Consider the following 115343-nt stretch of genomic DNA (forward strand, 5'->3'; position numbering starts at 1 on the left):
CACCGCGCCCGGCTGTGCTCGGTGGACGAGGCGGCGCACCACCTGGCCGCCGTACTGCCGCTGGTGGACATCTTCTTCTGCGGCGACGACGAACTCGACGTGGTCCGGGCCGCCACCGGCAAGCCGCACGATCCCATCGCCGCTCTGCACACTGCGGGCGTCCGGGAAGTCGTCGTCAAACACGGCAGCCGCGGCGCCACCGTCCATACCCCCGACGGCACAGCCGACACCCCCGCCCTGCCCGTGCCCGCCGTCGATGCCGTCGGCGCCGGCGACGCCTTTGCCGCCGGATACCTCTCCGCCCTCCTCGACGGCCTCGGCCTGGACCAGCGACTGCACCGAGCCTCGGCCACCGGCGCCTTCTGCGTCGCCTCCCACGGCGACTGGGAAGGACTGCCGACCCGGGCCGAACTACCCCTGCTCACCCTCCAGCCCGACACCACCCTGCGCTGATCCCACACCCACGGAAGTCCACATGCCCCCCACCGACGAGATCCGCACCATCGGCCCGCCCCACGAACTCGGCGAAGGCGCCCGCTGGATCCACGACCGAGCGGTCTGGGTCGACCTCCTCGCCGGCCAGTTGTGGGAACACCGCCCCGCAACCGGCCGCACCCAGCGCCTCCTCACCCTCGCGACGCCCCTGGGAGCCGTGGCCCCCCTCCAGGAAGCGGAAGGATGGGTCGCCGCCTGCGGCACCGGCTTCGCCCTCCTCCACCACGACCGGCTCGACTGGATCGCCCGGCCTGAGGACGGCGCCCCCACACGCATGCGGATGAACGACGGATGCGCCGACCACCGCGGCCGCTTCCTCGCCGGTTCCATGGCATACGACGCCAGCCCCGGCGCCGGTTCGCTCTACCGGATGGATACCGATGGCACCGTCACAAAGATCCTGGACGGCCTGACCATCCCCAACGGACCGGCCTTCTCGCCCGACGGCACCATGATGTATCTGGCCGACAGTGCGCAGCGCCGTATCCATGCCTACCCCTACGACCTGGACACAGGCGCCATCGGCACCCCCTGGCTCTTCGCTCAACTCTCCCCCCACGAGGGCGTGCCCGACGGCATGGCCGTCGACTGCCAGGGCCACCTGTGGTCCGCCGAATGGGGCGGGTCCCGCATACGCCGCTACGCCCCCGACGGCACCCTCGTCCGCGTTCTCCGCCTTCCCGCCCAGCAGCCCACCTCGTGCGCCTTCGGCGGCCCCGGCCTCACGGACCTGTACATCACCACCGCCACCTACGCCCTGGACACCCCGAACTCAACCGACGGCCGCACCATCGCCGTCACCAGCCCCGTCGCAGGACTGCCCACCGCGGCAGCCCGCCTCACCTGAACCCGACACGCAGTCTCCCCCGCACGCCCTTCACCGCCCCTCCACGAGCCAACGGATGCACCATGACCACCGCAGAACCAACCACCCCCAGTTCCCCCGCCATCTCGGACCGCATGGCGATCACCCTGTGGGACTTCAGCTGGTACACCCAAGCCGGCCCGGGAGAACCCTTCGCCGACATCGACCGGGCCTTCCGCGAGGCAGTGGACCGCGGCTTCAACACCGTCCGCATCTGCGTCATGCCCTTCCTGCTGTTCTCCGGACGGGTGCCGGACCCTGACGGGATCCACATCCGCGGCCTCGGCAAGAACTTCGGCCAGCGCACCCGCTGGTACAACGTGCGCGGCGGCTACCGCCTCGACGGCCGCAGGCGCCTGACCGAACTCTTCCAAGCCGCAGCCCGCCACAACTGCCGCGTCATCGTCTCGTCCTGGGAGTACCAGCAGTCTCCCTGCTTCGCCGACAGCGACCACTGGCACCGCGCCCTGGCCGCCGTGCCACCTCACGAGCGTGCCGACACCATGGCCGAAGCGCTCGGGAACCTCCTGGACTTCCTCACCGAGCGCGACCTGGCCCACCCCATCGCCTACGTCGAGGTGCACAACGAGGTCGACAACTGCTCTCTGGTCCCCGACGACAGCCACGGCCACTACGCACGGCTCAGGGAACCGCTGGGACGCGCTGTCGAATCTCTGCGCTCCCGCCACCCTGCCATCCCCGTCACTTACTCTCTCGGAGAGCCCTGGCCACTGGAAATGTCAGACCTTCCCGAGGGTGCACAGATCGCTCACTTCCACTTCTATGCTTACGGTGTCCTCGGAGCCCTGTACGAAGCCGTCGGTCTGGGGTACGGCACCCAACGGCGCCCCGAGACCGCAGTCTGGCCGACGCCCGAACTGGCAGCCATGCTCCTCCCGGACGCGCCGCCGTTCGACGACTACCGTCCCGACGCCCCCTGGCAGCTGGCAGCGACCGGCGTGCCGCGCGAACTGTTCTACGTCCATGACTGGGTCGACCCCGAAAAGTGGGACCAGTGGCTGTACGAGAACTACCTGCCCCACCGCGAGTCCATGCGCCAGACCCTGGCCCTGTGGGTCGACTCCGTCGCCGACTTCGCCCGGCGCCGAGGCATCCCCGCTGTCCTCGGCGAGGGTGTCATCGGCTACACCCCGCGCCTGACCCGATTCGAAGAAGACGCCGTCGGCAAGGACCTCGCCGAGTACACCGTCGACCGCTGCCTGCGAGCAGGCTTCCGCGGAGTCGTCCCCACCTCCAACGCCGCACCGCACCACCCCATGTGGCACACCGACCAGGATTGGATGCGCCGCGTCAACGCACACATCACCGACACCAGCACCACGTCCATGCGCTCGGGTGAGCCCGTCAATACAACGAGTTTGGCTCACTTCTGGCTGTGACGGCGAGTCATCTGATCTCCTCCGTGGGTCCGTCCGTGGGTCCGTCCGCGGGTCCGGGGAGGGTGCGGGCCACAGGTGCCGCCGCCCGAGGGTGTGGGTGCGCGCCATGGTTCCAGCAGGGGCGGGTTCCTAGGGTCGACGCGTCGTCTGCAGGGGCCAGCGCGTCGCACCGGTCGCTGCCTGGTGGAGAGGGGCCGTATGGGTCTGGACAGGACAGTCGCGAGCGTGGCCGAGGTGGTGGCGGACATCCCCGACGGGGCTTCGCTCGCCGTCGGCGGCTTCGGGCTGTGCGGCATACCGAGCGCGCTGATCGCGGAGCTGCTGCGGCGTGATGTGACCGACCTCAGGGTGGTGTCCAACAACTGCGGCGTGGACGACTGGGGGCTCGGGCTACTGCTGCGCGCGGGCCGGATCGCCCGGATGACCGGCTCCTATGTGGGCGAGAACAAGGAGTTCGCCCGCCAGTACCTCAGTGGTGAACTGGAGGTCGAACTGGTGCCGCAGGGCACGCTCGCGGAGCGGTTGCGCGCCGGCGGCTGCGGTATCCCGGCGTTCTACACCCCGGCCGGTGCGGGCACACAGGTCGGTGAGGGCGGGCTGCCCTGGCGGTACGGCCCGGACGGCGGTGTCGCGGTTGCGTCACCGCCCAAGGAGATACGGGTCTTCGGCGGCCGTGAGCATCTGCTGGAGGAAGGCATCACCACCGACTTCGCGCTGGTGCGCGCGGCCGTCGGGGACCGCCACGGCAATCTGGTGTGCCACCGCTCGGCCCGCAATTTCAACCCACTGGCTGCGATGGCGGGCCGGGTCACGATCGCCGAGGTCGAGGAGCTGGTCGAGCCCGGTGAGCTGGACCCGGACGCGGTGCATGTGCCGGCGGTGTTCGTGCAGCGCGTCGTCGCCCTGGGTGCCGACGACCCGGACGCCGAGCGGCGCATCGAGCGCAGAACGGTCCGCGCCGAGCGGGAAGGCGGTGCCTGACATGGCCCTCACACGCGAGCAGATGGCGGCGCGCGCCGCCCGGGAACTGGTTGACGGCACCTGCGTCAACCTGGGGATCGGCCTGCCCACACTGATCCCGGACCACTTGCCGCCCGGCGTGGAGGTGGCGCTCCAGTCCGAGAACGGCATCCTCGGCGTCGGCCCCTCCCCCGTCGAGCGCGACATCGACGCCGACCTGATCAATGCGGGCAAGGAGACCGTGACGGTACTGCCCGGCGCCTCGTTCTTCGACTCAGCGCTGTCCTTCGGGATGATCCGCGGCGGCCATATCAACACCGCGGTGCTGGGTGCCCTGCAGGTGTCGTCCTCGGGCGACCTCGCGAACTGGGTGGTGCCGGGGAAGATGATCAAAGGGATGGGCGGTGCCATGGACCTGGTGCACGGGGCGCGCCGGGTGATCGTGCTGATGGAGCACACCGGGAAGGACGGCAGTCCGAAGCTCGTCGAGGAATGCACCCTGCCGCTGACCGGACGGCGCGTCGTGCAGCGGATCGTCACCGACCTCGCCGTCATCGACGTCACACCCGCGGGTCTCGCGCTGGCGGAACTGGCCCCCGGCGTCACGGTCGACGAGGTGCGGGCGGCGACGACGGCAGAACTGGTCATTCCAGCACTCCTCGACAGGGCCGCCCGTTAGCAGGCGTTGCCCGATGGCACCATCCTCGGCGATGCGTGCCGTGACGGTCCGGCTGTGGTGCCCCGTGCCATACCAGTGCCGCGTGGCGCACCCCTACGGTGCCGAACACCCGGGCCCGCTCCCGCCGCACCCGGCCGGGACGGGCCCGCAGGCCGTCCGTACGCCATCGAGGGAGCCGCCATGCCGAGGTCACGTCCCGTCCCAGCACCGCCGCCACGCATACCTCACCCCCCGCCGACGGGCCCGCGGCGGCGGGCCCTGACCCGTCTGCTGGCCTCCGTCGCGCTGCTGCTCGGCGTGGCCCTGGCGGGTCCCGCGCCGACCGGGCACGCCGCGCCCACCCTGACGAAGGTCGACTCGTTCGGCCCCAACCCGGGCCGGTTGAACATGTACGTCCACCGGCCCCCGTCGCTGCCCGCACACCCCGCTGTCGTGATCGCTCTGCACGGATGCACCCAGAGCGCCCAGAGCTACGCCGACCACTCCGGCCTGGTCGAACTCGCCGACCGGCACGGATTCCTGCTGGTGTTCGCCGAGACCACCAGCACGAACAACCCCAGCAGCTGCTTCAACTGGTTCCAGGCGATCGACAACCGCCGGGGCCAGGGCGAGGCGGCCTCCATCCGGCAGATGGCCGCGTACGCCGTCTCCGCCTACGAAGCCGACCCCGGGCGGATCCACATCACCGGCCTGTCCGCTGGAGGAGCCATGACCTCGGTCATGCTCGCCACCTATCCGGATGTCTTCGCCACCGGAGCCGTCGTCGCCGGACTCCCTTACGGCTGCGCCCAGTCCGCCGGCGCCTACCGGTGCATGAACCCCGGCGTCGACCTCACCCCCGGGCAGTGGGCGCAGCGCGTCCGCGACGCCTACCCCTCCTGGACCGGGCCGTGGCCGCGGATCGCCGTCTGGCACGGTGACGAGGACACCACGGTCGTACCCCGCAACGCCGATGAACTGCGAGACCAGTGGACGGCGTTGCACGGTCTGTCCCAGACGCCCAGCCGGACGTCCACCATCGGCCCGAACTCCACCCGGCACGAGGAGTACCTCGCCCGGGGACGGCTCGGTCGCCGTCGAGGTCGACCGGGTCCCGGGCATCGGCCATGGCACCCCGGTCGACCCCGGCACCGGACCCGAGCAGTGCGGCAGCAGCGGCGCCCACTTCCTCGACTCGATCTGCTCCAGCCACTGGATCGTGGCGTTCTTCGGGCTGGGCAGCGGCGAGTAGTACGGCCCCACAGTGCTGCGGAGCACGCCACCGCAGCACTGCGCAGGCCCCCCGCCCGCCATGGTGACGGCCGACGCCGCCGCGGCCGCCGTCATGGCGGGCACACCCATGTCGGGCGGGCCCGGCCGCCTCCTACCCTCCAGGCCGTCACCCCTTACTCCCCGATCTGCCCCTCAACCCGCCGTATCCCGGAGGCACTTGATGGTCCCGCCCCGCACCACCGCCGCGCCGCCGATAAGACGCCTGGCCCTCGGCGCCCTGCCGCTGGCCGCCGCACTCGTCCTCGTCCCGCCCTCGGCCACGGCCCGGCCCGCCCACTCCGACCCGGCCCACGGCGGCCACTGCGCCCGTACGGCACAGCTGCATGTCCCCGCCGCCGCACACCAACAGGCCGACTGCTTGACGGAGTTGACCACTGCGGGAACGGTCGACACGGGCCACACGGACCCGGCCGACTGGGCGGGGCTCACGCCCGAGGATCTGCCCACGCCCATCGGCGTCCCCGGCGTCCAGATCGACGGCTACTTCCCCGACGCCTCCACCACCAACACCAACCACGGCTGGCACCACGACGCCCAGTTCGTCATCCGGCTGCCCGACCGGTGGAACGGCGGCCTGGTCGTCGCGGGCACACCCGGCAACCGCGAGCAGTACGCAGGCGACCGCGCCATCGCCGACTGGGTGCTCTCCCGCGGCTACGCCTACGCGGCCACCGACAAGGGCAACACCGGGACCGGCTTCCACCGCGACGGCCACGCGCCGGGCGACGCCATCGCCGAGTGGAACACCCGGCTCACCCAACTCACCCGTGCCGCCCGCACGGTGGTGTCCCAGCGATACCACCGGCCCCCGGCCCGTACCCTGGCGACCGGCATGTCCAACGGCGGCTACCTGGTGCGCTGGCAGCTGGAGAACCACCCCGAGCTGTACGACGCCGGGGTGGACTGGGAGGGCACGCTGTGGCGCTCCGGCGGCCCCAACCTCCTCACCTTCCTGCCGCCCGCGCTGCGGCACTACCCCGACCACGCCGCCGGCGGGCCGCAGGCCGACCGGGCCCGGCGGGCCCTGCACGCGGCGGGGTATCCGCGCGGCTCGGAGTTCCTGTGGCCGTTCCACCACCGCTTCTACTGGGACCTCACCCAGCGCATGTACCGCGAGGAGCTGGACCCCGGCTTCGACGGCGCGACCGAGGCGGGCACGCCCTACTGCGCCCCCGGCTCCCCGGCCTGCGACGCGGACTACGACTACGCCGCCCGTCCCGCCGAGGTGCACCGGGCCGTGGACCGGATCGCGCTGACCGGCCGCATCGGCAGACCCCTCGTCACCGTGCACGGAACCCTCGATGTGCTGCTGCCCATCAGCCAGGACTCCGACGTGTACGCCCGTATGGTGCGGGACGCGGGACGCGGCGGGCTGCACCGCTACTACCGCATCGAAGGCGGCACGCACACCGACGCGCTGGTCGACACCTTCCCCGATCGGCTCAGGCCCCTCGTGCCGTGCCACCGCGCGGCGTTCACGGTCGTGGAGGACTGGCTGGCGACCGGGCGGCGCCCGCCCGGGAGCCGCACCGTGCCCATGCCGCAGGCAGCCGACCCGGCCACCCTGCTCACCCGCTGCCGCCTCGACAGATAGCCGGCGGCACCTCTTGGAGCAGCGCTGCACGACGTGTCGGACGAGCAGCGGGACGGCCGACGCCCGGCGGCACGAGAGGCAGGGCGGAGGCGCGCGAACGTCATGGGGCGATGCACCACCCGGACGCCGCTCATTGTGGCGGACCCACACATAGGGCACACGCTGAAAGCGACCCTACTGTTTCGGCCATGACGAGCGCATTTCCCCCTCCGCCCCCCGCGTCGGTACCCGCCACCCACGGCGTCGACCTGAGCGCCCGCACCGCCCTCGTGACCGGTGGTGGGAGCGGCATCGGCCGGGCGTGCGCCACCGCCCTGGCCCGGGCGGGCGCCGCCGTGCAGGTGGTCGACAGGGACCCCGAAGCGGCGAAGGCCGTCGCCGACGCGATCGGAGGCCAGGCCCACGTCGTGGACCTGGCCGACCCCGAGGCGATCGACACCCTGCCGGCCGAGGTCGACATCCTCGTCAACAACGCCGGACTCCAACACGTCGCGCCCCTCACCGAGTTCCCGCCCGAGCGGTTCGCCCTCATCCAGCAGGTGATGGTCACCGCCCCGTTCCTGCTGCTGCGCCGCACCCTGCCGCACATGTACGCCGCCGGCTGGGGCCGGGTGGTCAACATCTCCAGCGTCCACGGCCTGCGCGCCAGCGCCTTCAAGAGCGCATACGTCGCCGCCAAGCACGCCCTGGAGGGCCTGAGCAAGGTGACCGCCGTCGAGGGCGCCCGGCACGGCGTGACGAGCAACTGCGTCAACCCCGGCTACGTACGCACCCCCTTGGTCGAGAGCCAGCTCCGCGACCAGGCGGCCGCCCACGGCATCAGCACCGGCGATGTGCTTGCCGACGTGCTGCTGGCCCGCTCACCGGTCAAGCGCCTGCTCGAGGCCGAAGAGGTCGCCGCGGCCGCCCTGTGGCTGTGCGGCCCGCACACCAGCAGCGTCACCGGGGTGTCCCTGCCCCTGGACGGCGGCTGGGGAGCCAACTGAACCCCGCTCCTTCCGCAGCAGTCCACAACCGTCCCCGCGAGCGAGAATCTGGTGACCCCATGACCGACGCCCATCGCGCCGCCGCACCGGCCGGCGCCGCCCGCTCCCGCGGCATCGCCCGCATCGTCGGCGCGAGCCTGATCGGCACCACCATCGAGTGGTACGACTTCTTCCTCTACGGCTCGGCGGCCGCCCTGGTGTTCAACACCCTGTTCTTCCCCACCGGCGACCCCTTGGTGGGCACGCTGATCGCCTTCATCACCTATGCCATCGGGTTCGCGACCAGGCCGCTGGGCGGCGTGGTCTTCGGGCACTTCGGCGACCAGATCGGCCGCAAGAAGCTGCTGGTGGTCAGCCTCCTGATGATGGGCGGCGCGACCTTCGCCATGGGCCTGCTGCCCACCTACGACACCATCGGCATCGGCGCCCCGATCCTGCTGACCGTGCTGCGTCTCGTACAGGGCTTCGCCCTGGGCGGCGAGTGGGGCGGCGCGGTGCTGATCGTCTCCGAGCACGGCCGCGACCGGCACCGCGGCTTCTGGGCCTCATGGCCGCAGGCCGGAGCACCCGGCGGCAACCTCCTGGCCACCGGAGTGCTCGCGCTGCTCGCCGCCGTCCAGTCCGACGCGGCCTTCCTCGCCTGGGGCTGGCGTATCCCCTTCCTGCTCTCCGGCGTCCTGGTCGTCGTCGGGCTGTGGATCCGCGTCTCGGTCGCCGAGTCGCCGGTGTTCCTCGAAGCCCAGGCCAAGGCCGAGGCGGACGCCGCCCGCGGCATCAAGAACGAGGCCCCGGTCGTGGAGGTGTTCCGCAGGAGCTGGCGGGAGGTGCTCGGCGCCATCGGCACCCGGTTTGGCGAGAACGTCTCGTACTACGTCCTCACCTCCTTCCTCCTCGTGTACGTCACCACGCACCTGGAGCTGGCGAAGAGCACCGCCCTCAACGCCGTACTGATCGGCTCCGCCGTCCACTTCGTCACCATCCCGCTGTGGGGCGCCCTCTCCGACCAGCTCGGCCGCAGACCCGTCACACTGATCGGCTCGGCGGGCATGGCGCTGTGGGCGTTCGCGTTCTTCGCACTGGTCGACACGGGGTCCTTCACCGTGATCACCCTGGCGGTGACCGCGGGCCTGGTGCTGCACGGCGCCATGTACGGGCCGCAGGCCGCCTTCATCTCGGAGATGTTCGACACCAAGGTCCGCTACTCCGGCGCGTCGATGGGCTCCCAGCTCGCCTCCATCGTCGCCGGGGCGCTCGCCCCGATCATCGCCGTCGAACTGCTGAAGGACTACGACTCCGCGACGCCGGTCGCCCTGTACCTGTGCGCCGCCGCGGTGGTCACCACCGTGACCGTCGCCGTCCTCCGGGAGACCCGGGGACGCGACCTGACCCGCGAGGCGGCGCCGGAACGCGGTGCGCCGCGCGAACAGAGCACGACGGTCACCACCGCCGACCCGGCATAACCGGCCGGTGTCCGCCGCGGCCCACACGCTCGACGGACACCGGCTCTGAGTGCCCGCCCGCCGCACCGCCGCCACCGCACCCGGACAGGAGGACTGCCATCATGACCCTTGTGAACGACCGCACCGACGCTGCAACGGCGCACACCGTGACGGCGGCGCTTCGGCAGCTCCTCGACCTGCTCGCCGCTGGAGCCCCCGCCGAGCGGCTGGCCGGGCCGGCGAGTGATGTGCGGGAGTGGGGAGTTGGCCGCGCGGAACAGGCCGTCGTGGACGAGGCCACCGAGGTGGCCCAGGAGATCCGCCGAGCCCTCGACCAACACCGGCGGCGTGAAGCCGAACTGGCCGCCCTGTTCGACACCGCGGGTGATCTGGCCGCGCTGCGCAACCTCGACGCGGTCCTGCGCGCCATCGTGCACCGGGCCCGCACCCTGCTGGGCACCGACGTCGCCTATCTCACGCTGAACGACCCGGTGGCCAAGGACACCTATATGCGGGTGACCGACGGCTCCATCTCGGCCAAGTTTCAGCAGCTGCGCCTGGGCATGGGCGAGGGGCTCGGCGGCCTGGTCGCGCAGACGGCACGCCCCTACGCCAGCGCCGACTACCGCACCGACCACCGCTTCCGGCACACCCCGGCCATCGACGACGGCGTCGGCGAGGAGGGCCTGCGCGGCATCCTGGGCGTGCCGCTGCGGGTCGGTGAACGCGTCATCGGTGTGCTGTTCGCCGCGGACCGCACCTCCCGGGACTTCGCCCCCGACGCCATCGCCCTGCTCACCTCCCTCGCCGACCACGCGGCCGTCGCCATCGACAGCGCCCGGCTGCTGGAGGAGACGCGGTCCACGCTCGTCGAGCTCAACACAGCCAGCGAAACCGCCCGTGCCCACAGCGAGGCGCTGCGCCGCGCGGCCGATGCCCACGACCGGCTCACGGATCTGGTGCTGCGCGGCGGCGGCGTCGACGACGTCGCCCACGAGATCGCCACACTGCTCGGCAGCGGCCTAGCCATCCACGACGCGGACGGCAGCGAACTGGCCCGCGTCGGCACCGATCCCGTCGCGCCGTCACCGCAGGGCGTGGACACCTCCCGCACCGGGGGACGCGCGGTGCCCGTCGACGGCACCTGGGTGTGCGCCGTGCTGGCGGGCTCTGAACTGCTCGGCAGCATCGTGCTCGTCGGGCGGTCCGATCTCACCGCGGCCGACCGGCGGCTGTTCGAACGCGCCGCTATGGTCACCGCGCTGCTGCTGCTCCTGCGCCGGTCCGTCGCCGAGGCCGAGGACCGGGTGCGCGGAGAGCTCCTCGACGACCTGATCACCGCCGGGCAGCCGGGCAGCCACCGCGACACCGGCAGCCTGCCGATCCGGGCCCGCAAGCTCGGCGTCAACCTCACCCGCCCCCATGTGGTGCTCGTCCTGGACGCCCCTGCCGAGCTGCGCTCCCGGCTGGCCGGTGAGGCGGCCCGCCGTGCCCGCGCCCTGGGGGGCCTCGCCGGGACCCGCGACGGACACACCGTTCTGCTCGCCCCGGGCCACGAGCCGGGCCGGCTCGCCCAGGACCTGGCCGTGGAGCTCACCCGCAGCGTCGGCGTCCCCGTCACGGTCGGGGCAGCCGGGCCCGCCGACCGCCCAGACCTGCTGCCGCACACCCACAGCGAGGCCCGCCGCTGCCTCGACGCGCTGCACGCCCTCGGCCGCACCGGAGACGGCGCGAGCCTCACCGACCTCGGCTTTCTCGGCGTACTGCTGGGCGACCGCACGGACGTGGCGAGCTATGTGGAGCGCGTCCTCGGCCCCGTCCTCGACTACGACAGCAAACGGGGCACCGAACTGGTCCGCACCCTCGACGCCTACTACACGCACGGCGCCAGCCTCTCCCGGGCCAAGGACGCACTGCACGTGCACGTCAACACCGTGGTACAGCGCCTCGACCGGGTCGCCCAACTCCTCGGGCCCGACTGGAACAGCGCCGCCCGCGCCCTGGAGACCCAACTGGCCCTGCGGCTGCACCACCTCGCCCGGTACAGCGCACCACCGCGCTGACAGGGTCCGGCCCGCGCGCCGCGCCGCCGTCAGTCCCGGCCGTCTGTCTCCGGCGCCGTACCTCCGACACCTCGCGGCACAGCTGGCACAGCCCCGGACGGCTCCATTCGTCGCCCATACGGCGCCGGCCGGACTCCCACGCGCGCATCAGGCTCGCGTCCGCCGCACCCCGCTGATCGCGTTCAGGGCGTCGGCGGCCGCCTCCAGCGTCGTGTTCCGCGCCAGCCGGGCACGCCTGGGCGTCGAAGCGGATCCGCTCACCCAGCACCGACTTGGGCGGTGACTGGCATAGGGCCAGTCGTGCGGGCCGCCGGAGGAGTCCAGACCGAACCCTCCGCCAGGGCCTCGACCAGGGTCGAGGTGCCCGAACCCTTCTCCCCGACGAGCAACGTCACCGGCGCGGTGAAGCGCAGCCCGGGCGCCAGATCCCCACACGGCTGCGCGCCGTCGGACCGGGCTGGCATCCCCTTTTGGAACGATTGCACGCACAACTCAGCGTGGCCGTGCCCGGCTACCGGCTCACCGATGTGAAGGAGGAGTTCGGCGGCCTGCGCATCCATATCACCACCGCCGAGGAGGCCACCGAGGGCGACGCCCGCGTACGGGGCGGAGCTGTTGCGGCACGCGAGCAGCATCAGGTAGTGGTCCGCGAGTGCGGAGATGGCGTTGCCGAGGATGAAGGCCGCCAGCGCCCCCACCAGCACGGTACGGCGGCAGGCCGACCTGGTCAGTGAGGCGCTGGTGGGGGCGAGGAGCCGGCGGACGCACGACATGCGGATCGGCCACTCCAGCACACTGGAAGTGCAGGGAATGTGTCGGCGCGGTTCCGGCGATCGGCTCGGCATTCGCACGCATGCTGCCGGGCCGGAAACAGCGGCGGGTGCCGCCCGGAGCAGGGAGGTTACCGCGAGTGGCTGGCCCGAGGGGTCTGTGGCGGAACTGGGCCGGGAACATCACCGCGCGGCCCGTCCGTAGCGCCTCCCCGTCGTCCGTCGAGGAGGTAGCGCGGACCGTCACCGCCGCGGCGGAGGACGGCCTCACGGTGAAGCCGGTCGGCACCGGCCACTCCGTCACGGCGGCCGCCGCCACGGACGGGGTACTGATGCACCCGGAACGCCTCTCCGGCATTCAGGCGATCGACCGCGCCGCCGGAACCGTCACCGCCGCCATGGGCACGCCGCTCAGACAGCTCAATGTGGCGCTCGCCGCCGAGGCCCTGTCCCTGACCGCTATGGGCGACATCATGGAGCAGACCGTCGCAGGGGCCGTCAGCACGGGGACCCACGGCTCCGGACGCGACTCCGGGTCGATGGCCGCGCAGCTCACGGCACTCCAACTGGTCACCGCCGACGGCTCCCTGCTCACCTGTTCCCGGCACGAGAACGCGGACGTCTTCGCCGCTGCCCGGATCGGGCTCGGCGCCCTCGGTGTGATCACATCGGTCACCTTCGCCGTGGAACCCCTTTTCCTGCTCACGGCGCGGGAGGAGCCGATGTCCTTCGACCGGGTGACCGCGGAATTCGAGGAGCTCACCGCCTGCAACGAGCACTTCGAGTTCTACTGGTTCCCGCACACCGGAAACTGCACCACCAAACGGGACAACCGCAGCGCGGAGCCCATCGCACCCGTCGGCCGGATCAGCGGCTGGATCGAGGACGAGCTGCTCTCCAACGGCGTCTTCGGGCTGCTGTGCGCGGTCGGGAAGGCCGCGCCCGCCGCCATCCCCGGCATCGCCAGGCTCACCAGCCGTGCCCTGTCGGCCCGCACCTACACCGACATCCCCTACAAGGTCCTCACCAGCCCGCGCCGGGTCCGCTTTGTCGAGATGGAGTACGCCGTGCCCCGCGAGGCCGCGGTTCAGGCGCTGTGCGAGGTCAAGGCCATGATGGACGCCTCCGACCTGCGCATCAGTTTCCCGGTGCAGGTGCGGGTCGCTCCCGCCGACCGCATCCCGCTGTCCACGGCGAGCGGCCGCGACAGTGCCTACATCGCGGTGCACCTCTACCGCGGCACACCGCACGGGGCGTACTTCGACGCCGTCGAGCGGATCATGACCGCCTACGGTGGGCGGCCCCACTGGGGGAAGCTGCACAGCCGCGACGCCGCATACCTGGCCGGGGTGTATCCGCGCTTCGGCGAGTTCGTGGCGCTGCGCGACCGGCTCGACCCGGATCGCGTCTTCGGCAACGCGTATCTGCAGCGCGTCCTCGGCGACTGATCCCGAGCCCCCGGCTGCGGGCCGCGGGCGCCGGTCCGTACACGGGCGGGCTCACGGCGTAGCCCCGGCGCCGTGCGGACCGGGGTCATCCGGTGGAGCATGGTGACTGTCGGGAGCGCCGAGTGAGGTGCGTGTCCCAGTGAGGAACGCGAGCGGCTATCACTTCCCCTTCGCCGAGAGCACGTCAGCGGTCGTGGTTGATGGCACGTGCACGCTTCTGGCGTGGACGGCGGAAGCGGAGGCACTCCTGCGTCTCCCCGGTGACGAGGTCTGCGGCCGGCCCGTGAGGAACCTGCTGGCCGACCCCGATCGATGGCCGGAGGTGCTCGCACAGCAGACCGAGACCGCGTGGGAGGGCCGGGTAACGCTGCGGCAGGGCGGCGGACTGCAGGTGCCGGTGGCGTACCGCGTTCTGCCGCTCGACACGTTGAACGCTGAACAGCCACGCGAGGGCGAGGCGCGCTATCTCGTCGTCGGCGCCCCGTCTGCCCAGGTCTCGACGTGGCGGCAGGATCGCGCCTTCACCCGTGGGTTGTTCCTGCAGGAGCGCGTCGGACTGGCCGTCTTCGACGAGGACCTGCGGCTGGTACGGACCAACTCTCATCTCATGCCGTACACCGGTGTGCCGGCCGACCTGAGCGGCCGCCGTCTGGCGGAATTCCTGTACGCCGAGGACGCGCAGGGCATCGAGGAACAGCTCACAAGGGTGTTGCGGACCGGGAAGCCGGCGGTCGGCGAGGAGCATCGTGTGCGGACCCTCGTCGACCCCCGGGGCGGACGAGTCCTGGCGATCACGGCGTTCCGCTTGCAGGAGCCCGACAGGCACATCCTCGGAGTCACGGCCGTCTTCACGGACGTCACCGACCACCATCGGGCCCGTCGGCGCCTGGACCTGGTGCACCGTGCCACCGCAGCCCTCGGCGGCTCCCTGTCGGTCACCCGGACCAGCGAGGAGCTGGCGGGCGTGCTGGTGCCCGCCCTGGCGGACACGGCGGCCGTCGACATCGCCGAAGCCGTGTTCAGCGGCGAGGAGCCGCCCACCGGGGACCAGCGACAACCCGCCTTGCACCGAACCGCCGTGGCCGGAGCGGACGCGGCCCCGACGGCCGGAACACCACCCGCCGGGGCACCCCTGACCGCCATGAGCGCGCCGCTGCGGGCCAGAGGCATCCTGCTCGGCGCAGTCACGGTGTGGCGCAGCCCCGGCAGCGCGGAGTTCGACACGGACGACCGGACGGTCCTGGAGCAGGTCGCCTCCCGTGCGGCGCTCGCGGTGGACAACGCCCGCCACTACACCCGTGAGCACCGGGCGGCCGTGAGCCTGCAGCACAGCCTCCTGCCACCCGCAATGAGCGACAGCGTCGCCGTCCAGAGCAGCAGCGTCTATCTCCCGACGGGGACAGCGAGCGGGGTGGGCGGGGACTGGTTCGACGTCATACAGCTGTCCTCCGCGCGCGTCGCCCTGGTCGTCGGAGACGTCGTGGGGCACGGGCTGAGGGCCATTGCCATGATGGGGCGGCTGCGCATGGCCGTACGCACGCTCGCCGATCTCGATCTGGAACCGGAGGAGCTGCTCGTCCACCTCGACGACCTCGTCTCACATCTCGTGGTCGAGGCCGAGAGCAGTGACCCTGAGAGCGGGCAGGGTGAGCCGCACGGCGCGCTTGACGTGATCGGAGCGACGTGTCTCTACGCTCTCTACGATCCGGTGACCAGACGCTGCGCGATGGCCAGCGCCGGACACCCTCCTCCCGCGCTCGTCCATCCCGACGGCACCGTCGCCTACGCCGAGGTGAATCCCGGTCCGCCTCTGGGGGTGGGCGGCCTGCCGTTCGAGCCGGCCGAGGTGGAACTGGCCCAGGGCAGCGTCCTGGCGCTCTACACCGACGGCCTGATCAAGGGTGGCGCGGGCGATGTCGACGAGGGGATGCGGGAGTTGGAGGCACGTCTGCTCCGCGCGGACGTCCTCCACCGTCCCCTGCAGGATGCCGGCCGGGACGTCGTCGAAGGGCTGCCCCCGCGCCGTCTGCCGGACGACGTCACGCTGCTGCTGGCCCGTACTCGCGTCGTACCGCCCCGGGACACCGTGACATGGTCGCTGAACGCGGACCCTGCGGTCGTCTCCGAAGCCCGCGAGCTGGTCGCCCACCAGCTGGCCGTGTGGGGCCTCGAGCAACTGGCCTTCACGACCGTACTGGTGGTCAGCGAACTGCTCACCAACGCCATCCGCTACGGGGTCCGCGGCGGAGACGAGCGCGTCGACCTCCGGCTCGTCCGGGCGGGGGCGCTGACGTGCGAGGTGTCCGATCCGAGCAGCACTCAGCCACGGATGCGCCGAGCCGCCGTCACCGAGGAGGGCGGACGCGGCCTATACCTGGTCGCGCAGCTCACCAACCGGTGGGGCAGCCGCTACACCCGCCAGGGCAAGACCATCTGGGCGGAACAGCCCCTACCCGAGCCGCTACGGGGCTGAGGAGGCGGTTGGACCGCGCGGCGGTCCGCCGCCCTGACACGGGACGAGGTCGGCAACCTTTGTGAGGGTGGCCTTATGGGTGAAAGACCTGCACCAACCCGCTGTCGCAGCAGTGGGCTTGAAGCTGAGCGCAGTCTGATTACGGAAACGAGAGCCGTTCGATGGCCGTGTCCCGGCACGAGTGAGGGGAGTTCTCCTTCCGGACGAACGCGGGCGGACGCTACGTGATGAGCGGCGGCTGACGGCCGTACGGACGGCCGGCACGGGCAACGACACACAGCCGGACGGGCAGGAGGACACGCAGGAAGGGGGCGTGCCGCCGGACGGCACGCCCCCTTCCTTTCCAGGCTTCTCTTCCTGACACTCTGTTCCGCTTCGCCGCGGGGATGCCGCGTCCGTGTCGCTACGTCGCTACGGACGGAGCGCGCGGACGCTCTGCGTCGCACCCTCACGGCGGCGTCGGCGTCAGCCCTTGACGCGCTCCCGGATCCAGATGCCGGCCTCCTTGAGGACACTGGTGCCGGTCCACTCGTCGCCGCTACAGGTGCCGGGCTTGAACACCGCACCCGAGCGGTCGTCATCGGAGAAGTTCCAGTTGGTCCAGGAGATCTTCTTCTGGGCCATCAGGTCCAGATACTGCTGCGACCGGCTGAAGTTGTTGTTGCCCTCGCCCGCGGAGTTCTGGGTGCCGAATTCGGTCACGAACATCGGGAGCTTGTCGGCCGCCCGGGACAGGGCGTTGAGGTATTCGCTGCCGTGCGAGGCCGCGTAGAAGTGGAAGGTGTACATGATGTTATCGGCCTTGACCGGGTTGTTCACGACCTCCTTCTCGTCCGAGTCGTCGGAGACGCCGAGCGACGACCAGGCGCGGGTGCCGACCAGGACGACGCCGTCGGGGTCCTGGTCGCGGATCACCGGGATGATCTGCTCGGCGTAGGACTTGATCTTCGGCCAGCTCACACCGTTGGGCTCATTGGCGATCTCGTAGAAGACGTTGGGCTGGTTCTTGTACTTCTGCGCCATCTCGGTGAAGAACTTCTTGGCCCGCGTGGTGTTGTAGTTCGGGTCGCCCGGGGTCAGCTGGTGCCAGTCGATGACGGCGTACATGCCGCGCGCGATGGCCATGTCGACGAACTTCTGGGCGAGCTGGGTGAACTTCTGCGGGTTGCTCTCGTAGCCGCCCTCCTGGACGTACGTGGAGACGCGCAGGACGTCCCCGCCCCAGTCCTTGGCGAGGGCGTCGAGCGAACCGTCCGTGACGCACTGGGCGTACCACTGCGTGCCGTGCGTGCTCATGCCGCGCAGTTGCACGGCCTGGCCCTGCTGGTTACAGAGCTTCTTGCCGCAGACGCTGAGCTGGCCGTTCTGCGCGACGGCGGAGCCCGCGGGCGCCTTGGCCACGGCGGCCGACTCGGCCTGGGTCTGCTTCTCGGCCTTGGTGGTGGTTCCGGCACTGGCCTGGAACTGCGTCTGCAGCGCCAGGACGAGGCCGCAGATCAAGGCGGCGGCCAGCGCGATCCACAGCAGCCTTCTACGGGTGAGAGGAAGCTGATGCATGGAGTGTGCCTCCTTCTGAGTGGGGGCGGTGATGGTGGGGGGTGTAGCCGGGGTGGGTGAAGGGAGTTGACGCGAGGAAGAGAGAACAGGAAGAGAAGCCGGGGGGACGGGGGTAGGAGCCCTGAGCGGGGCGGGGTGGAGCAGTTGGCTCAGGTAAGCCGATTGCTCGCACGGTTCAGGCGGACCCGGCCCGCGGCGCGGGGTGGCGTCCCCGCGGGTGACGGTCCGCCAGGCCGGGTCACCGGTCCGTGGGATGGTGTCGCTCTCGGGACCGGATCAAGGGGCGACGTCGAGGGGTTTGCCTGCCACAGGGGCGCGGCGGCGGCCGAAGGGCTGCTGCTCGCCCGGGAGTCACCGCTCGGCTCCCCGTCCGACGCTCCAGGTGCCTTATCGGGGCGAGGGTGGTGGCCGCCGCGGCGGCGGTGACGACGATGGTCTTGTCGGGGCCGGTGCCTGCCGTGCTTACTCAGTGGTGCCGATCGCATCACGAGCTCCGTGCATGTGGGGGGACATGGCACCCCAGAGGCGGGATGGGGATGGCGTGAAAGTTAGGTTTGTTTCCAGTTCCAGTCAAGGGTTCGTCACCATGAACTGGAAACTTTCCTTACCGTGGATCCAGTCTTCCCCTGCATCGCCGCATTCCTCCGCTGTCGCTCACCGACTCCCGTCCGAAATGGAGGAGTTCGCGGCATGGGGGGTGTTGGCGCCAACGCCCGACGCACGGCGTCCCGCACCCTGGCCACCTGGTGAGAGCCCGCTTGGGACCCGGCGCCCGACCGCGTGCGGACGGGCATCGACGCCTACGCCACCTACCGGGTCGGCCCGGAGTGGACCTACATGGACGACCACAGCGAACTCTCCGCGCACGGCGACCGGTTGCTGGAGAAGGTGCGCGGCGACGTGAGTGCAACGAGGTCTTGCCGTTCCCGCGGGACCGGCTGCACTATGCGGGGTCAGAAACGAGAACGGTGACCACGTACATGACTGGAGGTCGCGTGCCCGCCTCGCACCGCCCGCCGCTCAGGCACTCGATCCCGGGCACCGCTCTCGCCACCGGTGCGGCCGGAAGCGCCACGGCGGCCGCGCCCGGAACGGCCCCCCGCCGCGCAGCCCTCCCCCGGCGCCTCACGGCGCACGGGGCACGGGCCACGGCTCCAATCACCGCGAACTCGACGCCGTGACATGCGCGTTGAGCGAGTACCGCGACAGTCTGTCGAACCAGCTCGACGCGCCCTATCGCGAGGACTCCGCCGCGATACCGCGCACCACCAGCATCCGGCTGCGCAACGGCGGCTACGCGCTGGGCTTATCGGGCCGCAACCAGCCCAAGCCGGAGGTCGGCAACTCTCATGAGCACCGTACGCACACCACACGCACTGCCCGCTTCCGCGGACTCCGCCTCGACGGACTCCGCCTCGACGGACTCCGCCTCCCCGGGCACCAGTCGGCGCGCGCTCCTAGCCGCCACCGGTGCGTCGGGCGCCGCCGCGCTGTTTCCCGTGAGCACCCCGCGCGCGTACGCCGCGCCCTCCGCGGGAGGCCGCACGCCGGGCCGGCGGCTGCCGTTCCTGCTCGACATGGTGCACGCCAATCCGGGCGAGCCGATGACCGAGTCGCGCTACAACGATCCGCGCACGCTCGCCGCGTACGACTACGGCGGGCAGGTCATCAACGAGTTCAGGCCGCCGCACACCGCGGTCACCTTCGACACCGTCGACGAACGGATCTTCCCGCCGGGCTCACCGGGGCGCGCCTGGGTGGAGGACAACGCGCGGCGTGTGGAGGCGCACATCAAACGCGCCCACGCGGCCGGGATCGACGCGTACTTCTTCACCGACATCATCGTGCTGCCCAAGCGGCTGGTGGAGCTGTACGGGAACGAGGTGCTGGACGACAAGGGGCGGATCAGCCTGCACCGGCCGCGCACGCTGGAGGTGCACCGGCTGATGCTGCGCGAGGTCTTCGCCCGCTTTCCCGGCATCGACGGCCTGGCCGTGCGCACCGGCGAGACGTACCTCCAGAACGTGCCCTACCACACCGGCAACAACCCGGTCACCGAAGGCGCGTCCAGTCACCACCTGCTCATCAACCTGCTCCGGGAGTAGGTCTGCGAGCGGGCCGGGAAGCGGCTGTTCTACCGCACGTGGAGTACGGGCAGCGACCGGTTCCGCGACGACCCGGAGTACTACCGCGCCGTGACCGACCGGATCGCGGCGCACGAGAAGCTGCTGTTCTCCATCAAGCACACCTCCACCGATTTCTGGCGCACCGTCGCGTTCAACCCGACCCTCGGCGTCGGCCGGCACCGGCAGATCGTCGAGGTGCAGTGCCAGCGCGAGTACGAGGGCAAGGGGGCCTGCCCGAACTACGTCATCGACGGGGTGGTGGGCGGCTTCGAGGAGTACGCCGGCCGGCCGGGGCCGCAGGGGCTCGCCGCGCTGGTGGAGAGCCCGCAGCTGGCCGGGGTGTGGACGTGGTCGCGGGGCGGCGGCTGGCGCGGCCCGTACATCGAGAACGAGCTGTGGTGCGACCTCAACATGTGGGTCATGGCCCGTTGGACACGCGACACCGGGCTCGGCGAGGAGGGCGCCTTCCGCGCGTACGCCCACCGTGTCGGTCTGCGCGGCGACGCGGTGCGGCGCTTCCGGCGGCTCGCGCTCCTCTCGGCGGCCGGGACGCTGCGCGGCCACTACAGCGCGCGCTTTCCGGTGCGGAAGCTGACGTGGACCCGGGACCAGTTCCTGGGGGGCTCCGACAAGGACCTGGTCGCGGACTACAAGGCCATCGTCGCGGCGGGCCGAGTCGAGGCGGCCCTCGCGGAGAAGGCCCAAGCCGCCCGCATCTGGGGGCAGATCACCGACCTGGCGGGCGAACTGCCGCTGCGCAATCCTGCGGACCGCGCATACCTCCAGGTCTCGGCCCGCTACGGGCAGTGCCTCTACTCCGTCATCCACCACGGGTGGCAGGTGATGCTGCGCGGCTTCGCGGGCGAGCAGAGCGAGGCGATGGCCGCGCATCTGCGCGCGTACGACGCCGCGTGGGGCGCGTGGCGGCGCCTCGCGGACCGTCACGCGTCCTGCGCGACGCTCTACCAGCCGCTGAGCTTCGGCAAGAAGAACGCGGACGGCGTCTACGAGGCCGACCCGGACCACGGCATCGGCCCCTCCGTGGACCGCTACCGGAAACTGCTGAGCCAGTGAGACGGCGTGAACTGCTGGGCGCGGCCGTCGGGCGGCGCCGGCGTACGGGATGACGCGGACCGGTCGGCGGCGGACACGGAGGGCGTTCCTGTCGGCGGCTGTCCCGACTCCCTGTCCGGCACCCAGAACGGTCCGGTCCCTGATGTCCTCTCCGAGGCCGACCCGGTCATCGGCACCCGCCCGGTGCCCCGCGGCGCAACGGTGCCCGGTGCGGCGCAGCCCTTCGGGCTGGTGACGGCCACCCGCACACCCGACGCGCCGACACCTCCGGGTGCAACGCCCACGAGCGCGTCGTGGCTTCGCGCACACCTCGGTGAGCGGCACGGGAGGCGCCGCGAAGTATGGGACCGCCCGGATCACGCCCATGGCTGGTGAGCCGCGGCTCACCGACCTGGCCAGCCACGAGAGCGCCGAGTCCGCCTCGCCCGGCAACTACGCAGTGCGGCTGGACCGCGACGGCATCGGCGTGGAGACGACAGCCCTGCCCGCAGCCCATTGCCGGAGTCCTCAACTCCGCGCGCTGGCGGGCCCTGGCCGACCGGGGCGCTCTGCCGCAGCGCCTGCTGTGGGCGTCGACCGGTGTCAGGGACGCGTCCGCGCCCGCCTCACTGGCGGCGGGGCCGACGTGGGAGCTGCGGGAGAAGAAGCCGAGGCAGGGTCCGCCGGGACCAACGAAGGCGGAGAAGGCCACACGGGCGGACCTGCGTGGATGCCCGATCAGCCTGAAGGAAGCGCTGCAGGCGGACGATCTGCGAGAGGCACGCGCAATGCGGCGTGCTGCGTGGCAGCGCTTGACGAAGCTCCCACCGCACATGACGTGGCACCAGCGCAGGGCGCTCGGCCAGCACAAGGTGCTGCTGCGGGCTGCCGAGCAGCAGGCCCGCCAACGTCGCTCCACTTAAGGGAACGTTATGCGCTCGCTGGTCACCTACCCGCGGGTGAGCAGTCCGTCCGAATTGGCCCATATGGCCTAGCTGAGGATCAATAAGTTATAAAACGTAGATAGTCTCCATAACTGCACGAATCTGGCAGGTTCCGGATTGCGTAACCCAGGAGAAGTGGAGACTTGATGCGTAAGCTTCAGAAAGCCGCCGTTGTGGGAGTCATGCTCGGCGCCGTCGGTTTCTTCGGGACCGGTACTGCTCTGGCGTACGACCATGACCACGGTTACGGCCACCACCACGGCCACGGCTATGGCCACCACTACGGTCACCACCACCACGGTCATGACCACGGTCACGGTCATGACCACCACGGCCTCATCAATATCTTCGGCTAGCACGGCCACGGCATCCGCCTGTAAATCATGACCCTCAGGGCGCGATCGCGAACCCCGCGCCCCACCCCATCGGGTGGGGCGTTGTGCTGTTCAGGTCCCGTCGATGCCTTCTGCCCGGAGTGCCGCCTGTCGCCGGGCTGCTCCGCGAGGCGGACGTTATGCGCTAGCTTGCGCCGAACGGCGCTCTACCGCTCCCTCGGATCCGCAACTCCCCGAAGGCCAGGCTGCCGCCGACCACGTTGAAGGCCCCCTCCCGGTCACCAATGCGCAGACGCCGGTCGTCCGCGTCCTGGACGCTCCATGCGGCCGCTTCACCCTCGACGTTGAGGACGCCGCCCCAGTCCTCGATGCCCCGCGCCGAGCTGGTGGCCCCGAACGCATGGAATCGGCCGCGGGGCGTTCGGCCTTGCAGGGTGGCATGGCACGGGTACGTAACTCCGTCCGCCAGGACGACCGCAGGTCCGTCGTAGTTGGCCACGGCTTCAGTCTGCCGCCCAGCCCGGCAAGCCGCGCGCTGAGTGGGGAGCCGGGCTGGCCAGATCTCGTCGATGCTCTGGGCCCCCCAGCGCCCCGCCTGTCGCCGGGCCCATGCGCCATCTTTTTGCCTGCTGGCCACGCGCGAGGGGCTGACAGTGATGTCGCTGATGCTCAAAATCTGCAGCAACTCGACGACAGCCCGCGCCTCGCCGAGTGTGAGGAGCGGCTGACGTACTTCCGTGTCTTCGATCAGCACCCGGAGGCGCGCCTCTACATCGCCCATGGGCGGGTCAACCGGGGGCGAGCGGGCCGTTACCCCACGCGGCGGTATCTGTCTGTGACAGGCACATTGGGCCCCAGCTCGGCAGGTTGGTTTGGCCCCACTTGATCGCCAATTTGCTTCGACCCCTGCCGGACCCTGAGGGCGACATGTCCTCGCCCGAGTGAATGGTGTGAGCCATCTGCACGATCCCGTCAGGGTGTGTCCGTCGTTCACGGTCATGTCGGAGGCCGTGCCGGAACGATGCTTGCGACGCAGGGCCGCGCGGGGGACGGAACATGAGCTATGACGAGATCCTGGCCCACGTTCGTAACCGTGGTGGCTATGCCGACCTGGAACACGCCGAGCAGGTATTCGCGGCAGCACGACGCGAAGGAGGAGCCGAGCCGAGTCGACCGTGAGACCCCGTCCTCGTCCACCGTGCCCGTCACGACCCCGACCTCGAGCGCTCTTCCACGAGCGCACTCCGGTCTGACAGCGTTGCGAATCATGTGTTTGAGGCAGGGAGAGCCGTGACCATACGCATCCTGTGCGCCGTGGACGACCCCGACACGGCAATGGCGCTTACCAACCTCGTTCCCGAGTTCCCCGACGTTGAACTTGGCCAGTTCGTTGCCGACTCCACGGCCCTGCTCATCGCCCTCGGCTCGTCGGCGGCCCAGAGCATTGAGGAGCTGCCAGAGGTAGTCCTGGTCGACGAGCGGATTGGTCCGCGCCCGGCGCTAGAGCTGATCAGGGAAGTGGCCCTGCGCTTCCCCACCGTCGGCGTGGTGCTGCTCTCCGCCGACCCGGGCCCGGCGCTGTACTCGGCCGCCCTGGACTCGGGGGCTCGGGCAGTGGTGGGACTGCCGTTGTTCTACGACGAGTTGGCCCCGCGCATTCAGGCTGCGGCGGAGTGGGCCTCAGGCGTGCGCAGGCACTTCGGTGCCGGCGATCTTTTCACTGGGCTCGACTGGCAAACAGTGACGGTCACCATGGCGCTAGCCCCATTCGTGCAAGCATTGGCGTCGAGCTTTGGCACCAAGTTCGCGGGAGCAATCGACAGCACAACTCGTTCTGCCATGCGGCGCTTTGTGAGGAGACAGGGGCAATCAGCTCAGACCGACGCGCAAACCGCAGACGAAGTCACACTCACGCTTGAGGGGCACGACGTCCGAGTCAAGCTCTCCGAAGACACACCGGCCGAAGCCCTGGGACAACTGCCAGCGGTCGACTTCGCCGTGCTTGAGGATTTCTCCGAAAGTTATCCCGTTGTGGCATGGTTCGGGGACGCATGGTGTGCCAGGGGTGTCAAGGGAGGGTCTCCACTTGTCTCGGCTTGGGACCCTTCGGCCGGTCGGTGGAGCCACCAAGCAGCGGCTGATGGGTGACAATTGAGGCAGAGTTCTTTTGCCGGCTCACCCGAGTGCTCTCGTCTTCATCGGATCGGGCACGGCGGTGCCGGTCTCGATGAGGACGCGGTCACCTCGGCCTGCACCTGCTCGTCGCCCTAGTCCGGATGCAGGATACGCACCTTGGTGTCGGTAGCCGCCGCCTCGGCCTTGGCAATGAGCGCGAGGGTCTGCGCGATGGTCTGCGGGTCCTCGCTCACGGCGTCGCCGAACTGGATATGCGGGCGCTCGTCGGCGGCCACGGTTGAGAATCCGAGGGTTCGGTCGAGCCTGACATGGCGTCCAGTGTGTCGGCGAGACCGGGGCTCCCAGTACCGTGCCTTCACATCCCTCGTGATCATGCTTCGCCGCTCACGGGCGACGATCTCGGTTGCCGTAACCGCGGTGGCGTCGCCGAGGCCGAAGGACTGCGCGCAATACCGGTGCCCTGTACGGCCTGCCGCACGATCGCCTCGGGCGTCTGCTGATGCTCGGCCACCCTGATAGCGAACTGCGACAGCGTGATAACAGTCCCTGTCTCAGTGGGCGGAATGTTGGGCGTCTGCGAAAATCTCCCGATTGACGTCGAAATTCGCCTCTGCCCTGGGCCGTTGGATCGCAGGGTATCCGTCGGGCACAAGCAGCCGGGCGCGGGCGAGCCGAATGTCGCGCATCCAACTCGACCACATCGTTCTAGGCGTCGACCAGGTCGTACGCCCCTGGTAGTCGCTGCGCCCGAGCGTGAGTCAAGTCCCCTGCCCCCGAAGGCGTCTGCGAGTCCGCGGGCGCATCCGCTGGTCGGCGATGATGACAATGAGGCCGTACAAGTGCCGGTCGGAACCGGTCTCCTTGGCGGTCCCGGTTCGAAGAAGCCCTGCCGGGTACCGTCGTCCCGCAAAGCGAAGGGCCTGACCTGCTGCGCAGGCCAGGCCCTGGATGGTCCGTCTGACCGCCGGATCCTCCTTGCGGGAGGTCGAGGACGGCCAGGGTGAGGCTTTGGCCAACATTCGCCCTGAGGTGAGCACCGTGAGCCAGGAGGGCCCTGCCGCCGAACGGTGACATGCACGGTCCGGCGACCGGAAGTTCAACTCTCAGGGTGACGCTGCGGGGGCCCGGAGCTCTCGTCAGGTGGTACCCGCAACCGGCGGCTGTGCGTTGGGCTGCTGGTTGGGGGCCGGCTGCTGGCCGTTGAGGTCGGCCTGAGGGTTGGGCTGCTGGTTGGGGGCCGGCTGCTGGCCGTTGGGGTCGGCCTGAGGGTTGGGCTGCTGGTTGGGGGCCGGCTGCTGGCCGTTGAGGTCGGCCTGTGTGTCGGTCGCTTGCCCCTGGGCGTTGGGCGGGTTGGCCTGGGCGTTGGGCTGTTGAGTGGTGGGCTGCTGGAAAGTGGGCTGCTGCTGGTTCGTGGGCGCCTGGGCGTTGGGCTGCTGGGCGTTGGGCTGCTGTGCGTTGGGGTCCGCCTGCATGTTGGGCTGCTGGGCGTTGGGGTTGGCTTGGGCGTCGCAGGCGTATGCCGCAGTGCTGGGTACGGCGACCGCGAGCGGGGCTGCGGTCAGGATCACAGCCGCCATTGAGCGAGCAAGGCGAGTCGACATGGAACCTCCTGTAGACGAGTCGACGGAGCAAACCACTCGGTATGGGTCGCTCAGCGCATGCAATAACGGGATCCGATGTCCGTTACATGCGCATTTGAGAGGCTATGATCGTATTGCGCTACGAGCATGCGACACGAGCGGCGGTTACTCCACTCAGTGGAAATTCCGGCCTCTTGAGGTCCGGGCCGGAATCAGGACGGAGAGACGGGCTCGTAGCTGCCAGCCGTTGACGTTGCGTCAGGCAATGGTCATCACTGACGAGCCGGCCGTCCCTGGCCGGAAGGTGAGCCGGATCAGGCGGTAGGTGTCGCCGGGTAAGGGACGTGATCACCGGTCGTTCGGCGTTCGGCATCAGGCGTGTCGCGATGATCGTCCAGGTCGCCGACGCTGATGAGCGGAGAGTAGCGGCAGTCCATGGGACAGATATTGCTCGATGGAACGCGGCGATGCGCGTGGTTCGGCGGCATGTTGGGCACGTACGCCGCGGTCAGGGCGTCCGGTAGTCCAGTCTCGATGGTGCGCCGGCCTCGCCGCAGAGTTGGGGAGAGCTATCGGTCCTGCCCAACAGTCTCGCCGCCTACTACACCGGGGACCGCATTCGACCGCCCAACCGACTGCAGCCGAAGGTGCTGGAGTGGATGTTCCGGACTGCGCCCGGCTGACCTGACGGTTAGCCCAACGGGACGGGAGGGTCGCTGGGCGATCCGCGATCGATCGACGCATACTGGCCGAATTCCGGGACGGGTTCCCTGAGGTCCTCCAAAGTCCTTCCTGGCTTCAGGCGGAGCTGCTCTTGGGGGAACGACTGGCCCGTCCGCTTGTCCCGAACCGTGTGGAGACCGCGGTCAGAGGGACCTGAGCGTCGGCGCTTACCCTTCGCGCCCTTGTCGATCAGCCCGCCGGGTCCGGGAGTGGTCTGGCGGCACACCCCAGGTCCACGCCTCGCAGTCGGCCGTCACCCTGATGCCCTCACGATCGCCCAGTCCACGAGGCGGGCGCGACACGAATGCCACGTCCCATCTGCCATGGTTGATCAAGAATTTGATGAATCTTCACGAATTCTAGATTTTTGACCGGATTCGTTGCGAGCTATTGACCCCGGTACCGCGGAGGCAATAGACCGTAGCTAGCTGCATCGCTCGCTGGGGGGAGGCGAGAACGATGGATGCATCTCAAGCTCGCCGACTCCACGAAGACCGGCTATTGGCGCTCGCCAATGTCACGGGAGTGGGCACAGGCAGGGACGAGAGAACCGGTACTGACGTCGTCGTCGTGTACGTCACCCGGAAGATCCCACTGGCCCAGCTCCGCCCCGAAGACGTGGTCCCGACCGAAGTGGAAGGCGTGCCTGTGCGGGTCGTCGCGATCGGCGACGTCATGGCGCAGGACGACACCCCCTGAATCGGTGCCTTATCACGAGAGGCAAGGTGGTTGGCTGTGAGCCAACCCGAGTTAATGCGCGGCCCTGTAGGGGGACGCGTGAGCGAGCCCGCACGACAGCAAGCACTCGAGCAACTCATGAACCCGGCGGCTCCGGTCGCCAACGTGGTCGGGTTCGGGCACGGCGTGAAGTGGACCGACCGGGAGCCGACCGGTCAGGAGGCCGTGCTGGTCTTCGTGACCCACAAGGTCCCGGAGCTGTCGCTGTCCAGCCATGACGTCATCCCGCGCACGATGCGCGACGGTACCCCGACGGACGTTGTTGCCGTCGGGCAGGTGGTCGCCCAGCGGCTGCTGGAGAGTGGCCCGAACGGCCAGCCCGGACAGCAGACCCGAGCACCCGAGGTCGCGCCCGCTGAACCGGCACCCCCGCTCGGATCGGAGCCACAAATCCTGCGGCGGCGCATGCGACCGTGCCCGTCCGGATTCTCCATCGGCAACGTGGCGGTCACCGCGGGCACGCTGGGCAGCGTCGTGTACGACTTCCTGCCGGGGGCGACGGTCGATCCGCCGGGGCCGGGCCTCGGTGTGCCGGCCCGCTTCTACGTCCTCAGCAACAACCACGTCCTGGCCGCGTCGAATGCCGCGCCCATCGGCAGCGCCATCCTCCAGCCGGGCACGTTCGACGGGGGGACCGCCGCTCAGGACCGGATCGCCAGGCTCACCCGGTTCATCACCATCCAGTTCGCTCCGCAGATCCCGTTGGATCGGCACAACAACGTGGTGGACGCGGCCGTCGGCGAGGTGGAGTTCTCCGACGCCACCAGGGAGACGTACTTCACCGGTGCGCCGCGCGCTTGGCGGCGCAAGGCCAACGTGGCGGTCGGAGACCTGGTGAAGAAGACCGGGCGAACCACGAACATCACCTTCGGCCGTGTCATCGGCGTCGACGCCACGATCGACGTGGGCTACGGCGGTCCGGGCACGGCACGGTTCCGCGACCAGATCCTCACGACCAACATCTCCGCAGGCGGCGACTCCGGTTCGCTGGTCACCTCGCTGGACGACGTCGCGGTCGGGCTGCTGTTCGCCGGCTCCTCGCAGGTCACCGTCGTCAACCACATCGAGACCGTGCGATCGCTGCTGCGTGTCGAGATCGCCGAGCTTCTGGCCTGAGCCGAGGGGATGAGATGGCAACAGTAGCCGACAAGAAGAAGGACAAGCCGGAGACCCGGCAGCGGTACCTCAACCCGCAGGGCACCGAGGTCAAGACCAGGGAGGAAGCCCTCGCCGCGCCCGAGGCCGTCACCGCAACGCTCGCTCTCGAACTGCACAACGGAACAGTGACCTTCGCGATGGAGGTCAAGTACGCCCCCAACACGTATCCCTTCGTCGTGACCGGTGGCACGATCAGGTCCGGCATCTGCGGCGCACCGTGGCAGATCACGGGAGGCTTCCTCGGCGACACCCTGCGCTTGGACGCCAAGCGACAGGGCACCGGGAACTGCGCGAACAAGATCACCGTGGTGGGCGAGTATCAGAACCCGCCGTCCTGGCGTGGCACCTACGGCTTCGACGGCGCTGCCTCGTCGTTCAAGCACACGACCATGTACCAGTGCTGAACTGAGAGGCAGGACAAGGCGGGCGGCGGAGATTCTTCGCCGCCCGTCGGCGTCGGCTACGCCGAATCATGTTGCACTCGCCCCGATCCCCCATCGGGTCCCTCCAGGTCAGTCAGCCGCTCAGCCCAGGGCACCCGCGCTTTGTGCGGGGCAGCCAAAATGAGCCCACTGCCCGAGCACCAAACCGAGGGCCCCTTCCCAGCGTTCACCGATACCGTCGCACGGGCATCATCAACGTCGTCGCCAGCGCATCGCCCGCCACCGAGGGGTCTCGCAGCAGCCGTATGTCCACACGACTCGGCCCCGCTGTCGCTGGCCGGGGAGGCTCGTCAGGGCTGCCAACAGACCGAGTGGGTAGCTGCGCCGTCAGAGCTCGTCGTCTGCTCCGTTCTCCAGTTGCCGCAGGCGGCGGGCCCGGCGCTCGGCTGCCATCGCCGCGGCGCGGCCGGCCAGCGTCGTCCCACCGTCCGCCATGTGCCGGGCGACTACCCGCTCACCAGCCGCGCGCACGACGGCGAAGGCATCGCTGTCGTAGTCGGCCAGCAGCTCCTCGCGCTGCTCGGCGCCAAGGCCCGCAGTAGCCGGTGCTGCTTCGAGGAGGGATGCCGCATGGTGCCGCAGGCCCTGGAGCACCTCCGCCAGCTCCACCTGGGCGATCCCGGCGCCGACCAGACCCGTCGCCACGGCGCGGTCGTGCACGGCAGCGGCCACCAGGACCACGACGTGCGCCTGGCACTCGCGTACCGCCCTGGCTTGGCCCTCCTCGGTGTCGGTGGCGAGGTGCCACAGCACCAGCTCGTCGGCCGCGGACAACGCGTACTCCCAGTCCATCGTCGGGACCGGCTCAGTAGGGCGATCTCCCATGCCCCGCACGCTACCGCTGAGCGGACTGCGGTCGGGGGATGCCCCTACTCGTCAGCACTCATCGATACCGTCGCGCGGGAAGCGACGGTGCTACACCGTGCTGCCGTCGGCGATATGAATCTCCCGCAGCCGGATCCGGTGCTCCTCCGTGGCGCTGTAGATAGGCAAGGGCACCAGCGCGAACTGGATCATGCCGGACCAGGCGGCCTTCACGACCACACCTCACTGCCACCGCCGCGCCATTCAATCAGCGCGGGGTCCTCGATGTCCGGGTCCTCCAGGCCCGCACGGCGCAAGAACTCGATCACATCGGCCAGACGACGTGCGCGGCCGACGTCCTGGCCACGGATCTCCACGCGCCGGCCACCGCTCAACGGCGGATACACCACCACGGGCGGGTGTCCATCCATGAGACCAGCGTGCAGTGCCGCTGGATATGCCGCATCCGGGCCAATCGGGCACATCGGCGAGCCAAGCCAACGGCTGCCCGATCTCGCGGGCCAGCGTAAGGCCCCCTGATCATGTACGACCCCAGACCAGGCAGGCCCACCGGCCAAACCCGCACAGCCGCCCTCGCGAGATTGCCGGAACGCGGCATTGAAGCGGTCGGGCCTCGATGGGAATCTCTTGGATGACTGGGGACGGGAGGGCTCATGACGAACGATCCCCGACCGTTTTGGCTGATCAGGGGCCGTTTGCCTTGATACGGATTGATGTGCTCGGTGCGGCAGGCAACCCGCGCGGGCGCCGGCGGCGACCTGAAGGTGAAATCCCGTCCACCACCAAGGGAGTTCACCATGCGCACATACCTTGCGCGTCTGGTCACCGTCCTGGCCGCCTTGGTCGCGTTGGTCGTCGCGCCCGGGACGACGGCGTCCCCGGCGCAGGCCGCCGACGAGTGGAACCCGCCCGCCAACCTGGTGCAGCCGCTGGGCGAGGTGTGGAACCACGTCGAGTCGACCTACCCGGACCTCTACGGTTTCCGCAACTACGGCTGGGACCAGGTCATGGCCACCAAGGGAAGAATCAACTACTGCGTCCGCTGGGAGTCCGACGCCCCGGTCAGCGCCCTCCTGCGTGACCGGATCCACGCCGCGCTGAAGAAGCAGTTCGGGAAGTGGATGGCGGCCATGGTGGAGAACGGCCAGGGCCACAATTCCTGGCCCCACACCACGGTGCCGGTCAACATCGTCGGCTGGGCGGTGAAGGACCGCTCGACATTGCAGTGGACCGACAACTCCGTCGACATCTACGCCGGAATCCTCGATGGCGGTGGCGCCCCGCAGTGCTCACCGGACTGCGCCCGCTTCTTCCACCAGGACGGCGACTATTCGCGCTGCCCGGGCGGTGTGGCCCACCACTACGACCAGTCACTGTGGCTGACCAAGGGATTCCAGGGCGGTGCCGGCGGTGACTGGGGGCAACGTGTTGGACAGGAATACTTCACCGGCGCGCTGGATCAGGAGAACATCCACATCTACCTGCACGAAGTCGGCCACACCTTCGGGCTGGACGACTTCTACGACTGGACGCCGACCGGCCAGTGCTGCTTCCTCATGAAAGCGGGCACCGCCACGCAGATCACGGAGTTCGACAAGTGGATGCTCCGCGACTTCTGGCGCCATTTGAAGAGCCGCTACGGCTACTGACGCCCCCCAACTGGTGCCCATGCTCAGCGCGAAGCGGCTCGAATCCCTCAGCCTCGCCGACGCCCGCCGCCCTCCGCGTCCTCCGCCTGGTCACCGCCGTCCTCGCCGAGCAGACCGATGAGTGGACCGAACAACGCCTCTACTCGGCCCCGACATCCTCGCCAGCTGCACCGGCGACCTCGCCCGAAACCGACACCCCCGCCCTGGGCAGCTGAGCCATGTGAGTGACCCCGGCTGACGCCCCTCACCGCATCAGCCGTACACCACATCCATGGACGTGACCAGCACGTGGCAACGTCATCCACCCTGGTGTCACGTAGGGCGTAGGAGATGTTGCGGCTGGTGATCAGCGGAGGTGAAGCTGAGCGGGATGCACCGGATCTCAGCGAGCGCGGACGGAACCGCGCAGGTCGCGATGCGCAAGGAGAGCGTGCGATGCGGATGATGATGAAGGCCCGCATGGACACCCAGATGTCGAATCAGGTGACGAAGGGCGGAGCGATGCCCAAGTCACTGAAGTCAGCCATCGAACGGCTGAAGCCGGAGGCCGCCTACTTCACCCCTGAGGGCGGGCGCTCCATGATTCTCGTATTCGACATGCAGGACAGCTCGCAGCTGCCCTCCATCGCCGATCCGTTCTTCCAGGAGATGGGCGCGGAGGTCACATTTGAGCCGGTCATGAACCTCGACGATTTGCAGAGGGGCCTTGCTGCCCTGCAGTAGCAGAGCTGACCTCCAGCGACCGCACGCTGAACAGCCGGAAGAGACCTCAGCGACCGCCCTGCCGTAGTTCGCATCGAGGGGCAGTCTGACGTCCCCAGCTGACATCAACGACGGCGGACAGCAGCAGAGACGTGCCCGCGCCGCGGCCAGGTGTGACGGCTGTCTGGTCGAACTCCTAAAGCGGTGCTCAGGGCTCCAGTGCCCGGGGCCGTCCGCGGACTGCTACCGGTATCGGCGCCCCGGCACCAGCCACGTCGTGGCCAGCGCCTCGTGCCCGCCGTCTTCGCTCGGGGGATCGTCCGGCGCCTGGGCCTGCTGTACTCCTTCGATCTGCCGCTCGATGCCGCGCAGCGTCTACGGCACGGTGTCCGTGTGCGTGATCCCCTGGTCGCGGTAGGCCCCGACCCGGTCCTGGACCTGAGCGGGTGTCAGCACGCGGTCTTCGACGTAGTAGACGTAGTCGACCTTCTGGTCGTACGCGCGTGGGGTGGTGCTGTCCTGGAGGCCATCGGCGATGATCCACTGATTGAAGTTGACCGACATCGGGGTCTCCGGGAGATACGGCTCCCCGTGGGTGGCGAACAGGTTCCCGTCCACGTAGTACTTGATCGCCGCGTCGTCGACGGTGACGACCAGATCGTGCCAGCCTTCGTAGCTCGCCCGCACCTCGTTGTGCGTGTTGACGGCTTCCCAGGGGTCCGGGCGGTAGGTCTCCCACGACGTCGTGAAGAGGACATTGCCCGGCTCGCCCCAGCCGCCGTTGGGCAGGTACTCGAAGTCCAGCTCCCCGTAGTCCGGGTCCATCGGGGCGTCGAGCGGGGTGATGGTGAAGAAGGTCTGCACGAGCTGGTCGCCGTCGGGGCCGCTCCTGGGCGCGTCGGAGAACCGTACGCGGGCGGCGTAGGTGCCGTTGCCGAACTTGCGCCGGTGGTGGATCTCGGACTGCTGTGTGCCGGCCCCGGTTCCGTCGGTGCCGGTCTCCAGGTTCATGACGCTGCTGCCGCCGTCGGAGGCGAAGGTGATGTTCTCCGGCCGCCAGCCGGCGCTGGGTGCGCCGGGCCCGCCGGAGCCGGACCTGACGGTCCAGCCGCGCTCGGCGAGCTTCGGGTCGTTGTGTGCGGAGTAGTTGAAGTCGTCGAAGAGGGCTGGGTCGTCCTGTGCGGCCGAGGCGGGCAGGGCGGTGAGGGCGGCGCAGGCCAGCCCGGCGGCGGTGGCGACGGCCGCGGCCGTGCGCAGTCTTGTGGCGGTGGTCGGTTTGTGGCTCATCGTCCGACGTCCTCGTCTGAAGGGGGTGGGGGGTCTCGACGTCCTACCGGACCGGAGCTGACCAGTTGTCCAACTGGTCAGCTTCCAGCCCCAGAAGCTGGCATAGACCAATGCCCCCGTCAAGGCTCATGCGGTCCCCATCTCCCGGGATGTGGGCGGGAATTGGGTGATCGGGATGCACGCCCGTGGGTCCGCCCGGCATCTACCAGCAGACCAGTTGTGTGCTCTGCAACGCGCTGGTTACCATCCCAGCCAGGACAGAGGGGCGGTCGTATGGATGGCGGATCGTCACGGGCGATGCTCAAGCGGGAGAGGGTCCGCGACTTCCTCCTCGAACTCATCGACGCACGCGGGCCGGGGGACGGCATCCCCTCGGAGCGCACGCTGTGCGCCCTGCTCGGCGTCTCGCGCCCCACGCTGCGCGCCGCCGTGGACGAGCTGGTGGCGACTGGTCAGCTGGTACGCGAGCACGGCCGCGGCATGTTCGTGGCACCCGCGAAGATCACCCAGGAACTCGTCGGCGACGACCGGGCCATGGCGGTCCCCCGGGCGGGCGGCGACTGGTCCAGCAGAGTGCTCGAACTGACCACCGTGCAGGCCGGTGCCCGCATCGGCCGCAAACTGCGCATGTCTCCGGCGGCCGAACTGGTCTCCATCGCACGGCTGCGGCTCGTCGACGGCTCCCCCATCGCCATCGAGCATCTGCACTTCCCGGCCGATGTGGTGGCCGGCCTCTCGCGGGCAGAACTGGAGGCGGGCGAGCTCTACGACCACCTGAGGGAACGTCACCAGGTACGGGTGCACGAGGCGCTGCAGTCGATCGAGCCCACGGTGGTCAACGAGGACGAGGCCCGCCTGCTCGACGTCCCGGTCCTCTCCCCCGCCCTGCTGTTCGAGCGGCTGACCACGGAGACGTCCGGCCGACCCGTGGAGTACGTGCACTCGCTCTACCGGGGCGACCGCTACCGCATCGTCTCCCGCCTGGCGCTCGCCCCCTCGGCGAGCCCGGCGGCGCGCACAGACCCGCCGGTCCGGCGCGGGCACCACCCCGGTATCCCGCCGGGCGACTTCGCCCTCGGCGGCAGCATCGCGTCGTCGACGACCGGAGACGTGCAGTCCACTCCTTAGACGCCGAGATTCCGACGGACAGGGGCAGACCGGACCGCTCGGTGATCACGTGGACCTTCGAGCCGCCCGCAACCGCTGGACGGCGGTGGGGACGGAGGCCCAGCAGCTGCGGTACGGGAGGGACGGGCGGTGGTGGCCGTACCGCAAGGAGCGCGGCCGCTGGTCCCCTGCGGGCCCCGCCGACCACGACTCCGCGTCCGCCCTGGGGCCCTCCACGGCCCGGAATAGGCCCAGGGCCCGCAGCGCACCGTTTCCGAACGACCGCCGCCCCATGTGTCTTGGCCTCGGGCCAGAGCTCGCCGACCGGCGGTCAGCTCTCGTTGATCAGCCGCAGATAGCGCGCCCAGTCCCAGTGCGGTCCCGGGTCCGTGTGGTCGGAGCCCGGCACCTGGTTGTGGCCGATGATGTGGTCGCGGTTCTTCGGGATGCCGTAGGTGTCGCAGAGGTACGCGGCGAGGGCGGCCGACGACTCGTACATCGCGTCGGTGAAGTACTCGGGCTTGTCCACCCAGCCCTCGTGCTCGATGCCGATGCTGCGGGTGTTGTAGCCCCAGTTCCCGGCGTGCCAGGCGATGTCCTTGTCGTGCACGCACTGGCCGACGAACCCGTCCGCCGAGCGCACCACGTAGTGCGCCGAGACCTTGGAGGCCGGATTCTTGAAGATCTTGATAGTGTCGTCGTAGGTCTCCTGCGTGACGTGCACGACCACGTAGTCGAGGGGGTAGCTCGACGGGCGGCTGGAGACGGTGTAGTTGGACGGGCTGGCGGGCGTCCAGTGGGCGTCCGGGTAGTCGGCCGGGCGTCTCCGGGCGCGGGCGGTGGCGGTTGTGGCTGTGCCGGTGGTCAGGGCAGCGGTGGCGACCACGAGGCCGCCTCGCAGCAGGGTCCGGCGGGCCGGTCGGGACGAGTCCATGGGGGCCTCCAGGAGCGGCGCGCGCATGACAACCCCCCCCTCTGTCATGGTGACCGCTGCGACAGCGGCTGAAACAGAGGATCAGTCGCCCCCGGCACCAAGGGAGTTGGTGGGCCCGACCGGATTGTCGAGCACACGCCTGCACGACGGAGTGCGCCGCCCCCAGCAGCGGCCCGTCGCGGCCGAGCCACGAGACGACGAGCTCGCTGTACGAGCGCGTCACCCGGCGGGACGGCTCCCGCTCCGCGGCGGGCAGCAGCCACGGCGACAGCTCCGCGAGCGCCCCGCCGAGCACCACGGCCTGCGGGTCGAGCAGGTTCACTGACCCGGCGAGTACGATCCCGAGCGCCGAGCCCGCGCCGCGCAGGGACCGCCGTACGGCGCCGTCACCGGCGGCGGCACGGTCCCGTAGCTCCCGGAATCCCCTCGCCGCTCGTCTTCTCTGCTGCACGGAACACCGCCTCCTCGGCCGCGTACTGCTCCAGACGACGACGGCGACGCCAACGAGTGTTGATGCCCTGGAAGAAGCCGGCTGGAATCTCCACCACGATGGCCTGGACGTGCCTCGGTGCGGGTGCTCTGGGAGGGCATCGATACCCGCGAGCCTGCCAAGGACGCGGAGGCAGATGTTCAGGGCACAACCAGCCCCACACACGACCACGCCACCCCTCCCCCACGCCACCAGCACCGCCACACCATGACCCAACGCGCGCAAAACTGATCCCCGAAGCGGCCCGACTCAGCCTCTACAACCACGCCCACGAGCGAGGTACACCCCAACCCGCGGACCAGTAGATAGCTACACAGCCGCGCGAGCCTCGTCCGTTGGCGTGGAAACGCTGCCCCAATCGGGTTGCTGCTCATGCGGTCGGCGTCTGTGCGGGGCAGTGGTGAGCAGTGACTCGGTTCCAACGCCGCTGCCACCACCAATCAGGAGAAACACCATGCATATCCGTACGCCCCTTGCCGCTCTCACGGTCGCGGCTGTCAGTGTCCTCGGCACTGCCTCGGCCGCTTCCGCTGACGACGTCCCCCGACCTGCATTCATCACCGAGAGCCTGAAAGGGGTCACTGGCAATGGCGCCCCTGTTGGCGACGGCCTCCAGGATCCTATTGGGGGCGCCGGGACGTGGCTTTGGGAAAACACCCTTGGCCCGCTCTTCCAATAGCGCTCCCAGCCTGGCCTGACCCGTGCCTGCCCTGGTCAAGATATTCAATGGTGAGGCCGGCGCGACTCCGTACGTCCGACGGGGATCGCCCGTCGTCGGGACACCGGAGCAGCCCCGGAGAACGGCCACCACGTGCCGCGGCGACGGGGGGGGCGGCCGCTCTGCTGCTGACGGCAGGATGTGGCCGAAGAGCGGCGCAGTGCAGCCATCGCGGCGGCTCTCGACTTCGAATGGGCTGTCCGTATCCAGGACCCCGCTGCGGCGTACGGGGGGCTGGCCCGGTCGGACCCGGGAAAAGGCGGCACAGTCCGGCAGCGGCGCCACGGTGCACGACGCAGCCTGGGTGACAGGGACCGGCGGGCTGCACATCGAGGGCCGGGGCCGCGGCCTGAGCGACGTGGTCGCGGGCGCGAACTCTGGCCTGACGTTCTGTCAGGGTGCGGTGACGCGGAATGCAGCCGGACAGGATGCGTCGGCCGGCTTGTCTCAGCCGGCCGACGCCCGGCTCCCCGGAAGCCGCGACAGGGGGCCACGGGCCGGGTAACGCGATGGCGTCCCGCTAAACCTCACACCCGGGAAGAAACCCGTTCCTCTCCCGTGCCATCGTTCGTGCCCTGGACGAGGTCGGAGAACGACGGCCGCCCCGGCCGATGCTCGGCGGGGCGACCGTCGCGAGGAGAGCCGTCCGGTCAGACCGGTGTCGGTTCGCTCGAGGAGGTTGGTCCGGTGCCGCCCCTTGGGCCCGGAACGGCATCGCGCAGTGCCCCGGCGAAGCGGGCAGCGGAGTCCACCAGCGCAACCATGTCCAGGGGGCTGGTGTCGCGGTCGAGGGAGCGGTACTCGACGCCGGTGAGGATCACCAAACGCTCGGGCAGTCCCAGATGCGGATGAGGGATGTCGCCCATCAGGTCGGCCGTGGCTTCCTCAGCGGTCAGGCCGCGGGCGTGTGAAGCGTGAATCCGCCGCTCCACGGTCTGCAGATAACCGATGTAGTTGCGCAGTTCGCCCTGACCGATGACGGGGCCGTGGCCGGGGACGATGATGTCGGGATCGAGGTCGAGGATCCGGTGGCAGGCGTCCTGGACACGGGCCAAAGGCCCGACCCAGTGCACGGGATGGTCGGAGACGAAGATGATGTCGCCGGCACACACGGCCCGTTGTTCGGGCAGGTACACGACGACATCTCCGGCGGTGTGGGCGGGGCCGAGCTCGAGCAATTCCACCGTCAGATCCCCGACGCTCAAGGTGTCCTTGCCGGAGAAGACCCGAGTGGGCAGCACCTGGCGAAGGCCGGAGTAGTCGGTGGGGAAGTGCTCGCGCATGTACCAACCCAGAGGCGTGAGCGGGTCCGTACTGTGGACGAGCTGCTCCATGCGGTCGGGTCCGGGCTCATGACGGGCGTGTTCCCGAGCAGTTGCGGAACTGATGATCTCTGCCCCGGGAAAGAACTGGTTGCCGAACGTGTGGTCCCCGTTGGGGTGGGTGTTGACCACGGTACGGATGGAGTCCACTCCGCCCGGCAGGACACGATCGGCCGCCGCACGCAGACTGCGCGTCAAGTCCGCCGTGTACGGGGTGTCGACGAGCAGCGCCTCCTCCCCGGCCGATATCAACGCGCAGTTGGCGAACCCCCACGTTCCCACGATGCCGGGAGCCCAGAGGTGAAAGCCGTCGGTCAACTCAACTAGTTCTGCGGGGGGTGTTGGTCTCGTCATGCCTCCATCATGAGGGTGCGGGTGAGATTGTCTCAATGAAGATCACTTCCCCAGGAGAGTCGCAGACACCCTGGAGAGGCGCCGGATCGAGGTCGGTCACCAACGGCCTGGAAAGTGGCAGCGGTTCGGGGGCGCGTGCGTCTAGTGCTGGGCGACGGCGCGTAGCATGCCGCAGGCGCGGCTGACCAGAACGCGGGCGGCCGGGCTGTTCGGACCATCTGCTCGCCACGCGAAGACAAGTCGGCCGCGCAACTCCGGCGGGTTGATGGCGATCGTCCGCAACTGCTCGGACCGCGCCTCGGCGAACGCGCCGGGCAGAATCGCCACCCCGAGGCCGCGGCTGGCGAGTTGGGCGAGGAATTCGGGATCGCCGGCTTCGAACGCGATCCGCGGCGCGAACCCGGCGGCCGCGCAGGCTTCGTCGAGTCGGGCGCGCAGGCCCGTGCCGCGGGGCAGACTGATCAGTGCGTGGCCGCGGAGCGTGTCGAGTGAGATGACTGGGTGGACGGCGAGTTCGTGGTCGTGGCCGACCGCCGCGACGATCGGCTGGTCGTCGACCGGCTGACTCTCGATGCCGGCCGGAGTCGTACGGCCCACGCTGATGATCGCCGCGTCGAGGTGTCCTGTCCGCAGGTCGTCGAGGAGTTGATCGGAGTTCGCCTCGGCCAGGGTGATCTCCACCGCCGGATGGTCGTTGTGGAACTCCGCCAAGAGGCCGGGCAGGTCGACGGTGTGCGAGGTCACGGTCCCGACGGCGACGTGTCCCCGGAGCAGTCCGGTCAGCTCGTCGACAGCGAGCCGGGCACCTTCGACCGCGGCGAGCGCGGCCCGCGCGTAAGGGAGGACGGCCGCCCCCACTTGGGTCAGGCGCACCGAGCGGCCGGACCGGTCCAGCAGTTCCTGGCCGAGCTCGCGCTCCAACCGGCGGATCTGTGCGCTGACTCCAGGCTGAGCCACGTGCACCTTCTCCGCGGCTCTGGTGAAGTTCCGCTCCTGGGCAACGGCCACGAAGTATTCAAGCTGCCGCAGTTCCATAACTGACGATTCTAACAACGAGACTTACCATCTCTTGGACTTCTGAACTGGGGCACCACAGAGTGGGAGGTGAGAGAAGGGAGTCGATCGTGACCGAGACCCGTGAACGTGCCATCACCCCCGAAGACCTGGCCCGATTGTTCGTGGAGCGGTCCAACGCCCGCGACGCCGAGGGACTGGCCGAGCTGTACGCGCCCGATGCGGTGCTCGCCTACCCGCCCGGCTCCGCGACGGTCGGCCGGGAAGCGATCCGCGCCGTGTGCGAGCGGATGCTCCAGCACGCCTCGTTGCCGTTTCGGCTGGAGAAGCACCTGCCGACGATCCGCTATGGCGACCTCGCCCTCACCTCGACCCTTCCCGCTGACGGCACGGGCGGCCGGGTTCAGGTCGCCCGCCGCCAGCCGGACGGTACATGGCTGCGCATCATCGACCGGCCCGAGATCCCAACTGAACGATGACGGTGCCCCTGGCCGGGGCGAGGACCAAGCCGCCCGCTGCGCTGAGCCCGCGCCGCGCACCACAGGGGCGGCGGTCATCGAGCGACTGACCGGAGTACGACCGGCCGGAGTAGGTCGAAGCCGGCTCAGGAGTCCCTGGCGACGCCGTGGGAGCGTGGGGTTGCCGGGGGCTCCGGCAGCGCCGAATGGCGGATCCGCCGTTTCTCTTGGCCCGCACGGTGGGAGCAATGCGGCGGATCACGGCTGCATCGCCTGACTTGGGGCAGGCCGACCACTTCGACCGAGGAGGACTGCCATGAAGGCGCGGGACATCATGCATACGGGCGTGGAATGCATCCCTGCCCACGAGACCCTGGACAGAGCGGCGCAACGGATGCGCGAGCTCGACGTAGGGGTCCTGCCCATCTGTGACAAGGACAGGCTGTCTGGCGTGATCACCGACCGCGACATCGTACTCAAGTGCGTTGCCGAGGGGCGCGATCCGTCCAGGGTCACAGCGGCTGACCTGGCCGAAGGCACTCCGGAGTGGATCGACGCGGACGCTGACATCCGTGAGGTTCTCAGCGCGATGGAGCGTCACCAGATCAAGCGCCTCCCCGTCATCGACGTGAAGAACGACAAGCGGCTGGTCGGCATGATCAGTGAGTCCGACCTTGCCCGGAACGTGTCGGACGAGCAGATCGCCGAGTTCGTCTCGAAGATCTTCACCCCCCACTGAACCGCGCGGCCTCGGCACCGATGAGCATCCGACCTCGTCCTATGCCGTGGCCCAGGCGCCCGCGTCAGATGATCTCCCGGAACGTGGACAGTCCAAGAGATACGTCGGTGACCTCAGCGGCCGGTATGCGCGGACTCCGCGGGCCCCCGGGCAAGGCGGCGGCCGCGCAGGCGTGGTCTGCTCCTACGCCGAGGGCGGCTCGACAGCGCGAAAGCTGACGAGCCGCCGTGAACAGAGAGCCGGCGGGGACGGCGGGAAGCCGCTCCCACCGGCTGCCACACGAGCGTCAGTGAGCCGGAACGTACTTGGCGTTCGGGCCGTGGGCGTTCTCGTGCGGCTTGCCGTCACTGGCCAGGAACACCAGCAGGACGATCGGGCCCACAATCGGGATCAGCGCGATGAGCAGCCACCAACCCGACCGATCGGTGTCGTGGAGCCGACGCACGGTGACGCCGTGCACTGCGTCCCCTCAAGGACTGCGATGAGGCCTGTCCTGATGGCTCAAGCCGGGGGCAGAATCTATGCGGCTTGAAGTGCCCTGGTCAAACCGTAACCTAACGGCAGCCAGAGGGCGCTCACCCGCACACCGGTCACGCGTACGCACCCGCGCGAGGCATCGACGGCCGCTCCCTGGCCCGAGGACCCCCCGGTCTCCACCTGGGAAAAGCCGAACCGCGGCGGCACCCGAGGGAGAATGGCGGTATGAGCGAGCGCAAGCCGCCGGGCGTCAGCTTCGAGTCGTGGGTCGAGAAGCAGATCCGCGAAGCGGCGGAGCGTGGCGAGTTCGCCGACCTGCCCGGTGCCGGTGAGCCGCTCCCCGGCCTGGACGAGCCGTACGACGAGCTGTGGTGGGTCAAGCGGAAGATGCGCCGCGAGGGGCTGTCCTACCTGCCACCGACGCTCGCCCTGCGGAAGGAGGCGGAGGACGCGCTGGTCGCAGCGTCACAGGCCAGGTCGGAGCGCGAGGTACGGCAGATCGTGGGGGACATCAACGAAAAGATCGTCGAGGCGACCCGGCGGCCGCTCGACGGCCCGCCGCTCACCTTGGTGCCCTTCGACGTCGAACGTGTCGTCCGTGAGTGGCGGGAGCGGCACTCGGGTTAGGACGGGCCCCGGAGGGGACAGACCCGGGAGGGGATCCGGGTCGTTCGGCCCATCGGATCGCGACGTTGGCACAGAAGTTTCGGTACAACCGATGAATTCCTCGCCGCGGCCCGGTCTACTTCTGCGAAGGCAACACCCAAGACCTGACCAGGAGGCAGCGTCATGACCGCGACCGGCAGCCCGCAGGGCCCGCGCCCGATGTCGATCAGATCCGTCGTCACCACTCAGCCGGTATGGCGAGTCGGTGTCCTGGCTGCCGTCACCGGCGCCGTCGTGACGGAGGTATTCGCACTCGGCGCTCGGGCGCTCGATGTTCCGATGAAGGCCGGGGGCCCCGGTGCCAAGGCCGCCGAGGCGATCCCACCCTTCGGTTTCGCCATGGGGGTGTTGTTCTGGTCGGTCGTCGGGATAGTGCTGGCTGTCGCCCTCGCCCGTTGGGCCAAGCGCCCTGCACGGATCTTCGTCGTCACCACCGTCACGCTCACCGTGCTGTCGCTCGCCGGCCCGATCATGGCCACCCACACCGCCACCACGACCCGGGTCGTCCTCGCCCTGTCACACCTCGTCGCCGCAGCGGTGATCATCCCCGCGCTGGCAGTGCGCCTCGGTCACCGGGAGCCGGATCGTTCATGAACACGCCCGCCTCGTAGAGGGCATCGGCCCCGGCCGTTCGGCTCCGGCCGCCTGGCCCCCTCGAGGCGGGCTCACTCGCCCGGTGGGCCGCGTACGGCCCGGCTTTTGATCTTGATGCGGTCCTGACAATCTTAGGGGTTCCGTGGCACTCTGCCTCACGCACCGGTAACCGCACCACCCGTCTGCCCGGACCGGGCACGCCCCGGTCCGGCCCCCACACTGCCCGCGTGACACCTCGCGCGGCTTTGGCAGAAGGAGTACGCGTGAGACATCCCCGTCGTACCGCCGTCGGCATCCTCGTGGCCGCCGGCACCCTGCTCGCAGCAGGACTCCAGGCAACCACCGCCAACGCGACCCCGGCCCCCGGCCCCGCGGCCGTGCACCACGTCGCCGCAACCACTGCTCAAGCGCAGGACAAGGTCAGGGACTTCTGGACCCCGGAGCGGATGCGATCGGCCACTCCGCTCGACCTGCTCACGGTCGCGCCGGGCGCCGTCTCGGCTCCGAAGCACCGCGGCAAGGCATCCACCGTCCTGCCGACCCTCCCATCCATAGGCATCAAGTCCTTCCCGCAGGCCGGCGGGCCGTGGACCGGCGGCGGCGCCGTCGTCAAGACCTCCGGCAGGGTGTTCTTCACCTTCCAGGGTCGTACCGCATCCTGTTCAGGCAACGCCGTCACCAGCAAGAACGCCAGCACAGTGATCACGGCTGGGCATTGCCTCAAGTACCAGGGCAGCTGGCACACCAACTGGGTGTTCGTCCCCGGCTACCACGACGGTCAGCGACCCCACGGCACCTGGACGGCGACCAAGACCGTGACCACACCGCAGTGGGCGGAGAGTGAGGACATCAACTACGACGTCGGCGCCGCCGTCGTCAGCCCGCTGGACGGCAAGCGGCTCACCGACGTCGTCGGGGCTCAGGGCCTGCAGTTCAACGGCGGCTACAACAAGCCGATGTACGCCTTCGGCTTCCCCGCCGCCTCCCCGTATGACGGCAGCAAGCTCATCTACTGCAGCGGCAACACCTCCAAGGACATGTTCTTCTCCAACGACCACGGCATGGCCTGCAACATGACGGGCGGCTCCAGCGGGGGCCCGTGGTTCGCCTCGTTCAACGAGGCCACGGGCACCGGCCTGCAGACGTCGGTGAACAGCTTCGGCTACACCTTCCTGCCCAACCGGATGTTCGGCCCGTACTTCGGGAACGAAGCAGAGAGCGTCTACGAACAGGCACAGACTGCCTGACGTCTCGGATGTCTCCGCCCGTGGCGGCCGATGCGGTGACCACCGCGTCGGCCGCCACGGGCGTTCCGATGCACCTCCCGGCCGGGGTGACCGTGCTCTTCGAGCATGAGCCGTGCCTGCCTGGCGAACTCCCGGCACGGCTGCAACTCGTCTGAGGTTGCGGCCCGGAGGCGTGAGCGCCTCCCAGGCTCCGGAGCGGGGCTCTTCGCCGCATCGCCGGCAGACCTCCGAGGACTTCTGCCGCATCCATTGACCGTGGACCGTCACAGGTCGATTCTGTACCCGAACACGGTTCAAGTGGCTGAACACTCCGGATCTCCCCCAGCTACCGCTGGGAGGTGCCCCATCGCACCGCCGGTGCACTCCCCCCAGGGAGGATCATGAGACGCCTGCGTGCCCTGCTTCTCATCGCAGCCCTTGTGTGTACGGGGCTGACCGCGCCGCGTACGGCGGCAGCCGATGCTCCTGCCCCGGTCGGATACGAGGCCGAGAACGCACTGATCTCGCAGGGCGTCGTCGAGGCCGACCACAGCGGCTTCACCGGGACCGGGTTCGTCAACTACGACAACGCCACTGGTGGCTATGTCGAGTTCACGGTGGACGTCGCGCAAGCCGGCAAGTCCGCACTCGCGCTCCGGTTCGCCAACGGCACCTCCTCCGACCGGCCGATGAACATCTCCGTGAACGGAGTGGCCGTCGCCGAGAACGTCTCGTTCCCGTCCACGGGCGCATGGAGCACCTGGCGGACCAGCAGGGTCACGACCACGCTCAACGCGGGCGCCAACACCGTACGCGCCACCGCCACCACCGCGAACGGCGGACCCAACCTCGACTCGCTCACCGTCGGCGACGACACCGGCGCCACGGACTGGTCGGTTGCCCTGGTCGAGTCGACGATGGCGCGCCACAGCCCCGGTCAGATCGGCGGCTGGTCGTATCCGGTCGGGCTCTATCTCTACGGTCAGTACCTCACGTACCAGCGCACCCACGACGCCCGCTATCTGTCGTACATCAAGAGCTATGTCGACCGGTTCGTCGACAGCAGCGGCAACATCGGCCAGAGCTTCAACAACCTCGACAGCATGCAGGCCGGCCGGCTGTTGGTGATCATGCACCACGAAACGGGACAGGCGCGCTACGGCACCGCGGCCAAGAAGATCCGCGACCGGCTGAAGAGCTATCCGCGCACCTCCGACGGCGGCTTCTGGCACGCCACGTCGAGCAGCCGCGCCCACCAACTCTGGGCGGACGGCGTCTACATGGTCAGTCCGTTCCTCGTCGAGTACGGCAGGGAATTCGGCGACTCGACGTACGGACAGGACGAGGCGGCGAAACAGATCGCCGTCTACGGCAGCCATCTGCAGGTGGACAGCGGACTGCTCAAGCACGCCTACGACGAGTCGCGCAACGCGAGTTGGTCCGACCCGGACACCGGCCTCGCTCCCGAGCACTGGTGCCGCGCGGTCGGCTGGTACTCGATGGCCACGGTCAACGTGCTGGACGCCCTTCCCGCCGCGCACCCGCGCCGTGACCAGCTGCTCACCATCCTGCGGAAGCTCGCGGCGGGCCTGGAGCGCTACCAGGACCCCGCCACCGGTCGGTGGTTCCAGGTCATCGACGAGGGCTCTCGGCCGGACAACTGGACCGAGACGTCCTGCTCCAGCATGTTCAGCTTCGCGCTGTCCCGTGCCGCGCAGCAGGGCTACGTCGACGCCCACTACGCGGACGTCGCCCGGCGCGGCTACGACGGTGTGCTCGCGAAGATCTCACTCGGCGGCGACGGCCGGACCCAGCTGACCGACATCTCCATCGGCACCAACGTCGGCAATTACGCCTACTACATCAACCGCACCAGAGCCACGAACGACTTCCACGGGCTCGGCGCCTTTCTGATCATGAATGAACAACTCGGAGCGAGGCAGAGGAGGTAGCGGAGATGAGCACCTCGAGGAGAGCGCTGTTCGGGGCCGCGGCGGGCGGGGCCGTCGCGGCGGCCTATCCCAGCCTCGGGCACGCCCGGCCCGCGGCCTGGCAGCTGCGCTGGTCGCCCTCGGCCGGCTCCGACGGACTGCGCGCGTTCGAGACGATCGAGGACGACCGGGCCGACTCGCACCCGGCCGGCCAGCCGCACATCTACGCCGAGGGCGACAACTTCCGGTTCAACATGCACAGGGTGGACCGGGACACCATGACCGACCGGCAGCGCCAGGAGGTCACCGGCTGCCGCAACGGCGACACGTACCTGAAATGGCTGTCGGGTCAGACCTGGCGGATCACGTACTCCATGTACATCCCGAGCTCGCTCAAGGCGACCACCAGCTTCACCCACATCATGCAGATGAAGCAGCCCGGCAAGGGCGGGTCCCCGATCGTCGTGCAGTCACTGCGCCGGGTGGACGGCGCGCAGACCATCGAGCTGAAGCTGTTCGACTCCAACATCCTCGTCGGTCGTACGGCCCTGGTGCCGCTGCACGACAAGTGGACCGACGTCGACTTCCAGATCACGATCGGCAACGGTACGTCGGGCTCCGTCCGCTGGATCCTCAAGAGCGGCGGCACCACGGTGATCGACCGGACGAGGACCGGGGTCGACACCTTCCTCGCGGACCGAGTGCGCCCGAAGTGGGGCATCTACCGCTCGCTCGGCGACACATCGGGTTCGCTGCAGGACTGCCACATGCTCCTCACCACCATGCGCGGCTACCAACTCGTCTGAGGGGGCGAAAGAAGCAATGAGACATATGAGAAACAGCGTTGCCATCGCGTTATGGGGGTTCCTGGTGCTGCTGGGTCTCGCCCAGCCGTCGAGCGCCACCGCACCGGCGGCCGCCCTTCCCGTAGCGGCGCCGGCGGCCCCCGCGGCAGCCGAATTCAATGTGCGCGACTACGGAGCCAAGGGGGACGGCTCGACGAACGACACATCGGCCATCCAGAAGGCCATTGACGCGGCCAACGCCGCGGGCGGCGGGACGGTGCGTTTCCCGGCGGGGACGTACGAGTCCAAGAACACCATCCACATGAAGAGCCATGTCACCCTGCAGCTCGACGCGGGATCGACGATCAGCGGCAACGGCGCGGACAGCTACGACCCGCCTGAGCCCAACCCCTGGGATGAATACCAGGACTACGGACACAGCCACTTCCACAACGCGATGATCTACGGTGACAGGCTCACCGACATCGGCTTCACCGGCTCCGGCACCATCGACGGCGACGGCGCGCTCATCACGGGCAACCCGAAGTCCGGCGAGGCCGACAAGATCATCTCCCTGACCCGGTGCAAGAACCTGACGATGAGCGGGATCACGCTGCGCGAAGGCGGCCACTTCGCGGCCCTCATCAACAACTGCGACAACGTCGTCTCCGACCGCCTGACCATCGACACCGCGATGGACCGGGACGGCTGGAACGTCATCAGCACCACCAACGTCAAAATCACCAACGCGCACTTCGAGGCCAACGACGACGCACTCGCCTTCAAGAGCGACTACGCGCTGGGCGCCAAGCTGTCCAACGGCCACGTCACCGTGACCGACTCCTTCCTCTCGGCCAAGTGCTGCAACGCCCTGATGTTCGGCTCCGAGACCTGCGGCGACTTCACCGACTACCGCTTCGAGCGGATCACCATCCGGGGCTCCAACAAGTCCGGACTCGGCATGGTCTCCATGGACGGCTCCAAGATCTCCGACGTCCACTACAAGGACATCACCATGACCGACGTCCACTCGCCGATCATGCAGAAGGTCGGAACCCGTAAACGCTGCGGCAACAACCCGGGCGTCGGCTCCATCCGCGACATCACGTACACCAACATCAAGGCGACCGGATCCAGTCCGTCCTTCTCGCCGACCCTGTGGGGCGAGTCCGGCAGCGGCCGGATCACAGACATCACTTTCGACAACGTGGACATCAGCGTGCCCGGCGGCAGCGGCACCATGTCCACCGACCCGCCCAGCAACCAGCCGACCAACTACAACCCGAACAGCATCGGAACCCGCCCGGCGTACGGCTGGTACATCCGCAACGCCGACGACGTCCGCTTCACGGGCAGCGAGGTGCGGTTCGCCGCGAACGACGGTCGGCCCGCGGTCATCGCCAACAACAGCAGCGGGGTGCGATTCGACCGCTTCACCGCCCAGCGCGGCAGCAACAGCCCCTCCGACCTCCTCTTCCAGTCGGTGACCGGCTACTGCGTCGTGGACAGCAGCAATACGACCGGGGGCGCCCTGCGCATCAGCCAGACCGGCTCCAGCCAGAACTGCGGCAAGCCCAACCTCGACCATCTGGACGGCCCAGCATGAACAGACGTCTGACCGTACGGCTACGGCTCTTGGCGGTGCTCGCCCTACTGCTCGGCGCGCTCGCCCTGCCCGGACCTGCCCGCGCCGATGTGCTGCACCCGCGCCAGGACTTCCTGCGCTCCTCCGTCTCCGGACTCTTCCTGCACTGGGGCCAGCGCACGGCGCCCACGCACACCAGCTGCAGCGCCTGGGAGAAGGACGTGACGAACGGCGGCTGGACCGCCGACTACTGGGTGAATGAGGCTCAGAAGCTGCACTCCCAGTATCTGGTGCTCGCCACCTTCCACAGCCGCCTGGGCTACGCCCGCCCCTGGCCGTCCAAGATCCCCGGCAGCTGCGCCACGAAGCGGGACTTCCTCGGCGAGCTGATCAGCGCCGCCAAGGCCAAGGGGCTCAAGACGATCCTCTACATGACCGACGACCCGCAGTGGCACAACGAGGGCGGCCACGAGTGGCTCGACTCGGCCGCGTACTCCGCGTACAAGGGCCGCACCGTCGACCTGCACACCCGGGACGGCTTCGGCGAGTACTCCTACGACCTCTTCTTCGAGGTCATGGACCGCTATCCGGATCTCGGCGGTTTCTGGATCGACAACGACAACGCGTACTGGGAGCGCAACAACCTCTACGCGAAGATCTACCAGAAGCGGCCGAACTACACGCTCAGCAACAACAACGAAGACACGCCGATCATGGACATGATCAGCAATGAGCAGAAGACCGGGATGTCCCCGTCGTACGACTACCCGCAGGCGGTCTACACGGCGGCGCCCCGGCTGATCGAGGCCGACTTCAAACTCCCGTCAACCGGAGCCTGGTGGTACACCGGCTCCGACCCCGCCGTGGACCGCAAACTCACCCTCGGCCGACTCATCACCAACGCCGGCTCGTCGGTCAAGGCGCTCATGGCGGAAACCGCGATGGTGAACGGGAAGTTCCCGTCGAACCAGGCCGCTTTCAACAACTTCGCCAACGGCTATCTCGACGCCGTCTGGGAGTCACTGAAGGGCACCGAAGGCGGCGGCTATATGTACGGCGGGCTGAAGCCCGGCTTCTGGAACGACGGCGCGCACGGGGTCACCACGGTCAGCAAGGCCGACCCGAACCAGCACTACGTCCATGTGCTGACTCCGCCCTCCACCTCCACCCTCAGGGTCCGCGACAACGGCTACCGGGTGACGAAGGTGACCAACCTGCGCACCGGAGCGGCGATCGCCTTCAGCCAGTCGGGCGGAACGCTCAGCCTGACGGGTCTGGGGAGCTGGGACCCGTACGACACGGTCTTCAAGGTCACCACCAGTGGACGCGAGGGCATCATCCCCGCCTCGTCCTACACCATGAGCGCCAGCGCTTCCGCGAGCGGGCACGGCGCCGCCGCGGCGGCCGACGGGAACTTCTCGACGTTCTGGGACAGCAACAAGACCACCCCGGTCTCGCTCCGCTTCGACCTCGGTTCGGCCAAGCGGGTGCAGTACCTCGCCGTCAACCAGCGCGAGGACTCGGTGAGCTACGCCCGGTCGGGGACCGAGCAGTCGGCGCGCATCCGGGACTACCGGGTGTACGTCAGCAATGACGGTACGAACTGGGGCAATCCGGTGAAGACCGGCACGCTACCCAGTCACCGGAGCGTGGCTGTCATCGACATCCCGGCCACCACGACGCGCCATGTGCGGCTGGAGGTGGTGAACACGCACGCGGCGTCGACCGACTCGACGCGCTACAAGCGGCTGCGCATCGACGAGACGTGGCTCGGTTCGGCCTACGCAGGGGGCGGCAGGACTTCGCAGCTCACTGCAGGTCGCGATGGTCGCGTTGGGCTCGCTGGTCGCACCGGTTCATAGCCGGTCATAGCCGGTACACATAACGGCGCCGAGGGCTGCCCGCTTCTCGCGGGCCCTGATTGCGCGGTGCGCGGCTCGGAATCCGCTTCCCCGCGTCTGTGGGTCGCCCTCGGTGCCACTTCAAGGACAACACAGAGCCGAGCCGCAGGGAAGGGCCGGGGGTCCCTTCAGCGAATCCGACCGACCTGTCCGCAAGAGACCGCAGCTCATCGGGGCGTCTCTGCTGTGGCGATCGTGAACCGTGTGAACGAGGGATCACGGCACTGACGCCTTCCCGTGCTGGAGGTTGCCCCGGGGTCGACGTGATAGGTGACCGTGACCCGACATGCGGAGGATCACCACCCGTGTATCGGCGACCTCGGACAGTTCCGGGAGGAAGCGGTGAGCGCCGGCGAAGAACACGGGCCCGTCGATCCGGGAGGCGACGATCTGCTCGGCGAGCAGCGCGTGCTCCTCGTCGCTGAGGTCACCCGACAGATCCGGTAGATCCCGGCGCCGGTGCCGACCCATGGCCGCCAGATCCGCGCGGGCAGGCAGCAGTGAGCGGACGGGGCCCGCTCGCGTTCGTCCGGAACCATCGGACGGGAGGAGGCGTCAAGTTGAGCGGCAGGAAAAAGGACTTCGCACCTGATGCGCCGTCACACCCCGCCTACAAGCCCCCCGCCGAGCGGCAAGGCTCCTCTTTGAGCTCGCGCCGATAGGCGTGTGTTCATGGGCGGCGGTTCGAACGCTCGTCCCAGCGGTGGGTCGTCCATGCCCGAAGACAGGCTACGTACGGTAATGATCGTGTCCGCGAGGTCGAAGGAGGCGTCGATGACGGTAGCGCGGCGTCCGTAGCAGCGAGCGAGGCGGTGGAAGGCGTTCTGCCAGGCATGAGTTCGCTCGACGTGCCACCGCCGGCTTGCGTGGATCGGCGCATTCTCGCCCTTGTGTGCGATCCGGCCGTGCCGTCCGCGCTCGTCGAGTAGCGTGCGGGTCTTGCCCGAGTCGTAGCCGACGTCGAGGTGCACGGTGATGTCATCGGGCAGGGGCCCCAGGTCGTCCAGGCGGTCCAGGGTCGAGGCGAGCGGGAGCGTACGAGGCCGGACCATACGTTCGCCATTGTCCCGGAAGAGAAGAGGAACTGTTCCATGGCTTTGCGCCGTCGTACCGCCGCACTTGCTGCCGTTACCGCACTGATCGCCGTACCGGTGGTCGTCGGCTGCGGCTCCGACGACAAAACGCTGGACTGCGTCCAGACCGCCAAAGCCGTCGCCCGGAGCGTCGACGACCTTCAAGCGATCGTCGATAGCTCCTGGGACAACCCCGTGGAGGTAGAGCAGGCCCTCGACGAGATCGACAAGAGCCGATCCGACATCGACAAGAACCTATCCGCTAAACATCCCAACTGGGGCGACGCCACGAGCGCCGACGACGCCCTCTCCGAGGCCGTCGACGCTGTCCGTACCGCCCTTGTGGAGGGCGGCAAGCGCCCCGACCTCACCCGGTTTACCGATGCCTCGGCCAGACTGACCAAGGCCTGCTCGTCCTGATGTCTCAGGTCCAGACCCCCGGTCTCCGTGTTCGCTCCATGGTGTTCCCTGGAACTGCGAAACCGGAGTCGGGGGCCTCGACCTGCGCGTCCCCGGGGGACACATGAAGCGTTTAGTGCCGCGAATTGGTCCCAGAGCGGTTCGGTCAGCCTGACGGCAGTATCGGGAGTGCTCCACCGCGCCTATCCGCGCGACCTCTTAGAGGAGCTAACACAATGCTCGGACGCGTCGGTAGGTAATCACGCAGCAGGCCAGCTTGAGGAACGCTTCGTGGATGTCATCGCGAATCTCCCAACGGATCCGCAGACGGCGGAAGCCGTGGATCCAGGCATTCGTCCGCTCTACCACCCAGCGGACTGCGCCGAGCCCGGAGCCGTGCGGCACTCCGCGTCGGGCGATGACCGGCTTGATCCCGCGCTGCCACAGCAGGCGCCGGTACTTGTCGAAGTCATAGCCACGATCGGCGAAGAGCTGCTGCGGCCGGTGGCGCGGCCGGCCAGTGCGGCCCTTGACGTGCGGTATCGCATCAAGCAGGGGCAGCAGCTGGGTGACATCGTGCTGGTTGCCACCGGTGAGCGTGATGGCCAGCTAAGCGAACCGTGCCTGATGCGGCACTAGCCGTGGGGGAGAATCACCGTGATGCCGGGTACGGAGCCGATCTCGGCCAGGGCGAGCCCGGCCTTGTCCAAACCGACAGTCCTGGTGACCAGCAGATCCGGCCGCAGAATGCCGGCCGCCGCCATGTCCATCATCGCGGGATACCCATGCGCGGCCATGCCATGACTGCCCGAGACCACCAGCTCGTACGCCAGCACCCGGATCATCGACAGCCCGGTGAGCCCGCCGGCGGCCCGCACCTGGACATGCCGTCCGCGCCGTCGGAGGCTTCCGATCCCCAGCTCGGTACTGAAGGCGTGGCCCATGGCGTCGACCGACAGATGGGCTCCCCCTCCTGTGATGTCCCGGACCGCGGCGGCGACCGCATCAACGGGCTCGGGGACGCCACCGGTACTGCCGGGTGCCTCACCGCTCCCAGGCATCCGGTGCACCGCGGCGGCGCCCAGTCGCTCGGCGAGGGCCAGTGCCTCGCCACCGCTGTCCACCGCGACTACCCGGGCCCCGGCGGTCGCGGCGATCATGACAGCCGAGAGTCCAATCCCGTCACATCCGTACACCACCACCCACTCACCCGGTCGAACCGCGCCGACCTGGACCACGGCGCGGAAAGCGGTGGCGAATTGGCATCCCAGGCCTGCCGCAGCCGTGAACTCCATCGCCGTCGGCAGTCTGACCAGGTTGACGTCGGCGTGATCGATTGCCGCATACTCCGCGAACGAGCCCCAATGATGGAATCCCGGCTGCGTCTGCCGCTCGCACACCTGCTGCTCTCCAGCCGCGCACGCGCCGCATGTCCCGCATGCACACACGAACGGCACTGTGACCCGGTCCCCAGGCCGCCATCTCGAGACCTGAGAGCCCACCGCCTCGACCACCCCTGCCAGCTCATGTCCTGGCACATGCGGGAGGAGGCGAATGTCCTGGTCGTGGCCTTGCCAGCCGTACCAATCGCTCCGGCACAGTCCTGCCGCCTCAACCTTGATCACTGCCCCGGCGAGGGAGGGCGCAGGGTCAGGCACCTCACGGACCGAGAGCTCCTGTCCGAAAGCGTCGAAAACCAAAGCCCTCATACGTGCTGCTCCCCGCAGTCGGCTCCGCTTGTGGCTATGCGCCACAGGAAACCCAGTGTCCACATGCAGTACCGACTACTCAAGCTGCAAGTCCCGCAGGCACGAATGCCTGGATCCACGGCTTCTGCCGTCTGCGGATCCGCTGGGAGATCCGCGCTGACATCCACGAGACGTTCCTCAAGAGACTCGCCGAGCTGCGTGATCACCTACCGACGCGTCCGAGCATTGTGTTAGCTCCTCTTAGTTGGTGCAGCGCGGTAGCAGATGAGGGCGCTGGCGATGCCGACGAAGGCGAGGAAGTGTTCGGCTTTGCGCTCGTAGCGGCGGTGTAGGCGCCGGCATCCGTTGATCCAGGACATCGTCCGTTCCACGACCCAGCGGTGCCGGCCGAGTCGGCTGGAGTTCTCCACGCCACGGCGGGCGATCCGCGGCACGATCTGCCGGCGTCGCAGCCAAGCGTTCAGGTGGTCGAAGTCGTAACCCTTGTCGCCCTGCAGCTTGGCCGGTCGACGACACCGAGGGCCGAAGCGGGAGCGGATCGGCGGGATGCCGCGCATCAGCGGCACCAGGGCCTGGCTGTCGTGGAGGTTGGCGCCGGAGATGCCCACCGAGAGCGGCAGAACCACCCGATGCAGCTTCGCCCACACCCGGGCCTGGGACCATGAGGCGAAACGCCGGTGCACGGTCTGCCACGAGGCGCCAAAGATCGGTGGAAGCTGCCGCCAGGTGCAGCCCGAGGTGGCGACGAAGATGATCGCTGCAAGCACCGCGCGGTCGTCACACCGCCGCCGACCTCCACCTTGAGCACGTACCGGCGGCTCCGGCGCCACATCCAGAAAGATCTCCCACAACCCGTCCGGCAACGAACCACGGCCAATCAAGACACTGTCTTAGTAGTCGAGTTCGATGTAGTCGATGCCGGTGAAGTCGACTTCCAGGCCCTGGGCCCGCCGGCCGCGGTCTTTGAAGTACATCTCCTGCAGACCTTCGGCGATGATGCCCTCCAGTTGGCGTTCGGTGGCGCCGGCTGCATGGGCGTCGAACAGGCGGGCCGCGTAGTCCGGAGGCAGGTGCTCGGTGATGCGGCGCAGGCGGGGGTCGTCCGTGGAGCCGGGGGCGGCGGTGAAGCCGAACCTGGCGCGGGTCTCGACGGTGATTCCGGTCTGCGTGGCGGCCCGCTGCGCGGCGCGGGCCCGTACGCGAGGTTGCCAGCGGCGGCGGACCTCTTGCTCAATGCGGTCGGCGATGGGCTTCGGCGGATGTCTGCGTTCACCGGTGAGATAGCGCTCGACGGAGCGCTGGCTCACGCCCAGGAGTTCGGCTACGGCCCGGGTGGTCTTGAGCTGCTTGACCAGGAACCGCGCTCGGGCCTGGGTGGACTTGGGGATCGGACGCGTGAGTACCCGCTGTCCGGCCTTGTCCAGGCCGTCCTCGATCTTTCCCACAGCGGGTCACTCCCCCTCGTCCAGGACGGCGTCGCCGCCCTTGATGTGCCGGGCCGGGTTGTACCCCTGGGGCAGCAGGTCCACCGCCCACCCCATGGACTGGGTGCCTTCGTGCTTGACCATCCCCGGGCTGACCCCCAGCCGGAACGTGCCGGGCACCGGCTTGCCCTCCGGGGTATGGGGCAGGACATCCAGCGGGGACGGTCCCGGGCTGGGGTAGACGACGCAGTCCGAGAGCACCGCGATCGGGAACAGGCCTGCCGTTGCCGCGGTCTTGGCCATCTTGCGGTGCATGTTCACACGGGCGGTGGCGATGACCGCGGCGCGGATGTCCGGCCGCCAGGTCGGGCGTTCCAGGGCCGGCCACCGTTCGCCGGGCCGGTAGCGGGCGCCCTGGGGGCGCTCCCGCAGCTTACCGATCCCGCCCTTCACGGTGGCCTTGATGGCGGACAGGACGGCCGCCATCGCCGGGTCGACGGCCTTGTGCCGCTCCATGGCGGCCAGGTACCCGTACTCGTCCAGGTCGGAGGTGACCGAGAGGTCGGCCATCGTGGACAGATAGGCCTCGCGCAGCCGGGCGTGCCAGGGGTCCAGGTACGGGCCGTTGTCGGGACGGACCCAGGCCTCGAGTGGCTGGACCTGGTGGCCGAGCTCGACGGCGTAGGCGAGGGTCGGTGTGGCGTACCAGGCCGGGCCGGTGGGTGGCTCGCCGGCCGGGGTGAACGGCGAGGGCAGCCGCGGGTCCAGCTCGACGCCGGACAGATCGGCGTACCAGCAGCCCGGCAGCTTCTTGTCGAACGCCGGCGCCCGGACGTGCACCGGCGCACCGAGACCGACCGTCAGGCGGGAGGCGGCGGCGAGGAAGGCGGTGTTGACATCGACGCCGACCGCATACGCCTGGCCCCGCTCGGTGTCGGTGAGTGACTCGGGGTCACGGATCCACTCGTAGGCCTCTTCGTCGATGACCTCGCCGATGGCGCGCCCTTGGGCGGCGGGGTGTTCGTCGGGGGCCTCCGGCGGCGCGGGGTCGACGGGTTCGGTGAGCGAGCCCGGCATCGGCCCGGACATCCACGCGCCGCTCGCCTCGTCCTTGACCGCGCGGGTGGGCGGGCGCAGCGCGGTCATCAGCTCCAGGCCGCTGACGGCCGTCGAGCCGCGCGGGGTGATGACCCGGGTGGCGTAGGCGCCGAGGAGCCGGGCCAGCTGGTCCGGCGGGAGATCGGCCGCGCTTCCCCAGGCTCGGGTGTCCAGGGCGTCCCAGGGTAGGACCGCGAGCTGAACGCACCGCCGTTGCCCGGCCTGCGCGGGCCGGTAGATGCGTGGCCAGGGGCCGAAACCGCGCTGGGTGAGCTTCCACTCGGCCCGTGCGAGCTGCTGTACGACCGGGTGGTCGTCCGGCAGCCGCAGGCCCCGGCGGTCCGCCAACTCGCCGGGGAGACCCAATCGTTCAGCGGCGGCAGCGGTGAGCACCACCAGCGGATCGGAGTCCTTCCCGGAGCGGTGCAGCTTCGGCGCGCCGATGCCCGCCTGATTCAGCGCCCAGTCCACCAGGGCCGGAATCGTCGTTTCCGGGCAGGTAAGGGTATGGCCGTCTGCGAGGTGGGCGGTGCCGTCACCGTCCAGGACCGCCAACGGGCCGTTGGGGAAGCGCGGGTCGGCGAGCGGGGCGGACGCGGCGGGATTCGCCGTCGTTCGTCGCGCGGTGTGCCGTGTGGAGGGTGCCTTCGTGGTTCGTGTCGACGGCGCGCCGCTGCTGAGCGGGGGCCGTGTGGTGGAGGTGTCCACCGGTGGGTGGTACGCGGCCGGTTGCGGTGCGGGAGCCGCTGCCCGCGCGGGGGCCGGGACCGCGGTCGCGTTCGCGCCGTCGCCGTTCGCCGGGGCAGGCACGCAGAAGTTTCCGAGGTGGCGTGGCTTTCCACCGACGCGGAACGGCGTCGGCCTGCCACAGATCACACACGGCTGTCGTTCGGCCCTCACGAGTTGCCCGTCGACATCGCGGTCCGGCTCCCCCGGCTCCGGTACGGAGGACATTTCCGTGGCCGTGCTGGTGGGGCTCTGTTCCGCTTGGGCTGCGCTGGTGGCCGGGTCGGCGTGATGCTGAGCGGCCAGGCCGTCCAGGAGCCGGGCGTAGGCGGCGCGCTTGGGCGGCCGCGGCTCGGTCCGGCCGGCCTCCCACGCTGTCACCGTCTCCCGGCGCACCCGCAGTGCCCTGGCGACGTCCTGCTGCGTCAGGCCGGCGGCCTTGCGCAAGCGTTCCCGCTCGGCGGGCGTCGGCAGCTCGTCCTTGCCGCGGGCCAGCAGCGCATCGACCGCCGCGAACAGCTCATCTTCGTCGGACACCACACCCACCGCCTCCGGGCCCCAACACTATCGGATCGAACCTCGAAACCAACTCCCGAACGAACCTCCCGCGATCGCTCGCGGACGTCTCATGCGAGGCCGGCGAACGGGTCGGTTCGTTCCCAGGCGACCGGAACGGCGACGTCGACGCCCGTACGGCTTCCGCGATCGAGCAGGAATCGCATCACCGCGCCGAAGTCGTCGAAGGCGTAACGCATGGGCAGCAGCGGCTGATGCAGCGGCCTGAGGAAGTCGTCCCAGTGCACGGGCACGATCCGACGCGCGCCGCTGGCGCCGACCACCTCGTCCCAGTACCTGGCGCGGAAGGCCGGTGACAGTCTGCCGAGCGTGCCGACGCCGAGATACACCACATCTGCCGCATGCCCGGCCAGGGCACCAGGGATGAAGTTGGCACTGGCCTGGACCAGGATCGTACGGTCGTGGTGGCCGATCAGGATCGAGTACGACTCCCCCGTGGCCCACTCCCTGGCCCTGGCGGGAGGCATGAGGGGCTGGTCGATGGTCCCCGGGCAGCGGTCGTGAGGGCTGTGCACGGATTCGATCAAGGTCACGGTGAACGCGCCGAAGGCCAGTGATTCGCCCTCGGCAGGGACGTACAGGCGATCCTCCGGCAGGCCGCTGCCACGCCCGACATTGGCGGTGGAGGACGACCCGACGAGCACGGCACCGGTCAATTCGCATACCAGCGGGGAGTCCAGCGCATGGTCGTAGTGGGAGTGCGCGCAGATCACCGCGGCGAGTGAATCGACGCCCGCGCGGCGCAGCGAACGCGTGACGGTCTGCGGATCGGGGGCGATTCGTCCGGCGACGACGCGCAGCAGGCCGGGGCGGGTGAAGAAGCCGTCGATCATGATCGCGGTGTCGCCGTCGTCGAAGAGCAGGGTCGACACGCCGAGCCAGGTCACGCGCAGGCCGCGATGACCGGCGGGCGCGGGCGGCTGCCGGTGCCCGGCGTAGGGAGCCAGCTTCGGGCGGGCGAGCCAGACCCTCATGCCAGTCGCCTTTCTCGGATGACCCCGGGGCTCGTCGTCCAGACAGATGAGGCCCACATCTGTCGTTCGTGGGCGTCGAAGGCCGATGGCAGCCGCACAACTCTCCCTCGTCTTCAGTGCAGTGTGATGACGGTCGCCGTGCCCAGCGATCCCTCGGTAGGGATCTCGCGGGTGGTGACCGGGCGGTCGCCGATCAGCCGCGCAAGGCTCTCCCGGCCTGGCTGCAGGCGGCCTCGCTCGAAGGGAACGAGCGTGACGTCGGTGTCGTCGGGTGTGCGCATGCGCCGGTACTGAGCATAGGTGACGGCGTCACAGCCCGAGTACCAGCCGGCTTCGGGCTCGTAGCCGGTAACCAGCAGGCACGGGCGATCCGTTGCGAGCTGCCGGGCGATGGGGACGGTCGAGTGGCTCAGTCGGGTCGGACCGGGCATGGCGCCGTGCGCCACGACCTGGACAGTGCCCAGGATGGTGACCGCGGCCAGCGCCGCGAGAGCGGCGAGCACGGGTGCGGCCCAGCGGCCGGTCAGCTCGGCCACGGCCGCAACGCCCAGGATGGTGAGCAGTACGACCGAGAGGAAGACGAACCGGGGTTCACCGTCGGTGGCGAAGCCGAGGATGACGAAGAGAAGTATGGCCGTGCGGCCGGGGCGGGGCGTGCCGCCCGCCATACCGGCCCGGCGAGCAGCCACGCCGGCGCTGCGACGAGGATATAGGGCCAAGGCTGCCAGCCCGGAAGCCATCCGCCCCAGCCGCTGATCAGCATGCACTGCTGCGCGAAGGCCGCTGCGGTGAAGACGACGGCGACGACGAACGCGGTCCGCCGAGCCGTCGACGTCCTGCCGGCGGACATGAACATCTACGCCCCTCCCCCGTCGCGGAGCGTGTCCGCGTGCCCCCAGGCGATGTGCTCCCCCAGGCGATAACTGCCGCGCATGCGATGGTCGATCGCATGTTTGATCGCGGGTCAGTGGCACCCTAACGGAGACCTCTGACACGACGGCCGGCGGCATCCGCCGGTCCGTTGTCGGCCGCCCCACCGTCAGGTCGCCCACCGTCAGGTCGCCCTGACGCGAACCGCCCAGCGCCGCGGCGGCGGTGAGGACGTCAGCCGCCGCTCAGTGGCGTGAGTGGCGTGGGTGCCGCACTTCCGGACCCGGTCTCCCGCTCAGGGACGAAGCGGACGAATATCAGCCGTGCACCGGCTATCCCGGCCACGAAGCAGGCGTTCATCTTGACGACCCCCTTGCCGCATCTGGGGTGGTGGAAGGGCCGGGTGTCCCCGTCGGGGTGGCTGCGCGAGCGGAAGTCACCCGAGAAGATCGGCCCGGCGATGGGGTCGTTCAGCACCATCTCGACCAGGTACTGGAGCGTCCGGTCGTACGGGTACGCGGCGGCCGCGGCGCGCAGCTGCGGGAGGAAGGCGGGTGCCCACGCGGTCTCCCAGTCGGCCAGGGTCTGCCGGCCCTCTTCCGAGAGCATGTACTCCATGGTGTTGTCCGGCGCCTTTCCGCTCACGAACATGTCCGCGAAGGCGGCGTTGTGACACAGCAGGTTCCATGCCACGTCGGTGATGTACGCCATGAACGGGACCTCGTCGAGCATGTCCTGCCAGGAGTCCAGCACCCCTTGATCCGGCCGACCCAGAGGGTGCGGTGGCGTCTCCTCGCGGGCGTATGCCCACAGCGCCCGCCAGTCGTCCTCGGTGAACTGCAGCAGCTCGGCGACGGCCCGCATGTACTCCTCGGGCGGCTCGGGGATGAGTCCGCGTTCGAATCTGGCGTACGTTCCCGACGGGCGGTCGAGCAGCCGGTCCACCTGGTCCTGTGACAGCCCTTCGGCGCGCCGGCCACGCCCGGTCGGCTTGGGCAGGCCGACGTCGGTCGGATCGACCTTGGCCCGCCGGTCGACCAGCATCCGCTGCAGCAGTCTCTTCCGCTCTATCCCACCCGGCACTGCTCTCCCCGGCTCCCGCTCTCCACTCGCTGTTTCTGTCCAGTACACGACACTGAACGTCACAGTGCACCGTACTAAAGGCAGGCGTATTACCGAGAAAAAGTCCCCCTGGATATGGGCGTGCCCTCCGGCCAAGATCGGTGTCGGTGATCGGGACCTGACGTGGCCGGACTGCTGTGCTCCGCGGGGGAGAGTGCTGCGCCTGCTGTCCTGCTCTCCTGGTGTGCCTGGGGGCACCTCCCAGCGGTAGCTGGGGGAACGTCGCAGCGGCGCACCGAAACCGATGAGACCAGCCCCTCGCGGCGGTCTGGCCCTGGCCCCGTCGCAAGACGGGGCATACAGGGAGATGAATCAGTCATGAGTCGATCCGTCCTGGTCGTGGGGGGCAACCGCGGCATCGGTCGCGCCACAGCGATGGCGCTGGCCGAGGAGGGCGACAGGGTCGCCGTCACGTACCGCACGGGGGAGCCGCCCGAGGGATTCCTGGGCGTGCGGTGCGACATCACCGACCCAGAGCAGGTCGAGCAGGCCTTCAAGGAGGTCGAGGAGAAGCAGGGTGCGGTCCAGGTGCTGGTGGCCAACGCGGGCGTGACGCGCGATCAGCTGCTGATGCGCATGTCCGAGGCGGACTTCACGGCCGTACTGGACACCAACCTCACCGGCACGTTCCGCACGGTCAAACGGGCGCTGCCCAAGATGCTGCGCGCCAGGTCCGGGCGCATCGTGCTCATCTCCTCCGCCGTGGGCTTGCACGGCGCAGCGGGTCAGACCAATTACGCGGCCTCCAAGGCCGGACTGGTCGGCTTCGCCCGCTCGCTGGTGCGCGAGCTCGGGCCGCGTGGGATCACGGTCAATGTGGTGGCACCCGGCCTGACCGAGACCGACATGTCACAGGCGCTCGGTGCGGACAAGCTCGAGGACCTGCGCCGGCAGATTCCGCTGGGACGTTCCGCCGAGCCCGCCGAGATCGCGGCGGCGGTCCGTTTCCTGGTCTCGGAACAGGCGTCCTACATCACCGGAGCGGTCGTACCCGTCGACGGCGGTGTGGGAATGGGGCACTGACGCCCCGGATCGTCTGCTTCTCCCGGGCGCCGGACCGGGCCGGAACGGGGAAACCCGGCGTCAGGTTCCAGGTCGGCCAGGTGTTTTCGTTCACACGGCCCGGAGGCAACGTACCGGCAGGCGATTCCCGTGTTCCTCGGAGAGGTCCGCGCCCCCTGAGCCTGCTCCGTGCAGCGGAGCGGGTCCAGGGCGGCACCTTCACTGCCAGGAGGACACCACGTCATGTGGTGCTCCGGGCGAGGCTCCGTGCACGTCACGGCCTCCTGGCGTGAGCGCCTGATCGAGGAGCAGTCGAGCATGGCCGAAAACCGGCGATCAACCCGCTTCCGCCTGCCCGGGCGTGCCCGGTTCCCCCTCCGTGGCCCGCTCACCCGCAGAGCGGGCCACGGACCGGCCTCCGCCGGTCGCGGGACGGGGGTCTCGGCCAGGGACCGCAGAGGGTCCGGCCGCAGGCGCCTGATCGACTATCCGCGCCAGGGCAGGAGCGGCCCACGTCGCTGGCTCCCCTCGTGGCGCCTCCTCGTGGGCACCTTCCTGGTCTGCTTCGGCGCACCGGCGGCGTTGTTCGCCGTCGTCTACGCGACGGTCGACATCCCCAGCGAGAACGCGGCCGCACGCCAGGAGGCCAACGTCTACTACTGGGCGGACGGCAGCCAGATGGTGAGCGTCGGCGCCGTCAACCGGCAGAACGTCCCACTTACCAAGGTCCCCGTCTCGCTGCGGAACGCGGCGATCGCGGCCGAGAACGCCACCTTCTACAGCGACTCCGGTGTCTCGTTCACGGGCCTGGCCCGTGCGGCGCTCAACATGGCGGGCGGTCAGGACACCCAGGGCGGCTCCACCATCACCCAGCAGTATGTGAAGAACACCTACCTCTCCCAGGAGCAGACGCTTTCCCGCAAACTGCGCGAGTTCTGTATCGCGCTCAAGGTGGACAGCCACAAGTCCAAGGACGAGATCCTCCAGGGCTACCTCAACACCAGCTGGTTCGGCCGGGGCGCCTACGGCATCCAGGCAGCCGCCCAGGCCTACTACGGCGTCGACGCCGAGAAGTTGAACCCCAGCCAAGGGGCCGTGCTGGCCGCCCTCCTCAAGGGAGCCGCCGAGTACGACCCGGCGCTGAGCTCGCGCAACCACCAACGCGCGGTCAAGCGCTGGAAGTGGATCCTGGACCGGCAGGTCGCGCTGGGCATGATGAGCGAACGGGAGCGCGCCGAGTACCCGCGATTCCCTGAGCCGCGCAAGCAGTCGAAGGCCACCAACCTCGGCGGCCAGACCGGTTATCTCGTCGACGTCGCCAAGCGGTACGTGAAGAAGCACACCGGCCTCACCGATGCCGACCTCGACCGTGGCGGCTACCGGATCCACACCACGTTCGACAAAGAGAAGGTGCAGCAGCTCGAACGCGCCGTGACCGATGTGCTGGAGCGCGACCTCGACCCGGCAACGCGTCCCGCGGACCGGCATGTCCAGGTCGGCGCGGCGTCGGTGCGGCCGGAGGACGGAGCCATCGTCGCCCTGTACGGAGGTGCCGATGCCACGCGGCACTTCACCAACAACGCCGACACCTCGGGCGTCCCCGCGGGTTCGCTCTTCAAGCCGTTCGTCCTGGCGACCGCCCTTCAGCACGGTGCCGCCACGAGGGGCGGCTTCGTCCAGCCCGTCTCCATCGACAGCTACTACGACGCCGACGGAACCCTGCAGACCGCCGGCGGGCTGCGGCTGCTGCGCGGTTCGAAGGAAGTCGCTGCCGAGCCGGCCGCCTTCCCCGCCTTCCCCGCCGTCCCCGGCTTCCCGACGCTGCGCGACGCGACGGTGTCGGCCACCAACACGACGTTCCTACAGCTCGGTTATGAGGCCGGGCTGGAACGGGTCGAGGAGATGGCCGTCGCCTCCGGAATGCTCAAGGACAGCATGGCGCCCCGCGACCGGAGCTTTCCCCTCGGCACCTCCACGCCCAGCGCCATCCGGGTCGCCGACGCCTATGCGACCTTCGCAGCCGACGGTGTACAGCACGATCCGTACTCGGTGACCAAGGTGCTGAAGAACGGCCGGTCGCTCCCGTTCCAGCGGTCGCGGCCACATCGCGCCATGGATCCCCAAGTGGCCTTCGACGTCACGTCGGTGCTGCAGGAGGTACCCCGGAACACCCAGACCGTGGCCGTGGGTCTGGGGCGGCCCCTCGCGGCGGCCGCGACCGGGAAACTGGACACGATGCGCGCCGCCTGGTTCGTGGGCTACAACGAAGGCCTCTCCACGTCCGTGACCATGTTCCGGTCCCGGCCGGGCCGGCCGCTGCTGCCCATGGACGGCGTGGGCGGCGACGGCTCGCTCCGGGGCAGCGCCTTCCCAGCCCGCATCTTCACCGACTACATGACCGGCCTCTCCCCCGCGGCCCCTGGCGGCACACGTGTCGCCGGCGGCCACGGATAGGGCCTGACGCTGCATCACGGGGTCAGCGAGTGAGCCATGTGACGTTACGTCACTCGCTTGGCCATGTCCGGATGCGGGCCGGCGGACCCCGGGACATGGTGAAGGCATCACACCCCACCTTTGGAGGTTTCCATGCGCAATGTCATCCGCGCATCCGCCCTCGGCATCGCCTTGACCGGTGCCCTGTTCATCGCCCCGTCCGCCCTCGCCGACGGTCCTCAGGGGCAGATCAACATGTGCTCCAAGAACACCACCCCCGGCATCCTCGGCGGCCTGCTCCCCCACCCGGGCAACCAGGCTGAATCCTGCTTGTCCAGCAGCTCTCTGAACGGGATGAACGAGACCAGGTAAGCACCTTCCCGGCAGGCCGGGAGGCACAACTGAATCATGTGAACACATCCCCCACAGGCTGGGGCGGCAGGGTCACCGCCGCCCCGGCCGTCTGGTGCCTCGAGGCCTCAACTGACAGCGCGTCACTCCCTTGGCCATGCCCGGGGTGCGGCGGGATTGCCCGCGGGACATGGTGAAGACTCCACACCCCACTTAGGAGGTTTCCATGCGCAATGTGATCCGCGCATCCGCCCTCGGCATCGCCCTGTCCGGTGCCCTGTTCATCGCCCCGTCCGCCCTCGCCGACGGCCCCCAGGGGCAGATTCACATGTGCTCCAAGAACATCACCCCCGGCATCCTCGGCGGCCTGTTCCCCCACCTGGGCAGCCAGGCTGAATCCTGCGTGTCCAGCAGCTCCTCGAACGGGACGAGCAGCAGCAGCAGTCCCAGCACCTACGACGCGTCCAGGTAAGAGCACCCACCCCAAGGCCGGGGCGGCAGAGTCATCTGCCGCCCCGGCCCTCTCATGCCTGCACTTCGCAACCCTGGCGCAACGCGACCTCACCGCAGACTCCAGCACCATGACGGGCAATCAGGCAGGAGGTTTTTCAGTATCCAGGGACGCGATCCAGAAGGTCCCGATGAGGCTTCACTGACAGGGAATCAGAGCAGTAACTGACAAGGCGTCACCCCCTTGCACTCGCTCCGCGTGCGGTGTGCCGACCGGCGGGGCACGGTGGTATCACCGTGCTCTTCACAGGAGGTATTTCCATGCGCAATGTGATCCGTGTATCCGCCCTCGGCATCGCCCTGTCCGGTGCCCTGTTCATCGCCCCGTCCGCCCTCGCCGACGGCCCCCAGGGAGGTATGCATTTGTGCTCCAAGAACACCAATCCCGGTGTTCTCGCCGGCCTGTTCCCCAGCCAGGGCAACCTGTCGGAATCCTGTGTCTCCAGCACTGGAACGAATGGGACCACCCGCTAGGCGTTCCCCGGCCCGTTCTCCGCCCACGTCGTCGTCCGAACACCCCTTGCGGGTACGGGTCGCTGCCGGATCACGGCAGCGGTGGGCACGGAACGAGGGACGGCGGACATCGTAGGTTTCCTCACAGGGCCCTATGCCGCAGGCAGCCCCAGGGGCATACTGCGGGGCCATGAATCTCACGGCCGACCCCGTCACCCCCGACCGGCTCGAGGAACTCCTCGGCGACCGGTCCATCGCCACCGTGCACCGGGCCCTGTGGCTCCTGTTGTGGGAGGGGGAGTTCCCGGTTTTTGAGCTCCTTTCCCTCGATGTCCAGGCCGTCAACCTCGAGGACTTCGGTGAACGCGCGGCCGGGCTCCTGCGCGAGCTCATCGCCGACCGCGAGAGCGGCCCTCTGTTCGCCGTCGGAGACCGCATGCTGAGCTGGGAGCAGGCAGTTCAGGCGGCTCAGGAGCACGGGCACGACATCCATGCCTTCCGTACCGGCGGGAAACTCCACCGACAGCCCGGATAGGAGGCAGCAATCGGGCGCCAATGGCGCCGCCCAGAGCCGGTGAGCACACCGGCTCGTCGCTGGACCGGGTCCGCACAGGGCACCCCCCACTCCAGGACATCCCGGCAGCGCATCGATCAATTTCGTCGCCCCGCCTGGTCTCATGGTCGACAAGCCGTGCCGGCAGTCGGCAGCACGGAGCCCCCACAGGAGAGACCATGGCAGACAAGGAACCGGTGACCGATCTGGACCCGCGCTACAGCAGCGAAAGCGCGTCCCCGACCGCGTGGGCGACGGCACGCGAGCGGCTCGAGGCCGCAGAAGTGTTCTGGCTGTCGACCGTACGTCCGGACGGCCGTCCGCACGTCACACCCCTCGTGTCCGTCTGGCTGGACGGCGCCCTGCATTTCTGCACCGGACCGCAGGAGCGCAAGGCCAAGAACCTGCGCAGCAACCGGAACTGCGTCCTGACGACCGGGTCCAACGCCCTCGGTGAAGGGCTCGATGTCGTGGTCGAGGGCCAGGCCAGGCAGGTGACCGACGAGGCCAGACTGTCGCGGCTGGCCACGGCGTACGAATCGAAGTACGGCAGCGACTGGCACTTCGACGTCCGCGACGGTGCCTTCCACGGCGAGGGGGGCCGCGCCCTGGTGTACGAGGTCGCTCCCACCACCGCTTTCGGATTCGCGAAGGGCGCGTACAGCCAGACCCGCTGGCTCTTCCCCGAACCGTCCCGGCGCTGACCGCACGGCAGTGTCCGGCGGCTCACCCACGCGCACGCGCCCGTCCGCCGCATCCGGCCCGTGTGACGGACGGATGCGGCGGAACGGGCGACGTGCTGCTTGGGGTCGGGTCAGTAGACGCTGGCGCCGTAGGCGTCGAGCGCTTCGGCAACCGGGTTGTAGAAGGTCGGGCCACCGCTGGAGCAGTCCCCGGAGCCTCCGGAGATCAGGCCGACCGCGGTTTCTCCCGCGAAGAGCGGACCGCCGCTGTCGCCCGGCCGGGCGCAGAGTCGGGTGCGGATGAGCCCGCTGACGACGCGGCCGCTCCCGTAATTGACCGTCTGGTCGGTTCCGGTGACCTGGCCGCACGAGACGCCGCTCGTGCTGCCCCGATGGCAGACCCGCTGCCCGACGTAGGCGTCGCCGGCGCCGGTGACGTCGACGGTTCCGACGGCTCCCGGCCGCGGCACCCCTCCGTTGTCATAGCGCACGATGCCGTAGTCGTTGCCGGGGAAGCTGCTGCCCATCGCCGGCCCCACGTGCGTCGCGCGCTCCGCGTCCGCGTACCACTGCGAGGTCCCCTGAGTGCAGTGACCTGCGGTGAGGAACGCGTAGGAGTCGCCCTGGCGAACGTTGAATCCGGCGGTGCACCGCCGGTCCGATGCCCAGGCGGGATCTCCCCCGGACAGCAGCGGGCGGAACCGACCCGCGACACGCACCATGGTCACCCTGTCGCCGAGCGGGTCGGCGGTGCGCTGCAGGGTGGCCAGCCCAACCCCCCGCACCGTGGAGTCGAGGGTGAGGATGAGCTTGTTCTGTTTCACGTCGATTCCCCAGGCGGTGCCGGGGACTCCCCCGGACACGTCGAGCGCCCGGCGCGCCTCGGCGAGCTCGGCGGAGCTGTGCTTGACGAACCTGGGCTGCGCGCCGGCCGCCCGCACGGCCTGGGCCGCCGCGGAGTCGGTCACGTTGACGACCATGTTCCGCGCCGCCACGTCGTAGAAGGTGCCCGCCGTCTTCGAACTACCGAGTCTGGCCTCGACTTCGGCGGCGGCCTCCGGTGTCGCGCCCTCGGGCGAGGCCGCGTTCGCTCCCTGGGCGGTAAGCGCGAGCCCCGCGAGCACACACAGCGTCGCGGCCGTTCGGCTCGCGCGGACACCTGCTATTCGAGCATGACGTCTGGTCTTCACGTGATCTCCCGGATGAGCCGATGTGAGGGACCGGCTCGGCGGACCGGGCCGTCCCATGCCTAATCGCCACGCTAGGGAGGCACCGACGGCCGGGCACGCGGTGCGCACCCGATCGGGCGGTGCCGGCCGCGTCCGGCTGCGCTCACCGTCCGCGGGACGGAGGCGCCGTGGTCGTACGGGTGATCAGAGTCGGCCGCAGCAGATGGCGGACCGGGTCGGTACGCCCGTGCCGTACCCGCTGGGCGAGTGCTTCGGCGGCGAGTCGGCCCATCTCGTGGCGGGGCTGGTCGATCGTCGTGAGTCCGATGTGGGCCAGGGCGGCGAGCGAGGTGTTGTCGTAGCCGACGACCGAGATGTCCCGTGACACGCGCTTCCCGGCCTTCTCCAGCACGGAGATGGCGCCCACGGCGTTGAGGTCGTTCGCGGCGACGATGGCCGTCGGCAGTTCGCCGCCTTCCCGCAGCAGCCGGTCGGCAGCCTTCGCCCCGCCGTCCTCCGTGTACGCGCTGCGCAGCACGACGGGCACGAGACCGTGGTGGTGCATGGCGGTGACGTAGCCGCGACGCCGGGCGGTGGCCTGCGGGCCGCTCCCCCCGTCGAAGTGCACGATCCGGGTGTGCCCGAGCTCGACGAGGTGGTCCACCGCGAGCGCGGAGCCCGCCGCGCCGTCGTCGCCCACCGTGTCCACGGTGGTGAGCCGGGAGGCGCGCGCGACCAGGACGACGGGGGCCTGCGCGGCGGCCGAGGCGATCGTCGCGGCGGGGACGGCGGTGCCGAGCAGGGCCAGACCGGCGGGTCGATAAGACAGCAGGCTGCGCACCGCGCGGCTCTCCCGGGCGGCACTGCGGCCGCCGGTGTTCAGGATCAGCTCGAATCCCTCGGCGCGGGCCGTGGCGTCCAGGCCGTCGACGATGTCGGCGAAGAACGTGTTGTGCAGGTCGGACACCATGACGCCGAGCACCGAGGAGGTGCGGCTGGCCAGGGAACGCGCCATCGCGTGCGGGGAGTAGCCGAGCTCCTCGGCCGCCTTCAGCACCGCCGCCCTGCGCTGCGGGCTGACCTTGGGCGAGCCGCGCATCACCAGGGAGACGAGAGCGCGGGAGACCCCGGCCCGATCCGCGACATGCTCCATGGTCGGTCGTGACACCTGGGCTCCCTGAGCGCGCGAGCGCGACGCCGGCGTCCGTCGACCGGACGGCGGCTTGACATGGTGACCCGCACTTTACAGCATTGGAGCGCTCCAACAGTTAGAGCGCTCCAAGCATGAGCGTCCAAGGAAGTGAGGCACCGCATGCGGATCGGAGTGGCCGGGGTCGGCAGGATCGGCTCCATGCACGCGAGCAACCTGGTCTCCCTGCCCGACGTCGAACAGGTGCTGCTCTTCGACCCGGTGCCGGGCCGGGCGTACCAGGCGGCCGGCGGACTCGGCGATCGCGCCGCCGCCGTGGACACCTACGAGGGCCTGGTCGCCGACTGCGACGGGGTGCTTGTGGCGACGCCGACCGCCTCGCATCCGCATCTGGTGCGGGGCGCGGTGGCCGCGAGGGTCCCGGTGCTGTGCGAGAAGCCGCTGGCCCCGGATCTGGCGGCGATGGAGGCCGTGGTGGCGGGGATCGAGGCGATGGACGGCCAGGTGATGGTCGGCTTCCAGCGCCGCTTCGATCCGGCGACGGTCGAACTGCGCCGACGGCTGCGGGCCGGAGAGGTCGGCACTGTCTATCTGGTCCGGACGGTGAACAATGACCATCTGCCGCCGGCGGGCGAGTTTCTGGCCACCTCCGGCGGTCTCTTCCGCGACTGCCTCATTCACGATCTGGACGCGGTGCCGTGGCTCGTGGGCGAGCCCGTCGTCGAGGTGTACGCATCGGGCGCCGTGCTCGTGGACCAGGCCTTCGCGGAGATCGGTGACGTCGACAACGCGGTGGTCACGCTACGTTTCGCGGGCGGCGCACACGCACTGCTCTCGGCGTCCCGGCACGACCCGGTGGGCTACGACTGCCGGATGGAGGTCTTCGGCAGCAAGGACACGCTGGCGGTCGGGGTCGACGAGCACACTCCGCTCAACTCGCTCGAGCCGGGCGCGCCCCGGCCGGTCGCCCCGTGGCCCGGCTTTCCCGAGCGGTACCACCACGCCTACGTCAACGAGATGCGGGTCTTCATGGAGGTGATCGCGGGCCGTGCGGAGAACCCCTCCCCTCCCCGGGACAGCCTGACCAGCCTGCGCCTGGCCGCGGCCTGTGAGGAGTCCTGGCGCACCGCGCTCCCGGTGCGCACGGTCTGACGCCCCGGCACAGCGACTCCCGCCGGCCTCGGGCCGGCGGGAGTCTTCGGGGCTTCAGAGGTAGCGGCGGCGAGCGGCCACGTGGCGGTCGTAGTCCTCCCTGGCCTTCACAGCCGCCGGGCGGGTGGCGGTCTCGGCCACCGGAACGTCCCACCACGCCTGGGCGGGCGGCGCGGCGGGGGCGCTGTCCGCGGTGTCGGTCTCGACGTAGACACAGGTGGGGCGGTCGGAGGCGCGCGCCGCGGCGAGGGCGTCCCGCAGTTCCCCGACGGTGCCGGCGCGCAGGACGTCCATGCCGAGGCTGGCGGCATTGGCGGCGAGGTCGACGGGAAGCGGGTCGCCGGTGTACCTGCCGTCGGCGGCCCGGAAGCGGTAGGCGGTGCCGAAGCGTTCGGCGCCGGTCGCCTGGGAGAGGCCGCCGATGGAGGCGTAGCCGTGGTTCTGGATCAGCACCAGATTGATGTTGATCCCTTCCTGCACGGCGGTGACGAGCTCGGTCGGCATCATCAGGTAGGTGCCGTCGCCGACCAGGGCCCACACCGGACGGTCGGGAGCGGCCAGCCGTACGCCGATGGCGGCCGGGATCTCGTAGCCCATACAGGAGTAGCCGTACTCGAGGTGGTACTGGCGCGGGGAGCGGGCCCGCCACAACTTGTGCAGATCGCCGGGGAGGGAGCCGGCCGCGTTGATGACCACGTCCTCGTCCCCGACGACCGCGTCGAGTGCGCCGAGGACCTGGGTCTGGCTGGGCCGGGCCCGGCTGTCGTCGACGGCGTACGCCCGGCTCACGGCCTCCTCCCAGCGCGCCTTGCCGGTGCGGCACTCCGCCTCGTACGTCGCGTCGACCCGGTGTCCGGCGAGGGCGTCGGTCAGCGCTTCGAGCCCGGCTCGCGCGTCGGCGACGAGCGTGAGGGCACCGAGTTTGTGCGCGTCGAACGGCGTGATGTTGAGGTTGAGGAATCGGACTTCGGGCGCGGCGAAGAGGGTGGCCGAGGCCGTGGTGAAGTCGGTGTAGCGAGTGCCCACACCAATGATCAGGTCGGCGGTGCGGGCCAGGTCGTCGGCGACGGCTGTGCCGGTGTGCCCGATGCCGCCCATGTCGCAGGGGTGGTCGTGGCGCAACGAGCCCTTGCCCGCCTGGGTCGAGGCGACCGGGATGCCGGTGGCGTCGGCGAGGGCCTTGAGGGCGCTCTCGGCCTCGCTGTGGTGGATGCCGCCGCCCGCGACGATCAGGGGCCGGGCCGCGGCTCGTACCGCATGCACGGCCTCGGCCAGCGCTTCGGGCTCAGGCGCGGGGCGGCGTACGGGCCAGACCCGTTCGGCGAAGAACTCCTCGGGCCAGTCGTACGCCTCGGCCTGGACGTCCTGCGGGAGGGCGAGCGTGACGGCGCCGGTGTCGACGGGATCGGCCAGGACCCGCATGGCCTGGAGGGCGGCGGGAATCAGCGCCTCGGGCCGGACGACACGGTCGAAGTAGCGGGAGACCGGCCGCAGGCAGTCGTTGACGGACACATCGCCCGCGTAAGGGACTTCGAGCTGCTGGAGCACCGGATCGGCGGGGCGGGTGGCGAAGGTGTCGCCGGGCAGCAGGAGGACCGGCAGCCGGTTGACAGTGGCCAGTGCCGCGCCGGTGACGAGGTTGGTGGCGCCGGGACCGATGGAGGTGGTGACGGCGTGGGCGGAGAGGCGGCCCGACTGCCGGGCGTAGCCCACGGCGGCGTGCACCATGGCCTGCTCGTTACGGCCCTGGAGGTACGGCATCCGCTGGGCGCCGGATTCGAGGAGCGCCTGGCCGAGTCCGGCCACGTTGCCGTGGCCGAAGATGCCCCAGCAGGCGTTGATGAGGCGGTGGCGCTGTCCGTCCCGCTCGGTGTACTGCCGGGCCAGGAACTCCACCAGCGCCTGAGCGACGGTGAGTCGGCGGGTGGAGCTGGTGCTCATCGGGCCCTCTCCTCGTATGCGGTGGGTGCCGTGGGTGCGGTGTAGAGCGGCAGCCGGGGGTCGACCGGCTGCTCCGCCCAGGTGCCACGGATCCAGGCGTGGTCGGGGTGGTCGCAGATCAGCCAGGCGCGCTCCGGTCCCGGGCCCGCCATGACGTTGAGGTAGTACATGCCGTGGCCGGGGGTGGCGATCGACGGGCCGTGCCAGCCGTCGGGGATGAGCACGGTGTCACCGGTGCGGACCTCCGCGAGGACGTCGGTGTTCCTGCCGTGGCCCGACGGGGAGACGCGCTGATAGCCGAGCCCCTGGGTCGCGTGGGCGTCGGCGATCTCGAAGTAGTAGATCTCCTCGAGCTCGGACTCTTTCCCGGGCCGGAACTCGTCGTGCTTGTGCGGTGGGTAGGAGGACCAGTTGCCGCCGGGGGTGAGCACCTCGACCGCGATCAGCTTGTCGGCTTCGAAAACCCCTGCGGCACCGAAGTTGTTGACCTGCCGGGAGCAGGAGCCGGTGCCGCGCAGCTCGACGGGCACGGCGGAGGCGGGGCCGTAGCGCGCGGGGAGACGTCGGGTGCAGCGGGCGCCGGTGAGCGCGAACCGGCCGCCGGCCCGGGAACTGAGTACGGCATGAGCGTCCCGCGGGACGTAGGCGAAGTCCGTGACGCCGGCGAAGACGCTCGCCCGCCCCTGCAGATGGAAGGTCCGGTTCCCGTCGGGGGCGCTCGCCTCCGGCCGATCGCCGTGCCCGGCCGGCGGATTCGGGCCGCCGGCGGTGTCGACGGTCACCGAGCAGGAGCCGGACAGCGGCAGGACGATCCACTCACTGTCACCGGCGTCGAAGGTGTGCTCGCCGCCGGGAGGGAGTTCGAGCACGCGCAAGGAGGAGAAGCTCCAGCCGGCCCGCGTCGGATCGATGTCCACGGCGTACGGGCCGGCCGCGGCCTTCCCCGCCGGCAGATGGTATTCACTGCTGGTCATGGCGTGAGTGTCCTCCTCCTTGAGGCCGGTCAGAGCAGTCCCACGGCGGTGTCCACGGCGGATTCGACGCTGCCTTCGGCCGGGTAGAGCAGTGAGCGGCCGACGACCATGCCCTGAACCGTGGGCAGCCGCAGCGCCTTGCGCCACTTCTCGTACGCCCCTTCCTGGTCGCTGGCAGAATTCCCAGGGTCTCCGCCGAGCAAGACGGCCGGCAGGGTGCTGGTCTCCATGACCGTGGCCATCTCGTCGACGTTCTCGGTGACGGGGATCTTCAGCCAGGTGTAGGCGGACGTGCCGGCGAGTCCCGAGGCGATGGCGATCGACTTGGTGACGGCCTCGGCGCTCAGGTCGTTCATCACCTGTCCCCCGCTGCGGCGCGAGATGAACGGCTCCACGAAGACCGGCAGTCTGCGCGCCGCCATCTCGTCGATGGCGCGGGCGGTGGAGAGCATCGTCGTGAGGGAGCCGGGATCGCTGTAGTCGATCCGCAGCAACAGCTTGCCCGCGTCGAAGCCCAGCCGGGCGATGTCCTCGGCGCGGTGGCCGGTGAACCGGTCGTCCAGTTCGAAGGAGGCCCCGGCGAGCCCACCGCGGTTCATCGAGCCCACGACCACCTTGTGGTCCAGGGCGCCGAGCAGCAGCAGGTCTTCGAGGATGTCGGCGGTCGCGAGCACGCCGTCGACGCCGGGCCGGGAGAGTGCGATGCACAGCCGCTCCAGCAGCTCGCTCCGGTTGGCCATGGCGAGTTTGTGGTCGCCCACGGCGAGCGCTCCCCGGGCCGGGTGGTCAGCGGCCACGATCATCAGACGGCCGGTGTGCCCGATGAGGGGTCGGCGGGCGCGGCGGGCGGCGGCTTCGGCGATCGCCTCCGGATGCTGGGTCCGCACCTTGACGAGTTCGCTGATGCTGATGCTCACGGGTGCTCTCTTTCGCAGGTCTCTGGAGGGTCCGCCGGGTCAGCCACGGGCGAGGAGGCCGTCGACCTCGGACTCGGTGGGCATGGCCGAGGAACAGGCGAGACGGGAGGCGACCAGCGCACCGGCCGCGTTGGCGTGGCGCATGATGCGCTCGAGATCCCAGCCCGCCAGCAGACCGTGGCAGAGCGAGCCGCCGAAGGCGTCGCCCGCGCCGAGTCCGTTGACGACCTCGATCGGGACGGGCGGGACTTCTGCGCTCCTGCCGTCGCGATGCACGGCGAGTACGCCCCCGGGCCCCTGTTTCACGACGGCCAGTTGCACGCCGGCGTCGAGCAGCGCCTGGGCGCAGGCCCGGGGTTCGCGGACGCCGGTGGCGACTTCACACTCGTCGAGATTGCCGACGGCGACCGTGACGTGCTGCAGCGCTTCGGCGTAGTACGGGCGGGCCTCGGCGGGCCCGCGGCGGCGACCGCTGCCGTCGCCGCTCCAGAACATGGGGCGCCAGTCGAGGTCGAAGACGGTCGACTCGCGCCGGGAGCGCGCCTCGAGGGCGGTGAGGGTGGCCGTACGGCTCGGCTCCTCGGACAGGCCGGTACCGGTCATCCAGAAGATACGGGCGCTGCGGATGGCGTCGAGGTCCAGCTCCTCGGGCCGGATCTCCAGGTCGGGGGCCTTGGGCTGCCGGTAGAAGTAGAGCGGGAAGTCGTCGGGCGGGAAGATCTCGCAGAAGGTGACGGGTGTCGGGTAGGCGGCGACCGGGGTGACCCATCGGTCGTCGACGCCGAACTCCCGCAGCGCCTGGTGGCAGTAAGTGCCGAAGGGGTCCTGCCCAGTGCGGGTGATCACCGCGGCCGACCGGCCGAGTCGGGCGGCTGCCACGGCCACGTTGGTGGCGGAGCCGCCCAGGAACTTCCCGAAGGTCTCCACCTGCGGCAGTGGCACGCCGGTCTGCAGGGGGTAGACGTCCACCCCGATCCGGCCCATCGTGATGAGGTCGAACGACTCGGTCATGCGCGCCCTTTCGCGGTGGTGAATCCGGCCGGTGCACGCCCGCGTCCAGTCCGGCGGACTGCCGGTCGCGGCCCGACACCCATCAGGTGTAGACCGGCTCACAACTCCATGTCAATGGATTGTCCTTACATTCGGACGTCCAGACGCGAGAGGCGAACTCTTCCGTTATCGCGCCGTTACGTCCAGATGAAGTGTTGTCCTGACAAACCCTTGACACGGTACTTCCCGCTGGAGTTTGCTCACGTTCTACGAACCAGCCGGGTCTCCAGGACGTCACGTCCCGAGGCAGCGGCCGGATCCGCCCGAGTCGCCTCTCCCTGACGACTGGGCAGCTCGGGGCCCTCTCCACTCCGCTCACCCGTGAGGTGCAGGACAGATGAACCGCAGCAGCAGACCCCGCACAGTCACCGCCATAGCCACCGCCCTTACGGCGGGCATGCTCGTCGTCGGCTGCAGCAGCAGCTCCGGTGGCAAGAAGGCCGAAGAGGGCGGGGACACCGCCGCCGCGGGCAAGGCGAACACCCCCCGGATGAAGATCGCGATGATCACGCACGCCGCTTCGGGCGACACCTTCTGGGACCTGGTGCGCAAGGGCGCCAAGGTCGCGGCGGCGAAGGACAACGTCGAGCTCGTCTACTCCAGCGACCCCAACGCCGGCAACCAGGCCAACCTCATCCAGAACGCGGTGGACCAGAAGGTCGACGGAATCGCCATCACCATGGCCAAGCCGTCGGCCATGAAGGACGCCGTCGCCAAGGCCCGTAAGGCCGGCATCCCGGTGGTCGGCCTCAACTCCGGTCTGGACTCCTGGAAGGAGCAGGGTCTGCTCTCGTACTTCGGGCAGGACGAGAGCGTGGCGGGCGAGGCGTTCGGCGAGCGGCTGAACAAGCTAGGGGCCAAGCACAACATCTGTGTCATCCACGAGCAGGGGAACGTCTCCCTCGAGGCGCGCTGCGCCGGTGTGAAGAAGACCTTCGAGGGCACGACGGAGAACCTCTATGTCAACGGCACCGACATGCCGTCCGTGAAGTCCACCATCGCCGCGAAGCTCAAGCAGAACTCGAAGATCGACTACGTCGTCACCCTCGGCGCCCCATTCGCGCTCACGGCGGTCCAGTCCGCCGCCGACACCGGCGGCAAGGCGAAGGTCGCCACGTTCGACCTCAACAAGGATCTGGTGCAGGCCGTCGAGGAGGGCGATGTGCAGCTGGCCGTCGACCAGCAGCCGTATCTGCAGGGCTACCTGGCGATCGACGGACTGTGGCTGTACAAGACCAACGGCAACTTCAGCGGTGGCGGCGAGGAGCCGGTGCTGACCGGACCGGCATTCGTCGACAAGTCCAACATCGGTGCCATCGCGAAGTTCGCCACGAAGGGCACTCGGTGATGACCATGACCCAGGCAGCCACTCCGGCCGCCGACACCTCACCTCCCCCACCCCACGCCCCGCAGAAGGACGGCCGCACGGCCCAGCGCTCCCTGCTCCGCAGGGTCCTGGGCCGTCCCGAGATCGGCGCGCTGATCGCGGCCGTCGGCGTCTACATCTTCTTCTTCGCCGTGGCGCCGCCCTTCCGGCAGCTCGACTCGCTCGCCACGGTGCTGTACCAGGGCTCGACGATGGGCATCATGGCGCTCGCGGTGGCACTGCTGATGATCGGCGGTGAGTTCGACCTGTCCTCGGGCGTCGCGGTCACCGCCTCCGCCCTGACCGCCAGCATGTTCAGCTTCCAGCTGACGATGAACGTCTGGGTGGGGGTGTTCGTCGCGCTCGCCGTCTCTCTCGCGGTCGGCGCGTTCAACGGCTTTCTGCTGATCAAGACCGGACTGCCGAGCTTCTTGATCACCCTGGGCACGTTCCTGATGCTGCAGGGCCTCAACCTCGCGATCACCAAGATCTTCACTGGCAACGTGGGGACCGACTCCATCCGCGACATGGACGGATTCGATCAGGCACGGGCGGTGTTCGCCTCGGAGATTCCCATCGCGGGAGTTCAGCTGAGGGTCACCGTGCTGTGGTGGCTGGCCTTCGCGGCCCTCGCCACCTGGGTGCTGCTGCGCACCAGGTTCGGCAACTGGATCTTCGCGGTCGGCGGCAACAAGGACAGTGCCCGGGCCGTGGGCGTCCCGGTGACGTTCACCAAGGTCGCGCTGTTCATGACGGTGGGCTTCGCGGCCTGGTTCGTGGGCATGCACCTGCTCTTCGCCTTCGACACCGTGCAGGCCAGCGAAGGCGTGGGCAGTGAGTTCCTGTACATCATCGCGGCGGTCATCGGCGGCTGCATGCTCACCGGCGGCTACGGCTCGGCGGTCGGCCCGGTCATCGGCGCCTTCATCTTCGGCATGGTGACCCAGGGCATCGTGTACGCAAACTGGGACGCCGACTGGTTCAAGTTCTTCCTCGGCGTGATGCTGCTGCTCGCGACGCTCGTCAATCTGTGGGTCCGCCGCCAGGCGACCCGGAGGTGATCCCATGGCACCGTCACCCACCCCATCCCGCGCAGCGGCGGCCGCGCCCGACCGGCCCATCGTCGAGCTCGAAGGCATCGGCAAGTCCTACGGCAATGTCCGTGCCCTGCACGGCGTCGACCTGGCCGTGCACCCCGGGAAGGTCACCTGTGTCCTGGGGGACAACGGCGCCGGCAAGTCCACGCTCATCAAGGTCATCTCCGGTCTGCATCAGCACACCGAGGGCGAGTACCGCATCGACGGCACGCCGGTACGCCTCTCCACCCCGCGCGAGGCTCTCGACCTCGGCATCGCCGCGGTGTACCAGGACCTCGCCACCGTGCCCCTCATGCCGGTGTGGCGGAACTTCTTCCTGGGTTCGGAGATGACGCGCGGCCCCTGGCCGCTGCGCCGGCTGGCCATCGACCGGATGAAGCGCACCGCCGACGAGGAGCTGCGCAACATGGGCATCGTGCTCGACGACCTCGAGCAGCCCATCGGCACCCTCTCCGGTGGCCAGCGGCAGTCCGTCGCCATCGCCCGCGCCGTCTACTTCGGCGCCCGGGTGCTGATCCTGGACGAGCCGACCGCAGCGCTGGGCGTCAAGCAGTCCGGCGTCGTGCTCAAGTACATCGCCGCTGCTCGCGACCGGGGCCTTGGCGTCGTCTTCATCACCCACAACCCCCACCACGCCTACATGGTCGGGGACCACTTCACGGTGCTCCGGCTGGGCACCCTGGAGCTGAGCGCCTCCCGGAGGGAGGTGAGCCTCGAGGAACTCACCAACCACATGGCCGGCGGCGCCGAACTGGCCGCGCTCAAGCACGAGCTGGCCCAGGTCCGGGGCATCGACGTCGAGGAACTCCCGGACGAGTCGGAGCTTCCCGCCGCCCGGACCGTGACCCGCTGACGCCCGGATCTCTCCCACCCTCCGGGAGGTACGCCCAGCCCGGCCGGTGACGGCCGGCGAGAGGAGAAGCACCACCCCATGTCTGCAGCCAACCCGCCCGTCCTGGACCGGCTCCGCATCGGCTCGGCCCCCGACTCCTGGGGCGTGTGGTTCCCCGACGACCCCCAGCAGGTGCCCTGGCAGCGCTTCCTCGACGAGGTCGCACAGGCCGGCTACTCCTGGATCGAGCTCGGCCCGTACGGCTATCTGCCGACCGACCCCGCCCGGCTGTCCGACGAGGTCACCCGACGGAACCTCCGGGTCTCGGCCGGCACCGTCTTCACCGCACTGCACCGCGGGCCCGCCGTCTGGGACTCCACCTGGCAGCACGTCGCCCAGGTCGCCGAACTGACCCGGGCCATGGGCGCGCGGCATCTCGTCGTCATCCCCGCCTTCTGGCGCGACGACAAGACCGCCGAGCTGATCGAGAGCCCCCGACTGACTCCGGAGCAATGGCGCGATCTGACCCGCGGAATGGAACGGCTGGGGCGCGAAGTACGGGAGCGGTACGGGCTCGACATCGTGGTGCATCCGCACGCGGACACCCATATCGACGGCGAGGAGAACGTGGCCCGCTTCCTCGACGCCACCGACTCCGACCTGGTCGGCCTCTGCCTGGACACCGGGCACTACGCCTACTGCGGCGGCGACAGCGTCAAGCTCATCGAGACCTACGGCGAACGGATCGGCTACCTCCACCTCAAGCAGGTCGACCCGGAGATCCTGGCCGACGTCGTCGCGCACGGCACGCCGTTCGGTCCGGCCGTACGCCAGGGGGTCATGTGCGAACCGCCGCGGGGCGTGCCCGCGTTGGAGCCCGTCCTGGTCGCGGCCCAGAACCTCGGCGTGGACCTGTTCGCCATCGTCGAGCAGGACATGTACCCCTGCCCGCCCGACCAGCCCTTCCCGATCGCCGAGCGCACTCGCCGCTTCCTGCGCACCTGCGGCGCCTGACCCTCCGGACAGCAAGGGAGACACACACCATGACGCAGCAGGGGACGCTGGGGGTCGCCGTCATCGGGACCGGGAAGATGGGCGCCGACCATGTGCGCCGTGTCGACCAGGTCATCAGCGGGGCCCGCGTCACCGCCGTCGTCGACATCGACGCCGGGCGCGCCAAGGATCTCGCCGTCCGCATCGACGGCTGTACGGCATACAGCGATCCGGCCGCGGCCATGGCGGCCCCGGATGTCGACGCGGTGCTCATCGCCTCGCCCGGGCCGGCCCACGAGGCCGCGCTGCTCCAGGCCTTCGAGCACGACCTGCCGGTGCTGTGCGAGAAGCCGCTCACCCCGGACTCCGCCTCGGCGCTGCGCATCCTTCAGGCCGAGCAGCGGCTGGGTCACCGGCGCGTCCAGGTCGGTTTCATGCGCCGTTACGACACCGAGTACATGAAACTCAAGGCGCTGCTCGACAGCGGCGGACTCGGGCGCCCCCTGCTCATGCACTGCCGCCACCGGAACGCCTCGGTGCACTCGTACTTCACCAACGAGATGCTGATCAACGACTCGGTGGTGCACGAGATGGACTGCGCCCGCTGGCTCCTCGGGCAGGAGATCACCGCGGTGACCGTACTGCGTCCGACCCCGAACTCCCATGCCCCGGAGGGACTGAGCGACCCTCAGCTGGTCCTCTTCGAGACGGACGGCGGCGCCATCGTCAACGTCGAGATGTTCGCCACCTGCGGCTTCGGCTACCAGGTCCAGGCCGAGGCGGTCTGCGAGCGGGGCACCGCGCGCATCGGTGAGGCGCACGACCTGATGACGAACACCGCGGGCCGGTGGGGCGGTGACATCGCCCCGGACTTCGTGGTCCGCTTCGAGGAGGCGTACGACCGCGAGGTGCAGCGCTGGGTGGACGCCACGCGTCGCGGCGAGACCGAGGGTCCCAGCGCATGGGACGGTTATGCGGCGGCGGCTGTCTGCGAGGCGGGGGTCCGCGCCCAGGCCACGGGTGAGCGCACGCTCGTCGAACTGATCGAGCGCCCCGCGCTGTACCGCTGAGCCACCGCGTACGGCCTAAGACCCGCGTGCTGGTCCCCCGTATGCCGCTGAGGTCCGCGTGCCGCTGAGCACCGCCGCCGCGCCCTCCTCCCACTGGGGCAACGGAGGATGAGCAGAACGGCGTTCCCGTCCGTATCCCTGTACGTGCCGAGCCCTCCCCCGGGGCCGAGGGAGGGCTCGGCGCGTATGTCCCCCGGGCCTCAGGGCAGAGAGCAGGAGTTGACGAGGTCTCCGGAGGCGGGCCTGCGGATGGTGCCGGAGCCGGGTGGGGCGGCGCGTTCCTCCACCCAGTCCGTCAGCGCCTCGAACGCGCTGCGGTAGCAGGGCAGAATCGGCCGGAGCCGGTCCGGGTGTGCGTCGTAGAGGCCGTCGACGTGCGTGCCGTCCTCCACGGTGTAGTAGCGGTGCAGCCGGGACCGGTGACGGTCTGCGATCATGCGCGCATAGGTGTCGGAGACGGCGGCGATCGGCAGCAGTGCGTCCAGGTCACCGTGCAGCGTGATGAGGGGCTTGCCGATGCTCCCGGTGAGGGAGACCCGTTCGAGGGCACGCTTGACCTGCTCCGGCCGGGACGCGTAGTCGTACGAGGCGTCGGATGTGCAGGGGGCGAGGATCTCTTGAGCCGACGAACCGGCGGTCCGCCCCGGGCACGCCAGGTCGTAGGCCGGGTCGAACTCCGCGCGGTAGATCTTCTGTGTCACACCCCAGTAGTCCCGCCGGTGGTACGGCCAGAGGAACTCCGTCTCCCTCGGGAACCCCGCGGCCACCATGTCCTCGCGCGACGCCCGCCCCAGGGTGTACGCGACGGCGGTGGGCAGCTGGGTGAAGAGGTTGGCCCCGGCGGAGGTGAAGAGGGCGCCCTCCCAGTCGACGCCGCCGTCGTACAGCTCCGGATGGTTCTCCAACTGCCAGCGGGTGAGGTACCCGCCGTTGGACACACCGGTGATGTACGTGTGCCGCGGCGCGCGCCCGTACGCCTGCCGGACGACGGTCCGCGCGGCACGGGTCAACTGCGTGGTGCGCCGGTGCCATTCCGCCACGGCGTCGCCGGCCCGCTCGCCATCGGTGTAGAAGTCGGGGCTGTTGTTGCCTTTGTCGGTGGCGGCGAAGGCGTAACCGCGGGCCAGGACCCAGTCGGAGATGACCGGGTCGAGCGAGTACTGCTTACGCACGCCGGGTGCGCCGGTGATCACCAGACCGCCGTTCCAGCGGTCGGGAAGCCGGATGACGAACTGCGCGTCGTGCTTCCAGCCGTGCGTGGTGTTCAGCCGTGAGGTGTCGGGGAAGTAGCCATCGATCTGGACGCCGGGCACACCCGAGGGATTCTTCGTCCGCTTCGCGGTCAGGCCGGCCCAGTCGGCGGAGTCGGTGTAGCGGGTGCCCGTGAGCGCCGCGGTGGTCAGGTCCGGCAGGCAAGCGGTGGCCTGGTGCTCGGCGCCCGGCACGACGATGCGGTCCCGGTGTGTGCAGTGGCCGTGTGGTCCGGGGTCCGCCTGGGCGGCCGCGCTGCCGAAGGCGGACACGGCCAGCAGTACGGCGAGGACGGCGCCGACGCGCCGGGCCGGGCGCGCAGCCGACCACTGCCGGGAACGGGTCGGGTGCGCCGGGTCCGGCGTCGCCCTGTCGGACATCGAGAACGTCGTGCGTGGGGCGGGCCGTGGAGGGAGCCGATCGTGCGGCGCCTTCGGTCCACGGCACCGACCCGCACTCGTGCATGACATACAGCGATCAGTCACCTACACATCGTGACAGGGAAAGGGCGGCTCAGCGAGGGCGCCGGCCGATCCGGACTCGGCCGCGGCCGGAAGGCCGTCCGGCAAGACAGCCAGCCGGGTGAGGCTGCCCGGCGCATGTCAGCTCATACTGCTCGTACCGGCCGCGGCCGGTTGCCGCTCCGTCCGGAGGGGCAGGACGGGATCGGTGGACTCGCCCCGCCCGGCGGGACGAGTCCGTCACCACTTCTCACTGACCAAGGGGTCCTGCATGGGCGACGGCCGCTCCCTCCGCCTCCTCCACCTCCGCGCCTCGGGCATGAGTCTCGTCCTGGACTGCACGGGGGACCGGCTGCCCCGCGTGGTGCACTGGGGCGCGGACCTCGGCGAAATCTCCGAGGACCATCTCGCGGTGCTCACCACGGCCGACGAGGCGCAGATCATGTCCAGCACCCTGGACGACCCGGTCCCCCTCAGCGTGCTGCCCGAGCAGTCCGCCGGCTGGCTGGGCACACCCGGCCTGTCCGGCCATCGCGACGGCCGGGACTTCTCCGCCGCCTTCACGGTCCGTGCCCTGGAGAGCGGCACCGGTGAGGGGCCCGTACGTCACCGGGTCGTCGTCGACGCGTCCGACGAGCACGCGCGGCTGTCCCTCCGGTTGGAGTTCGAGGTCACCGCATCAGGACTGGTGCGACAGCGCGCCACGCTCACCAACGACGCCGGGCCGACAGACACGGGCGACGCGGACGACCGCGCCGCCCCGTACACCCTGGACGGGCTGCTGCTCACCCTGCCGGTGCCCGCGCAGGCCACCGAACTCCTCGACCTCACCGGCCGCCATCTGCGCGAACGCTCCCCGCAGCGCCACGCGTTCACGCTCGGCACACATCTGCGCGAGAACCGGCGCGGCCGCACCGGGGCCGACGCGACCCTGGTCCAGGTCGCGGGAGAGCGGGGATTCGGCTTCCGTACGGGCGACGTGTGGGGTCTGCACGTCGCCTGGAGCGGCAACCACCGCTCGCTCGCCGAGCGCACGAACTCCGGAACGGCTCTGCTCGGCGGCGGTGAGGCACTGCTGCCCGGCGAAGTGCGGCTCGGACCCGGCGCGTCGTACCGCAGCCCCTGGGTGTACGGCTCGTACGGACACGGGCTCGATGAGCTCTCCGACCGCTTCCACGGCTATCTCCGGGGGCGCACGCACCACCCCCGCGCGCCCCGCCCGGTCACCCTCAACACCTGGGAGGCCGTCTACTTCCAGCAGGATCTGGACAAGCTCAAGGCTCTGGCCGATGCCGCCGCCGAGGTCGGGGCGGAGCGGTTCGTGCTCGACGACGGATGGTTCCGCGGCCGACGCGACGACCGTGCCGGGCTGGGCGATTGGTATGTCGACAAAGATGTATGGCCCGAGGGCCTGCACCCCCTGGTCGGCCATGTGCGCGGCCTGGGCCTGCAGTTCGGGCTGTGGGTGGAACCGGAGATGATCAACCCCGATTCCGATCTGGCCAGGACGCACCCGGAGTGGATCCTGTCCACCGGCGGCCGTACCCCGCCGGCCTCCCGTCACCAGCAGGTGCTCGACGTCGGGCAACCGGACGCGTACGCCTACCTCCTGGAGCGACTGGACTCCTTGGTCACCGAGTACGCCGTCGACTACCTCAAGTGGGACCACAACCGCGACCTCGTGGACGCCGGAGCCGGCCCGGCAGGTGCCGCCGGGGTGCACGCCCAGACCGCGGCCGTGTACCGGCTCATCGACGAACTCCGTTCCCGCCACCCCGGGTTGGAGATCGAGTCCTGCTCCTCCGGTGGGGCCCGGGTCGACCTCGGCATCCTGGAGCGCACGGACCGCGTATGGACCAGCGACTGCATCGACGCCCTGGAGCGCCAGCAGATCCAGCGCTGGACCGGGCTGCTGCTGCCGCCCGAGCTGCTCGGCGCCCACGTCGGCGCGCCCGTCTCCCACACGACGGGACGCACCCACGCGCTCGACTTCCGGGCCGGCACGGCGCTCTTCGGCCACTTCGGCATCGAGTGGGACCTCACCGAGGCCGGGCCGCAGGACCGAGCCCGGCTCGCCGAGTGGGTCGCGGCGTACAAGGAGCTGCGCCCGCTGCTCCACCGCGGGACCGTCGTCCGCGGCGATCATTCGGATCCGGCGCTGTGGGTGCACGGCGTGGTCGCGCCCGACCGGGCTCGGGCCGTCTACGCGCTCGTGCAGACCGCGACCGGCGTCCATGCCCCGCCGGGCAGGGTCCGCCTGCCGGGCCTGGACGAGAACGCGTCCTACCGGGTGGCGCCGCTCGCGCCCGGCGAGCGGTCCGCAGGGCCGACGCCTTCGCGGCTCGCCTGGTGGGACGACGGGCTGGTACTACCGGGCCGCGCGCTGGCGGTGGTCGGTGTACAAGCCCCCGCCCTGCATCCGGAGAGCCTGGTTCTCCTTGAAGCCCGCCGCGTCTGACCGCGTGGGTGCGCCGCCGGCAGTGATCCTCCTACGCGGAGCCCGCCGTCCAGCGCTGGTCGGTACGGCCGGACGCCGGATCCAGGTCGAGCTCGCTTCCCGCCCCGTCGAACCGCGGCGTCAGAGCGAAGTCGGGTGCGATCTGAGGCCGGATCACGCCCACGCCGCGGTCGATCATGAAAAGCAGATTGCGGCCGTTCTCACCGTAGACCGAGGAACAGTCCCAGATGCCGACTCCTCGGTCCGTGGACCCCCGGGAGTCCAGGCACAAGTCCGGGTCGGCGTAGCTGTGCAGAAGACCAGCGGAGTCCATCAGCCACTGCTGTGTCCCGGCGCCGTTGCAGCGGGCGGTGATCACGTCCGTACGCTTTTCCAGCACGGCGCCCTCGATGTCGAGGCACAGCCCGGAATCCGCGTTGACGACCCGGGTGTAGCTGCCGTACTCGATCGGAACCGCGGGGGCGGGGCGGCGTGTGGGAGCCGGGGCGGGCCGTGTCGCCGACCTCTCCGGGGCGGGGTCGCGCGGGGGCTTCTTCGACGGTTTGCGGGACGGGGTCGCATCGCGCGACGGTGAGGCCGAGACGGTGGCGGTGGCGGTGGCAGTGGTGGTGACCGTGATCTCCGATGCCGGCGCCTGTGCACTGTTGCCGGTCGGCGTGGAGTCGCCCACGGCACCTGCCACCAGTACGGCCAGGATGCCGGCTGCCGCCGCCGTGAACACCGAGACCAGCACGACCGGCCGGGACGGCAGACGGGCGCCCCGGTGCGGCGACGCTCCCCCCAACGCCTCCCCCAGTCTTCGGCCGTGTGGTGCCCCCAGGGAGGGGCCCGCCGACGCATCCGTGGAGCCGATGACAGCCGGTATGACGGCCGTCGGTGCCGCGCCCTCCTCCTGCCGCGTCGGCTCGATGACCGGCAGTCCGCGGACCGGACCTGCCGCGAGATAGGCGGCTCCGCCCCACGGGAGGAGGCCATCGGCCAGTACGGACGCGGGGTTGTCCGCCATCCGGGTCAGATCCGCGAGCAGCCTGGAACAGTCCGGGCACTCGGCCAGATGCACGGCGAGGTCCGTGCTGCGCCGCTGGTCTCCGGGGCGGGAGGCCGCCTCGATGATGCGGCGGAAGCCCTGGCACTTCTTGTCGCCGCGCTCCATGTACGTCCGCAGGTATGCCTGGCGCATCGCGTCCAGCGCCCTGTCCTTGAGCTCGGCCACGGATTCCGGCTCGATGCCCAGATAGGCGGACACTTCGGCGTCCGGAAGGCCCTCGACCACGCCGTACCAGAGGACGCCGCGCATGCGTTCCGGCAGGCGGTGGAAGCCGCCGAGCATGGCCGACGTGTCCTCGATACTCGGGCCATGCGGTTCGCCGCCCGGCGGGGTGGCAACGGTGGTGGCGTCGATCCAGGCGGCGAAGTCGTCCTCGAGCCGGACCCGTCGGCTGCCCGCGGCCCAGCCCACGGCCACCCTCTGAACGAGCATCAGCAAGTGGTGTCGCCAGGGGCGGCGGGGTTCGATGCCGCGGCAGGTCTCCTGTGCGGCGAGGGCGAAGGCCTGCGAGGCGAGTTGATTCCCGGCGACCTGGTTCTTCCCGCACAGGCGGGCGTACGCGAGGACCGCGGGCAAGTGGCGGCGGCGGAGTTCCTGGGTCGCCGGCTGGGCGGTGGGTGCGCCGGCCCGGATGCGCTCGGTGAGCTCCACGTCGGACAGGTCGCCGTGCATCCCCTCCTCGGCGGCAGGACTCTGATCGACCTGATGGAGCTCTGACAACTCTCTCGACTCCTCGTCGTCGCGACTGGGCGCCCGAGCCGCCGACGCTCCCCCAGACTCCTCCCCCAGCTAACGCTGGGAGGTGCCCCCAGGGAGGGGCCCGTGCGCCGACGCCACCCGGCCGGGATGACCGTGGGTAACAGGGGTGCCCATAGTGGTCCAGTGGGGCCCATGGGGAAAGGGGTTTCCGCCGGTAAGTAGTGTCGCCATGGGCTCTGGACCACGCATGGGAAGTCCGGCCCGGGGAAAGCGCCCTCCAGGGCACCGGACAGGCATCGGACGGCCACGTTCCGTATCCGCGCCCGCGTGCAGGAACCTGTGCTCGCATGGTGGGGCGCCGGCCCTCAGAGGGGCCGGCGCCCGCGGTCACCATCTAGGCCCGGGGGCGCGCCCGGACCCTCGGGGCGTGCTCCTGATGACCGCCACTGGCGATCATCCGTACCTCGTCGTGGTCGCTGATCTCCGCCCGGACGATGCCGGTGTCGTCCGCGTACACAGGGTGCCCGCCGGGTCCGCTGCGGTCCGTGCGGTGCACCACGACCACGTCCTCGTCCGCCGCGGCCGGCGTCGAGGAACCCGCGTGGAAGAAGATCAACTCGTATTCATCGCGCCGCCTCATGCCGCCTCCTCACCTCGCGAGGCCGTCCTGTGCGGCGCCCGAGTCCCCAAAACCGGGCATTTCACACCTACAGGGCAGGTCGGCGCCGGCCCGGCGCGAGAGGACCGGTATCAGGCCCACACCCACACCCCGTGAGCCACGGCCCTCGACGGCCCGTCGGTCACAGGGTGTCGCTCAGGCTGTCCGCGAGACGCTGCCGCACGGCCCGGGCCGCGGGCAGCACCGAGACGGCGACCGCTCCCGCCACCGCTGCCGCGCCGATGAAGAGCAGCACGGCCGGCGAGGGGTGCTGCGCGATGCCCGCGCCGATGCCGCTTGAGCGGCCCTGAAGGTCGATCAGCCAGTCCGAGGCCAGCACTCCCGCGACGGTGCCCGCCACGGCGGCGGCCAGTGCGGTGAAGCCGGTGCCTGCCACGATCACGGCCATGATCTGACGTGGAGTCAGTCCGATCGCCTTGAGCGCGAGCAGGTCCCGGCGGCGGTCCCGGACGCCGGCCGCGATCGTGGTCGACAGTTCCGCGAGACCGATGAGCGCGAGCACGGCAACCAGGCCGACGATCACGTTGCGTACGGAGGCTAGCCGGTCCGCAGGGTTGGCGATCTCGCGCACGTCCAACCGGCCGCCCGCGGTCTGGGACAGCCGCGCGCCCACCGCGGCGGGGTCGGCGCCGTCGTCCAGCACCAGGTGGTAAAAGTCGGGCCGCAGTGCTCCGTCGCGCTCGCGCAGCGTGTCGAGAGAGGTGGAGATCACCCGTCCGCTGTCCTCGGGCTCGATGCTGCGCCCGACGATGTGCAGGACCTGGGGGCTCCCCTGCACCGTCATCCGCACCCAGTCGCCGACTTCGACGTCGAGCAGATCGAGCAGCCCCTGACCGGCCACGGCTTCGTCGGGGCCGCGCGGAGCGCGCCCCTCGGCGACGGCGAACGGATACGGGGTACGGGCCGTGCCGAGGCCGCGCAGAGTGATGGTGCCGGTCTGGCCGGGCACCAGCGCTTCGACCTCCGAGCCCGGGTGGGCGTCCGCCACATCGGACGCCCCGGCCAGCCGCCGCCGCACCTCGTCGTCGCCCAGCCCATCACCCCGGGCTGTGAGGGAGGCGGCAAGCCCCACTTCCTCCGGCCGGCTCTCGAAGCGGTCAAGGGTGGTCCAGGCGCCCAGCGCCACCGTGATCAGCAGCAGAGGCGCGGCCAGTCTGCCGACGGCGGCGAAGGAGCGGGCCGGCCGGTGGAAGGCGCCGCGCCAGCCGAGCACCAGGGCCGGCGGCAGTCGCAGGCCGAGGGCCCGCCGGGCGGTGCCCGACATCCGGCGGCCGGCCGGAATCGCCGCCCGGGCGATGGGTACGGGCGGGACACGGCCGGCCCGCCATGCGGCCGATCCGGTCGTGGCGGCGATCAGGAGCACCGCGCCCGCCGATATCGCCAGCGGAACCCAAGTGTGCTCGGGGAGTGCCTGCCACAGCCGCATCGCCTCGCCGGCCCGGCCGGGCAGATGCGGGCCCAGCGCTTCGGTGAGGACCGCTCCGCAGACGACGCCCAGCAGCGCGAGGGTCAGGTGCTCCCCCAAGAACATCCGGACCAGCTGCCCCGGGGTGAAGCCGATGGCCTTCAGTACGGAGATGTCCCGCAGATGGCCGCGGATCCTCGTGCTGGTGGCCCCCGCCACGGCCAGCGCGGCGGCCAGCAGCGCGCCGAGCCCGAACACCCCGAGCAGCAGCCCGAGGAGCCGGTCGCCGCCTTCGGCGTCCGCACGCGCCTGCTGCCAGGTGGAGACCTTGGCGATCTGATGCGCTCCGAGTTCGGTGACCGCGCGCTGGACGGCGTAGTCGGTGTCCTCGGGATCGTCCAGCCGCAGACCGATGGCCAGGCCATGGTGCTCCCGGTCCGGTTCGACCCGGCGCAAGGTATCCGGGAGAACCCATCCGACGCCGGGTGACTGCCCTGGGCTGTAACGCGGCTCCGCGGTGTCGGCGATGCCCGCGATGCGCAGCCGGTGGTCGGCCCCGTCCGAGCCGCGGACGTGCAGCGTGTCACCCGGCTCGGCCCACAGTGCGCGGGCGAGTGAGCTCTCCAGCACGACGCCGTCGCTCGCTCCGGGGTTCAGCCAGCGACCGGAGCCGATGAGCGGCCGGGCCACTTCGGGCGGCCGGGATGTGGTGGCGCGCAGCTGTACGGCCACGGTGCCACCGCCGAGGTCGGCGGTGACCGCGGCCGTGCGGAACGGGCCGGAGGCCGCCTCGACCCCGCTCCGACCGGCCAGTGCCGCGGCGTCGGCCGACTCCTTGGTGTGGATCCACACGTGCGCACCGGAGGACTGGGTGAACACCCGCTGCCAGGGGTTCGCCGCGTAGGTCAGGAACGCGCCGGCGAGCAGCAGCGAGCCGATGATCCCGGCGGTGGCGAGCATCAGGAACAGGGCTTCGCCGCGGTGCACCCGGAGGTCGGCGCGCACCCAGCGCACCGTGGCGCGCATCCCGCTCAGCCCTTCAGTTCGAGCATGCCGGCCACGCCGTCGGCCCGCGGGGTGCCGCCGCCGAGGGTGGCGTCGTCCACGATCCGGCCGTCGAAGAGGCTGATCACACGGTCGGCGGCGCTCGCCATCCGGGCGTCGTGGGTCACCATCACGATGGTCTGGCCGCGCTGGTGGAAGCGGGACAGCAGCCGCAGCACCTCTCGGGTCCCCTTGCTGTCCAGGCTGCCGGCGGGCTCATCGGCGAGCAGCAGCGCGGGGTGGTTGACCAGGGCACGGGCCAGGGCGACGCGTTGCTGCTCACCGCCGGACAGCTCGCCGGGGGTGTTGCGCTCCTTGCCCTCCAGGCCCAGGTCGGCGAGGAGCTCGGCGCGGCTCTCCCGGGCCTGACGCGGGGAGCTACCGGCGAGCAGCGCGGGCAGTTCGACGTTGTCGGCCACGGTCAGATGGGTGACCAGGTTGAAGAACTGGAAGACGATCCCGATGCTGCGGCGGCGCAGTACGGCCCAGCGGGCCTCGCTGTAGGAGTCGACCTGGCGGCCCTCGAGCCAGATCCGGCCAGTGTCCGGCCGGTCGAGGCCGCCGAGCAGATGGAGCAGGGTGGACTTGCCGGCCCCGGAGGGGCCGGTCACCGCGACGAACTCCCCGCGCTCCACGCTCAGGTCGATGCCGCGTACGGCCTTGACCGGGGTGCTCTCGGTCCGGTGCGTCTTGACCAGGCCTTCCGCCTTCATGATGGGTCCCGCGTCGGCGGGGGTGTCCCCGCCGACTGCGGCGGGAGCGGCCTCGCGGCTCATTCCAGCTCCTCCTGACAACGCTCCAACCAGTCGAGGTCCGCCTGCAGGTGCAGCATCGCGCCCTCGATGAGCAGCTGCGCGACCCGGTTGTCCCGGTCCTCGGCCGCGGCCAGCTTCGACAGATCACGCATGGTGTTGAGGTAGTGGCGGCGCTGCTTGTTGATCAGGGCGATCTGGTCGGCCACGCCCGAGTCCGGGGCCAGTGCGAGCTTCATGAAGAACTCGTCCCGCACCCGCGGCTCGTCGGTCGGCTCTGCGAACCATGCGGCCACCGCCTCACGCCCCGCCGGGGTGAGTCGGTAGGTCCGCTTGTTCGGCCGGTTCGACTGGGCGACGTCCTCCCCCTCGATCAGTCCGGCCTTCTCCAGCCTGCCGAGGGTGACGTAGATCTGCCCGATGTTCGGCTGAGGGTACGCGGCACCGAGGAGCTCCTCAAGGGCCTGCCCCAGCTCGTATCCATGGGCGGGACCCTTCGCGAGGAGCGCCAGGAGGGGCAGACGCACGTGACCCGGCCTCCTTCCCCGCCCATACATGCTCGTTAGGGGCGTTCCCCGGTGGTGAGCCGGATCGCCCTCGGACATTTCCGCGACGTCTAGTATCCCGCATGCCTAACGGGTATACAGGTGCGGACGCCGGGCAGGCCGCCGGCGCCGATGTGCCAAGGAGGAACCTATGCGGTGGACGCGGGCCGCGGGTAGGGGGCTCCTTGCGGCTGCGCTGATCTGCGCGGGGTACGCGGGTACGGGCGCGCCACCCGTGGAGCCCGTGGGCGACTCCGGTGGCCGGGGCCCGCTGACCCTGGTGACCGGCGGAGACCTCACCAGCTATCTGAGCGGGGTTCTCAAAGACTGGAACCGGACGCACCCCGGGGAGAAGGTGACCCTGGTCGAGCTGCCGGAGGCCGCCGACGAGGTTCGCGCCCAGATGTCCACGAGTCTGCGCTCCGGCAGCGACCGCTACGACGTGCTCAACATCGATGTGGCCTGGACGTCGGAGTTCGCCGCGGCGGGCTGGATATCCCCGCTCGACCGGGACCGGTTCCCGGTGAAGCAGTTCCTGCCGCCGGTGGTCGAGACCGCCACCTTCGGCGGACAGCTGCACGCACTGCCGTATGTGACCAATGCCGGGCTGCTGTACTACCGCAAGGACGTGCTGGAGCAGGAGGGCGAGCAGCCGCCGCGCACCTGGGCCGAGCTGGAGCGGCTGGCGCGGACGGTGGCTCCGAAGCACGGACTGGACGGCTACGCCGGCCAGTTCCTGCCGTACGAGGGGCTCACGGTCAACGCCGCCGAGGCGGTGCAGTCGGCCGGCGGCTCGATCCTCGCCGACGAGGGCAAGCGCGTGACGGTGGACTCCCCCGAGGCGCGGAAGGGCGTGGCGTTCCTGGCCGACGGGGTCCGGGGCGGCTGGATCCCGAAGGAGGCGCTCGGCTACAAGGAGGAGGAGTCCCGGCAGGCCTTCCAGGACGGCCGGCTGCTCTTCCTGCGCAACTGGCCGTACGTGCACGCGCTCGCGGACGGCAAGGACTCGAAGGTGGCGGGGAAGTTCGGAGTGGTCCCGCTCCCCGGGCCGGACGGGCCCGCCGAGAGCATCCTCGGCGGCTCGAATCTCGCGATCAACGCGCGCTCCAAACACCGGGAGTCGGCTGCCGACCTGCTGGAGTACCTGACGAGCGAGCGCGTCCAACGCCAGGTGCTCACCGAGGGATCGCTGCCTCCCGTTCGGGCCGGGCTCTACGAGGACCCCGCGCTGGTGCACCGGTTCCCGTATCTGCCCACGCTCCGACAGAGCGTCCTCGACGCCAAGCCACGGCCCAAGAGCCCGCGGTACGAGCAGGTGAACCTGGCGGTCCAGGCCGTCGTGCACGACGCGATGGCTCAGCGCGAGACGCCGTCGGGCGCCGTCGCGCGTCTGGCACGGGAGCTCGAGGCGATCGTCCGCCGGGGCTGAGCACCCCCTCCTGGCTGCCACTCCCTTCTGCAACACCTACTTGTTAAGTATTCCTTCCGGTCCACTGTCGGCCAATGATTCCCGGATGATTGCCGACAAATCACCCGAGCCTTGTGGCCAGTTCCCGCATATGCGTTGACACCCGTTCGACATGCCTACCTAACATGCATGCATAACTGCGGCCCGAAGATCGCGGCTGCACCGAGTCAGACAGGTTTCACGGGACATGCTCATAGGCACGGCCACCACCACTCAGCTCCCCCAGCCCCCGCTGGGGGCGGGGGCACCCCCAGCGGTAGCTGGGGGAGGTCCTTGGTGGCGGGATGCGGTGATCTACCAGGTGTACGTCCGCAGCTTCCTCGACAGCACCGGGGACGGCATCGGCGACCTGGCCGGGGTCCGGGTGGGACTGCCGTATCTGAAGAAACTGGGCGTGGACGGCATCTGGCTCAGCCCCTTCTATCCCTCTCCGCACCACGACCACGGCTACGACGTCGCCGACTACTGCGGGGTGGACGAAGTCTTCGGGGACCTGGAGGAGTTCGACCGCCTGATCGCGGACGCCCACCGGCTCGGCCTGAAGGTCGTCATCGACATCGTCCCCAACCATTGCTCCAGCGAGCACCCCTGGTTCCGCGCGGCCCTGGAGGACGGGCCCGGCAGCCCGGCCCGCTCACTCTTCCACTTCGCCGACGGGCGCGGGGCGGACGGCGAACTGCCGCCCAACAACTGGCGTGCCATGTTCGGCGGCCCGGCCTGGTCGCGCGTCACCGAGGCCGACGGCAGCCCAGGCCAGTGGTACCTCCACCTGTTCACCCCGGAACAGCCCGATCTCAACTGGCGCAATCCGCAGGTGGGCCGGTCCTTCGACGAGGTACTGCGGTTCTGGCTCGACCGCGGCGTCGACGGCTTCCGTATCGACGTCGCCGCGGGCCTGTACAAGCACCCCGAGCTCCCCGACTCCCCCGACCCGGAGGCCGACGAGCGCGCCCGCGACTCGGTCAACCCGCTGGCCTGGAACCAGCCCGAGGTGCATCAGGTGTGGCGCGACTGGCGGGCGGTCTGCGAGGACTACACCGCGCGCGACGGGCTCGACCGGCTGCTGGTGGGCGAGGTGTCCGTGCCGACGGCGCGCGAGCAGGCGGAGTTCGTCCGCCCCGACGAGCTGCACCAGGCGTTCTTCTTCGACCTGCTGAGCGCGCAGTGGGATGTCGACGCCTTCCGGAAGACCATCTCCGAGGCGCTCACCGACATCGCGGGCACGGGCTCCACCGTCACCTGGGTGCTCAACAACCACGACCAGGTCAGAACGGTCACCCGGTACGCCGGCGAGACCACCACCGTGGGCCCCGCCCGCGCCCGTGCCGCCGCCCTGCTGATGCTCGCGCTGCCCGGTGCGGCGTATGTCTACCAGGGCGAGGAGCTGGGCCTGCCCGAGGTGGTCGACCTGCCCGACGAGGTGCTGACCGACCCGATCTTCCGCAGGACCGGCAGCCGCCGGCGCGTCCGCGACGGCTGCCGAGTGCCCCTGCCCTGGTCGGGCCACGCGTCCCCGTTCGGCTTCACCTCGGGCGACGGCGCCGCCCGGCCGTGGCTGCCGCAACCCGAGTGGTTCGCGGAGCACGCCACCGACCGGGCGCTGGCCGACACCCGCTCCTTCTGGCACCTCTACCGCGACGGCCTCCAACTGCGGCACAACCTCCCTCAGTTGGGCGAAGGCAGCCTGCGCTGGCTCGAGAGCTCTCCTCAAGTCCTGGCCTTCGTCCGCGGCGACGGCCTGGTGTGCGCGGTCAACTTCGGCCTCGACCCCGTACCGGCGCCCGTCGCCGGAACCCCCCTGCTCGCGAGCGGGGACTGCCCCCCGGGGATCCTCCCCGGCTCGACCACCGCCTGGTGGATCAGCGATCTCTCCACGAAGGGAACCACACGATGAGCCAGACCATGAGAAGGCGTATGGCGGCCTCCGGCACGGCGGTGCTCGGGCTCGCGCTCACCGCCACCGCCTGCGGCGGCAGCGGCCCGGCGAGCTCTGACTCGCAGGAGCTCAAGGGTCAGACGGTGGCGGTCGCCGGGGTGTGGACCGGCGTCGAGCAGAAGAACTTCAAGAAGGTGCTGGACGCCTTCACCGAGAAGACCGGAGCCAAGACGACCTTCGTCCCCACCGGCGACAACGTCTCCACCTTCGTGGGCAGCAAGATCGAGGGCGGCAACGCGCCAGATGTGGCGATGGTGCCGCAGCCCGGTGTGCTCAAGCAGTTCGCCGAGAAGGGCTGGCTCCAGCCGCTGTCCGCCACGGTGTACGAGAAGGCCGGGATCCACTTCGCCCCCGTCTGGCGGGACTACGGCACAGTGGGCGGCAAGTACTACGGTCTCTACTTCAAGGCGTCCCACAAGTCGATGGTCTGGTACAGCCCGGACGCCTTCGAGCAGGCCGGGATCGAGCCGCCGAAGAGCTATCCGGACCTGCTGAAGTCGGGCCGTACGATCTCCGACTCGGGCCTGCCCGCCTTCTCCGTCGCCGGCCAGGACGGATGGACGCTCACCGACTGGTTCGAGAACGTCTACCTCGCTCAGGCCGGCCCGGCGACCTACGACAAGCTGGCCGCCCATGAGATCCCGTGGACCCACCCGACCGTGGTCGAGGCCCTGACCACGCTCGGGAAGCTCTTCAAGGACAAGAACCTGATCGCCGGGGGCGGTGCGGAAGCGCTGCGCACCGACTTCCCCGAGTCCGTCAAGAACGTCTTCGGCAACGACCCGAAGGCCGGGATGGTCTTCGAGGGCGACTTCGTCGGCGGCATCATCTCCGGCGAGTTCAAGAAGAAGGTCGGCGAGGACGCGAAGTTCTTCCCCTTCCCCGCCATCGGCAAGGGCAAGCCGCCGGTGGTCGGCGGCGGCGACGCCGCGGCGGTGCTCAGGGCGGGCAAGAACCGCGAGGCGGCCATGAAACTCGTCGAGTTCCTGGCCACTCCCGAGGCTGCCGAGATCTGGGCCAAGGAGGGCGGATTCATCTCCCCCAACGAGAGCCTGAAGCTGGACAGTTACCAGGACGACACCACCCGGAAGACCGCTCAGTCGCTGGTGAAGGCGGGCGACTCGGTGCGCTTCGACATGTCCGACCAGGCGCCGGCCGCGTTCGGCGGCACCCAGGGGGCGGGCGAGTGGAAGCTGCTGCAGGACTTCCTGCGCGACCCGTCCGACCCGAAGGCCACCGCCGCCAAGCTCGAGGCCGCCGCGGCCAAGGCATACAAGGACTGAGAGTCTCCGTCATGTCAGCCACCTCTCTGCCGGGCGCCGCTCCGCCCGGCACCGACTCCGCGAGCACGGTGCCGCCCCGCAAGGCGGGCGGCACCGAGCCCCGCCGGCGCCGGCGTGCCGCCCGGCGCCGGCGGCTCATCGCCCTGGTCTTTCTGCTGCCGGCGCTGCTCCTGCTGGGCGCGCTCGTCGCGTACCCGATCCTCTTCACCGTCGGCCGCAGCTTCTTCGACGCCTCGGGCGCCCGCTTCGTCGGGGCCGAGAACTACGCCGAGATGTTCCGCGACCCGGCGACCCTCAAGGCCATCCGCAACAGCACCATCTGGGTCGTGGTCGCCCCGGCGCTGCTCACCGGCCTCGGTCTCGTCCTCGCCGTGCTGACCGAGAAGATCCGCTGGGCCACCGCGTTCAAGCTGCTGATGTTCATGCCGATGGCGATCTCCTTCCTCGCCGCCGGCATCATCTTCCGCGTCGTCTACGAGCACGACCCCCAGCGAGGCGTGCTCAACGCGGTGGCCGTCGGGGTGCACGACGCCTTCGGGGAGAGCACGGGCTACCCCACCGCCCGCGCCCGGGACGGTCAGGTGCTGTACAAACGGGGTGACGGCTCGTACGTGACCTCGAGGAAGGCCTCCCCCGGCGACACGGTGAACCTCCCGCTCGTCGGCGTCCCCCCCAAGGACCTGCCGAAGGAGGCCAAGCGCGCCCGCGAGGCCGCGGCCGAGACGGCAGGGAAGGGCGAGCTGCGCGGCGTGGTCTACGTCGACTTCACACTCGGCGGTGGCGGCAAGCCGGGGCGGGTGGACCCGACCGAGCGCGGGCTGCCGCGGATGGTGGTGGAGGCGGTCGGGGGCGAGCAGGTCGTCGGGAGGGCGACCACGGCGGCCGACGGCTCGTACCGTTTCACCGGCCTTCCGGCCGGTGAGTACTCCGTCCGGCTGCCCGCGAAGAACTTCGCCGAGCCGTACGAGGGTGTGTCCTGGCTCGGCCCCGCCCTGGTGACCCCCGCGATCATCGGCGCCTATCTGTGGATCTGGACCGGATTCGCGATGGTGCTCATCGGCGCGGGCCTCTCCGCCATGCCCCGGGACGTCCTGGAGGCCGCCCGGATGGACGGTGCGAACGAGTGGCAGATCTTCCGCAAGATCACCGTGCCGCTGCTCGCCCCCGTGCTGGGCGTGGTCTTCGTGACCTTGGTGATCAATGTGATGAAGGTCTTCGATCTCGTCTACATCATCGCCCCGGGGCCCGTGCAGGAGGACGCCAACGTGCTGGCCATGCAGATGTGGCTGGTCTCCTTCGGCGGCGGCAACAACCAGGGGCTGGGGAGCGCCCTCGGCGTCCTGCTGCTGCTCCTGGTGGTCCCGGCCATGGTCTTCAACATCCGACGCTTCCGCAGGAGCCAGTCATGACCGCCCACGGCACCGTCGCACGGGGCTTCGCCGCCCAGGATTCCGCGTCGTCCTCCTCCGGTTCCGGCGGTGCGGCCGGCCCCCGTCGCACCGCAGCCCGCCGGCGGAACCCGGCCGCATGGCTGGTGAAGCGGGCCGGCAACGGACTCACCCAGGCCTTTCTGGTGATCATCTCGCTCGTGTGGCTCACCCCGGCGCTGGGTCTGTTCCTCGCCTCGCTGCGGTCCGACGAGGACAATGCCACCAGCGGCTGGTGGACGGCCCTGGCCGACCCCGCCGGGCTGTCCTTCGAGAGCTATGCGGCCCTGCTCCAGGACTCCGGCATGGTGGATGCCTTCTGGAACACCGTGCTGATCTCCGTGCCGGCGACCGCGGCGGTCGTCATCGTCGCCGCACTGGCCGGTTACGCCTTCGCCTGGCTCGAGTTCCCCGGACGCGACTGGATCTTCCTCGTGGTGGTGGCCCTGCTCGTGGTGCCGGTCCAGGTCGGGCTCCTGCCGGTGGCCAAGATGCTCGGAGCGCTGGGGCTCTTCGGCACGATCCCCGGCGTGGTGCTCTTCCACGTCGCCTACGGCCTGCCCTTCGCCATCTTCCTGCTCCGCAACTACTTCGCGGAGATCCCGCGGGAGATGCTCGAGGCGGCCCGGATGGACGGCGGCGGGGAGTGGCGGATCTTCTCCCGTCTCATCCTTCCTCTAGGGCGGCCTGCGATCGCATCCCTGGCGATTTTTCAGTTCCTGTGGGTCTGGAACGACATGCTGGTGGCGCTGATCTTCGCCGACAGCGAGTCCCAGCCCCTGACCGTGGCCCTGCAGTCGCAGATGCGGCAGTTCGGCAGCAACATCGGGGTGCTCGCCCCCGGGGCGTTTCTGTCCCTGATCGTGCCGGTGGCCGTGTTCTTCGCCTTCCAGCGGCACTTCGTGCAGGGGGTCATGGCCGGCTCCGTGAAGTAGGACCGCGATCCGGCCCGGTTCGGAGCCGGCTTTCCCGGCCGGCTCCGAACCGGGCCACTGCGCTCTCCTCGGCCGTGTCGGTGCCGCCTCGCTGCCGCAGCACACGCGCCGTCAGTACGCCGATCCTCGCGGTGACCGCCCCCGGTCAGCCCTTGATCGGCGGGGGCCGCCCGGCTCCGTACCGCCGCCCAGGGATCCGCGAACATCCGCGGGGGTATGGGGTAGATAATTTGATACGTGGATGTGAATGGGTGGCGATGATGAGCACACCCGAGGCGCCGCGTGGCGGCGGCCCGTGCAGCCCGTTCGATGTGACGCATGCGGCATCCGCCGTGGTGGATGCGCGCGGTGTTGTCGAGCGGTGGAGCCAGGGTGCGTCCGCGCTGCTCGGCTACCGAGCCGACGAGGTCGTGGGCCGGCCCGTCCTGGCGCTGCTCCCCGACGCCGACGCCCTGGAGTCGGCGCTCACCGAGCGGCGCCGCGCGGGGGACGGCTGGCGCGCGCGGGTCGGCGTTTCCCACCGCGACGGCCGTCGGCTGGAGCTGGAGCTGCAGGCGTGCCCGCTGTGGGACGAGGCCGAGAAGCCCAGCTGGCTGATCGTCGTCACCGACGCCGTCGGGCTGCACGAGTGGGAGCGCGAACAGGCCATCCTGCGCGGGCTGTTCACCCAGTCCCCCATCGGCATGGCCGTCGTGGACCCCGCCCTGCGCTATCTGCTGGTCAACCCCGCGCTGGAACGTATGGACGGGGTGGCCGCGCCGCAGCGCCTGGGGCATCCGCTCGGCGAGGGGATGCCCGGACTCGACGCAGCGGCGCTCGAGCGCGAGACCCGCCAGGTGCTGGAGACCGGGGAGCCGCTGCTCCCCTCCGAGCAGGTCGGGCCCGTGTCGGCGGACCCCGATGCGTACTCCCCCGATACGCCGGTCCGGTCGGGCTCGTCGTTCCGCCTCCAGGATGCGTCGGGACGGGTCCTCGGCGTATGCCGAACGGTCCTGGACGTCACCGGTCACTACCGGGCCCGGCAGCGGCTCGCCTTCCTGAACGAGGCCAGCGGACGCATCGGCACCACCCTGGACCTGGACCACACGGCCCGGGAACTCGCCGATGTGCTCGTGCCACGCGTCGCCGACTACGTCTCCGTCGACCTGCTGGAGGCCGTGCTGCGCGGCCAGGACCTCCATCCCGGTCCGGCCCACGGCTCGGAGGTGCTGCGGCGGGCCACCCACCGGTCGGTCGAACCCGGCCTCCCGGAAGTGGTGGTCCAGCCCGGGGACCCGTCCCGCTATGCGCCGGAGACCGCGCCCATGCAGGCGCTGCTGACCGGACAGCCGATCCTCAAGTCGGTCGTGGATCTCACCGCTCCGTGGCTCGCCAAGGATCCGGCCCGCGCCGCGAAGATCCGCGGCCTCGGCATCCACTCGGCCATGGCCGCACCCCTGCGAGCCCGGGGCATCACGATGGGCGTGGCGACTCTCGCTCGGTGGAAGAACCCGGAGCCGTTCAACGAGGACGACCTCCTGCTGGTCGAGGAGCTGGTGGCCCGCGCGGCCGTCTGCATCGACAATGCCAGGCGTTTCTCCCGCGAGCACAGCGCCGCGCTGACGCTGCAGCGCAGCCTGCTGCCGCACGGCCTGCCGAAGCAGTCGGCGGTGGAGGCCGCGTACCGCTATCTGCCCGCCGACGTGCAGGCCGGCGTGGGCGGGGACTGGTTCGACGTCATCCCGCTCTCCGGGACACGGGTGGCTCTGGTCGTCGGCGACGTGGTCGGCCACGGCATGCACGCGGCGGCCACCATGGGCCGGCTGCGGACCGCCGTGCACACGCTGGCCGACCTCGACCTACGCCCCGACGAACTGATGGCACACCTGGACGACCTGGTCATCCGGCTCGCCGATGAGGAGGAAGAGGCCACGCTGACGGCCGGAGACGGGGCCGGTCCGCTCGGCGCCGGAGTGATCGGGGCGACGTGCCTGTACTGCGTGTACGACCCGGTGTCACGCAGGGCGACCATGGCGCGCGCCGGGCACCCGAGCCCCGCGATCGCCCACCTGCACGATCCCGTGGAGCTGCCTGACATACCCGCAGGGCCCCCGCTCGGCCTGGGCGGCCTGCCGTTCGAGTGCGCCGAGATGCAGATTCCGGAGGGCAGCGTCCTCGCCTTCTTCACCGACGGCCTGATCGAGGCGGGCGACCGGGACGTCGACCTCGGGATCGAGCGACTGTACTTCGCGCTCGCACACCCGGACCGTCCGCTCGAGGAGATCTGCGACACCATGGTCCGCTCGCTGCTGCCCGACCGCCCCCACGACGACGTCGCGTTCCTCGTCGTGCGCACCCGTGCCCTGAAGAGCGACGACATCGCCTCCTGGGACCTGGACGCCGATCCCGCCACCGTCGCCGAAGTCCGGCATGCCACCGGACGGAAACTGACCGAGTGGGGTCTGGACCACTTGGCCTTCACGACCGAACTCGTGGTCAGCGAACTGGTCACCAATGCGCTCCGCTACGGCACCGACCCGATCGGCCTCCGCCTCATCCGGGACCGCACGCTGATCTGTGAAGTCTCCGACGGCAGCAACACCTCTCCGCACCTGCGCCGGGCCCGCAGCACCGACGAGGGCGGACGCGGCCTGTTCCTCGTCGCCCAGTGCGCGCAGCGCTGGGGCACGCGCTACACCGCGGAGGGCAAGACCATCTGGGCCGAGCAGCCCCTGTCCCCGCCCGGGGTGACGGCGGGCAGGTCGGGCTGAGCGTGGGGCCCTGCCGTCACTGGTCCGGCACGGTGTGGCGTGGGATTCTGGTGGGGGCACCCCCAGCGAAAGTCCCCCTGGGGCACCTCCCAGCGGTAGCTGCGGGAGGTAGGCCCCTGGCCTGCGGCATGGGGAACCCCAGGGGAAGTACCCCAGGGGGAGCCGGGGGTGTGTGTCCGCCGAGGAGACCTCGGGAGGGCCGATGGGGCGCGACGTCCCGGCGCGGGTGTTCACGCGCGACGACCGTCGCCGGTACCGGCAGAAGATGCAGCAGTGCCTGGATGCGCTGGCACAGATGCTGCGGGAGGCCCGCTTCGACTTCGAAACCCAGGTGGGCCTGGAGATCGAACTGAACCTGGTGGACGACCCCTGGGAACCGGCGATGCGGAACACCGAGGTGCTCGAGGCCATCGCGGATCCCGCGTGGTCGACCGAGCTGGGCCGGTTCAACCTGGAGATCAACGTTCCGCCACGGAGGCTCACGGCCGGCGGTCCGGATGCCTGGGAGAGCGAGGTGCGGGACGCGCTCAATCACGCGGAGGAGCGGGCCGCCACCGTGGGAGCGCATCTGATCATGATCGGGACCCTCCCGACGCTGCAGCAGTCGGATGTGGGCGGGGCCGCGCTGTCCGAGAATCCGCGGTACCACCTGCTGAACGAGCAGGTGTTCGCGGCCCGGGGCGAGGACCTGCTGATCGCGGTGGACGGCGTCGAGCGGCTGCGGACGTACGCGGACACGATCACGCCCGAGGCGGCGTGCACCAGTACCCAGTTCCATCTTCAGGTCTCCCCGGACGAGTTCGCGCAGTACTGGAACGCGGCACAGGCGATCGCCGGCGTACAGGTGGCGCTGGCGGCGAACTCGCCCTTCCTCTTCGGCAAGGAGCTCTGGCCCGAGACCCGTATCCCGCTGTTCGAGCAGGCCACCGACACCCGCTCGGAGGAGATCAAGGTGCAGGGTGTCCGTCCGCGGGTGTGGTTCGGCGAGCGGTGGATCAACAGCGTCTTCGACCTCTTCGAGGAGAACGTTCGGTACTTCCCCGCTCTGCTGCCGCTGTGCGACGAAGAGAACCCGCAGGAGACCCTCGAGCGCGGTGACATCCCCGAACTGTCCGAACTCACCCTGCACAACGGCACGATCTACCGCTGGAACCGCCCGGTCTATGCCGTCGTCCACGGAAAGCCGCACCTGCGCGTGGAGAACCGGGTGCTGCCGGCCGGTCCCACCGTGGCCGATGTCGTCGCCAACGGCGCGTTCTACTACGGTCTGACGCGCGCCCTGACCGACGAGGAGCGACCGGTCTGGTCGCGGATGTCGTTCTCGGCCGCGCAGGACAATCTGCAGACGGCGGCGCGCCACGGAATCGACGCGCGGCTGTACTGGCCCGGCATGGGGGAGGTGCCGGTCGTCGAGCTCGTACTGCGCCGCCTTCTCCCGCTGGCGCACAGGGGGTTGGAACTCTCCGGTATGGACGCCGCGTGGCGGGAACCGCTGCTGGGCATCATCGAGCAACGGTGTGTCACCGGACGCAACGGTGCCGTCTGGCAGGCGGAGATGTTCCACCACATCGACGACACGTTCCCGGTGGATCACCATGAAGCGCTGCGGCGCATGACCGGGCAGTACATCGACTACATGCACCTCAACGCCCCCGTGCACACCTGGCCCATCGACTGAGTCCGGTAGCAACCGTTCGACCAAGCGTCACAACGGAGAGCGCATTTCAGGCCAAAGGTCGCCGCTCGGGGTCTCGGCGGGAACTCCTGCGGCCGCCGTGCGTCTCCCCTAGAGGAGCGACGACGGGAGGTCGCTGTGAGGATCGATCCGGCAGAAACCCGCAATCAGTGTCCCCAGTGCGGCGCGCAGATGCAGCAGAGCCCCAAGGGGGGCTGGCTCTGCGGGAATTGTGGAGCCCAGCGATGCCACCCCGGCCATGCGGCGCCACGCTGTGGGCTGACCCCGCGGTAGTACGCAGGACCGCGAGGGCCGCGATCGTCGGCCGGACTCATCGCTCACGAGTCCGGCCGACGATCGCAGGAACGCGGGGTCTGAAGGGCTGTTACGGCTCGCGGCTGCCGGCCTCGAGCCCGCCGTTCAGCTCGGCGCCGTCACCGGCACCGGCATCGGCCGCACCGTCGCCCTGGTCGGCGCCACCATCGGCCTGACCGGCACCACCGGCCGCCTCACCGGCACCACCGGCGGCCTGGCCCGCGCCACCGTCGGCCTCGCCGGCGCCGCCATCGGCCTCACCGGCACCACCGGCCGCTTGACCAGCCCCGTCGCCGGCCGCGCCGAGCTCGGCACCGGTGGCCTCCAGGGCCCTCGTAACGGGCTCGAAGAACGTCTCCCCGCCCTGCGTGCAGTCCCCACTGCCGCCCGAGGTCAGCCCGACCGCCTGGTCGCCGGAGAACATGGCACCGCCGCTGTCACCCGGCTCGGCGCAGACATCGGTCTGGATCAGACCGTTGACGATGTCCCCGTTGCCGTAGTTCACCGTGGCGTTCAGTCCGGTGACCGTGCCCTCGGAGACCCCGGTGGTGCTGCCGCTACGCGTCACCTCCATGCCCACGCTCGCCTCAGCGGCCTGGGATATCTCCTGGATGTTGCCGTTCCCCAGATCGACCGCGCTCGGCGCGTCGGTATTCGGGTCGTCGTAGGTGACCAGGGCGAAATCGTTCTCCGGGAACACGGAGTCCGCGACCGTCCCCAGCGGCTCGTTGCCCGCCTCGTCGGCGGTCCACGTCTGCGAGGCGTTGCCGCAGTGGCCGGCCGTCAGGAATGCCGGAGCTCCCTGCACGGTGACATTGAAGCCGAGGGAGCAGCGGGATCCGCCGCCGAAGATCGCGTCGCCGCCCTCCGCGAACGGCTTGAACTCCCCGGCGGACCGCTTGACCGTCACCTTGTCGCTGCCCAGTCCGTCGACGGTCCTGCTCAGCGTCGCCATCTTCGCGCCGGTGACGGTCCGGTCGGCGATCACGGAAACCTTGTTGGTTCTCGGATCGATCGACCAGGCGGTGCCGGGAACCGAGGCCTGCTCGCCGAGCGTCCCGGTGGCGGCTTTCAGCTCCGCCATGCTGTTCTCCACCACCCGCGCTACGGCGCCCCTGTCCCGTACCCGGTCCGCCGTCTCCTCGTCCAGGACGTTCATGACCAGCCGGGACGACTGGCCGTCGAAGTACCAGCCGGCGGCGTCCTGACCGAGATCCTCCGCGAGGGTGGACCCGAGCTGTGCGGCGGCGCGGGGGGCGAACGCCCGCGGACTCGGATCCTGGTCCGAGCTCGCGTTGGCCTGGGGCAACAGGATGGCCGCGGCCGCGATCCCGATCGCGCCTGCCCCGATCAAGGCTCCTGTCCGTTTGTTCACTCGTCGGTGGTTCAACTCACTGACCTCCAGTGGGGGGAGGGGACGGCCCATGGATTGCCGGGAAGCGTCGCGATCCCCGGACCCTGTGCCTCGTGCTCCTCTTGGTACGGACGTCAGGCGCCGGAACCTCAATAGAACTGTTTTCCGGAATTCGGCTCGCGGTACGGGTAGGGTCTGGCGGTTGGGCGCGATGCGCCGCCCTCTCATGGCGTTCGCCGCCGCGAGAGGGGTTAATGGAAGCGTGCGCGCCGTTGGAGCCCCGCTGCGCCGGGCATGGCGGCCGGGTCATGCACTGGTCACCATTCCGCTCGCGCTGATTCTTGTGGTCGTGGCCGTCGACATCGCGGCACCTCGGGACGTCCACCTCGGGCCGCTGCTGGTCGCCGCGCCCGCCATCACGGCCTCCTTCGGGGGCGCCCGCCTCGTCGGTCTGATCGGCGGCCTGGCCGTCGCGGCACAGGTGATCATCGGATTCGTACGGGGAGGAGTGGACACGCTCAATCACGAGGTGCAGATCGTCGCCCTCGTCCTCATCTCTGCCTTCATCGTGATCTTCTGCCGGGTGCGGGAACGGTCCCAGCGAGAGCTGTCACAGGTGCGCTCGGTGGCCGAAGCCGCCCAGGCCGTGCTGTTGCGGCCGCTCCCCCGCCGGGTCGGCCCACTGCGGCTCGCGTCGGTCTATCTGGGGGCGGAAGCCGAGGCTCAGATCGGCGGAGACCTCTACGCGGTCGGGCGCACCGAGGACAGCACCCGGCTGATCATCGGCGACGTCCGGGGAAAGGGACTGGCCGCGATCGGGGACGCGGCCACGCTACTCGGAGCGTTCCGGGAGGTGGCACACCGACCCATCCCGCTCCCCGACCTCGCCGCACACCTGGAACGGAGTGTCAGCCGGGACCTGACCGAACTCGCCGAGGGGGAGCTGCACGTGGGGGAGGGTTTCGTGACGGCGACCGTGCTCGAGATCCCCGACGACGCCCCGGAGGCCCGATTGATCAACTTCGGTCACCCTCCTCCCCTGCTGCTACGACGGGGCACGGTCACCGAGGTCGAGGTCTCCGAGCCCGCACCCCCACTCGGCCTCGGAGAACTGACCGGGAACACCTACCACGTGGGCGTCTGCAGCTATGACTTCGGTGACGTGCTGCTGCTCTACACCGATGGCGCGATCGACGCCAGGAATCCGCAGGGCGACTTCTATCCGCTCACCGATCGAGTGGAGACCTGGGCGGACGCCCACCCGGAGAAGCTGCTGCACGGACTGCGCGACGATCTTCTGGCCTTCGTCGGCGGCAGTCTGGGCGACGACGCCGCGATGATCGCCGTCGAGCACCTGGGGCCGCGCCACCACGGCCATCCCTGACATCCCACGGACCATCACCCCGGAGGTGGCCAACCACCGCAGCTGCACCGGCGGTTGAAGCCGTTCCTCCTCGGCTGCGCCGAGACCCCCGCTCACCTGCCGCGCTGGGAGGGCGAGTCGCCCCCTCCCTGACGGCATGTCGGCCCCTCCCTCACTTGGCCGCCAGCCACGCGAGCGACAGCCACTCCCATGACGGATTCGGCCTCCGCTCAGCGCAATTATCTGGTTTATCACGCCATTGGGCATGGAATGTGATCACGCGCCATGTGGTGCGAGGAGTAGGAGAAACATCATCATGTCCAAGGTTGTGAAGTCCCCCAGACGACTTGCCGTGGGAACGAGCGTTGCCGTCACGGCCGCCTTCGCTCTCGGCGGCTCGCTGCTCGTGGCGGCACCGGCGCAGGCCTCCCCTGATCCCTCCCCAGCCGCACCCACAAAGCCGTACGGCACCGTGACCGCCCCGTCCGGCCTGAACGAGCGGCAGCACCTGAGCACCGACTCCTTGGTCCGCGGCCACCTCCCGTACCGGGCGCAGGTCGGGCTGAAGTGCAAGGTCAAGGCGCAGAGCGTGGAGGGTAACCCGGTCTGGTACCTGCTGCGGGACCGGCCCCACTGGGTGAGCGCGAAGTACGTGGACAACACCGGGTCCGTGGAGTTCTGCAAGGACGACCAGCGCGACCGCCTCCCGGACAGCCCGCAGGACAAGACTCCCAAAGGCTGAGACAAGCCGGAACGCAGGCACCCGGCCTCCCCCCGTGCAAGAGGCCGGGCTCCTTGCGTGTCAGCCGGCGAACTGCCAGCTCACGGAGTGATCGGCGGTGACGAGGACGGCGAGCACGATCAGGTCCGTCACCCCGAGCGCGAGTCCGAGCAGTGCACGGCCACGGCGCCCGGTGCCACGGGCGAGCGCGATGCCGCCCAGGACGATGGCACAGGGCCCGAGGACGAGGTTGAAGACGAGCAGGCCGAGCAGCCCCAGCACGAAGGCTGCGACGGCCATGCTGTCGGCTTCCCGGCCCGGTGCGGCCGGGGCACGGAAGCGTGCGGACAGCCCCATGAAACGGTTCCCCCCGGGTTGTGGTCAGGCATGGTCGATTGCCGAAGGTGGATCAGTGGTCTCTGCCGTGCGCGAGGCGCTCCCGGACGCCGAAGGCGATCAGCCAGCCCCCGATGGCGCTCGCGGCGGCCAGGACCGCCGGGAGCGGCAGGTGGGCTGCGGCGCCGATGAGGATGCCGAGCAGCAGGAAGGCTGCGACGAGGAAGAGCATGTGCCTCCTTTCTCTACGAGCCTCGATCGTTTCGTCTCGATGGACAGAAGGTCGCAAAAAATCAATAACAACCGTTCACTGACTGAAGCGTACAATGCCGGCCCGGGAGAACGGCTGTTTACTGAATGATGTGAGTCACACCGCCGGGGTCCGGCAGGCCCAGAAGCAGAGAACTCGTCAGGCGCTGCTGGACGCAGGGCTGCAGCTGCTGGCGGAACAGAACCTGAGCAGCCTGGGCCTGCGGGAGGTCACCCGGGCGGTGGGCATCGCCCCCGCGGCGTTCTACCGGCACTTCCACGACCTCGCCGACCTCGGAGTCGCCCTGGTGGAGGAGTCCCTCGGCAGCTTGCACGCGATGATCCGGGCGATCCTTGCCGAGCAGGAGGAGTCCGGGGCCCGGATCGACCACACCGTCGAGGCCATCGCCCGTTATGTCCGGACCCAACCGTCGCACATGCGCTTCATCGCCCGTGAGCGCCATGGCGGGGTACGGGCCGTACGCATCGCGATCGCCGCCGAGTTGGAGCGTTTCGCCGACGAGGTGGCCACCGCCCTCGCCTCCCGGCCCTTGTACGAGGGCTGGAGCTCCGGCGACCTGAAGATGCTGGCCCAGCTCTACGTCGATCACATGGTGTCCACGGCCGCGGCGTTCCTCGAGGCGTCCGCCGAAGGCCCTGAGGCCGAGGATCGCCTGGCCCGCAACGCCGCCCGGCAGCTCCGCCTGATCAATCTCGGCTGCCGCCACTGGCCCGGTGACTGACGTCCCGGGCCAAGCGGTTGTGCGGGCAACTCCCGTGCGCCGCCAGTTCGTTGGACTTCGTCCCGACTGCTGGAAATCCTCCTAGGATGGCCCCCGTTCCGATCACGCCCCGAGCCTGCCCGGGGAAGTCTGTGAGGGGTCGCATGGGCCAGAGCCGTGAGCCGCTGTCCAGCAAGGTCGACGTCACCGTACCGAGCGTGGCTCGGATGTACGACTACTTCCTCGGCGGCAAGGACAACTATGCCGTCGACCGCGAGGCCTCCGAGCAACTCCTCAAGGTCGTACCGAGCACGCAGGCCCTGGCCGTCAACAACCGCCGGTTCCTTCAGCGGGTGGTGCGCCATCTGGCCGACGAGTACGGAATCCGGCAGTTCCTCGACCACGGATCCGGTCTGCCGACCCAGGACAATGTGCACCAGGTGGCTCAGCGGGTGGACGAGGCCTCGCGTGTGGTCTACGTCGACAACGATCCGATCGTCCTCGCGCACGGCCGCGCGCTCCTGGAGGAGAACGACAACACGGCCGTCATCCAGGCAGATATGCGCGACACCGAGGCCATCTTCGGCCACCCCGAGGTCGAGCGGCTGATCGACTTCGACCAGCCCGTCGCCGCGCTGTTCGTCTCGGTGCTGCACTGCATCCCCGACAGCGACGACCCGGCCGGGCTGATCCGTCGCGTGGCGGAGCGGCTCGTCCAGGGCAGCTACTTCGTCATCTGCCAGCTCGTCAGCGAGGACGCCACGACCCGCGACTTCGTCACCGACTTCATGGACACCAGCACGCACGGAAACTGGGGCAGGGTGCGCCAGGAGCACGAGGTGCTCCGGTACTTCGACGGCCTGGAGATCCAGGAACCCGGTCTGGTGGAGGTCTCGACCTGGCGGCCGGACTCCGACGTCGGACCGAAGCAGCTCACCCAGGAGTGGATCGAGTACGGCGGCCTCGCCCGCAAGCCCTGACTCCGGCCCGCTCCGGCGCCACTGCCGTACGGGCAGATGGCCAGGCGGTGCTCCCAGGTCCTGTCCGGCCGGTCAGGCCTGGGGGCACCTCCCTGGGGGCACCTCCCTGGGGGCACCTCCCTGGGGGCACCTCCCTGGGGGCACCTCCCTGGGGGCACCTCCCTGGGGGCACCTCCCAGCGGTAGCTGGGGGAAGGACCTAGGCGTTCGCGGCCGGGCGTTCCCGGGAGTGCGGGGTGACCGAGAAGTCCGGTGACTCCGGCGGGAGGGCACGCCAGAAGCCGTGCGTGATCTCCCGGAACCCGGTGTGCCGTGGGCATCCGGTCACATGCCGGACCGCCCACCGCCGGGCCGCCTCGGCGTCCTCCGTCGCCCCCGAGGTATGGCCGCAGGTGGTGCACTCCATTTCGTAGACGGCCGAAGGAGCTTCCGGGGCGGGGTCCCGCATCAAGGACCACTCCCCCGGCCCGTCGGCCGTGTACACGTTCACCACGTCCCTTCGATCGCGCTGCTCGTCAGGCACTGCTCATGCGTGGCGTCCCCGTCCCCCGGCGTACTGTCCCGCGGGGCAACTCCGGGGCGGGGACGGGACGCACGTCGCCCGGCGCGGCCTCCCATTCACGTCCGCCTTCGGGCCGCCGCAGGAAGATCCGGCCACCTTGGGAGTCCATGACAATCCCGAGCCGGTTCCGTTTCGTGTCGAGCGCGAGCTCGCCGACGAGCGGCGAATCGGCGCCCTGAAGCTTCCCGCTGACGGCTCTTCACTCCTCACTGCCCGTCGGAGCGGCTGTGCCGGATCTCACTATCCTCGCGCTCCGCTCACCACTGCAAGCACATCTGCAAGAACGCTTGCAATTGCACGGCGAGTTGGGCTTGAGTTCAACTAATGGGGGACAACGGTCGCCGGGTGAAGGAGAGGCGCAGGTGCACCAGTTCGAGAACGGCACATCGGCAGCGCGGATCGACGGCGCTGTGTGGAAGAAGAGCAGTCACAGCAACCCGAGCGGCAACTGTGTCGAGCTCGCCCGGCTGCCCGGCGGTGACATCGCGCTCCGCAACTCCCGGGACCCCGAAGGACCTGCGCTCATCTACACCCGCGCGGAGATCTCGGCCTTCCTGAGCGGCGCGAAGGACGGCGAGTTCGACGGCATGGTGGACGGGATCTGAGCGGTACCCGCTCGGGTGACGGGCCGCCCGGCTGTACGCGTCGGCCCGGTGGTGCAACACTGAGCACCCGCCCAGACACTCAGGGGAGCCAGCATGACGGCCGCTCAGCCGAGCCGCGAGCGTTCGATAAGGCGCTATCTTGAGCAGCCGCGCGGAGGTCCCACCGCGCTGCGGATCGTGCTCGGCACCCAGCTCCGCAAGCTGCGCGAGGCGAACGGCGTGAGCGCACACGCCGCCGCCGAAGCCATTCGCGGCTCCCACGCGAAGATCAGCCGGCTGGAGCTGGGCCGGGTGGGCTTCAAGGAGCGGGACGTGTCCGACCTGCTCACGCTGTACGGCGTCACCGACGCCGCGGAACGCGCCGACTTTCTCGCACTGGCCCGGCAGGCCACCACCCAGGGCTGGTGGCACCAGTACTCGGACGTCTTGCCGGGCTGGTTCGAGACCCACATCGGTCTGGAAGAAGCCGCCTCGGTCATCCGCACCTATGAGAACCAGTTCGTCCCCGGACTGCTCCAGACCGAGGAGTACGCCCGCGCCGTCACGAAGCTGGGGCACCCGGGGTCTCCGCCCAAGGATGTAGAGCGCCGGGTCAGCCTGCGTCTGGCTCGCCAGCAACTGCTCAGCCGCGCGGAACCTCCCCGGCTCTGGGCCGTGCTGGACGAAGCGGCGCTGCACCGACCGCTCGGCGGTCGGGACGTGCTGCGCGCACAGATCGAACGGCTCCTGGAACTGATCCAGTTCCCCCATGTGACCGTGCAGATCGCCCCCTTCAGCCTGGAAGGCGTGGCCGCCGCCGGCGGACCGGTCACGATTCTGCGGTTCCTCGAGCCGGATCTGCCGGACGTCGTCTATCTCGAACAGCTGACGAGCGCCCTCTACTTGGACAAGCAGGACGACGTGGACCACTATCTCTGCGTCATGGACCGGCTGTGCGCGCAGGCCGAGACCCCTGCAGCCACTGCTCCGTTCCTGGAGAAGATCCTCGACGAACTGGACCACCGGACCGGCTGACGCCGTTCCGACGCCGCAACGGCCGCCTGCGGGCAGGTACTCCGACGGCCGCCGGCGTGGATCCGATCCGTTCGGTCGGGGATCTCCTCAGTCCGCCGGATGTTCCGTGCGGGCGCCTCCCCAGAGCGTGTGGAAGCTGCCCTCGCGGTCGGTGCGCCGGTAGGTGTGGGCGCCGAAAAAGTCTCGCTGGCCCTGGGTGAGCGCCGCGGGGAGGCGATCGGCGCGCAGCGCATCGTAGTAGGCGAGGGCCGACGAGAAGCCGGGGGTGGGGACGCCATGCGCCACCGCCGTGGAGACCACCGCGCGCCAGGCGTCCTGCGCATTGCCGAGCTCCTCCGCGAACTCCTTGTCGGCCAGCAGCGTGGGCAGGTTCGGATCGGCTGCGAACGCGGCGCGGATCCGGTCCAGGAACGCGGCCCGGATGATGCAGCCGCCCCGCCAGATCGCGGCCACGGCGCCGAGGTCGATGTCCCAGCCGTACTCCTCGCCCGCCGCGCTGATCATGTTCCAGCCCTGCGCGTACGAGACGACCTTGGAGGCGTACAGGGCCTGCTCGACATGGGCCGCGAACGCCTCACCGCCGTACCCGCCCAGCGCGCTGCGGTCCGGGCCGGGCAGAGCACGGGCGGCGTCGCGCAGGTCCGCATGGCCGGAGACGGACCGGGCGAAGACCGCCTCCGCGATCCCGGATACGGGAACGCCGAGATCGAGGGCGGTCTGCACGGTCCAACGGCCGGTGCCCTTCTGCTCGGCGCGGTCGGCGACGACGTCGACGAAGGGCTTTCCGGTGTCGGCGTCGCGGTGGGCGAGGACCTCGGCGGTGATCTCGATCAGGTAGGAGTCCAAGCGGCCGGTGTTCCAGGTGCGGAAGGTCTCTGCGATCTCCGCGGGCTCGTACCCGGCAACGTGCCGCAACAGGTCGTAGGCCTCGGCGATGAGCTGCATGTCCGCGTACTCGATGCCGTTGTGGACCATCTTCACGAAGTGGCCGGCCCCGTCGGGGCCGATGTGGGTGCAACAGGGGCTGCCGTCCTCGGCCTTGGCGGCGATGTCCTCGAGCAGGGGGCCGAGCGCCTGGTACGCCTCCGGGGAGCCGCCGGGCATGATGCTGGGGCCGTGCAGCGCCCCTTCCTCACCGCCGGAGATACCCGTGCCGACGAAGTGGATGCCGCGTTCCCGCAGGTCGGCCTCACGGCGTCGGGTGTCCTGGAAATGGGCGTTCCCACCGTCGATGATCATGTCTACGGGTTCCAGGAGCGGCGCGAACTCGTCGATGACGGCATCGGTCGGCCCGCCGGCCTTCACCATGACGACCAGGCGGCGGGGCCGCTCGAGGGAGGCCACGAAGTCCTCGGCAGTTTCCGAGGGCAGGAACGTCCCCTCGTGACCGAACTCCTCGACGAGCGCCCTCGTCCGGGACGCGGTGCGGTTGTGCACGGCGACCGGATGGCCGTGCCGGGCGAAGTTCCGGGCCAGGTTACGGCCCATCACTGCGAGACCGGTGACACCGATGTGTGCCGACGATTCCATGCTCGACTCCGTAACGGGTGGTGGCGGACGGGCGGCTGTGCGCTGTCTTGATACGCGGGAATGGGGTGCGGCGCTCAACGGCGGGGGACGGTGTGCGCGGCGCGCGGCGAACGCCGACAGCCGTCGCGAGCGGGCGTCGCGGGTGGCGGGTGACTGGCGGGGGATCGCGGAGCCGGACCTGCGTGGTCAGGGCGGCCTGGGAACGCTCAGAGCATCTCCTCGGGGGCCTCGATCTCCGAGACGACATGCACGGCGGCCTCCTCGGCCGACGCCGCCGCACCGTCGATGCCGACATCGCTGGCAACGAGATCCGTCTCCTCGTCGGAGTGGGCTCCCTCGTCCGGCGCCACCAGACGGCCGGCGCGCCGCTCCCCCACCTCCTCGTCCCACAGCTCCCCGTCCCCGTCGGGCTTGTCCCCGAGCCCGTCCCCATCCGGGACCGGGACGTCCGGGATCTCCCGGGCCAGCCGCTCGTCCAGAGGTTCGCCCTGATTCTGCTCGGCCGCGGTCGTGCCGCGGCTTTCCACCGCCCACGGCCGCTCGGGGGGCGAGTACCCCTCGTCGAGGACCTCGGCCACACCGCGGTCGTCGAGCGTGTCCTCCGGCTCCAGCGGCCCGATGTCCTCGCGCTGTTCGGACCCGTCCGGCTGGTAGACCTCGTCACCCATCATGCTCTCGCTCATCGTTCGGCCTCGCTGACTCGTCGTCTCGCCGCCCTCCGGATGGGTGTCCGTCTCCCCTTCTCCAGCATGGCCCAGTACGCGGCACGAGGCCACAGCTGCACGCTCGCCCGGCGGGCCGGGCCTGGGTCACCCGCCCAGCACCTGCCGCAGGTCGTAGCTCACCGGCTCCTCGAGCTGCGCGTACTTGCACTGCTCCGGCTCGCGGTCCGGCCGCCAGCGGCGGAACTGGGCGGTGTGCCGGAAGCGGTCGCCCTGCATGTGGTCGTAGGCCACCTCGACCACCCGCTCCGGGCGCAGCGGGACCCACGACAGGTCCTTCGTACCGGTCCAGCGACTGGGTGCTCCGGGCATCCGGCTCCGGGCGTGGGCCGCCTCGTCCACCCAGGCCGCCCACGGGTGGCCCTCCAGGGAGGGCATGCGCAGCGGTGCCAGCTCGGTCATGAGCTCTTCGCGCCGCCGCATGGGGAAGGCCGAGCAGACGCCCACGTGCTGCAGCCTGCCCGTGGTGTCGTACAGGCCGAGGAGGAGGGAGCCGACGACGGGGCCGGTCTTGTGGTGCCGGAGCCCGGCCACGACGCAGTCCGCCGTCCGCTCGTGCTTGACCTTGACCATGACGCGTTCGTCGGGGCGGTAGCCGAGGCCGGGGGGCTTGGCGACGACGCCGTCGAGGCCCGCCCCCTCGTACTGCTGGAACCACTCCTGGGCGACGTCGAGATCGTCGGTGGCAGGGGCCGTGAAGACGGGGTCCGCGGCGTCGCGCAGGGCTTCGGTCAGCGCTGCACGGCGTTCGCGCTGGGGTGCGTTCATCAGTGAACGGTCGCCGAGCGCGAGCAGGTCGAAGGCGATGAAGCTGGCCGGCGTCGTCCCGGCGAGCATCCGGACCCGGGAGTCGGCGGGATGGATGCGCTCCAGGAGTGCGTCGAAGTCGAGGCGGTCGCCGCGGACGATCACGATCTCGCCGTCGACGACGCAGCGGGGCGGCAGGTTGGCCAGCAGTGCGGCCACCAGCTCGGGGAAATAGCGGGTGAGCGGCTTGCCCGTGCGGCTGCCGAGCTCGATCTCGTCGCCGTCGCGGAAGACGATCGCCCGGAATCCGTCCCACTTGGCCTCGTAGTGCATGCCGGGCGGGATTCTCCCGGCCAGCTTGGCCAGCATCGGCTTCACCGGGGGCATCACCGGAAGGTCCATGCTCCCGATTGTCGGGCCGGCGAAGGATACGCGCCCGCCGGGAGGCGGGCTGCCCGGGCTGGGCCTAGCGTATGCGTATGGGAGAGACGGTGGAGCTCACGGCGGGCGGGCGGACGGTGCGGCTGTCCAACCCCGACAAGGTGTATTTCCCCGAGCGCGGCTTCACCAAGCTCGACCTCGCCCGTTACTACCTGGCGATCGGCGAGGGAATCCTCCGTGCGCTGCGCGACCGGCCGACGACGCTGGAGCGCTACCCGGACGGCCTAGCAGGCGAATCGTTCTTCCAGAAGCGCGCCCCCAAGAACCTGCCGGAGTGGATCCCCACCGGGCGGATCGCCTTCCCGAGCGGGCGGTACGCGGACGAGATCTGTCCCACCGAGCCGGCGGCCGTGGTGTGGGCGGCGAATCTGGGGTGCCTGACCTTCCACCCGTGGCCGGTCCGCCGCGCGGACACCGAGCACCCCGACGAACTGCGCATCGATCTGGACCCGCAGCCGGGGACGGATTACGAGGACGCGGTGCAAGCGGCGCTGGAACTCCGCGTCGTCCTGGACGAGCTGGGCCTGACCGGGTGGCCGAAGACGTCCGGGGGCCGCGGCCTGCACGTCTTCGTGCCCATCGAACCGGCCTGGACCTTCACCCAGGTCCGGCGGGCCGCGATAGCGATCGCGCGGGAGCTGGAGCGGCGGGCGCCGGAGAGGATCACGACCTCGTGGTGGAAGGAGGAGCGCGGGGCGAAGATCTTCGTGGACTACAACCAGACCGCCCGTGACCGTACGATCGCCAGCGCCTACTCCGTACGTCCCCGGCCGCACGCCCCGGTGTCCGCGCCGCTGCGCTGGGCGGAGGTGGCCGACGCCCGGCCGGAGGACTTCGACCTGGCCTCGATGCCGGTGCGCTACGCGGACATCGGCGATGTGCACGCCGACATGGAACAGCACGCCTACCGGCTGGACGCCGCGCTCGAACTGGCCGCCCGGGACGAGCAGGAGCACGGTCTGGGCGATCTGCCCTACCCTCCCGAGCACCCGAAGATGAAGGGCGAACCGAAGCGGGTGCAGCCCAGCCGCGCCAAGCACTGAACTCCCCCTCGCGCCGCGCGGAGCCGTCGAACTCTCCGCCCTGTCACGGCTGCACGGGCCGCCGGGGCGGGCCGGGCTGTGGGGCCCGATGTCTGCTCACCGTCATGCGGACCACCAGCCAGAGGGCCGAGGCCCCGAAGAGGCCGGCGGAGATCAGCAGCCAGCGTTCCCAGAACACTCCGCCGGGCAGGCCGGTGAACGCCTCGTAGTGGTCGACCCGGTCGAGGATGAGCGGGAACCACACCAACAGCAGCAGCCCGGAGAGGAAGACGGGCACGCGGACATGGTTGATCCACTGCGTCCTCGCCCACCCGGGATCCGTCGTCCTCACCGGCTTGCCGGAGCCCGAGCCGAGGCGGAAGAGAGCTTCCAGCCCGCGGTCGGCGAAGGAGTAGAGCGGCAGCAGCACCAGGTCGTGCAGGACCGCCGCGCCGACGAACCACAGGACGACCCCGGTGGTGTCACCCTTCAGCAGGCGCAGGCCTGCGTAGACCGTGAGGGCGAAGGAGGCCAGCAGCAGAAGCAGGCTCAGCGGCGAACCGCCGTACCGGGTACGGAAGGCCTTCATGGGGTCGCTCCGAAGGTCAGGCGGGTGACCCATTTCGTGTTGTGCACGCCCGGAGCCGCCGGGACGATGATCCGCGCCGGATAGCCGTGGTCGGGCGAGAGGTCCGCGCCGCCCACCCGCAGGGCCAGCAGCGACCTCGGGTCGCGCACCTGGTTGTCGCGCAGGACCACCGACCGGAAAGCCCCGCTGCGCTGCAGTGACTCGACGAACACCTGCGGCGGACGGCCGCCCGGCCCGACGAGGCCGGCCAGATCGGCGAGCCGGACCCCGCTCCACCGTTGATCGGCCGTCGACCATCCCTCCACGCAGGCGATCGGCAGTTCGGCGGTGTGCTGAGGCAGCGCCAGCACCTGATCGCGGGTCAGGGAGACCCGTCCCGCCGGGCCCCTGACGACGAGGCGCCAGTCCGGGCCCATGTCGCGGGCCGTGACGCCGCGGGAGGCGGCGGTCTTGTTGATCTGGAAGCCACCCGGGCCCGGTCCCACGTCGTCGCCGTGCGGCGCCAGGACGGCCGTACCGCGCAGCGAGCCACCGATGCTCTGTCCGGCCGACACCACGAGCAGGGTGAGCGAACCGGCCCCGACCATG

Annotated in this window: 96 protein-coding genes and 12 pseudogenes (2 of these 108 cut by a window edge); 62 read left to right on the forward strand and 46 right to left on the reverse strand. The window is 69.9% G+C overall.

The window, feature by feature from the left end; all coding sequences use genetic code 11:
• From ACTWQI_RS21645 to ACTWQI_RS21690, 10 genes and pseudogenes are all read left to right on the forward strand, one after another.
• On the forward strand, nt 1-453 hold the end of the coding sequence (locus ACTWQI_RS21645) for a sugar kinase (protein WP_443272851.1). 498 nt of this gene lie to the left of the window's left edge; only the last 453 of its 951 coding nucleotides appear in the window; its start codon lies beyond the left edge, outside the window; the stop codon is at nt 451-453.
• A 22-nt stretch (nt 454-475) separates the two neighbouring features.
• Nucleotides 476-1342 carry an SMP-30/gluconolactonase/LRE family protein gene (locus ACTWQI_RS21650; RefSeq protein ID WP_443272853.1) on the forward strand — a complete coding sequence of 289 codons (867 nt, stop codon included), beginning with the start codon at nt 476-478 and terminating at the stop codon, nt 1340-1342.
• A gap of 62 nt (nt 1343-1404) precedes the next feature.
• Entirely contained in the window at nt 1405-2760 is a 1356-nt protein-coding gene (locus ACTWQI_RS21655) for a cellulase-like family protein (protein ID WP_443272855.1), read from the forward strand.
• A 198-nt stretch (nt 2761-2958) separates the two neighbouring features.
• Nucleotides 2959-3741, forward strand: coding sequence for a CoA transferase subunit A (locus ACTWQI_RS21660; protein WP_443272857.1), 783 nt, complete (start codon nt 2959-2961; stop codon nt 3739-3741).
• 1 nt (nt 3742) lies between these two features.
• Nucleotides 3743-4399, forward strand: a complete 657-nt coding sequence (locus tag ACTWQI_RS21665; RefSeq protein ID WP_443272859.1) for a CoA transferase subunit B — start codon at nt 3743-3745, stop codon at nt 4397-4399.
• 180 nt (nt 4400-4579) lie between these two features.
• Nucleotides 4580-5615: pseudogene (locus ACTWQI_RS21670) on the forward strand (extracellular catalytic domain type 1 short-chain-length polyhydroxyalkanoate depolymerase); the annotation flags it as partial.
• A 216-nt stretch (nt 5616-5831) separates the two neighbouring features.
• Complete coding sequence (locus tag ACTWQI_RS21675) at nt 5832-7265, forward strand: 3-hydroxybutyrate oligomer hydrolase family protein (protein WP_443272861.1); 1434 nt, start codon at nt 5832-5834, stop codon at nt 7263-7265.
• 188 nt (nt 7266-7453) lie between these two features.
• Nucleotides 7454-8251 carry a 3-hydroxybutyrate dehydrogenase gene (locus tag ACTWQI_RS21680; RefSeq protein ID WP_443272863.1) on the forward strand — a complete coding sequence of 266 codons (798 nt, stop codon included), beginning with the start codon at nt 7454-7456 and terminating at the stop codon, nt 8249-8251.
• 59 nt (nt 8252-8310) lie between these two features.
• The gene (locus tag ACTWQI_RS21685) at nt 8311-9711 is read left to right on the forward strand and encodes an MFS transporter (protein ID WP_443272866.1); all 1401 of its coding nucleotides are present in this window, start codon (nt 8311-8313) and stop codon (nt 9709-9711) included.
• 101 nt (nt 9712-9812) lie between these two features.
• Complete coding sequence (locus ACTWQI_RS21690) at nt 9813-11753, forward strand: helix-turn-helix domain-containing protein (protein WP_443272867.1); 1941 nt, start codon at nt 9813-9815, stop codon at nt 11751-11753.
• Nucleotides 11754-11991: 238 nt separating this feature from the next.
• On the opposite strand, the pseudogene ACTWQI_RS21695 reads toward ACTWQI_RS21690, so the two are convergent.
• Nucleotides 11992-12217, reverse strand: a pseudogene (locus ACTWQI_RS21695) (hypothetical protein); the annotation flags it as partial.
• A gap of 389 nt (nt 12218-12606) precedes the next feature.
• Between ACTWQI_RS21695 and ACTWQI_RS21700 the strand changes: the two are divergent.
• Both ACTWQI_RS21700 and ACTWQI_RS21705 read left to right on the forward strand, forming a co-directional pair.
• Nucleotides 12607-13971, forward strand: coding sequence for a D-arabinono-1,4-lactone oxidase (locus ACTWQI_RS21700; RefSeq protein ID WP_443272869.1), 1365 nt, complete (start codon nt 12607-12609; stop codon nt 13969-13971).
• Between the two features lie 139 nt (nt 13972-14110).
• Nucleotides 14111-16444 carry a SpoIIE family protein phosphatase gene (locus ACTWQI_RS21705; protein ID WP_443272871.1) on the forward strand — a complete coding sequence of 778 codons (2334 nt, stop codon included), beginning with the start codon at nt 14111-14113 and terminating at the stop codon, nt 16442-16444.
• A 465-nt stretch (nt 16445-16909) separates the two neighbouring features.
• Here the strand turns inward: ACTWQI_RS21705 and ACTWQI_RS21710 are convergent, their stop codons facing one another.
• A complete protein-coding gene (locus tag ACTWQI_RS21710) occupies nt 16910-18001 on the reverse strand; it encodes a glycoside hydrolase family 5 protein (RefSeq protein WP_443272873.1) in 1092 nt (363 codons plus the stop codon).
• Between the two features lie 1349 nt (nt 18002-19350).
• Between ACTWQI_RS21710 and ACTWQI_RS21715 the strand changes: the two genes are divergently transcribed.
• The 3 genes and pseudogenes from ACTWQI_RS21715 to ACTWQI_RS21725 form a co-directional block, all read left to right on the forward strand.
• Nucleotides 19351-20106 carry a hypothetical protein gene (locus ACTWQI_RS21715; RefSeq protein ID WP_443272875.1) on the forward strand — a complete coding sequence of 252 codons (756 nt, stop codon included), beginning with the start codon at nt 19351-19353 and terminating at the stop codon, nt 20104-20106.
• Between the two features lie 90 nt (nt 20107-20196).
• Nucleotides 20197-21201 (forward strand): hypothetical protein, encoded by a 1005-nt coding sequence (locus ACTWQI_RS21720; RefSeq protein ID WP_443272876.1) that lies wholly within the window; start codon nt 20197-20199, stop codon nt 21199-21201.
• A 271-nt stretch (nt 21202-21472) separates the two neighbouring features.
• A pseudogene (locus ACTWQI_RS21725) lies at nt 21473-21670 on the forward strand (hypothetical protein); the annotation flags it as partial.
• A 501-nt stretch (nt 21671-22171) separates the two neighbouring features.
• On the opposite strand, the gene ACTWQI_RS21730 reads toward ACTWQI_RS21725, so the two are convergent.
• A complete protein-coding gene (locus tag ACTWQI_RS21730) occupies nt 22172-22489 on the reverse strand; it encodes a hypothetical protein (RefSeq protein ID WP_443272878.1) in 318 nt (105 codons plus the stop codon).
• A gap of 154 nt (nt 22490-22643) precedes the next feature.
• A complete protein-coding gene (locus ACTWQI_RS21735; RefSeq protein WP_443272879.1) occupies nt 22644-23213 on the reverse strand; it encodes a hypothetical protein in 570 nt (189 codons plus the stop codon).
• Between the two features lie 536 nt (nt 23214-23749).
• Between ACTWQI_RS21735 and ACTWQI_RS21740 the strand changes: the two are divergent.
• Nucleotides 23750-24217: pseudogene (locus ACTWQI_RS21740) on the forward strand (response regulator); the annotation flags it as partial.
• 509 nt (nt 24218-24726) lie between these two features.
• Here the strand turns inward: ACTWQI_RS21740 and ACTWQI_RS21745 are convergent.
• Entirely contained in the window at nt 24727-24870 is a 144-nt protein-coding gene (locus ACTWQI_RS21745; RefSeq protein ID WP_443272881.1) for a hypothetical protein, read from the reverse strand.
• Nucleotides 24871-25731: 861 nt separating this feature from the next.
• Nucleotides 25732-26172, reverse strand: a complete 441-nt coding sequence (locus ACTWQI_RS21750) for a hypothetical protein (RefSeq protein ID WP_443272883.1) — start codon at nt 26170-26172, stop codon at nt 25732-25734.
• A 1185-nt stretch (nt 26173-27357) separates the two neighbouring features.
• Between ACTWQI_RS21750 and ACTWQI_RS21755 the strand changes: the two genes are divergently transcribed.
• The 3 genes from ACTWQI_RS21755 to ACTWQI_RS21765 are packed head-to-tail and all read left to right on the forward strand — an operon-like array spanning nt 27358 to nt 29198.
• Nucleotides 27358-27597 (forward strand): hypothetical protein, encoded by a 240-nt coding sequence (locus ACTWQI_RS21755; RefSeq protein ID WP_443272885.1) that lies wholly within the window; start codon nt 27358-27360, stop codon nt 27595-27597.
• 54 nt (nt 27598-27651) lie between these two features.
• A complete protein-coding gene (locus ACTWQI_RS21760; protein WP_443273019.1) occupies nt 27652-28752 on the forward strand; it encodes a hypothetical protein in 1101 nt (366 codons plus the stop codon).
• A gap of 14 nt (nt 28753-28766) precedes the next feature.
• Entirely contained in the window at nt 28767-29198 is a 432-nt protein-coding gene (locus ACTWQI_RS21765) for a hypothetical protein (RefSeq protein ID WP_443272886.1), read from the forward strand.
• A gap of 366 nt (nt 29199-29564) precedes the next feature.
• Here ACTWQI_RS21765 and ACTWQI_RS21770 read toward each other — a convergent pair whose 3' ends face one another.
• The 3 genes from ACTWQI_RS21770 to ACTWQI_RS21780 all read right to left on the reverse strand — a co-directional run bounded on the left by ACTWQI_RS21770 (nt 29565) and on the right by ACTWQI_RS21780 (nt 30472).
• Nucleotides 29565-30062 (reverse strand): hypothetical protein, encoded by a 498-nt coding sequence (locus tag ACTWQI_RS21770; RefSeq protein ID WP_443272888.1) that lies wholly within the window; start codon nt 30060-30062, stop codon nt 29565-29567.
• Between the two features lie 90 nt (nt 30063-30152).
• Complete coding sequence (locus ACTWQI_RS21775; protein ID WP_443272890.1) at nt 30153-30275, reverse strand: hypothetical protein; 123 nt, start codon at nt 30273-30275, stop codon at nt 30153-30155.
• Nucleotides 30272-30472, reverse strand: a complete 201-nt coding sequence (locus ACTWQI_RS21780; protein WP_443272892.1) for a hypothetical protein — start codon at nt 30470-30472, stop codon at nt 30272-30274. Before ACTWQI_RS21780 ends, ACTWQI_RS21775 begins: the two co-directional genes overlap by 4 nt.
• Before the next feature lie 387 nt (nt 30473-30859).
• On the opposite strand from ACTWQI_RS21780, the gene ACTWQI_RS21785 reads away from it, so the two are divergent.
• The gene (locus ACTWQI_RS21785; protein WP_443272894.1) at nt 30860-31711 is read left to right on the forward strand and encodes a hypothetical protein; all 852 of its coding nucleotides are present in this window, start codon (nt 30860-30862) and stop codon (nt 31709-31711) included.
• 330 nt (nt 31712-32041) lie between these two features.
• Entirely contained in the window at nt 32042-32434 is a 393-nt protein-coding gene (locus tag ACTWQI_RS21790) for a hypothetical protein (RefSeq protein ID WP_443272896.1), read from the forward strand.
• A 354-nt stretch (nt 32435-32788) separates the two neighbouring features.
• Here the strand turns inward: ACTWQI_RS21790 and ACTWQI_RS21795 are convergent.
• A pseudogene (locus ACTWQI_RS21795) lies at nt 32789-33589 on the reverse strand (glycoside hydrolase family 16 protein); the annotation flags it as partial.
• Between the two features lie 384 nt (nt 33590-33973).
• On the opposite strand from ACTWQI_RS21795, the gene ACTWQI_RS21800 reads away from it, so the two are divergent.
• Nucleotides 33974-34828, forward strand: a complete 855-nt coding sequence (locus ACTWQI_RS21800) for a GntR family transcriptional regulator (protein WP_443272897.1) — start codon at nt 33974-33976, stop codon at nt 34826-34828.
• A gap of 46 nt (nt 34829-34874) precedes the next feature.
• Nucleotides 34875-35033, forward strand: a pseudogene (locus tag ACTWQI_RS21805) (SWF or SNF family helicase); the annotation flags it as partial.
• Between the two features lie 105 nt (nt 35034-35138).
• On the opposite strand, the gene ACTWQI_RS21810 reads toward ACTWQI_RS21805, so the two are convergent.
• The 4 genes and pseudogenes from ACTWQI_RS21810 to ACTWQI_RS21825 all read right to left on the reverse strand — a co-directional run bounded on the left by ACTWQI_RS21810 (nt 35139) and on the right by ACTWQI_RS21825 (nt 39660).
• Nucleotides 35139-35768 carry an N-acetylmuramoyl-L-alanine amidase gene (locus ACTWQI_RS21810; protein ID WP_443272899.1) on the reverse strand — a complete coding sequence of 210 codons (630 nt, stop codon included), beginning with the start codon at nt 35766-35768 and terminating at the stop codon, nt 35139-35141.
• A 184-nt stretch (nt 35769-35952) separates the two neighbouring features.
• Nucleotides 35953-36435, reverse strand: a pseudogene (locus tag ACTWQI_RS21815) (hypothetical protein); the annotation flags it as partial.
• A gap of 1164 nt (nt 36436-37599) precedes the next feature.
• Nucleotides 37600-38625: an MBL fold metallo-hydrolase gene (locus ACTWQI_RS21820; RefSeq protein WP_443272901.1), complete on the reverse strand. Its 1026-nt coding sequence runs from the start codon at nt 38623-38625 to the stop codon at nt 37600-37602.
• 141 nt (nt 38626-38766) lie between these two features.
• Nucleotides 38767-39660, reverse strand: a complete 894-nt coding sequence (locus ACTWQI_RS21825; RefSeq protein ID WP_443272902.1) for a LysR family transcriptional regulator — start codon at nt 39658-39660, stop codon at nt 38767-38769.
• Between the two features lie 89 nt (nt 39661-39749).
• Here ACTWQI_RS21825 and ACTWQI_RS21830 point away from each other — a divergent pair, with 89 nt between their 5' ends.
• Together ACTWQI_RS21830 and ACTWQI_RS21835 are read left to right on the forward strand one after the other, a co-directional pair.
• Nucleotides 39750-40118, forward strand: a complete 369-nt coding sequence (locus tag ACTWQI_RS21830) for a YybH family protein (protein WP_443272905.1) — start codon at nt 39750-39752, stop codon at nt 40116-40118.
• A 295-nt stretch (nt 40119-40413) separates the two neighbouring features.
• The gene (locus ACTWQI_RS21835; protein WP_443272906.1) at nt 40414-40836 is read left to right on the forward strand and encodes a CBS domain-containing protein; all 423 of its coding nucleotides are present in this window, start codon (nt 40414-40416) and stop codon (nt 40834-40836) included.
• Between the two features lie 286 nt (nt 40837-41122).
• Here the strand turns inward: ACTWQI_RS21835 and ACTWQI_RS21840 are convergent.
• Nucleotides 41123-41287: pseudogene (locus ACTWQI_RS21840) on the reverse strand (DUF805 domain-containing protein); the annotation flags it as partial.
• Nucleotides 41288-41538: 251 nt separating this feature from the next.
• On the opposite strand from ACTWQI_RS21840, the gene ACTWQI_RS21845 reads away from it, so the two are divergent.
• From ACTWQI_RS21845 to ACTWQI_RS21875, 7 genes and pseudogenes are all read left to right on the forward strand, one after another.
• A complete protein-coding gene (locus ACTWQI_RS21845) occupies nt 41539-41940 on the forward strand; it encodes a J-domain-containing protein (RefSeq protein WP_443272908.1) in 402 nt (133 codons plus the stop codon).
• A 162-nt stretch (nt 41941-42102) separates the two neighbouring features.
• The gene (locus ACTWQI_RS21850) at nt 42103-42573 is read left to right on the forward strand and encodes a DUF6069 family protein (protein WP_443272910.1); all 471 of its coding nucleotides are present in this window, start codon (nt 42103-42105) and stop codon (nt 42571-42573) included.
• 263 nt (nt 42574-42836) lie between these two features.
• Entirely contained in the window at nt 42837-43820 is a 984-nt protein-coding gene (locus ACTWQI_RS21855) for a trypsin-like serine peptidase (protein WP_443272911.1), read from the forward strand.
• A gap of 8 nt (nt 43821-43828) precedes the next feature.
• The gene (locus ACTWQI_RS21860; protein ID WP_443272912.1) at nt 43829-43975 is read left to right on the forward strand and encodes a hypothetical protein; all 147 of its coding nucleotides are present in this window, start codon (nt 43829-43831) and stop codon (nt 43973-43975) included.
• A gap of 225 nt (nt 43976-44200) precedes the next feature.
• Nucleotides 44201-45751 (forward strand): glycoside hydrolase family 88 protein, encoded by a 1551-nt coding sequence (locus ACTWQI_RS21865; RefSeq protein WP_443272914.1) that lies wholly within the window; start codon nt 44201-44203, stop codon nt 45749-45751.
• 5 nt (nt 45752-45756) lie between these two features.
• Nucleotides 45757-46536, forward strand: a complete 780-nt coding sequence (locus tag ACTWQI_RS21870) for a Tat pathway signal sequence domain protein (protein ID WP_443272915.1) — start codon at nt 45757-45759, stop codon at nt 46534-46536.
• A 16-nt stretch (nt 46537-46552) separates the two neighbouring features.
• Nucleotides 46553-49959 (forward strand): annotated as a pseudogene (locus ACTWQI_RS21875) (glycosyl hydrolase family 28 protein); the annotation flags it as partial.
• 258 nt (nt 49960-50217) lie between these two features.
• Here the strand turns inward: ACTWQI_RS21875 and ACTWQI_RS21880 are convergent.
• Nucleotides 50218-50472: a hypothetical protein gene (locus tag ACTWQI_RS21880; RefSeq protein ID WP_443273027.1), complete on the reverse strand. Its 255-nt coding sequence runs from the start codon at nt 50470-50472 to the stop codon at nt 50218-50220.
• Nucleotides 50473-50671: 199 nt separating this feature from the next.
• Nucleotides 50672-51029: pseudogene (locus tag ACTWQI_RS21885) on the reverse strand (transposase); the annotation flags it as partial.
• A 63-nt stretch (nt 51030-51092) separates the two neighbouring features.
• Here ACTWQI_RS21885 and ACTWQI_RS21890 point away from each other — a divergent pair.
• Entirely contained in the window at nt 51093-51494 is a 402-nt protein-coding gene (locus ACTWQI_RS21890; RefSeq protein ID WP_443272917.1) for a hypothetical protein, read from the forward strand.
• Nucleotides 51495-51701: 207 nt separating this feature from the next.
• Here the strand turns inward: ACTWQI_RS21890 and ACTWQI_RS21895 are convergent.
• A pseudogene (locus tag ACTWQI_RS21895) lies at nt 51702-52082 on the reverse strand (transposase); the annotation flags it as partial.
• A gap of 26 nt (nt 52083-52108) precedes the next feature.
• A complete protein-coding gene (locus tag ACTWQI_RS21900; protein ID WP_443272919.1) occupies nt 52109-53182 on the reverse strand; it encodes an alcohol dehydrogenase catalytic domain-containing protein in 1074 nt (357 codons plus the stop codon).
• Nucleotides 53183-53289: 107 nt separating this feature from the next.
• On the opposite strand from ACTWQI_RS21900, the pseudogene ACTWQI_RS21905 reads away from it, so the two are divergent.
• A pseudogene (locus ACTWQI_RS21905) lies at nt 53290-53416 on the forward strand (IS5/IS1182 family transposase); the annotation flags it as partial.
• On the opposite strand, the gene ACTWQI_RS21910 reads toward ACTWQI_RS21905, so the two are convergent.
• The 6 genes from ACTWQI_RS21910 to ACTWQI_RS21935 form a co-directional block, all read right to left on the reverse strand.
• Nucleotides 53413-54060: a transposase gene (locus ACTWQI_RS21910; RefSeq protein ID WP_443273020.1), complete on the reverse strand. Its 648-nt coding sequence runs from the start codon at nt 54058-54060 to the stop codon at nt 53413-53415. The pseudogene ACTWQI_RS21905 and the gene ACTWQI_RS21910 overlap by 4 nt on opposite strands.
• A 12-nt stretch (nt 54061-54072) precedes the next feature.
• Nucleotides 54073-54627, reverse strand: coding sequence for a telomere-protecting terminal protein Tpg (gene tpg, locus ACTWQI_RS21915; RefSeq protein ID WP_443272921.1), 555 nt, complete (start codon nt 54625-54627; stop codon nt 54073-54075).
• Between the two features lie 6 nt (nt 54628-54633).
• Nucleotides 54634-56970, reverse strand: coding sequence for a telomere-associated protein Tap (gene tap / locus ACTWQI_RS21920; RefSeq protein WP_443272923.1), 2337 nt, complete (start codon nt 56968-56970; stop codon nt 54634-54636).
• Between the two features lie 86 nt (nt 56971-57056).
• Nucleotides 57057-57980: an MBL fold metallo-hydrolase gene (locus ACTWQI_RS21925; protein WP_443272924.1), complete on the reverse strand. Its 924-nt coding sequence runs from the start codon at nt 57978-57980 to the stop codon at nt 57057-57059.
• 113 nt (nt 57981-58093) lie between these two features.
• Nucleotides 58094-58669 (reverse strand): hypothetical protein, encoded by a 576-nt coding sequence (locus tag ACTWQI_RS21930; RefSeq protein ID WP_443272925.1) that lies wholly within the window; start codon nt 58667-58669, stop codon nt 58094-58096.
• A 415-nt stretch (nt 58670-59084) separates the two neighbouring features.
• Nucleotides 59085-59933: an MmyB family transcriptional regulator gene (locus ACTWQI_RS21935; RefSeq protein ID WP_443272926.1), complete on the reverse strand. Its 849-nt coding sequence runs from the start codon at nt 59931-59933 to the stop codon at nt 59085-59087.
• A 357-nt stretch (nt 59934-60290) separates the two neighbouring features.
• On the opposite strand from ACTWQI_RS21935, the gene fabG reads away from it, so the two are divergent.
• From fabG to ACTWQI_RS21970, 7 genes are all read left to right on the forward strand, one after another.
• On the forward strand, nt 60291-60995 hold the full coding sequence (gene fabG / locus ACTWQI_RS21940; protein WP_443272928.1) for a 3-oxoacyl-ACP reductase FabG: 705 nt from the start codon (nt 60291-60293) through the stop codon (nt 60993-60995).
• Nucleotides 60996-61517: 522 nt separating this feature from the next.
• On the forward strand, nt 61518-63428 hold the full coding sequence (locus ACTWQI_RS21945) for a transglycosylase domain-containing protein (RefSeq protein WP_443272930.1): 1911 nt from the start codon (nt 61518-61520) through the stop codon (nt 63426-63428).
• A 132-nt stretch (nt 63429-63560) separates the two neighbouring features.
• Nucleotides 63561-63779, forward strand: coding sequence for a hypothetical protein (locus ACTWQI_RS21950; protein WP_443272931.1), 219 nt, complete (start codon nt 63561-63563; stop codon nt 63777-63779).
• 205 nt (nt 63780-63984) lie between these two features.
• Entirely contained in the window at nt 63985-64230 is a 246-nt protein-coding gene (locus ACTWQI_RS21955) for a hypothetical protein (RefSeq protein ID WP_443272933.1), read from the forward strand.
• Nucleotides 64231-64529: 299 nt separating this feature from the next.
• Entirely contained in the window at nt 64530-64742 is a 213-nt protein-coding gene (locus tag ACTWQI_RS21960) for a hypothetical protein (RefSeq protein WP_443272934.1), read from the forward strand.
• 169 nt (nt 64743-64911) lie between these two features.
• Nucleotides 64912-65256, forward strand: a complete 345-nt coding sequence (locus ACTWQI_RS21965; protein WP_443272935.1) for a hypothetical protein — start codon at nt 64912-64914, stop codon at nt 65254-65256.
• Nucleotides 65257-65453: 197 nt separating this feature from the next.
• Nucleotides 65454-65978, forward strand: coding sequence for a pyridoxamine 5'-phosphate oxidase family protein (locus tag ACTWQI_RS21970; RefSeq protein ID WP_443272937.1), 525 nt, complete (start codon nt 65454-65456; stop codon nt 65976-65978).
• 110 nt (nt 65979-66088) lie between these two features.
• Here the strand turns inward: ACTWQI_RS21970 and ACTWQI_RS21975 are convergent, their stop codons facing one another.
• Nucleotides 66089-67147 (reverse strand): S1 family peptidase, encoded by a 1059-nt coding sequence (locus tag ACTWQI_RS21975; protein ID WP_443272938.1) that lies wholly within the window; start codon nt 67145-67147, stop codon nt 66089-66091.
• Nucleotides 67148-67289: 142 nt separating this feature from the next.
• Nucleotides 67290-68294, reverse strand: a complete 1005-nt coding sequence (locus ACTWQI_RS21980; RefSeq protein WP_443272939.1) for a LacI family DNA-binding transcriptional regulator — start codon at nt 68292-68294, stop codon at nt 67290-67292.
• Between the two features lie 144 nt (nt 68295-68438).
• Between ACTWQI_RS21980 and ACTWQI_RS21985 the strand changes: the two genes are divergently transcribed.
• Complete coding sequence (locus ACTWQI_RS21985) at nt 68439-69428, forward strand: Gfo/Idh/MocA family protein (protein WP_443272940.1); 990 nt, start codon at nt 68439-68441, stop codon at nt 69426-69428.
• A gap of 54 nt (nt 69429-69482) precedes the next feature.
• Here the strand turns inward: ACTWQI_RS21985 and iolD are convergent, their stop codons facing one another.
• From iolD to iolC, 4 genes are read right to left on the reverse strand one after another with little or no spacing between them, the layout of a single operon-like run.
• Nucleotides 69483-71369 (reverse strand): 3D-(3,5/4)-trihydroxycyclohexane-1,2-dione acylhydrolase (decyclizing), encoded by a 1887-nt coding sequence (iolD, locus tag ACTWQI_RS21990; RefSeq protein ID WP_443272942.1) that lies wholly within the window; start codon nt 71367-71369, stop codon nt 69483-69485.
• Nucleotides 71366-72343, reverse strand: coding sequence for a 5-deoxy-glucuronate isomerase (iolB, locus tag ACTWQI_RS21995; protein ID WP_443272944.1), 978 nt, complete (start codon nt 72341-72343; stop codon nt 71366-71368). The genes iolD and iolB overlap by 4 nt, the downstream gene beginning before the upstream one ends.
• Before the next feature lie 29 nt (nt 72344-72372).
• On the reverse strand, nt 72373-73260 hold the full coding sequence (locus ACTWQI_RS22000; RefSeq protein WP_443272946.1) for a Cgl0159 family (beta/alpha)8-fold protein: 888 nt from the start codon (nt 73258-73260) through the stop codon (nt 72373-72375).
• A 39-nt stretch (nt 73261-73299) separates the two neighbouring features.
• Nucleotides 73300-74271 (reverse strand): 5-dehydro-2-deoxygluconokinase, encoded by a 972-nt coding sequence (gene iolC, locus ACTWQI_RS22005; RefSeq protein ID WP_443272947.1) that lies wholly within the window; start codon nt 74269-74271, stop codon nt 73300-73302.
• A 376-nt stretch (nt 74272-74647) separates the two neighbouring features.
• Here iolC and ACTWQI_RS22010 point away from each other — a divergent pair, with 376 nt between their 5' ends.
• The 5 genes from ACTWQI_RS22010 to ACTWQI_RS22030 all read left to right on the forward strand — a co-directional run bounded on the left by ACTWQI_RS22010 (nt 74648) and on the right by ACTWQI_RS22030 (nt 79668).
• Nucleotides 74648-75658 (forward strand): sugar ABC transporter substrate-binding protein, encoded by a 1011-nt coding sequence (locus ACTWQI_RS22010; protein WP_443272949.1) that lies wholly within the window; start codon nt 74648-74650, stop codon nt 75656-75658.
• Between the two features lie 5 nt (nt 75659-75663).
• Nucleotides 75664-76737, forward strand: coding sequence for an ABC transporter permease (locus ACTWQI_RS22015; RefSeq protein WP_443273021.1), 1074 nt, complete (start codon nt 75664-75666; stop codon nt 76735-76737).
• 4 nt (nt 76738-76741) lie between these two features.
• On the forward strand, nt 76742-77626 hold the full coding sequence (locus ACTWQI_RS22020) for an ATP-binding cassette domain-containing protein (RefSeq protein ID WP_443272952.1): 885 nt from the start codon (nt 76742-76744) through the stop codon (nt 77624-77626).
• A gap of 78 nt (nt 77627-77704) precedes the next feature.
• A complete protein-coding gene (locus ACTWQI_RS22025) occupies nt 77705-78619 on the forward strand; it encodes a sugar phosphate isomerase/epimerase family protein (RefSeq protein WP_443272954.1) in 915 nt (304 codons plus the stop codon).
• A 29-nt stretch (nt 78620-78648) separates the two neighbouring features.
• The gene (locus tag ACTWQI_RS22030; protein ID WP_443272957.1) at nt 78649-79668 is read left to right on the forward strand and encodes a Gfo/Idh/MocA family protein; all 1020 of its coding nucleotides are present in this window, start codon (nt 78649-78651) and stop codon (nt 79666-79668) included.
• A 200-nt stretch (nt 79669-79868) separates the two neighbouring features.
• Here ACTWQI_RS22030 and ACTWQI_RS22035 read toward each other — a convergent pair whose 3' ends face one another.
• Complete coding sequence (locus ACTWQI_RS22035) at nt 79869-81299, reverse strand: tannase/feruloyl esterase family alpha/beta hydrolase (protein ID WP_443272959.1); 1431 nt, start codon at nt 81297-81299, stop codon at nt 79869-79871.
• Nucleotides 81300-81651: 352 nt separating this feature from the next.
• On the opposite strand from ACTWQI_RS22035, the gene ACTWQI_RS22040 reads away from it, so the two are divergent.
• Nucleotides 81652-83838, forward strand: coding sequence for an alpha-galactosidase (locus tag ACTWQI_RS22040; protein ID WP_443272961.1), 2187 nt, complete (start codon nt 81652-81654; stop codon nt 83836-83838).
• 31 nt (nt 83839-83869) lie between these two features.
• Here ACTWQI_RS22040 and ACTWQI_RS22045 read toward each other — a convergent pair whose 3' ends face one another.
• The 5 genes from ACTWQI_RS22045 to ACTWQI_RS22065 form a co-directional block, all read right to left on the reverse strand.
• On the reverse strand, nt 83870-85606 hold the full coding sequence (locus ACTWQI_RS22045) for a ricin-type beta-trefoil lectin domain protein (RefSeq protein WP_443272963.1): 1737 nt from the start codon (nt 85604-85606) through the stop codon (nt 83870-83872).
• Nucleotides 85607-85979: 373 nt separating this feature from the next.
• Nucleotides 85980-86225, reverse strand: a complete 246-nt coding sequence (locus ACTWQI_RS22050; protein ID WP_443272965.1) for a DUF6296 family protein — start codon at nt 86223-86225, stop codon at nt 85980-85982.
• A 160-nt stretch (nt 86226-86385) separates the two neighbouring features.
• Nucleotides 86386-88695: an ABC transporter permease gene (locus ACTWQI_RS22055; RefSeq protein ID WP_443272967.1), complete on the reverse strand. Its 2310-nt coding sequence runs from the start codon at nt 88693-88695 to the stop codon at nt 86386-86388.
• 5 nt (nt 88696-88700) lie between these two features.
• Nucleotides 88701-89489, reverse strand: a complete 789-nt coding sequence (locus ACTWQI_RS22060) for an ABC transporter ATP-binding protein (RefSeq protein WP_443272969.1) — start codon at nt 89487-89489, stop codon at nt 88701-88703.
• Nucleotides 89486-89992: a PadR family transcriptional regulator gene (locus ACTWQI_RS22065; protein WP_443272970.1), complete on the reverse strand. Its 507-nt coding sequence runs from the start codon at nt 89990-89992 to the stop codon at nt 89486-89488. Before ACTWQI_RS22065 ends, ACTWQI_RS22060 begins: the two co-directional genes overlap by 4 nt.
• Nucleotides 89993-90161: 169 nt before the next feature.
• Here ACTWQI_RS22065 and ACTWQI_RS22070 point away from each other — a divergent pair, with 169 nt between their 5' ends.
• From ACTWQI_RS22070 to ACTWQI_RS22100, 7 genes are all read left to right on the forward strand, one after another.
• Nucleotides 90162-91439 carry an ABC transporter substrate-binding protein gene (locus ACTWQI_RS22070; RefSeq protein ID WP_443272971.1) on the forward strand — a complete coding sequence of 426 codons (1278 nt, stop codon included), beginning with the start codon at nt 90162-90164 and terminating at the stop codon, nt 91437-91439.
• A gap of 226 nt (nt 91440-91665) precedes the next feature.
• Nucleotides 91666-93372 carry a glycoside hydrolase family 13 protein gene (locus ACTWQI_RS22075; protein ID WP_443272972.1) on the forward strand — a complete coding sequence of 569 codons (1707 nt, stop codon included), beginning with the start codon at nt 91666-91668 and terminating at the stop codon, nt 93370-93372.
• Nucleotides 93369-94697 (forward strand): ABC transporter substrate-binding protein, encoded by a 1329-nt coding sequence (locus ACTWQI_RS22080; RefSeq protein ID WP_443272974.1) that lies wholly within the window; start codon nt 93369-93371, stop codon nt 94695-94697. The genes ACTWQI_RS22075 and ACTWQI_RS22080 overlap by 4 nt, the downstream gene beginning before the upstream one ends.
• An 11-nt stretch (nt 94698-94708) precedes the next feature.
• A complete protein-coding gene (locus tag ACTWQI_RS22085; RefSeq protein WP_443272975.1) occupies nt 94709-96106 on the forward strand; it encodes an ABC transporter permease subunit in 1398 nt (465 codons plus the stop codon).
• Complete coding sequence (locus ACTWQI_RS22090) at nt 96103-97059, forward strand: carbohydrate ABC transporter permease (RefSeq protein WP_443272976.1); 957 nt, start codon at nt 96103-96105, stop codon at nt 97057-97059. The genes ACTWQI_RS22085 and ACTWQI_RS22090 overlap by 4 nt, the downstream gene beginning before the upstream one ends.
• A gap of 260 nt (nt 97060-97319) precedes the next feature.
• Nucleotides 97320-99809 carry a SpoIIE family protein phosphatase gene (locus ACTWQI_RS22095; RefSeq protein WP_443272977.1) on the forward strand — a complete coding sequence of 830 codons (2490 nt, stop codon included), beginning with the start codon at nt 97320-97322 and terminating at the stop codon, nt 99807-99809.
• Between the two features lie 202 nt (nt 99810-100011).
• Entirely contained in the window at nt 100012-101487 is a 1476-nt protein-coding gene (locus tag ACTWQI_RS22100) for a glutamate--cysteine ligase (RefSeq protein WP_443273023.1), read from the forward strand.
• A 382-nt stretch (nt 101488-101869) separates the two neighbouring features.
• Here ACTWQI_RS22100 and ACTWQI_RS22105 read toward each other — a convergent pair whose 3' ends face one another.
• Nucleotides 101870-103153 carry a S1 family peptidase gene (locus ACTWQI_RS22105; protein ID WP_443272979.1) on the reverse strand — a complete coding sequence of 428 codons (1284 nt, stop codon included), beginning with the start codon at nt 103151-103153 and terminating at the stop codon, nt 101870-101872.
• A gap of 262 nt (nt 103154-103415) precedes the next feature.
• Between ACTWQI_RS22105 and ACTWQI_RS22110 the strand changes: the two genes are divergently transcribed.
• Together ACTWQI_RS22110 and ACTWQI_RS22115 are read left to right on the forward strand one after the other, a co-directional pair.
• Entirely contained in the window at nt 103416-104537 is a 1122-nt protein-coding gene (locus ACTWQI_RS22110; protein WP_443272980.1) for a PP2C family protein-serine/threonine phosphatase, read from the forward strand.
• 295 nt (nt 104538-104832) lie between these two features.
• Entirely contained in the window at nt 104833-105258 is a 426-nt protein-coding gene (locus tag ACTWQI_RS22115; protein ID WP_443272981.1) for an SH3 domain-containing protein, read from the forward strand.
• Between the two features lie 60 nt (nt 105259-105318).
• Here ACTWQI_RS22115 and ACTWQI_RS22120 read toward each other — a convergent pair whose 3' ends face one another.
• Nucleotides 105319-105594: a DUF4190 domain-containing protein gene (locus ACTWQI_RS22120; protein ID WP_443272982.1), complete on the reverse strand. Its 276-nt coding sequence runs from the start codon at nt 105592-105594 to the stop codon at nt 105319-105321.
• A 52-nt stretch (nt 105595-105646) separates the two neighbouring features.
• Complete coding sequence (locus ACTWQI_RS22125; RefSeq protein WP_443272983.1) at nt 105647-105805, reverse strand: hypothetical protein; 159 nt, start codon at nt 105803-105805, stop codon at nt 105647-105649.
• Nucleotides 105806-105935: 130 nt separating this feature from the next.
• Here ACTWQI_RS22125 and ACTWQI_RS22130 point away from each other — a divergent pair, with 130 nt between their 5' ends.
• Together ACTWQI_RS22130 and ACTWQI_RS22135 are read left to right on the forward strand one after the other, a co-directional pair.
• Entirely contained in the window at nt 105936-106565 is a 630-nt protein-coding gene (locus ACTWQI_RS22130) for a TetR family transcriptional regulator (protein WP_443272985.1), read from the forward strand.
• A gap of 143 nt (nt 106566-106708) precedes the next feature.
• Nucleotides 106709-107524, forward strand: coding sequence for an SAM-dependent methyltransferase (locus ACTWQI_RS22135; RefSeq protein WP_443272987.1), 816 nt, complete (start codon nt 106709-106711; stop codon nt 107522-107524).
• Nucleotides 107525-107722: 198 nt separating this feature from the next.
• On the opposite strand, the gene ACTWQI_RS22140 is transcribed toward ACTWQI_RS22135, so the two are convergent.
• Nucleotides 107723-108013, reverse strand: coding sequence for a DUF7848 domain-containing protein (locus ACTWQI_RS22140; protein ID WP_443272989.1), 291 nt, complete (start codon nt 108011-108013; stop codon nt 107723-107725).
• A 434-nt stretch (nt 108014-108447) separates the two neighbouring features.
• Here ACTWQI_RS22140 and ACTWQI_RS22145 point away from each other — a divergent pair, with 434 nt between their 5' ends.
• Nucleotides 108448-108690, forward strand: coding sequence for a DUF397 domain-containing protein (locus tag ACTWQI_RS22145; RefSeq protein ID WP_443272991.1), 243 nt, complete (start codon nt 108448-108450; stop codon nt 108688-108690).
• Between the two features lie 93 nt (nt 108691-108783).
• On the forward strand, nt 108784-109704 hold the full coding sequence (locus ACTWQI_RS22150; protein WP_443272992.1) for a helix-turn-helix domain-containing protein: 921 nt from the start codon (nt 108784-108786) through the stop codon (nt 109702-109704).
• A gap of 87 nt (nt 109705-109791) precedes the next feature.
• On the opposite strand, the gene gndA is transcribed toward ACTWQI_RS22150, so the two are convergent.
• The 3 genes from gndA to ACTWQI_RS22165 all read right to left on the reverse strand — a co-directional run bounded on the left by gndA (nt 109792) and on the right by ACTWQI_RS22165 (nt 113105).
• Complete coding sequence (gene gndA / locus ACTWQI_RS22155; protein WP_443272994.1) at nt 109792-111234, reverse strand: NADP-dependent phosphogluconate dehydrogenase; 1443 nt, start codon at nt 111232-111234, stop codon at nt 109792-109794.
• 206 nt (nt 111235-111440) lie between these two features.
• The gene (locus ACTWQI_RS22160; protein ID WP_443272995.1) at nt 111441-111917 is read right to left on the reverse strand and encodes a DUF5709 domain-containing protein; all 477 of its coding nucleotides are present in this window, start codon (nt 111915-111917) and stop codon (nt 111441-111443) included.
• Between the two features lie 126 nt (nt 111918-112043).
• Entirely contained in the window at nt 112044-113105 is a 1062-nt protein-coding gene (locus tag ACTWQI_RS22165) for an ATP-dependent DNA ligase (protein ID WP_443272997.1), read from the reverse strand.
• A gap of 77 nt (nt 113106-113182) precedes the next feature.
• Here ACTWQI_RS22165 and ligD point away from each other — a divergent pair, with 77 nt between their 5' ends.
• On the forward strand, nt 113183-114187 hold the full coding sequence (gene ligD / locus ACTWQI_RS22170; RefSeq protein ID WP_443272999.1) for a non-homologous end-joining DNA ligase: 1005 nt from the start codon (nt 113183-113185) through the stop codon (nt 114185-114187).
• Between the two features lie 43 nt (nt 114188-114230).
• Here ligD and ACTWQI_RS22175 read toward each other — a convergent pair whose 3' ends face one another.
• Nucleotides 114231-114755, reverse strand: coding sequence for a hypothetical protein (locus tag ACTWQI_RS22175; RefSeq protein WP_443273001.1), 525 nt, complete (start codon nt 114753-114755; stop codon nt 114231-114233).
• A protein-coding gene (locus ACTWQI_RS22180; RefSeq protein ID WP_443273025.1) for a molybdopterin-dependent oxidoreductase crosses the window boundary here: on the reverse strand, nt 114752-115343 show its final stretch. 698 nt of this gene lie beyond the right edge of the window; 592 of the gene's 1290 nt are visible here — the last part of the coding sequence; its start codon lies off the right edge, out of view; it ends in the stop codon at nt 114752-114754. Before ACTWQI_RS22180 ends, ACTWQI_RS22175 begins: the two co-directional genes overlap by 4 nt.

Source organism: Streptomyces sp. KR80, from assembly GCF_052245555.1.
Classification (GTDB): Bacteria; Actinomycetota; Actinomycetes; order Streptomycetales; family Streptomycetaceae; genus Streptomyces.

Coding starts and splice junctions, on each gene's coding strand:
- ACTWQI_RS21650 (WP_443272853.1), top strand. CDS start 476: ATGCCCCCCACCGACGAGATCCGCACCATCGGCCCGCCCCACGAACTC.
- ACTWQI_RS21655 (WP_443272855.1), top strand. CDS start 1,405: ATGACCACCGCAGAACCAACCACCCCCAGTTCCCCCGCCATCTCGGAC.
- ACTWQI_RS21660 (WP_443272857.1), top strand. CDS start 2,959: ATGGGTCTGGACAGGACAGTCGCGAGCGTGGCCGAGGTGGTGGCGGAC.
- ACTWQI_RS21665 (WP_443272859.1), top strand. CDS start 3,743: ATGGCCCTCACACGCGAGCAGATGGCGGCGCGCGCCGCCCGGGAACTG.
- ACTWQI_RS21675 (WP_443272861.1), top strand. CDS start 5,832: ATGGTCCCGCCCCGCACCACCGCCGCGCCGCCGATAAGACGCCTGGCC.
- ACTWQI_RS21680 (WP_443272863.1), top strand. CDS start 7,454: ATGACGAGCGCATTTCCCCCTCCGCCCCCCGCGTCGGTACCCGCCACC.
- ACTWQI_RS21685 (WP_443272866.1), top strand. CDS start 8,311: ATGACCGACGCCCATCGCGCCGCCGCACCGGCCGGCGCCGCCCGCTCC.
- ACTWQI_RS21690 (WP_443272867.1), top strand. CDS start 9,813: ATGACCCTTGTGAACGACCGCACCGACGCTGCAACGGCGCACACCGTG.
- ACTWQI_RS21700 (WP_443272869.1), top strand. CDS start 12,607: ATGCTGCCGGGCCGGAAACAGCGGCGGGTGCCGCCCGGAGCAGGGAGG.
- ACTWQI_RS21710 (WP_443272873.1), bottom strand. CDS start 18,001: ATGCATCAGCTTCCTCTCACCCGTAGAAGGCTGCTGTGGATCGCGCTG.
- ACTWQI_RS21715 (WP_443272875.1), top strand. CDS start 19,351: ATGAGCACCGTACGCACACCACACGCACTGCCCGCTTCCGCGGACTCC.
- ACTWQI_RS21750 (WP_443272883.1), bottom strand. CDS start 26,172: ATGGCGGCTGTGATCCTGACCGCAGCCCCGCTCGCGGTCGCCGTACCC.
- ACTWQI_RS21755 (WP_443272885.1), top strand. CDS start 27,358: ATGGATGCATCTCAAGCTCGCCGACTCCACGAAGACCGGCTATTGGCG.
- ACTWQI_RS21760 (WP_443273019.1), top strand. CDS start 27,652: ATGCGCGGCCCTGTAGGGGGACGCGTGAGCGAGCCCGCACGACAGCAA.
- ACTWQI_RS21765 (WP_443272886.1), top strand. CDS start 28,767: ATGGCAACAGTAGCCGACAAGAAGAAGGACAAGCCGGAGACCCGGCAG.
- ACTWQI_RS21770 (WP_443272888.1), bottom strand. CDS start 30,062: ATGGGAGATCGCCCTACTGAGCCGGTCCCGACGATGGACTGGGAGTAC.
- ACTWQI_RS21780 (WP_443272892.1), bottom strand. CDS start 30,472: ATGGATGGACACCCGCCCGTGGTGGTGTATCCGCCGTTGAGCGGTGGC.
- ACTWQI_RS21785 (WP_443272894.1), top strand. CDS start 30,860: ATGCGCACATACCTTGCGCGTCTGGTCACCGTCCTGGCCGCCTTGGTC.
- ACTWQI_RS21790 (WP_443272896.1), top strand. CDS start 32,042: ATGTTGCGGCTGGTGATCAGCGGAGGTGAAGCTGAGCGGGATGCACCG.
- ACTWQI_RS21800 (WP_443272897.1), top strand. CDS start 33,974: ATGGATGGCGGATCGTCACGGGCGATGCTCAAGCGGGAGAGGGTCCGC.
- ACTWQI_RS21810 (WP_443272899.1), bottom strand. CDS start 35,768: ATGCGCGCGCCGCTCCTGGAGGCCCCCATGGACTCGTCCCGACCGGCC.
- ACTWQI_RS21820 (WP_443272901.1), bottom strand. CDS start 38,625: ATGACGAGACCAACACCCCCCGCAGAACTAGTTGAGTTGACCGACGGC.
- ACTWQI_RS21825 (WP_443272902.1), bottom strand. CDS start 39,660: ATGGAACTGCGGCAGCTTGAATACTTCGTGGCCGTTGCCCAGGAGCGG.
- ACTWQI_RS21835 (WP_443272906.1), top strand. CDS start 40,414: ATGAAGGCGCGGGACATCATGCATACGGGCGTGGAATGCATCCCTGCC.
- ACTWQI_RS21845 (WP_443272908.1), top strand. CDS start 41,539: ATGAGCGAGCGCAAGCCGCCGGGCGTCAGCTTCGAGTCGTGGGTCGAG.
- ACTWQI_RS21850 (WP_443272910.1), top strand. CDS start 42,103: ATGACCGCGACCGGCAGCCCGCAGGGCCCGCGCCCGATGTCGATCAGA.
- ACTWQI_RS21860 (WP_443272912.1), top strand. CDS start 43,829: ATGTCTCCGCCCGTGGCGGCCGATGCGGTGACCACCGCGTCGGCCGCC.
- ACTWQI_RS21865 (WP_443272914.1), top strand. CDS start 44,201: ATGAGACGCCTGCGTGCCCTGCTTCTCATCGCAGCCCTTGTGTGTACG.
- ACTWQI_RS21870 (WP_443272915.1), top strand. CDS start 45,757: ATGAGCACCTCGAGGAGAGCGCTGTTCGGGGCCGCGGCGGGCGGGGCC.
- ACTWQI_RS21880 (WP_443273027.1), bottom strand. CDS start 50,472: ATGGGTCGGCACCGGCGCCGGGATCTACCGGATCTGTCGGGTGACCTC.
- ACTWQI_RS21890 (WP_443272917.1), top strand. CDS start 51,093: ATGGCTTTGCGCCGTCGTACCGCCGCACTTGCTGCCGTTACCGCACTG.
- ACTWQI_RS21900 (WP_443272919.1), bottom strand. CDS start 53,182: ATGAGGGCTTTGGTTTTCGACGCTTTCGGACAGGAGCTCTCGGTCCGT.
- ACTWQI_RS21925 (WP_443272924.1), bottom strand. CDS start 57,980: ATGAGGGTCTGGCTCGCCCGCCCGAAGCTGGCTCCCTACGCCGGGCAC.
- fabG (WP_443272928.1), top strand. CDS start 60,291: ATGAGTCGATCCGTCCTGGTCGTGGGGGGCAACCGCGGCATCGGTCGC.
- ACTWQI_RS21950 (WP_443272931.1), top strand. CDS start 63,561: ATGCGCAATGTCATCCGCGCATCCGCCCTCGGCATCGCCTTGACCGGT.
- ACTWQI_RS21955 (WP_443272933.1), top strand. CDS start 63,985: ATGCGCAATGTGATCCGCGCATCCGCCCTCGGCATCGCCCTGTCCGGT.
- ACTWQI_RS21960 (WP_443272934.1), top strand. CDS start 64,530: ATGCGCAATGTGATCCGTGTATCCGCCCTCGGCATCGCCCTGTCCGGT.
- ACTWQI_RS21965 (WP_443272935.1), top strand. CDS start 64,912: ATGAATCTCACGGCCGACCCCGTCACCCCCGACCGGCTCGAGGAACTC.
- ACTWQI_RS21970 (WP_443272937.1), top strand. CDS start 65,454: ATGGCAGACAAGGAACCGGTGACCGATCTGGACCCGCGCTACAGCAGC.
- ACTWQI_RS21985 (WP_443272940.1), top strand. CDS start 68,439: ATGCGGATCGGAGTGGCCGGGGTCGGCAGGATCGGCTCCATGCACGCG.
- iolD (WP_443272942.1), bottom strand. CDS start 71,369: ATGAGCACCAGCTCCACCCGCCGACTCACCGTCGCTCAGGCGCTGGTG.
- iolB (WP_443272944.1), bottom strand. CDS start 72,343: ATGACCAGCAGTGAATACCATCTGCCGGCGGGGAAGGCCGCGGCCGGC.
- iolC (WP_443272947.1), bottom strand. CDS start 74,271: ATGACCGAGTCGTTCGACCTCATCACGATGGGCCGGATCGGGGTGGAC.
- ACTWQI_RS22010 (WP_443272949.1), top strand. CDS start 74,648: ATGAACCGCAGCAGCAGACCCCGCACAGTCACCGCCATAGCCACCGCC.
- ACTWQI_RS22015 (WP_443273021.1), top strand. CDS start 75,664: ATGACCCAGGCAGCCACTCCGGCCGCCGACACCTCACCTCCCCCACCC.
- ACTWQI_RS22020 (WP_443272952.1), top strand. CDS start 76,742: ATGGCACCGTCACCCACCCCATCCCGCGCAGCGGCGGCCGCGCCCGAC.
- ACTWQI_RS22025 (WP_443272954.1), top strand. CDS start 77,705: ATGTCTGCAGCCAACCCGCCCGTCCTGGACCGGCTCCGCATCGGCTCG.
- ACTWQI_RS22030 (WP_443272957.1), top strand. CDS start 78,649: ATGACGCAGCAGGGGACGCTGGGGGTCGCCGTCATCGGGACCGGGAAG.
- ACTWQI_RS22035 (WP_443272959.1), bottom strand. CDS start 81,299: ATGTCCGACAGGGCGACGCCGGACCCGGCGCACCCGACCCGTTCCCGG.
- ACTWQI_RS22040 (WP_443272961.1), top strand. CDS start 81,652: ATGGGCGACGGCCGCTCCCTCCGCCTCCTCCACCTCCGCGCCTCGGGC.
- ACTWQI_RS22050 (WP_443272965.1), bottom strand. CDS start 86,225: ATGAGGCGGCGCGATGAATACGAGTTGATCTTCTTCCACGCGGGTTCC.
- ACTWQI_RS22055 (WP_443272967.1), bottom strand. CDS start 88,695: ATGCGCGCCACGGTGCGCTGGGTGCGCGCCGACCTCCGGGTGCACCGC.
- ACTWQI_RS22060 (WP_443272969.1), bottom strand. CDS start 89,489: ATGAGCCGCGAGGCCGCTCCCGCCGCAGTCGGCGGGGACACCCCCGCC.
- ACTWQI_RS22070 (WP_443272971.1), top strand. CDS start 90,162: ATGCGGTGGACGCGGGCCGCGGGTAGGGGGCTCCTTGCGGCTGCGCTG.
- ACTWQI_RS22075 (WP_443272972.1), top strand. CDS start 91,666: ATGCTCATAGGCACGGCCACCACCACTCAGCTCCCCCAGCCCCCGCTG.
- ACTWQI_RS22080 (WP_443272974.1), top strand. CDS start 93,369: ATGAGCCAGACCATGAGAAGGCGTATGGCGGCCTCCGGCACGGCGGTG.
- ACTWQI_RS22085 (WP_443272975.1), top strand. CDS start 94,709: ATGTCAGCCACCTCTCTGCCGGGCGCCGCTCCGCCCGGCACCGACTCC.
- ACTWQI_RS22090 (WP_443272976.1), top strand. CDS start 96,103: ATGACCGCCCACGGCACCGTCGCACGGGGCTTCGCCGCCCAGGATTCC.
- ACTWQI_RS22095 (WP_443272977.1), top strand. CDS start 97,320: ATGAGCACACCCGAGGCGCCGCGTGGCGGCGGCCCGTGCAGCCCGTTC.
- ACTWQI_RS22100 (WP_443273023.1), top strand. CDS start 100,012: ATGGGGCGCGACGTCCCGGCGCGGGTGTTCACGCGCGACGACCGTCGC.
- ACTWQI_RS22115 (WP_443272981.1), top strand. CDS start 104,833: ATGTCCAAGGTTGTGAAGTCCCCCAGACGACTTGCCGTGGGAACGAGC.
- ACTWQI_RS22120 (WP_443272982.1), bottom strand. CDS start 105,594: ATGGGGCTGTCCGCACGCTTCCGTGCCCCGGCCGCACCGGGCCGGGAA.
- ACTWQI_RS22125 (WP_443272983.1), bottom strand. CDS start 105,805: ATGCTCTTCCTCGTCGCAGCCTTCCTGCTGCTCGGCATCCTCATCGGC.
- ACTWQI_RS22135 (WP_443272987.1), top strand. CDS start 106,709: ATGGGCCAGAGCCGTGAGCCGCTGTCCAGCAAGGTCGACGTCACCGTA.
- ACTWQI_RS22150 (WP_443272992.1), top strand. CDS start 108,784: ATGACGGCCGCTCAGCCGAGCCGCGAGCGTTCGATAAGGCGCTATCTT.
- gndA (WP_443272994.1), bottom strand. CDS start 111,234: ATGGAATCGTCGGCACACATCGGTGTCACCGGTCTCGCAGTGATGGGC.
- ACTWQI_RS22160 (WP_443272995.1), bottom strand. CDS start 111,917: ATGAGCGAGAGCATGATGGGTGACGAGGTCTACCAGCCGGACGGGTCC.
- ACTWQI_RS22165 (WP_443272997.1), bottom strand. CDS start 113,105: ATGGACCTTCCGGTGATGCCCCCGGTGAAGCCGATGCTGGCCAAGCTG.
- ligD (WP_443272999.1), top strand. CDS start 113,183: ATGGGAGAGACGGTGGAGCTCACGGCGGGCGGGCGGACGGTGCGGCTG.
- ACTWQI_RS22175 (WP_443273001.1), bottom strand. CDS start 114,755: ATGAAGGCCTTCCGTACCCGGTACGGCGGTTCGCCGCTGAGCCTGCTT.